Here is a 97688-nt window from a genome sequence, read left to right on the forward strand (position 1 = left end):
GCGAAGCGCCGCGCGGGCGGCGCTCGATCTCAAGGGCGCTGAAGATCTCAAGGCAAGCGCTTCGCGATGCGCCGCGCGGGCGGCGCTCGATCTCAAGAGCCCTTAATACCTCCCGACCTGCACCAGGCATCACGCCCTAACCCCGCCATGCCATTCCTTAAACCCGAATCCATCACTTCCCCCGAATCAACTTGCGCAACCCAAACCGATTCGGATGACACGCCTCAGCCACCGCCCGAGGCAGCGGCAGCGGCTCACCGCTGGCCCAGGCTGCAATCAATTCACCTGCAATCGGCGCCGTGATCAACCCTCGAGAGCCATGCCCGCTGTTCACATACAACCCTGCCAGCCAAGGGCAGGGCACGTCGGGCACCTGGCGCGCGTCCTTGCCCAGCGCGGCGTAGGCCTCGGTAAACTCGGCGGGGGCGGCAACCGGCCCGACAATCGGCAGATAATCCGGGCTGGTGCAACGAAACGCCGCGCGACCTTGCAACTGCTCAGGGTCGAGCGCTGCAGCACCCAGGCGCTGGGCCAGGTCTGTGGAGATTTCATCCAGCAGCGCCAGGTTGCCCTGGTGCTCGGCCACGGTCGGCGCCCGGTCCTCGCTGTGGAAGTCGAAGCTGGCGCCCAGCGTATGTTCGTCACCCCGCGGCGGCGCCACGTAGCCCTCGGCACACACCACGGTCCGCAGCGCCCGGCTGCCCTCGGTCGACGGCAGGCGGGTGATCTGCCCACGTATGCGCTTGAGCGGCAGTTGCCCACAGGCTTCGAAGCGCTTCACATCGGCCGCCCCCGCCAGCACCACCATCGGGGCGCTGGCCAACAGCCGCTCGCCACCCCAGGCCTGCCACAGGCCATCTGCCTTGCGCAGTTCGAGCACGTCCTGGTGGACCAGCAGGCGAATATTCGGGTGCTTCAGTTGCGCCTGGCACAACGCCGGCGGGTGCACCCAGCCGCCTTCCGGGTAAAACAGCCCGCCCACAGGCAGCGCGATTCCGGCAATCGCTTCGGCTTCCTCGCGCCCCAGGGCGCGCAGCAAGCCGCTGTCGAAGGCCGCGGTGAGCTTGCCCTGGCGCTCGGCCTCTTTGCTGTCGAAGGCCAGTTGCAGCACGCCGCAGTCGTCCCAGTCGTGCCCGCGCTGCAACTGCTGCAGTTGGCGTCGGGTGTAGCCGAAGCCAGACAGGATCATTTGCGACAAGGCCGTACCATGCGCGGACAGCTTGAGGTACAGCACGCCCTGAGGGTTGCCGGAGGCTTCGCGTGCAGGTGCGTCGTGGCGCTCCAGCACGGTCACCTGCCAGCCGCGCCGAGCCAGGCTGGCGGCAGTGCAGCTGCCCGCCAGCCCGGCACCGATCACCAGCGCCTGGCGTGGGCCCTGATCACTGCGCGGGCGGTCATACCAAGGCAGGTATTGATGCGAGGGTGTCGGCCCCGTGTACATGCCGCTCATCACCTCCCACTTCTTGCCGATCCCCGGCACCTTTTTCATGGCAAAGCCGGCCTCGACCAGGCTGCGTCGCACCCAGCCGGTGGTAGTGAAAGTGCCCAGTACGGTCCCTGAGTGCGACAGCCGTGCCAGTTGTGCGAACAGCTCAGGGGTCCACATGTCGGGGTTCTTGGCCGGGGCGAAGCCATCGAGAAACCACACATCGATGGGCGCATCGAGCTGCGGCAACTGTTCCAGCGCGTCACCAATCAACAGGGTCAAGGTGACGCGGCCGTCGGCGAACGTGAACTGCTGGAACCCTGGGTGCACCGCCACGTACTGCGCCAGCAGTGGCTCGGTATAGGCGGCCAGCTCTGGCCACAGGCGTACCGCCCGGGCCATGTCGTCGTAGCCGAGCGGGTATTTTTCGACGCTTACAAAATGCAGCCGGGCGTCGGCGTGGGCGTGGGCGTCGAACAATTGCCAGGCGCAGAAAAAATTCATGCCGGTACCAAAACCGGTTTCGCCTATGACCAGGCAAGCGTGCGGGGGCAGGGCGGTGAAACGCTCGGCCAGGCGGGTTTGGCCGAGGAAGACATGTTTGGTTTCTTCGATGCCTTCGTTGACGGCGAAGTACACGTCGTCGTACTGCCGCGAATGTGGGCGGCCCTGGTCGTCCCAGTCGATCTGGGCATGCTGGAGGAGGGTGGACATGGTTGGCTCGGTTGCAGCGGATGAGCGATTTTATGTCATCTGCAGGTTTTGCGCAGGGCTACAGGCCGATCACAAATCCGCTAGTCTTGCTTATCCATTGAAGGAGCCAGTGCATGTTTGAATCCGCCGAAATCGGTCACAGCATCGACAAGGAAACCTACGAGGCAGAAGAGCCCGCCCTTCGCGAGGCATTGCTCGAAGCCCAGTACGAACTCAAGCAACAGTCGCGCTTCCCGGTGATCGTGCTGATCAATGGCATCGAAGGTGCCGGCAAGGGCGAGACGGTCAAGCTGCTCAACGAGTGGATGGACCCGCGCATGATCGACGTGCTCACCTTCGACCAGCAGACCGACGAAGAGCTGGCCCGGCCACCGGCCTGGCGCTACTGGCGGGCGCTGCCGCCGAAGGGGCGGATGGGGGTGTTTTTCGGCAACTGGTACAGCCAGATGCTTCAGGGCCGGGTGCACGGGTTGTTCAAGGATGCCGTGCTCGACCAGGCCATTGCCGGTGCCGAACGCCTGGAGCAGATGCTGTGCGATGAGGGCGCGCTGATCATCAAGTTCTGGTTCCACCTGTCCAAGAAACAGATGAAGGCGCGGCTCAAGTCGCTCAAGGACGACCCGCTGCACAGCTGGCGCATCAGCCCGCTGGATTGGCAGCAGTCGCAAACCTACGACCGTTTCGTGCGCTTTGGCGAGCGCGTGTTGCGCCGCACCAGCCGCGACTATGCGCCGTGGCACATCGTCGAAGGTGCCGACCCGCACTACCGCAGCCTGGCCGTGGGCCGCATCCTGCTCGAAAGCCTGCAGGCCGCGCTGGCCGTGAACCCCAAGGGCAAGCACCAGGGCAACATCGCGCCGCTGGGGCGCAGCATCGACCAGCGTAGCCTGCTGGGCGCGCTGGACATGACCCTGCGCCTGGACAAGCACGACTACCAGGAGCAACTGGTGACCGAGCAGGCGCGCCTGGCCGGCCTGCTGCGCCACAAACACATGCGTCGGCATGCCCTGGTGGCAGCCTTCGAGGGTAACGATGCAGCAGGTAAAGGCGGGGCGATCCGCCGCGTCGCCGCTGCGCTCGACCCCCGCCAGTACCGCATCGTGCCGATTGCCGCGCCCACTGAAGAGGAGCGTGCTCAGCCCTACCTGTGGCGGTTCTGGCGGCATATCCCGGCGCGCGGCAAGTTCACCATCTTCGACCGCTCCTGGTACGGCCGTGTGCTGGTGGAGCGCATCGAAGGCTTCTGCAGCCCGGCCGACTGGATGCGCGCTTATGGCGAAATCAACGATTTCGAGGAGCAGCTGGTAAACGCCGGCGTGGTGGTCGTCAAGTTCTGGCTGGCCATCGACCAACAGACCCAGCTTGAGCGTTTCGAGGAGCGTGAGCAGATCCCGTTCAAGCGCTACAAGATCACCGAGGACGACTGGCGCAACCGCGATAAATGGGACCTGTATGTCGATGCGGTGGGCGACATGGTCGACCGTACCAGCACCGAAATCGCGCCATGGACGCTGGTGGAGGCCAACGACAAGCGCTGGGCGCGGGTGAAGGTGCTGCGCACCATCAACGAGGCGCTCGAGGCGGCATTTGCCAAGCACAAGAAGTGAGCCATGCCGCTGCGTAATGACCTGATGAATTCTTTTCCTTGGTTTTTCCCCCGGTGGCAGGCAGCAAGCCCGTAGAATCCAGGCTCCCCCACCACGGGCACGATCGAGGGTTTTATGCACATCACTTCCGGGCGCTGGGTCCACGGCCTGCTGCTGGCGCTGCTCACAGCGCTGCTCTGGGGCATCCTGCCGATCAAGCTCAAGCAGGTGTTGCAGGTGGTCGACCCGGTTACCGTCACCTGGTACCGCCTGCTGGTATCTGGCAGCCTGCTGTTCGCCTGGTTGGCGGCCAAGCGGCAGTTGCCATCGTTCGCCAGGCTGGGGGGCAAGGGCAAGGGCTTGGTGGCCGTAGCCGTCTGCGGGCTGATGGGCAACTACGTGCTCTACCTGGTCGGCCTCAACCTGCTCAGCCCTGGCACCGCCCAGTTGGTGGTGCAGTTGGGCCCGGTGCTGTTGCTGGTGGCGAGCGTCTTTGTGTTCAAGGAGCGCTTCAGCCTGGGCCAAGGCCTGGGGCTGGTGGTTCTACTGGGCGGTTTCGGCCTGTTCTTCAACCAGCGCCTGGAAGAGCTTCTCACCTCGCTGGGCGCTTACACCACCGGGGTGCTGACCATCCTGCTGGCCACCAGCATCTGGGTGTTCTATGCCTTGAGCCAGAAGCAACTGCTGACGGTGTGGCATTCGCAGCAGGTGATGATGGTGATCTACCTGTGTTGCGCGGCGCTACTGACGCCATGGGTTCACCCGCTGGAAGCGCTGCAGTTGACCCCGTTGCAAGGCTGGTTGCTGCTGGCCTGCTGCCTGAACACGCTGGTGGCCTATGGGGCGTTTGCCGAGGCACTGGCGCATTGGGAGGCCTCGCGGGTGAGTGCCACGCTGGCGCTGACGCCGCTGGTGACCTTTGTCGCGGTGGCGCTGGCGGCCTGGGTGTGGCCGGACTACGTGCAGGCCGAGGACATCAATGCCTTGGGCTATGTCGGTGCGGTGACGGTGGTGCTGGGCTCGTCGCTGGTGGCCCTGGGGCCATCGCTGATGGCCGGGTGGCGAGCGAGGAGGGCGCGCTTGGCGCAGATGGGTTGATAACCTGTTCCTGCCCTATCGCCGGCAAGCCGGCTCCCACAGGATCACCACGTAATTGAAGACTGTGGAGTGCCTGTGGGAGCCGGCTTGCCGGCGATAGGGCGTTGAGTACCAGCCGATCAATCAGCCCTTGCCACCGGGCGCCAGCATGTTCTCCGGCCTTACCCACTCATCGAACTGCTCATTGGTCAGGTACTTCAATTCCAGCGCAGCCTCGCGTAGGGTCTTGCCCTCGCTGTAAGCCTTCTTGGCAATCTCCGCCGCCTTGTCATAGCCAATATGCGGGTTCAACGCCGTGACCAGCATCAGCCCGCGCTCCAGGTGCGCCGCCATCTGCTCGGCATCCGGCTCGATCCCCGCCACGCAGTGCTGCTGGAAGTTGCGGCAGCCATCAGCCAGCAGTTCGATCGACTGCAACAGGTTATGAATGATCACCGGCTTGAACACGTTCAACTGCAAGTGCCCCTGGCTTGCGGCAAAGCCGATTGCCGCGTCGTTGCCCAGCACCTGGCAGGCCAGCATCGACAGCGCTTCGCACTGGGTCGGGTTGACCTTGCCCGGCATGATCGAGCTGCCCGGCTCGTTGGCCGGCAGGCGCACTTCGGCCAGCCCTGCGCGCGGCCCGGAGCCCAGCAAGCGCAGGTCGTTGGCAATTTTCATCAACGCCACCGCCAAGGTCTTGAGCGCGCCCGCCAGGCTGGTCAGCGGTTCATGGCCGGCGAGGGCGGCGAACTTGTTGGGCGCTGTGACGAACGGCAGGCCGGAGAGGGCGGCGAGCTCGGCAGCGATGGCTTCGGCGAAACCCTGCGGGGCATTCAGCCCGGTGCCCACGGCAGTGCCGCCCTGGGCCAGTTCGCACACGGCCGGCAAGGTGGCGCGGATGGCGCGCGTGGCGTAGTCGAGCTGGGCGACGAAGGCCGACACTTCCTGGCCGAACGTAATGGGTGTGGCATCCATCATGTGCGTGCGGCCGGTCTTGACCAGCTGGTGGTGGCGCGCCGACAGCTCGGCCAGCCCCGAGGACAGCTCGGCGATTGCCGGCAGCAGTTGGTCATGCACCGCCTGCGCAGCGGCGATGTGCATGGCGGTGGGGAAGCAGTCGTTGGAGCTCTGCGAGCGGTTGACGTGGTCGTTGGGGTGCACCGGCGCCTTGCCGCCGCGGCCCTGGCCGGCCAGTTCGTTGGCGCGCCCGGCGATCACTTCGTTGACGTTCATGTTGCTCTGGGTGCCGCTGCCGGTCTGCCAGACGACGAGCGGGAACTGGTCGTTATGCTCGCCGTCGAGCACTTCGTCGGCGGCCTGCTCGATCAGCCGGGCAATGTCCGCCGGCAGGTCGCCATTGCGGTCGTTGACGCGTGCAGCGGCTTTTTTGATCAAAGCCAGGGCGTGCAGCACCGCGAGCGGCATGCGTTCCTTGCCAATGGCAAAGTTGATCAGCGAGCGCTGGGTCTGCGCGCCCCAGTAGGCGTTTTCAGGAACTTCGACTGCGCCCAGGCTGTCTGTCTCGATACGGCTCATGCTGCATTCACTCCTTTGTCAGTCAGAATCAGCAGTTTAGGCCCTCATGCGAACGAGCGGTTCATTCGCTCGTCGTGCCACTTGAGCGCTGCGCCTTCGCAGGAGCAGAATGCTCTACTCTGAGGTACCGCCTCCCCCTCTTGAAGGAAATGCAATGACCCGTCTCCGTGTCCTCTGTGCTGCCGTTGCCCTGGCCTGTGCCAGCGGCCAGGTACTCGCTGCCACCGCCAGCCACAACGCTGCCGCCGAGAAATTCCTGACCCTGGCCCACGCCGACAAGCTGGGCACCCCGGTGTACATGCAGGTCCAACAGATGTTCGCCCAGCGCTTTGCCCAGACCAAGGCCCCGGCCGCCAAGCAGCCTGTTCTGCAGAGCTACCAGGCCAAGGCCAACGCCGCGCTGGACAGCGCCATCGGCTGGAACAAGCTGAAGCCGAAGATGGTCGACCTGTATACCCAGACCTTCACCGAGCAGGAGCTCAAGGACCTGGTCAAGTTCTACGAGTCGCCGCTGGGCAAGAAAGTCCTCACCGAGATGCCCAAGGTTACCCAGCAGTCGGCCCAGCTGACCCAGCAAAGCCTGGAGCCTGCGGTACCGGTGGTCAACAAGCTGCTCGAGGACATGACCAAGGAACTTGACCCTAACGCCGGCAAGGCCGCTGCCCCGGCGAAGAAGTGAGTAATACCCGATGACCATGCAGCAACGCATCGAGCAGCAGCTGGCCGCACTGGCGCCGCAACACCTTGAAGTGCTCAACGAAAGCCACATGCACAGCCGTGGCCAGGAAACCCACTACAAGGCAGTGATCGTCAGCGAGCAGTTTGCCGGGCTCAACAGCGTCAAGCGCCACCAGAAGGTCTACGCCACCATGGGTGAGCTGATGGGCGAAATCCACGCCCTGGCGATTCACACCTACACGGCCGAGGAATGGGCCAAGGTAGGCGCTGCACCGGCTTCACCGGTGTGTGCAGGTGGCGGCAAGCACTGAATCCTTTCCGTCATTCTGGTACAATCCGCAACATCCCAAGGGGGCCGCCGCGCGGCCCATCGCCGGCAAGCCCGGCTCCCACAGGTACAGCGCATTCCGCAAAGGTTGTGCTGGCCCTGTAGGAGCTGGCTTGCCTGCGATGGGCTGCACAGCAGCCCCCTGTTTCATGTCCACCCCGGTCCGCCCCTTACGAGGGCACCCACCTGGAGATCCACCTGAATGTCCCAACCCATCGTCGTGGCGGCGCTGTACAAGTTCGTCACCCTGGAAGATTACGTCGAGCTGCGTGAGCCGCTGCTCAAGGCCATGGCCGACAACGGCGTCAAAGGCACCTTGCTTTTGGCTAACGAAGGTATCAACGGTACGGTCTCGGCCACCCGCGAAGGCATCGACGGCCTGCTCGCCTGGCTGCGCAACGACCCGCGCCTGGTCGATATCGACCACAAGGAATCCTACTGCGACGAGCAGCCGTTCTACCGCACCAAGGTCAAACTGAAGAAAGAGATCGTCACCCTCGGCGTCGCGGGCGTGGACCCCAACCAGGCGGTCGGCACCTACGTCGAGCCCAAGGACTGGAACGCCCTGATCAGCGACCCGCAAGTGCTGCTGATCGACACCCGCAATGACTACGAAGTGGCCATCGGCACCTTCAAGGGCGCCATCGACCCCAAGACCGAGACCTTCCGCGAGTTCCCCGAGTACATCAAGGCCAACTTCGACCCGAGCAAGCACAAGAAGGTCGCCATGTTCTGCACCGGCGGCATCCGTTGCGAAAAAGCTTCCAGCTACATGCTCGGTGAAGGCTTCGAGGAGGTCTATCATCTTAAGGGTGGCATCCTGAAATACTTCGAGGAAGTGCCTCAGGAACAAAGCCTGTGGGACGGCGACTGCTTCGTCTTCGACAACCGCGTCACGGTGCGCCATGACCTGAGCGAAGGCGAGTACGACCAGTGCCACGCCTGCCGCCACCCGATCAATGCAGAGGAACGCGCGTCCGAACACTATTCGCCAGGCGTGAGCTGCCCGCACTGCTGGGACAGCCTGAGCGAGAAGACCCGGCGCAGCGCCATCGACCGGCAGAAGCAGATCGAGCTGGCCAAGGCCCGCAACCTGCCGCACCCGATCGGTTACAACTACAAAGCCGAGGCCTGATGCATGACTGCACGCCTGCTCTATGTGATGGACCCGATGTGCTCCTGGTGCTGGGGTTTCGCACCGGTGGCCGAGGCCCTGATCGCCCAGGCGCGTGAAGCGGGCGTGGCCACCCAGCTGGTGCCCGGTGGCCTGCGCAGCGGTGGCACCCCGCTGGATGCCTCAACCCGCAAGTACATCCTCGAACATTGGCAGGCCGTGGCCGAGGCCACCGGCCAGCCGTTCCGCTTCGAAGGCGCCATGCCCGATGGTTTCGTCTACGACACCGAGCCCGCCTGCCGTGCCCTGGTTGCCGCCCGCGAGCTGGACGCCGAGCGCGTCTGGCCGCTGCTCAAGCTGATCCAGGGTGCGTTCTACGAGCAGGGCTTGGACGTTACCACCGCACCCCGGCTGGTCGAGCTGGCCGAGCAGGCCGGCTTCGATCGCGCAGCCTTCGCCGACGCCCTGACCCGCACCGATACCCGCGCCGCCACCGCGGCCGATTTCAGCTGGGCGCAGGGCCTGGGCATTGCCGGCTTCCCGACCCTGCTGGCCGAGCGCAACGGCCAACTGGCCCTGTTGACCAATGGCTACCAGCCGCTTGGCAGCCTGCAACCCTTGCTAGGCCGCTGGCTGCAGCAGGCCGCCTGTGCTTGATGTGCCAGGGTCGCCCGACCCTGTGCCAGGGAAGCCCGCTGCTGTGCCTGATCGCCTGAGCTGGGCAGAAATCCGCCGCCTGGCGCTGCACCACAAGAAAAACCTCTGGACTGCCAACCTGGTCGCCGTGCTTGCCGCCTGCTGCAGCGTGCCGATCCCGTTGCTGCTGCCCTTGTTGGTCGACGAAGTGTTGCTCGGCAACGGTGATGCCGCCTTGAAGTTCATGAACCACCTGCTCCCGGACGGCTGGCAGGTGGCGGCCGGTTACATCGGCCTGATGCTGGTGGTCACGCTGTGCCTGCGCCTGTTCGCGCTGGCGTTCAACGTGGTCCAGGCCAAGCTCTTCGCGGGCCTTGCCAAGGACATCGTCTACCGCCTGCGCATTCGCCTGATCGAGCGGCTCAAGCGCATCTCGCTCAAGGAATACGAAAGCCTTGGCAGCGGCACGGTGACCACGCACCTGGTCACCGACCTGGATACCCTCGACAAGTTTGTCGGCGAAACCCTCAGCCGCTTCCTGGTGGCCATGCTGACCTTGACCGGCACGGCGGCCATCCTGATCTGGATGCACTGGCAGCTGGCTATGCTGATCTTGCTGTTCAACCCGCTGGTGATCTACTTCACCGTGCAGTTGGGCAAACGCGTCAAACACCTGAAAAAGCTCGAGAACGACAGCACCTCGCGGTTCACCCAGGCGCTGGCGGAAACCCTCGATGCCATCCAGGAGATCCGCGCCGGCAACCGCCAGGGGTATTTCCTCGGCCGCCTTGGCGTGCGTGCCCGGGAAGTACGCGATTACGCCGTTGATTCGCAGTGGAAAAGCGACGCCAGTGGCCGCGCCAGTGGCCTCTTGTTCCAGTTCGGTATCGATATCTTTCGCGCTGCCGCCATGCTCACGGTGCTGTTCTCCGACTTGTCGATCGGGCAGATGCTCGCCGTGTTCAGTTACCTGTGGTTCATGATCGGCCCGGTCGAACAGCTGCTGAATCTGCAGTACGCCTATTACGCTGCGGGTGGTGCGCTGAGCCGGCTGAACGAGTTGCTGGCGCGTGATGACGAGCCGCAATACCCGGCTGCCAGCGACCCGTTCGCCGGCCGTGAAACGGTGGGCATCGAGGTGCGCGACCTGCGCTTCGCCTACGCCGACGAGCCGGTGCTGGACCAGCTTGACTTGTCTATCGCCCCTGGCGAGAAGGTCGCCATCGTCGGCGCCAGCGGCGGCGGCAAGAGCACCTTGGTGCAGTTGTTGTTGGGCCTCTACAGTGCCCAGGCCGGGACCATCCGTTTCGGCGGTGCCAGCCTTCAGGAAATTGGCCTGGAAACCCTGCGCGAGAACGTTGCGGTGGTGCTGCAGCACCCTTCGCTGTTCAACGACACGGTGCGCGCCAACCTCACCATGGGCCGCGACTGCACGGACGAAGCGTGCTGGCAGGCGCTGCGCATCGCCCAGCTGGATGCCACCATTGCCGCCTTGCCGCAGGGGCTGGACAGCGTAGTGGGGCGTTCGGGTGTGCGCTTGTCGGGCGGCCAGCGCCAGCGCCTGGCAATTGCCCGTATGGTCCTGGCCGAGCCGAAAGTGGTGATCCTCGACGAGGCCACCTCGGCACTGGATGCCGCGACCGAGTACAACCTGCACCAGGCCTTGGCGCGCTTCCTCAATGGCCGCACCACGCTGATCATCGCCCACCGCCTGTCGGCGGTGAAGCAGGCTGACCGGGTGCTGGTATTCGATGGCGGGCATGTGGCCGAGGACGGCGACCATCAGCAGCTGATTGCCGACGGTGGGCTGTATGCCAAGCTGTATGGGCATTTGCAGCAGACCTGACCCAGTTGTTGTTCCCGCTGGCCCCATCGCCGGCAAGCCGGCTCCCACATGCACAGCGCTGCCCTTGAGCACTGCGCCACACCTGTGGGAGCCGGCTTGCCGGCGATAGGCCAGCGCAGGCAACCGAGCATCCAGATCGGTATCATAAAAAACCCCTCCACATAGATGGCAGATGGCCTACGCTGTGCTTGTCTGGGTTGATTCGAGCCTTATCTGCTCTGTGACAGGGACTTCATGAAGGGAAATCGCACGCTAGAGGCGCCAAGGTTGCTGGGTATCATCTGGCCCTTCATCGCCGTTGTAGTCTTCCAGGTCCTGTTGGGCAGTCTCAGCCTTTATGCGCTGTCGGCTGTGCGGGCTTATGTCGCGGGCGAAAGTCTGTGGTCCAAGGCCCAGAAAGACGCCATCTATTACCTCAACCTGTATGCCGACAGCGGCGACGAAAGTGCCTACCAGCGCTATCGCCAGGTCATCAGCGTGCCCCAGGGCGACCACCAGTTGCGCGAGGTGCTCGACCAGCCCGATCCGGACCTCGAGGCCGCGCGCCAGGCCGTGCTGCAAGGTGGCAACCACCCAGACGACGTCGACCGCATCATCTGGTTCTATCGCAACTTCAGCCAGATCAGCTATATGCAGACGGCGATTGCCTACTGGAACATCGGTGATGACTACCTCGGCCAGCTGGATGTGCTGGCCAATGACATGCGCGAAGGCTTTGCCAAGGGCCAGGCCAGCCCCCGCCAGGTCAGCGAGTGGCGGGCGCGCATCGTTGCCATCAACGAGGGCGTGACGCCGGCGGCCAAGGCCTTCAGCGATGCCTTGGGCGAGGGCTCGAGGATGCTCTTGCGGGTGCTGTTGATCACCAACCTGCTGACAGCGCTGTTCCTGATCACCATCGCCTGGCGCCGTTCGAGCAAGCTGCTGGCGCAGCGCCAGGCGTTCGCCAGTGCCCTGCAGGAAGAGAAAGAGCGCGCGCAGATTACCCTGCAGGCGATCGGCGACGCGGTGATCACCACCGATGTCGATGGCTGTATCGGCTACATGAACCCGGCGGCCGAACAACTCACCCACTGGCAGGCCGGGCAGGCCCAGGGCCTGCCGCTCACGGCGCTGTTCAGCCTGGTAGATGAGCAGGCCGAGAACGAAACCGGCAGCTTGCTCGAGCAAGTGCTCAGCGGCAGCCTCAAGGGCGGCGCGGAACATGCGCGGCTGATCCAGCGCCTGGATGGCAGCACGGTATCGATCAACCTGGTGGGTTCGCCCATCATCAACGACGGGCAAATGGCGGGCATTGTCCTGGTGCTTCACGATATGACACAGGAGCGTCAGTACATCGCCAACCTGTCCTGGCAGGCCACCCACGACGCCCTGACAGGCTTGGCCAACCGCCGCGAATTCGAGTACCGCCTGGAGCAGGCGCTGAACGCCCTGGCCCGTCAGGCCGGGCGTCATGCGTTGATGTTCCTCGACCTCGACCAGTTCAAGCTGGTCAACGACACTTGCGGCCATGCCGCTGGCGACGAGCTGCTGCGGCATATCTGCGCCGTGCTGCAATCCGGGCTGCGCGAGGGGGATACCTTGGCGCGCCTGGGTGGCGACGAGTTCGGCGTGCTGCTGGAGAACTGCCCGCCCGAGCAGGCCGAGCGCATCGCCGAGAGCTTGCGCCAGGCCGTGCAGAGCCTGCATTTCGTGTGGAAGGGCAGGCCGTTCGTGACCACCGTCAGCATCGGGCTGGTGAACATGGCGCAGGCGCCCTCGACACTGGAGGCCTCCCTGCGCGCGGCGGATATGGCGTGCTACATGGCCAAGGAAAAGGGCCGCAACCGTGTGCAGGTGTACCACGCCGACGACAGCGAGCTGTCCATGCGTTTCGGCGAAATGGCCTGGATCCAGCGCTTGCATGTGGCCCTGGAAGAAAACCGCTTTTGCCTGTATGCCCAGGAAATCGCCCCGCTTACCGCCATCGAAGGGCAGGGCCACATCGAGATTCTGTTGCGGCTGCACGATGAAAGCGGCCGCACCATCTTGCCCGACAGCTTCATCCCGGCAGCCGAGCGCTACGGCCTGATGACCGCGCTCGACCGCTGGGTGGTGCGCAATGTGTTCCAGGTTATTCGCCAGTGCCTGGACGAGCAGCGCGAGGGGCCGCTGTCGATGTGCGCGATCAACTTGTCCGGGTCGAGCATTGGTGACGACAAGTTCCTCGACTACCTGCAACGGCTGTTCGTCGAATATTCCATCCCACCGCGGCTGATTTGCTTCGAGATCACCGAAACAAGTGCCATTGCCAACCTCGGCAGTGCCATCCGATTCATCAACGAATTGAAGGGGCTGGGCTGCAGGTTCTCGCTGGACGACTTTTGTGCCGGAATGTCGTCATTCGCTTATTTGAAACATTTACCCGTCGACTTCTTGAAGATCGACGGAAGTTTTGTCAAAGATATGCTGGATGATCCGGTCAACCGGGCCATGGTCGAGGTGATCAACCACATCGGCCACGTAATGGGTAAGCGGACCATTGCCGAGTTTGTCGAAACACCGTTGATCGAGCAGGCCTTGCAGGAGATCGGCGTGGACTACGCCCAGGGCTATCTGATCGAACGACCGCAGGTGTTCACCTGCGACAGTCTGCAGCGCCAACGGATTGCTGCACGGCCCCTGCTGCATCGGGCGCCTGGAACCTTTCGCTGAACAAGCGTCGGCAAAATCACAAGGATCAAGGAGCTGAAACGTGATTGATGCATTCGTTCGTATCGGGCCGCTGATGGACCCCGCCAGTTACCCCCAATGGGCCCAGCAGCTGATCGAGGATTGTCGCGAGAGCAAGCGACGCGTCGTGGAGCATGAGTTCTACCAGCGCTTGCGCGACGGCCAGCTGCGCCAGGCGACCATTCGCCAGTACCTGATCGGCGGCTGGCCGGTGGTCGAGCAGTTCTCGCTGTACATGGCGCACAACCTGACCAAAACCCGCTTTGCTCGCCACCCCGGCGAAGACATGGCGCGGCGCTGGCTGATGCGCAATATCCGCGTCGAGCTCAACCATGCCGACTATTGGGTGCACTGGTGCCATGCGCATGGCATCCACTTGCATGAGCTGCAGTCCCAGGAAGTGCCGGCAGAGCTCAATGGCCTCAACGACTGGTGCTGGCGGGTATGTACCACCGAGTCGCTGGCAATCGCCATGGCGGCCACCAACTACGCCATCGAAGGGGCGACGGGGGAGTGGTCGGCGGTGGTCTGCGCTGAAGACACCTATGCCATGGGTTTCCCGGAAGACCAGCGCAAGCGCGCCATGAAGTGGCTGAAGATGCATGCGCAGTATGATGATTCCCACCCGTGGGAGGCGCTGGAAATCATTTGCACCCTGGCCGGCGAGAACCCGACCCAAGGGTTGCGCAATGAATTGCGCAGGGCGGTCTGCAAGAGCTACGACTGCATGTACCTGTTCCTGGAGCGGTGCATGCAGATGGAAGGGCGCCAGCAAGGGCGGATGCGCCCGGCGTTGGCTGCGGGTTGAAAAGCTTGGGGTCGCGAAGCGACCCCGACGCTCTCAACCTTTACTGGGCGTTGAACGCCTGCCCATTCACCCCGGTACTGTCCGGCCCCATCAGGTACAGGTACACCGGCATGATCTCTTCCGGCAGCGGGTTGTTCTGCGGGTTCTCGCTCGGGTAGGCCTGTGCCCGCATCGCCGTGCGCGTAGCGCCTGGGTTGATGCTGTTGGAGCGCACGGGTGCTACGCCTTCCAGTTCATCTGCCAGGGTCTGCATCAGGCCCTCGGTGGCAAACTTCGAAACCCCGTAGGCGCCCCAGTAAGCACGGCCCTTGCGCCCGACGCTGCTGGAGGTGAACACCACCGAGGCGTCTTCCGACAGCTTCAGCAACGGCAGCAAGGTGCTGGTCAGCATGAACGTGGCGTCGACGTTGATGTGCATCACGCGCATGAAGTTGTCGCCCGAAAGCTGCTCCAGCGGCGTGCGCGGGCCGATGATCGAGGCATTGTTGAGCAGCCCGTCGAGGCGGCCGAACTGGTCCTCGACCATCACCGCCAGTTCGTCGTACTGGTGGGGCAGGGCGGTTTCCAGGTTGAACGGGATGACCACAGGCTGTGGGTGGCCGGCGGCTTCGATCTCGTCGTAAACCTCGTTCAGGTTGGCCTCGGTCTTGCCCAGCAGCAGCACGGTGGCGCCCAGGGCGGCATAGGCCTTGGCGGCGGCGGCACCGATGCCGCGGCCGGCACCGGTGACCAGGATGACGCGGCCCTTGAGCAGGTCAGGGCGGGCGGTGTAGTCGAACATTGAAGTTTCCCTGTGTTCTTTAAAGCAAATACGACCCCATCGCGGGCAAGCCCGCGCCTACAGGATCAGCAGCCGCACAAGGCGCTGTCGAGCACCTTGCGCAACTCCAGCGGGTGGTCCACCACCACGTCGGCGCCCCAGTTGATCGGGTTGTCCTCTGGATGAATATAGCCGTAGCGCACCGCCGCCGTGCGGGTGCCGGCATCGCGGCCAGACTCGATATCGCGCAGGTCGTCGCCGACGAACAGCACACTGGCTGGGTCCAGGTTCAGGGTCTTGCAGGCCAGAATCAGCGGTTCGGGGTCTGGCTTGCTGTTTTTCACGTGGTCCGGGCAGATCAACAAGGCCGAACGCTCGGCCAGGCCCAAACGCTGCATGATGGGTTCGGCGAAGCGTACCGGCTTGTTGGTCACCACGCCCCACAGCAGGTTGCCTTTCTCGATGTCGGCCAGCAGTTCGGCCATGCCGTCGAACAGCTTGCTGTGCACGGCGCAGTCACGCTGGTAGCGCTCGAGGAACTCCAGGCGCAGGGCTTCGAAGCCCTCGCTGTCCGGGTCCATGGCAAAGGTGGCCGCAACCATCGCCCGGGCGCCGCCGGAGATCACGTCGCGGATCAATTTGTCGTCAACGGCGGGCAGGCCGCGCTCGGCGAGCATGGCCTGGCAGATGGCGATGAAGTCCGGCGCCGTGTCGAGCAGGGTGCCGTCCATGTCGAAGAGTACTGCTCGCAAACGCATGGTCATTCCTCGCGCAGGGTCTGGATCATGTAGTTGACGTCCACATCGCTGCTCAGCTTGTAGTGCTTGGTCAGCGGGTTGTAGGTCAGGCCGATGATGTCCTTGACTTCAAGGCCGGCAACGCGGCTCCAGGCGCCCAGTTCGGACGGGCGGATGAATTTCTTGAAGTCGTGGGTGCCGCGCGGCAGCATCTTGAGGATGTACTCGGCGCCGACGATGGCCAGCAAGTAGGCCTTCGGGTTGCGGTTGATGGTCGAGAAGAACACCTGGCCGCCCGGCTTGACCATGCGGTAGCAGGCGCGGATGACCGAGGACGGGTCAGGCACGTGCTCGAGCATTTCCAGGCAGGTGACCACGTCGAACTGCTCTGGCATTTCTTCGGCCAGGGCTTCGGCGGTGATCTGCCGGTATTCAACCTGCACGCCCGATTCCAGCTGGTGCAGCTGGGCCACGGCCAGCGGTGCTTCGCCCATGTCGATGCCGGTGACGGTGGCGCCGCGCAGGGCCATCGCCTCGCTGAGGATCCCGCCGCCGCAGCCAACGTCCAGCACCTTCTTGCCGGCCAGGCTGACGCGCTCGTCGATCCAGTTGACGCGCAGCGGGTTGATATCGTGCAGCGGCTTGAACTCGCTCTCGCGATCCCACCAGCGGTGCGCCAAGGCTTCAAACTTGGCGATTTCGGCGTGGTCGACGTTGCTCATTGAACAGTCCTCTGAAACTTGTACGAATTGCGCCGGAGTATACCCGAGCGCCCGAGGCTGATGGTCGCTATAATCGCGGGCTTTTGATATCCGAACCACGGGGAGAGGCGATGCGCGAGCAACTTTTGGCGGCGGAGAAGGTGACCGGCATTCGCTGGCACGACGGCGCGCTGCACCTGCTCGACCAACGTCTGCTGCCGTCGGAAGAACGCTGGCTGACCTGCGACAATGTTGCGCAGGTGGTGGCGGCTATCCGCGACATGGCTGTGCGCGGCGCGGCGGCCATCGGTATTGCGGCCGGCTATGGCTTGGTTCTGGCGCTCGAAGAGCGCCTGGCCGAGGGTGGCGATTGGGAAATGGACCTGGAGGAGGACTTCCTCAGCCTGGCCGAGGCGCGCCCCACGGCGGCCAACCTGTTCTGGGCGCTTAACCGCATGCGTGAGCGCCTGCAGCGTGTGCGCCCCGATGAGGACGTGCTGGCAGCGCTGCAGGCTGAAGCGGTGTCCATTCATGAAAGCGACCGTGAAGCCAACCTGACCATGGCCCAGTACGGCATCGAGCTGATCCGCCGCCATCAGGGCAATGCGCAAACCTTGCTGACCTACGGTAACGCCGGCGCATTGGCCAGCGGCGGCTTCGGTACTGCCCTGGGGGTGATCCGCGCGGGGTACCTGGAGGGTATGGTCGAGCGGGTCTACGCCGGTGAAACCCGCCCCTGGCTGCAGGGCTCGCGCCTGACAACCTGGGAGCTTGCCAATGAAGGCATCCCGGTGACCCTGTGCGCCGACTCGGCGCTGGCCCACCTGATGAAGAGCAAGGGCATCACCTGGGTGGTGGTAGGGGCCGACTGCATTGCTGCCAACGGCGACGTGGCCAGCAAGATCGGCACCTATCAGCTGGCGGTGAGCGCCATGCACCACGGGGTGCGCTTCATGGTCGTGGCGCCGAGCACCAGCATCGACCTGAACCTTGCGACGGGCGACGACATTCCGCTTGAAGAACGTGACGCGGATGAATTGCTCGATTACGCCGGCACCCGTGTGGCGGCAGATGTCGAGGTGTTCAATCCGGTGTTCGATGTGACCCCGGCCGACCTGATCGACGTGATCGTGACCGAGAAAGGGGTCGTTGAACGGCCCGATACCGCCAAATTGGCGCAGTTGATGTGTCGCAAGCGGTTGCATTGATGTTTGCCTGTGCCGGCCCTTTCGCGGGGCAAGCCCGCTCCCACAAGCACCCCGCAGCCTTCCAGGCCATCCGATAACCTGTGGGAGCGGGCTTGCCCCGCGAAAGGGCCGGCACAGGCGTCGAAAATCTTTAGCGTGATGCCGCTTTAGGCAACCTGCCACATCTCCCCACCGCCACTGCCTTTGTGATAACATCCGGCAGTTTCCAAGACCGCCCATCACGGCGGCTAATTTTGCGCAGATCCATGGCACAACTCATTGATTTGTCGTAAGTCGTCGCACCCCTATGCGCTGCGGCGGCGAGCTTCGTTCGGCCCTTGATGGAGCTGCGAAGTTTCACCAGAAAAAGGAATCAGGCTTCTCATGGGCGAACTGGCCAAAGAAATCCTCCCGGTCAATATCGAAGACGAACTGAGACAGTCTTACCTCGACTACGCGATGAGCGTGATTGTCGGGCGAGCGCTGCCCGATGCGCGTGACGGCTTGAAGCCCGTGCATCGTCGCGTTCTCTATGCGATGAGCGAACTGGGCAACGACTGGAACAAACCGTACAAGAAGTCCGCCCGTGTGGTCGGTGACGTGATCGGTAAGTACCACCCGCACGGCGACATTGCGGTCTACGACACCATCGTGCGTATGGCCCAGCCGTTCTCGCTGCGCTACCTGCTGGTCGACGGCCAGGGCAACTTCGGCTCGGTGGACGGCGACAACGCCGCGGCCATGCGATACACCGAAGTGCGCATGTCCAAGCTGGCCCACGAGCTGCTGGCCGACCTGCACAAAGAAACCGTCGACTGGGTGCCCAACTACGACGGTACCGAGCAGATCCCGGCGGTCATGCCAACCCGCATCCCCAACCTGCTGGTCAACGGTTCCAGCGGTATCGCCGTGGGCATGGCGACCAACATTCCGCCGCACAACCTCGGTGAGGTCATCGACGGCTGCCTGGCGCTGATCGACAACCCGGACGTCACCATCGATGAGCTGATGCAGTTCATCCCTGGCCCGGACTTCCCGACTGCCGGCATCATCAACGGCCGCCAGGGCATCATCGAGGCGTACCGCACCGGCCGTGGCCGCATCTACATGCGTGCGCGCTCCGAGATCGAAGACATCGACAAAGTCGGTGGTCGCCAGCAGATCGTGGTCACCGAGCTGCCGTACCAGCTGAACAAGGCCCGCCTGATCGAGAAGATCGCCGAGCTGGTCAAAGAGAAGAAGATCGAAGGCATCACCGAGCTGCGCGACGAGTCCGACAAGGACGGCATGCGCATCGTCATCGAGCTGCGCCGCGGCGAGGTGCCGGAGGTGGTGCTCAACAACCTCTACCAGCAAACCCAGCTGCAGAGCGTCTTCGGTATCAACGTCGTGGCGCTGATCGACGGTCGCCCGCGCCTGCTCAACCTCAAGGACCTGCTCGAAGCGTTCGTCCGTCACCGCCGTGAAGTGGTGACCCGCCGTACCGTATTCGAGCTGCGCAAGGCCCGCGAACGCGGCCACATCCTTGAAGGCCAGGCAGTTGCGCTGTCCAACATCGACCCGGTCATCGCCCTGATCAAGGCCTCGCCGACGCCGTCGGAAGCCAAGGAAGCGTTGATTTCCACTGCCTGGGAATCCAGCGCCGTGCAGGTCATGGTCGAGCGCGCCGGCGCCGACTCCTGCCGCCCGGAAGACCTCCCTGAGCAGTTCGGCCTGCGCGATGGCAAGTATTACCTGTCGCCGGAACAGGCCCAGGCGATCCTCGACCTGCGTCTGCACCGCCTGACTGGCCTTGAGCACGAGAAGCTGCTGGCCGAGTACCAGGAGATTCTCGAGCAGATCGGTGAGCTGATCCGCATCCTCAGCAGCGCCCAGCGCCTGATGGAAGTGATCCGTGAAGAACTCGAAGCGATCCGTGCCGAATACGGCGACGCTCGCCGCACCGAGATCCTCAATGCCAGCCACGACCTCAACTACGGCGACATGATCCCGGAAGAAGAGCGCGTGGTGACCATCTCCCACGGTGGCTATGCCAAGACCCAGCCGTTGTCCGCGTACCAGGCCCAGCGCCGTGGCGGCAAAGGCAAGTCAGCAACCGGCGTGAAGGACGAGGACTACATCGAACACCTGCTGGTCGCCAACAGCCACGCCACCCTGTTGCTGTTCTCCAGCAAGGGCAAGGTGTACTGGAAGAAGACCTACGAAATTCCTGAAGCCTCCCGCGCTGCGCGTGGTCGTCCTCTGGTCAACCTGCTGCCGCTGGAAGAAGGTGAGCGCATCACCGCCATGCTGCAGATCGACCTCGAGGCCCTGCAGCAGAGCGCCGACCCGGATGAAGAACTGGAAGACGGCGACGAGGGCGTGATCGAAGGCGAAGTGGTCGAAGTCGAAGAAGTTGACGAAGAAGACGGTGACACCCTTGAGTGGGTGGCTGAACCTACTGGCGCGTACATCTTCATGGCCACGGCATCCGGTACCGTCAAGAAAACCCCGCTGGTGCAGTTCGCGCGTCCGCGCTCCAACGGCCTGATCGCCCTGAAGCTGAAAGAAGGCGACACCCTGATTGCCGCGGCCATCACCGATGGTGCCAAGGAAGTCATGATGTTCTCCGACGCCGGCAAGGTGATCCGCTTCGCCGAGAGCGTGGTGCGCGAAATGGGCCGTACCGCCCGTGGCGTACGCGGCATGAAGCTGGGCAAAGGGCAGCAGATCATCTCGATGCTGATTCCGGAGTCCGGCGCGCAGATCCTCACCGCCTCCGAGCGTGGTTTCGGCAAGCGTACCCCGCTGTCCAAGTTCCCGCGTCGCGGGCGCGGCGGCCAGGGCGTGATCGCCATGGGTACCAAGGGGCGCAACGGTCTGCTGATCGGCGCCATCCAGGTGCAGGAAGGCGAAGAGATCATGCTGATCTCCGACCAGGGCACTCTGGTGCGCACGCGGGTAGGTGAAGTGTCCAGCCTGAGCCGTAACACGCAGGGCGTGACGCTTATCAAGCTGGCCGCAGACGAAACCCTGGTAGGCCTGGAGCGTATCCAGGAGCCGTCCGAGGAAGAGCTCGACGAATTGATCGAGACGGGCGAGGAGGGCGTCGAGGCCGATGCCCCGGAAGCGGCGGACGATGACAGTGCCGGCGCCGAAGAGGCACCTCACGAGTAAGCAAGTGCAACAACCCGAACGGGGCGACCAAGGTCGCCCCGTTTGACTGATTACAGCAGGCAACGCCTGGCCCGCCTCTGTAGGTGGGGTTTATGTGGGTGGCATTTGTGGGAGCCGCCCGGCAGGGCCGCTCACACAAGGGTGATGCGCGGCCTGCAACAAATGATTTTGTTCTATTTGGCAGAGCGAGAGTGGATGTGAGCAAACGAGCCTTTAACTTCTGCGCAGGCCCTGCCGCGCTTCCTGAAGCTGTCCTGCAGCGTGCCCAGGCCGAAATGCTGGACTGGCGTGGCAAGGGCTTGTCGGTGATGGAAATGAGCCATCGCAGCGACGATTACGTGGCCATCGCCGAAAAGGCCGAGCAGGACCTGCGTGACCTGCTGTCCGTCCCCTCCAACTACAAAGTCCTGTTCCTGCAGGGTGGTGCCAGCCAGCAGTTCGCCGAAATTCCGCTGAACCTGCTGCCGGAAAACGGCACCGCCGACTACATCGAAACCGGCATCTGGTCGAAAAAGGCCATCGAAGAAGCGCGCCGCTTCGGTAATGTCAACGTTGCCGCCAGTGCCAAGCCCTACGACTACCTGGCCATCCCGGGCCAGAACGAGTGGAGCCTGACCAAAAACGCCGCATACGTTCACTACGCGTCCAACGAGACGATTGGTGGCCTGCAGTTCGACTGGGTGCCAGAAACCGGTGATGTACCGCTGGTGGTCGACATGTCGTCCGACATTCTTTCCCGCCCGATCGATGTGTCGCAGTACGGCCTGATCTACGCTGGCGCGCAAAAGAACATCGGCCCGAGCGGCCTGGTGGTGGTGATCGTGCGTGAAGACCTGCTCGGCCGCGCGCGCAGCAGCTGCCCGACCATGCTCGACTACAAGGTCTCGGCCGACAACGGCTCCATGTACAACACCCCGGCGACCTATTCCTGGTACCTCTCGGGCCTGGTCTTCGAGTGGCTCAAGGAGCAAGGTGGCGTCGAGGCCATGGAGCAGCGCAACCGCGCCAAGAAAGAGCGCCTGTACGGCTTCATCGATGCCAGCGACTTCTACACCAACCCGATCAGCGTCAACGCACGTTCCTGGATGAACGTGCCGTTCCGCCTGGCGGACGAGCGCCTGGACAAGGCCTTCCTCGCCGGTGCCGATGCCCGCGGCCTGCTCAACCTCAAGGGCCACCGTTCGGTAGGCGGCATGCGCGCCTCGATCTACAACGCCCTGGGCCTGGATTCGGTTGAAGCCCTGGTCGCCTACATGGCCGAATTCGAGAAGGAGCACGGCTGATGTCCGAACACGAGCTCAAGGCGCTGCGCGTGCGCATCGACAGCCTCGACGAGAAAATCCTCGAGCTGATCAGCGATCGCGCCCGTTGCGCCCAGGAAGTGGCCAGGGTCAAAACCGCCTCGCTGGCCGAAGGCGAAAAGCCGGTGTTCTACCGCCCCGAGCGTGAAGCCGCCGTGCTCAAGCGCGTCATGGAGCGCAACAAGGGGCCGCTGGGCAACGAAGAGATGGCGCGGTTGTTCCGCGAGATCATGTCGTCCTGCCTGGCCCTGGAAGAGCCGCTTAAGGTCGCCTATCTGGGGCCGGAAGGTACCTTTACCCAGGCTGCGGCGATGAAGCACTTCGGCCACGCGGTAATCAGCCGTCCGATGGCCGCCATCGACGAAGTGTTCCGCGAAGTGGCGGCCGGTGCCGTCAACTTCGGCGTGGTGCCGGTGGAAAACTCCACCGAGGGCGCCGTCAGCCACACCCTGGACAGCTTCCTCGAGCACGACATGGTGATCTGCGGCGAAGTCGAGCTGCGCATCCACCATCACCTGCTGGTGGGCGAAAGCACCAAGACCGACAGCATCACCCGCATCTACTCCCACGCACAGTCTCTGGCCCAGTGCCGCAAGTGGCTGGACGCGCACTACCCGAACGTCGAGCGCGTAGCGGTTTCAAGCAATGCCGAAGCCGCCAAACGGGTCAAGGGTGAGTGGAATTCGGCTGCGATCGCCGGCGATATGGCAGCCAACCTGTATGGCCTGACTCGCCTGGCCGAAAAGATCGAAGACCGCCCGGACAACTCCACGCGCTTCCTGATGATCGGTAGCCAGGAAGTGCCGCCCACCGGCGACGACAAGACTTCGATCATCGTTTCGATGAGCAACAAGCCAGGTGCCTTGCACGAGCTGCTGGTGCCGTTCCACGAGAACGGCATCGACCTGACCCGCATCGAGACCCGCCCGTCGCGCAGCGGCAAGTGGACCTACGTGTTCTTCATCGACTTCGTTGGCCACCACCGCGACCCGCTGATCAAGGCGGTGTTGGAGCAGATCAGCCAGGAGGCTGTGGGGCTCAAAGTGTTGGGGTCGTATCCCAAGGCGGTGCTTTGATACGGGGCTGTTGGGGCCGCTGCGCGGCCCATCGCGGCTAAAGCCGCTCCTACAGGGTTGCGCGATACCTGTAGGAGCGGCTTTAGCCGCGATGGGCGCCAAAGCGCCCCCAGCGGTCCAGCAGAACTGCATAGATTTCTGAACAGGGTTCGCACCAGTGGTAAATGCCGTAACAACCAAACCCGCGCCAATCATCGGTCGCCTTGTGGTCGTAGGTCTCGGCCTGATCGGCGGTTCCTTCGCCAAAGGCCTGCGTGAAAGCGGCCTGTGCCGCGAAGTGGTGGGTGTCGATCTGGACGCACCGTCACGCAAGCTCGCCGTAGACCTGGGCGTAGTCGACCGCTGCGAAGAAGACCTCGCCGCCGCCTGCATCGGCGCCGATGTCATCCAGCTCGCCGTGCCCATCCTGGCCATGGAAAAGGTGCTGGCCCGCCTGGCTCGGCTTGATCTCGGCGACGCCGTCATCACCGACGTCGGCAGTGCCAAAGGCAACGTCGTGCGCGAGGCGCGCGCCGTGTTCGGTCAGCGTCTGCCGCGCTTCGTGCCCGGCCACCCTATCGCCGGCTCCGAGCAGAGCGGGGTAGAGGCCTCCAATGCCACCCTGTTCCGCCGCCACAAAGTCATCCTCACGCCGCTGCCTGAAACCGATCCCGCCGCCCTGGCGCTGGTCGATCGCCTGTGGCGCGCGCTGGATGCCGATGTCGAGCACATGTCGGTGGAGCGCCACGACGAGGTCCTGGCCGCCACCAGCCATCTGCCGCACCTGCTGGCCTTCGGCCTGGTCGATTCGCTGGCCAAGCGCAATGAAAACCTCGAGATCTTCCGGTACGCTGCAGGTGGTTTCCGCGATTTCACGAGAATCGCCGGCAGTGATCCGACCATGTGGCACGACATCTTCCTCGCCAACCGCGAGGCTGTCCTGCGCACCCTGGACACATTTCGCAGCGATCTCGACGCCTTGCGCGACGCGGTCGATGCTGGGGACGGGCACCAGTTGCTGGGTGTATTCACCCGCGCACGCGTTGCCCGCGAGCATTTCAGTAAAATCCTGGCCCGCCGGGCCTATGTGGACGCTATGAACGCCAACGATCTGATTTTCCTGGCCCAACCGGGTGGCCGCCTGACCGGGCGAATCCGTGTACCGGGCGACAAGTCGATTTCCCACCGTTCGATCATGCTCGGCTCGCTGGCCGAAGGCACGACCGAAGTCGAAGGCTTCCTGGAAGGCGAGGACGCCCTGGCGACCCTGCAGGCTTTCCGCGACATGGGTGTGGTTATCGAAGGGCCGAACCATGGCCGCGTGACCATTCACGGTGTCGGCCTGCACGGCCTCAAGCCGCCGCCCGGGCCGATTTACGTGGGCAATTCGGGTACCTCGATGCGCCTGCTGTCGGGCCTGCTGGCCGGCCAGTCGTTCGATGTCACCATGACCGGCGACGCGTCGCTGTCCAAACGCCCGATGAACCGTGTGGCCAACCCGCTGCGCGAAATGGGTGCGGTGGTCGAGACCGGCCCCGAAGGCCGTCCGCCCCTGACCATTCGTGGTGGCCACAAGCTCAAAGCGCTGACCTACACGCTGCCGATGGCCAGTGCCCAGGTCAAATCCTGCCTGCTGTTGGCCGGCCTGTACGCTGAAGGCAAGACCACCGTTACCGAGCCTGCGCCAACCCGCGACCACACCGAGCGCATGCTGCGCGGCTTCGGCTATTCGGTCGAGTCGAATGGCCCGGTAGCCTCGCTGCAGTCCGGTGGCAAGCTCACCGCCACCCGCATCGAAGTGCCGGCAGACATCTCCTCGGCCGCGTTTTTCCTGGTTGCCGCGTCGATTGCCGAAGGCTCCGAGCTGGTGCTCGAGCATGTCGGTATCAACCCGACCCGCACCGGTGTCATCGATATCCTGCGCCTGATGGGCGGTGACATCACCTTGGAGAACCAGCGTGAAGTCGGCGGTGAGCCGGTGGCCGACCTGCGCGTGCGTGGCGCCAAGCTCAAGGGTATCGAGATCCCTGAGCACCTGGTGCCGCTGGCCATCGACGAGTTCCCGGTGCTGTTCGTTGCCGCCGCCTGCGCCGAAGGGCGTACGGTGCTGCGTGGCGCCGAAGAGCTGCGGGTCAAGGAGTCCGACCGCATCCAGGTCATGGCCGACGGCCTCATCGCCCTGGGCGTGAAGTGCGAACCGACCCCTGACGGCATCATCATCGATGGCGGCCAGATCGGCGGCGGCGAGGTGCATGGCCACGGCGACCACCGTATCGCCATGGCCTTCAGTGTCGCCTCGCTACGTGCCAGTGCGCCGATCCGCATCCATGACTGCGCCAACGTGGCTACCTCCTTCCCGAACTTCCTCAAGCTCTGCGCTGAAGTCGGTATTCGCGTTGCAGAAGAGGGCAAGCTGTGACTTCGCAACCACCCGTCATCACCATCGACGGCCCAAGCGGTTCCGGCAAGGGCACTGTTGCCGGCCTGATGGCGCGCGAGCTGGGCTGGCGGCTGCTGGATTCCGGCGCGCTGTACCGGTTGCTGGCGTTCAACGCCAGCAACCACGGCGTCGACCTCACCAACGAAGAGCTGCTGACCAAGCTTGCCGCCCATCTGGATGTGCAGTTCATTGCAGCTGAGCCCGGTAAGCTTCAACAGATCATTCTCGAGGGTGAGGATGTCAGCAATGTCATCCGTACCGAAACCGTCGGCGCCGGTGCCTCCATGGTCGCCTCGCTGCCCGCGGTGCGTGACGCATTGCTGGTGCGTCAGCGCGAGTTCCGTGAGGCGCCAGGGCTGATTGCTGACGGCCGCGACATGGGTACCGTGGTGTTCCCGGACGCACCGCTCAAGGTGTTCCTCACTGCCAGTGCCGAGGAGCGTGCCCGTCGCCGTTACCTGCAGTTGAAGGGCAAGGGCGAAGATGTTAGTCTGTCGAGTCTGCTGGATGAGATTCGTGCACGCGATGAGCGTGACACCCAACGTGCAGTGGCCCCGCTGAAACCAGCGGCAGACGCCATTCAGTTGGACTCTACCGAGTTGTCCATCGAGCAGGTGTTGCAACGTATCAGGAGTGAGATCGCACTTCGCGATCTGCACTGATAGCCAGGAGAGCATGCAGGGGCACCAGTCAACGTCCTGCAGGCTTTCCTTTACTTAACGAAACCCACATTGTCTGGAATGTGGCGATGGGCGTCTGTTTCGCCCGAATCTACAGGAATTAAAATGAGCGAAAGCTTTGCAGAACTCTTTGAAGAAAGCCTGAAAACCCTCAATCTTCAGCCGGGCGCGATCATCTCCGGTATCGTTGTCGACATCGACGGCGACTGGGTTACCGTACACGCTGGCCTGAAGTCCGAGGGCGTCATCCCGCTCGAGCAGTTCTACAACGAAGCTGGCGAGCTGACCATCAAGGTCGGTGACGAAGTTCACGTTGCGCTGGACGCGGTCGAAGACGGCTTTGGCGAAACCAAACTGTCCCGTGAAAAAGCCAAGCGCGCCGAGTGCTGGATTGTTCTGGAAGCAGCTTTCGCCGCCGAAGAAGTGGTCAAGGGCGTTATCAACGGTAAGGTTAAAGGCGGCTTCACTGTCGACGTTAACGGCATCCGTGCGTTCCTGCCGGGCTCCCTGGTTGATGTCCGCCCTGTGCGCGACACCACCCACCTGGAAGGCAAAGAGCTGGAATTCAAGGTCATCAAGCTGGACCAGAAGCGCAACAACGTTGTCGTTTCCCGTCGCAGCGTGCTGGAAGCCGAGAACTCCGCCGAGCGCGAAGCCCTGCTGGAAACCCTGCAGGAAGGCCAACAGGTCAAAGGTATCGTCAAGAACCTCACCGACTACGGCGCATTCGTGGACCTGGGCGGCATCGACGGCCTGCTGCACATCACCGACATGGCCTGGAAGCGCATCAAGCATCCTTCCGAAATCGTTAACGTTGGCGACGAAGTCGACGTACGCGTTCTGAAGTTCGACCGTGAGCGCAACCGCGTTTCGCTGGGTCTGAAGCAGATGGGCGAAGATCCGTGGGTTGCTATCACTGCCCGCTACCCAGAAGGTACTCGCGTACAAGCTCGCGTTACCAACCTGACCGACTACGGCTGCTTCGCTGAGCTGGAGGAAGGCGTTGAAGGTCTGGTACACGTTTCCGAAATGGACTGGACCAACAAGAACATCCACCCGTCGAAAGTCGTTCAGGTTGGCGACGAAGTGGAAGTCATGGTTCTGGACATCGACGAAGAGCGTCGTCGTATCTCCCTGGGCATCAAGCAGTGCAAGTCCAACCCATGGGAAGACTTCTCCGGCCAGTTCAACAAGGGTGACAAGATCACCGGTACCATCAAGTCGATCACCGACTTCGGTATCTTCATCGGTCTGGACGGCGGCATCGATGGCCTGGTTCACCTGTCCGACATCTCCTGGAACGAAACCGGCGAAGAAGCCGTACGTCGTTTCAAGAAGGGCGACGAGCTGGAAACCGTCATCCTGTCGGTTGACCCAGAGCGCGAGCGCATCTCCCTGGGCATCAAGCAGCTGGAAGACGATCCGTTCTCCAACTTCGTTGCTGTCAACGACAAGGGCGCTATCGTCAAGGGCATCGTGAAAGAAGTTGACGCCAAAGGCGCCATCGTCACTCTGGCCGACGACATCGAAGCTACTCTGAAAGCTTCCGAAATCAGCCGTGACCGCGTTGAAGACGCGCGTAACGTCCTGAAGGAAGGCGAAGAGATCGAAGCCAAGATCATCAGCGTTGACCGCAAATCGCGCGTCATCAGCCTGTCGATCAAGTCGAAAGACGACGCTGAAGAGCGTGAAGCCATCCAGAGCCTGAAAAACGCTCCGGAAGCGGCTGCCGACACCACCATGGCTGCGCTGCTGCGCGAAGCAATGGCCAAGCAGAACTAAGTTCTGTTTGATCGGTACAAAAAAGGGGTGGCCTTCGGGCCACCCCTTTTTTTTGTGCCAAGAATTTACCCATGCCCCCCGCAATCCCTGTAGGAGCCGGCTTGCCGGCGATGGGCTGCAACGCAGCCCCTCTTGTTTCCCCTACCTACCAATCTTGAATTTTTTTATCAAGTCAAGAACCGCCCTGTTCAAAACCTTCCGAGCGTGCTACAAACTGATTAAGCAATGATCTAGCTGCTTGATAACGAAGGGAAAAATATGACGAAGTCGGAGCTGATCGAACGTATTGTCACCCATCAAGGGCTGCTCTCGTCCAAGGACGTCGAGTTGGCCATCAAGACCATGCTTGAACAGATGTCCCAATGCCTGGCCACTGGCGATCGCATCGAGATCCGTGGTTTTGGCAGCTTTTCCTTGCACTATCGGGCCCCGCGCGTAGGGCGCAACCCCAAGACAGGTCAGTCTGTGGAGCTCGAAGGCAAGTTCGTGCCGCACTTCAAACCGGGTAAAGAGCTGCGTGACCGGGTCAACGAAGACGAGCACGAGCACCCCTGAGCCATGAAGGAGCAGTCTGATGCGTAACCTCAAGCGCGCCCTGGCGGCGCTGTTCGTGCTGCTGCTGGCGGCTGTGGTGCTGTTCTTCGTGCTGGAGAACCAGCAAGCCGTGGCGCTCGTCCTGTTCGGCTGGTCTGCCCCTGAAGTCCCCGTGGCCGTGCCGGTGTTGGCGGCCCTGGTTGTTGGGCTCGCAGTGGGGCCACTGTTGGGGGCTTATGGCGTGCAGCGCAGCAAGCGGAAGATCCGCGCTTCGGTCCGTCAGTCACTGATTAACGGTAATTGAGGAAAATTCCTACGCCCTCGTAGGAAAGTCTCACCTGTGCACGCGCCCCCGAAAATGAAGTAATAGGCACTTCATTTTTTCGGCCCAGGCGAGCGCGCAGCAGTATGGAATTTCCTGCCCTTTCCCATCATGGTGGCACCCGAGGCGTAACCGGCTCCTGTCACCAGCTGCACCTCGACGCCACCACCAGTCTTTTGATCGATTGTGGGCTGGAGCAGGGTGCCGATGCGGCCCCCGGTTCAGAATTTGCCCCCATCGGCTTTGATATAGCCGGTATCAAGGCGTTGATCATCACCCATGTTCACCTCGATCATGTCGGTCGCATCCCGGCCTTGCTGGCTGCCGGCTATCGCGGCCCCATCCTGTGTAGTGAGCCGTCGGCCAAGCTACTGCCACTGGTGCTGGAGGATGCCTACAAGCTCGGTATCAGCGCAGATCCCACTCAGGTCGATCGTTACCTTGCGCTAGTGGAGCGGTTGATAGTGGCAATACCCTTCGAGCAATGGCACCTGGTGGCCGAGCAGGAGGGCGTGGCATGTTCCATCCGCTTGCAGCGCGCGGGTCACCTGTTGGGTTCTGCCTACGTAGAATGCGACGTGCGCTATCCCGGCGTCGAACCCAGCTCGCGCGTCGTGTTCTCCGGCGACCTCGGTGCGCCGGGCAATCCCCTGCTACGCGCCGTGAAGCCCCCTGAGCGTGCCGATATCCTCATTCTCGAAAGCACCTATGGCGATCGCCTGCACGCCGACCGCAGCGATCGCCAGCAGCGCCTGGAGGCCGTTATCGACCGTGCCTTGGTAGATGGCGGCACCATTCTCATTCCAGCCTTCAGCCTGGGCCGAACCCAGGAGTTGCTGTACGAGATCGAAGGCATCCTCCACCGCAAATCGCTACAGGCCGAACAAAGGCAGGGGCCTGCCGATGATTCGCTCGCTGCGCTCGACTGGTCGCGCTTGCCGGTCATTCTTGACTCGCCGTTGGCCCAGCGCATCACCCGCGCTTACGCGGAGCTGCACGAATACTGGAACTGCGAGGCTCGGCAACGGGTGGGGGAAGGGCGTGACCCGCTCGGGTTCGGGCAGTTGGTTTGCGTGGATACACATGGCAAGCATCAGCAGGTGGTCAACTATCTGAAGAGTACCGGGCGGCCGGCTATCGTGATTGCTGGGAATGGTATGTGCTCGGGTGGGCGGATCGTTAACTACCTCAAAGCGATGCTGGGGGATCCACGGCATGAGGTGGTGTTTGTGGGGTATCAGGCGAAGGGGACGCCGGGGGCGGTGATTCAGGCTAATGAGGGGGCTGAAGGGTTTGTGCAGGTTGATCTGGATGGGCGGATGCACGAAGTACGTGCGAAGACGCGGACCGTGACCGGTTATTCTGGGCATGCTGATCAGGCTGGGCTTGCTTGTTTTGCTTCGAATGCTACTCAGTTGCCCGCAAGCATCGTTCTTGTCCATGGAGCAGCTGCAGCCAAAGCGGCGTTGCGCAATGTGATTGCACGGCGATTCGAGCAGGTTGGTCGCTCGGTCGCCATCAGTATTCCGTGATGGCCCGCGTGTCGCCGGCGTGAGGGGCTCGTTATTACCTCCGGTGACTCATAAGTGGTGTCGCGTGGGGGTTGATGCTGGCCGCTCAGAATAGTAGTTTGTCGGGCGTGGTCTCGACTGGTTTGCGGTAAGCATCTCCTTGCCGTGGGTTCATATTGATGGGCAAAGGTGGCGGTCCTTGGATAACTACAATAACATTCGCCGATATCGTCAAAAGAGCTGGGTAAAGGTGTCAACGCTGGCATTTCCCATTTTGACACTGGCGCGCAAGCACTCCTGGTCTCTCAGGCAATTCAAAAGCGATACGATTTTGCAACGCCCACAAGGATAAGTCAGCGTGACGCAAGCCCCATTGAAAATTGCTGTTGTCAGTCAGTATTTTTTTCCTGAGAACTTTATCATCAATGATATCGTGCGTGAATTGGGTTCACTGGGTGCACATGTCGAAGTCTTCACTGGCAAGCCGAACTACCCCACTGGAGAAGTTTTCCCTGGATACCATGCCCATGGTACGGTCGAGGATCACTTCGCCGATACGATTGCCGTTCATCGCGCGCCATTGCGCCCGCGGGGGCAAGGCGGGGCAAAGAACCTGATCCTGAATTACCTGTCTTTCGTTGCCAATGGCGTCAGGTATTTCTGGCCTCATGCTAGGCGCAAAAAGTTCGATATTTATTTCGTCTTTGCGCCGTCTCCGATTACTTCCGTGATTCCTGCGCTGGCCATGAAATGTGCACATCGCGCGCCAGTATACTTGTGGGTACAGGATCTTTGGCCGGAAAGTCTGGAGGCCACCGGCTTTATCAAGAATAAACCGCTTTTGTCCCTTGTTGGGCAGTTAGTTCGGGGGCTCTATTGGGCGGTGGACGTTTTGTTGGTCCAGTCGCGAGCCTTTATCGAACCTGTCAAGCGTTATGCGCGAGCCGACAAGATCTCGTATTACCCAAATTCCTATTTGCATCAAAGTGAGTCCTGCGAGGCTGGGGTACTGCCCGGGTCGCTGACTGATCTGTTACGGTCGAATTTTTGCGTGGTATTCGCAGGCAACCTCGGTAGCGCGCAAGCGCTGCCTACCATCATCGAGACGGCGCGCATCCTCAAGGCCGAGCAATCACAGGCCAGGATAGTCATGGTCGGTACGGGCAGCAAGGCCGCATGGCTGCTGGAGGAAAAGACCCGCTTGGGGCTGGACAACCTGATTGTCGCGGGCGCGTACCCGCGGTCGGCAATGAGCGAACTCTTTGACCTGAGTAGCGCGTTGCTGGTTACACTCAAGCGAGACGAAATTTTCAGCTTTACCATTCCAAGCAAGGTTCAGGCTTATCTGGCAGCCGGCAGACCGATCATCGGCTCCCTTGACGGTGAAGGTGCCCGCGTCATCGATGATGCCGGTGCTGGTGTAACGTGCCCTGCGGAAGATGCTGGGGAGCTTGCGGCCTGTATTCGCACGCTGCAAGCTATGCCCGCTGAGGACCGTGCTTACATGGGGGCTCAGGCACGAGCCTATTTCTTGAAAAATTTTGAACTCAAGGCACAGTGCAAGGCGCTGTTGCAGATGTTCGAGCAAAGGATTGAACAGGACAGGGCGACGCAATGAATATTTTGGTATTGGGTGTCTCGGGCATGCTGGGGAGTGCCGTATTTCGGTACTTTTCAGAAAATTCTCAACATCGTGTGACAGGGACGCTTCGCTCCTCATCCGCCAGCAGGTTTTTCTCGCCGCGGCAGGCAGAATGCTTGCTGACGGGTGTGGATGTGCTCGATGCGGATGCGTTGGTGGCGGCATTCGCAAAAGCCGAACCGGATGTCGTGATCAACTGCGTAGGCCTGATCAAGCAACTGGCCGATGCTAAGGATCCGCTCACCGCGTTGCCGATCAACGCTATGCTGCCGCATCGCCTTGCCAAGTTGTGCAAGGTGGCGGGTGCACGTCTGATCCACATCAGTACCGACTGCGTCTTTTCCGGCACCAAGGGCATGTACCTTGAGCAGGATGAGTCGGACTGCACCGACCTGTACGGAAAGTCCAAGTACATTGGCGAACTCCATGACCTGGACCATGCCGTGACCCTGCGCACGTCGATCATTGGTCATGAACTGCAGAGCAACGCTTCCCTGGTCGATTGGTTTCTGGCTCAGGATGGCAGCGTCAAAGGCTTTACCCAGGCGATCTTCTCGGGGCTGCCGACCGCGGAACTGGCCAGGGTCATGCTCGAGTACGTCATTCCCGACCGTTCCTTGAAGGGGCTCTACCATGTATCGGCCAAGCCCATCGACAAGTTCGCATTGCTTGAACAGGTAGCCAAGGTCTATCGCAAAGACATCCAGATCGTCGCGGATGACAAGTTGGTGATCGATCGCTCGCTAGACTCCACGCGTTTCCGTACCGTTACGGGTTATGAGCCGCCAGCCTGGCCTGCGCTCATAGAATTTATGCACGCGCAACGTCATTAACCAATTTAGAAGGGTGCACTTGTGTTCGATAACAAGATTCTTATGATCACCGGTGGTACCGGCTCATTCGGCAATACTGTTCTCAAGCGTTTTCTCAATACCAACGTCAAGGAAATCAGGGTCTTCAGCCGCGACGAGAAAAAGCAGGAAGATATGCGGATTGCCTTGGCCAATGACAAGGTCAAGTTCTACATTGGCGATGTACGTGACTATCAGAGTGTGGCGGAAGCCATGGTCGGGGTCGACTACATTTTCCATGCGGCAGCATTGAAACAGGTCCCTTCCTGCGAGTTCTACCCGATGGAAGCGGTCAAGACCAATGTTGTCGGTACCGAGAATGTGCTCAATGCGGCAATTGCCAATGGCGTCAAGCGGGTAGTTGTGCTCAGCACCGACAAGGCCGTTTATCCCATCAACGCGATGGGTATTTCCAAGGCCATGGCGGAGAAGCTGATGGTTGCCAAGTCGCGGATGATTCCGCAGCAGGGGCCAGTTATCTGTGCGACCCGCTATGGCAATGTGATGGCTTCGCGGGGTTCGGTCATTCCACTTTTCGTCGACCAGCTCAAGGCAGATAACGAACTGACGGTGACAGACCCGAACATGACCCGCTTCCTCATGTCGCTGGAAGACTCAGTGGATCTGGTGCTGCATGCGTTCGAACATGCCGAGCAGGGCGATATCTTCGTGCAGAAGGCGCCTGCGTCCACCGTTGCCGACTTGGCAGAATCGCTCAAGCAGCTGTTCAAACGCAACAACCCGGTAAAAGTGATCGGTACCCGTCACGGCGAAAAGCTCTACGAATCGTTGATCTCCCGGGAAGAAATGGCCAAGGCTGACGACATGGGGCGCTACTACCGCATCCCGGCGGACAACCGTGACCTCAACTACAAGAAGTATTTCGTTGAAGGCGAGCAGCATATCTCCGAGCTCGACGATTACACCTCGCACAATACCGAGCGCCTCGACATCGAAGGCATCAAGGCGCTGCTGTTGAAGCTCGACTATATCCAGGACGAACTCAATGCTTAAGGTCATGACCCTGGTCGGCACCCGGCCTGAACTGATTAAGATGAGCCGCGTCATCGCCGAGCTCGATGAGCAGGCCCATCATGTGCTGGTGCACTCCGGGCAAAACTACGATTATGAGCTGAACCAGGTGTTCTTTGATGACCTGGGAATCCGTAAGCCGGACCACTTCCTTGGTGCAGTCGGCACCACGGCAGCCGGCACGATTGCAGAGGTAATCGCCAAGTCTGACGCAATCTTCGAGCTGGAAAAGCCTGATGCATTGCTGTTGTACGGTGACACTAATACGTGCCTGGCGGTTATTGCGGCCAAGCGCCGCAAGATTCCGGTCTTCCATATGGAAGCAGGCAACCGCTGTTTCGACCAGCGCGTGCCGGAAGAACTCAACCGCAAGGTGCTGGACCACCTCAGCGACATCAACATGGTGTTGACCGAGCACGCCCGGCGCTATCTGCTGGACGAGGGTATTCGTCCGGAAACCATCATCAAGACCGGTTCGCACATGCAGGAAGTGCTCGATTACTACCGGCCGCGTATCGATGCGTCGACGGTTCTCCAAAAGGAGTCGTTGGAAGAGGGCAAGTACTTCATCGTCAGCACCCACCGAGAAGAAAACGTCGACACGCCGCAGAACCTACGCGACCTGTTGGCATCGCTGCGTGCGCTGGCCGATGCCTACGGTCACCCGATCATCGTCTCGACCCACCCACGCACGCGCAAGCGTCTGGAAGACTTGGGCGAAAGTCTTGAGCATCCTTTGATCCGTTTCGTGAAGCCTTATGGGCTGCTGGATTACATCCGCTTGCAGATGGGCGCACTTTGCGTACTTTCCGACAGCGGAACCATCACCGAAGAGGCTTCGCTACTCAATCTGCCAGCGGTCACCATTCGCAACGCCCATGAGCGGCCAGAGGGCATGGATGAAGGAACGCTCATCATGTGCGGTTTGACGCCAGCGCGTGTATTGGACGCCGTTCGCGTGGTGATCAACCAACATGACCGTGGCCAGCGGGTTATTCCGGTCGTCCAGGATTACCTTGGCGGGCCGGTGTCCAAGCAGGTCGTACGAATCGTCTATAGCTACACGAACTACATCAACCGGACGGTGTGGTCCAAGTAGATACCAAGGTTCCAGCTGCCCGACGGGTCGATGTCGGGCGGCTGCCCATTCGTACCGCACCCGGAACGGGTATACCTCTGACTTGCTGCCCCTTGAACGCTGGCTGCCGGTGCTCTGTTGCTTGAGTGCTGGTGCAACGCACATGCGGTTCGGGCGAGGCTCGCATAATAGTTCGCATGGAGAATTGAACAGCTCATGAACAAGCTGGTGGTATTGGGCGGCACTGGTTTCGTGGGGCGGCACTTGCTGGAGGCACGCAGCGAACTGGCCGGTTTTGATCTTGTGTATGCAGTTCACCGTAGCGAACCTGACTGGTTGCTTGAAGCTGACGTGCGTGTCGAGCGATTCGACGTCAACGACCCGGCATCGCTGACCCCGATCCTTGGCCCGGGGTGCACCGTACTCAACTTGCTCAGGCCGGATGGCAGTGGGTGGTTCGAGCCGGCCATCGTCAACATTCTGCAAGCCTGTGGGCAATCCCGGGTCAAACGGTATGTGCACGTTTCTAGCATCGATGTGTTTGGCGCAGCTGCAGACGACGAGGTCGATGCCAACACCCGGATCGACCCCAGGACACCTTACGAGCGCGAGCATGCCGCTGCTGAGGCCGTTGTGCGCGCAGTACAGGCTGGCCTTTTCGAGGTGGTGGTGCTTCGGCTGGGGGCTGTATTCGGAGAGGGTGGCTTGAACATCGTCTCGTTCGTGAACGAGGTTTCCCAGGCGCCTGCCTGGAAGCTGGCGCTGCGCCGCGTGTTGTACGGGTCGCGGCGCATGCATCTGGTGAGTGTTCAAAAAGTCGCGCAGACCTTGGCATTCGTGGCGCAAGTTCCCGCCGTGCGCCAGGGTGAGGTCGTGCTGGTTACCGACGATGCGGCCGCCGAGAACAACTTTGGCTACCTGCAGGATGAGTTGATGCGGGCCTTTGGCCGGTCATCGATCCGTTATCTGCCGCATTTGCCGCAGTCCGTGCTGGGGTTGTTGCTGCGATTGCGCAATATCAGCAATGCCAATCCGATGCGCAGATTCCGGGAAGCCCGACTGGCGGAGTGGGGGCAGCCGGCGACGGCCGACTTCAAGCAACAGTTGCATCGTTACATTGAAATGCTGAAGGAACAGGCATGAAAGTGCTTCTGGTCAACATCTCGCTCGATGCGAAACGAGGTGGCGGCACGGCCGAGCGCACCCGGCACCTGGCAACACACCTGGCAAAGGCGGGCAGCTCATGCGAAGTCGTGGCCATGAATGGAAACTCCTGGCAGCGTGAATTCGACGAACTGGGAATCAAGACGTACATAACCGGTCACTTCGGCAACCGCTTTCCCTTGCCCTTGCTTAATCCATGGCGTGCATGGCGCGCTGTGCGCAATGCCGATGTGCTTCATATCATGGGCTACTGGAATCTGCTCAGTGTCGCCATGGGGCTGCTTGCGTTAATCGCCAGACGCCCATACGTTCTTTGCCCGGCAGGTGAGTTCGCTTCGGTTGGCTCGCCACGGCTGATAATGAAAGTCTTCCACCTCTGCTTGGGGCGCTGGCTTATCAAGGCCGCGTCCGGATTCATCGCGATCACGCAGCTTGAGCGGGACGTGATTGCCCAGGTGGCGGGAGTGCCACAGGCATCCGTTGCGGTCATCGGCAATGCCGTTTCCGAGCCGGAAAAGGTGGAGCAAGCGGCTACTGTGGCGGTTCCGGATGAGCCATTCATCCTGTTCATGGGGCGGCTTGCACCGGTCAAGGGACCGGATTACCTGATCAAGGCATACCTCGAAACGCCAGCGGCGCAGCGATATCCGCTCGTGATGGCCGGGCCAGATTTCGGCATGCAGCAAGAGCTGCAGGCACTGGCGAGCGGATCAGGCCTGCAAAGCCGTATTCACTTCATCGGGTTTCTTGATGAGGCGCAACGGACGCAGGTCTATCGCCAGGCGATGATGCTGGTCATTCCATCGCGTTCAGAGGCCATGTCGCTGGTGGCACTGGAAGCAGGGGTAGTCGGTTTGCCGGTACTGTTGACCGATACCTGTGGTTTCGACCAGGTCGAGGATGTTCAAGGCGGGCTAGTGGTCCCGGCCAGCAGTCAAGGCATTGCTGCTGGCCTGGAAAGGATGCTTGCCGATCGGCAAGAGCTCAAGCTCAAAGGTGAGCGGCTTAAGGCTTTCGTAATCGACCACTACACCTGGACAGCGACCGTTCAGGTTATGTTGCGTCGCTTCCGCTGCCTATTGCGCAGTGGGTCGATGATGGACTGACCCGGCCTCGGCTGCCCGTCGGGTGCGTGCGCTCGACGGGCCTGCTCCGCAATACTTACGTTGCGGAGTATTGCTGGGGCAGCGGCGTCTTCCGCCGCCCAGCCAGGGTCGAACTGCAGATGAACATGGTGAACGCGTAGGGCATCCAAACGATGGGTCGCTGATAGATGCTAAGCCCGAACAGCACGAAGAACAGAAGTACCCACAGGGGGCGCTTGGCGTTGCGGGTGATGGCCAGCGTCAGGGCGAGCATGCCCAGCCCGAACAGCGCTGCGCCGATGAGTCCGAAGTCGGTAAACAAGCGCGTGACGACCTGCGACACGCCTCCATAAACCACGCTGGAATCGGCACCGAGCCCGAACAGCAGCGTGCGGGCATCGGCATCCATATAGCGTGCGAGCAGCTTGTCCATTTCCGGCAGCGAGCGATTGTTGATGTACTGCGTCTGGCGAAGTTCTGACTCGGGCTTCACGATTGACGGCAGCGCAGGCGGAGTCATCACGACGTCGTTGCCTGATGCTGGCTCCGCCGCGAGTTCTTTGCTCGAAGGTGCACTGATTTCTCTGCTCTGCAAAGGTGTTGCATCGGCTGGCGTTTGCACGGCCGTCTGGGCAACGGGCAGGGGGGGAGGCGCGGAGGGCTTGATGACCCCCAGCACCAGAAGCCCGAACAGGCCCAGTGCGGCCAATGGCACCAAGGTAAGTGGCGAGCGGGCCTGTAGCAGGCGGAACGAGAAGCCAATCAGCGCCATGACAATGAAAGCCAGGGAAAACGACAGCAGGCCACCGATGAAGGCGAACAGGAAGGGCAGTGGTTTCAGGCGAAACCGGTTACCCGCCAATAGGAAGGCTGCCAGGGTTCCGACCATGCCGGGCTCGTCATACATGGCGCAGAGTCGATAGAGTTCACCGCCCCATGGCAGTGACAGGTGATTGCCTGCGAGCAGCAGGGCACCTGGAGCATGCAGGTAATAGCCGCCTGCTTCAGCCATGGTCGGGTTCAACAGGGGCACCTTGTCGAATGCGACCGGTATGTTGGCGATGGTGCAAATCGACACGACAATGCCGGGTATCAGGCTGATGGAAAAAATCCAGCCGAACCATTGCAACACCTTACCGCGTCTTTCATCGGAAAAGACCAGGAGTGCCATCAGTGTGGGCAGTACGAAATACCAACGAGTCGTGCTTCCGTCGACCTTTGGGAGCATGCTGATATAGATCACGAACAGGCAAATCAGTACGAACCCGAGTATTTCACGCCTGCGCGGGCGATCGCCCAGTATGAAAGCTGTAACGGCAAGAGCGCCGGAGAGCAGGCCGGCAATTGCCATGTGGCGCAAGGAGTTCCAGAGAAAATAGGGGTTCAGGGTCACCCAGGCGCAAAATGCAAAAAGGGGTGCCACTGCGGCATCAATTGAGGCCGGTGAGCTGTAAGTCCTAATAGCTGCTGTCATCGTAAGGGATCTGCCTGATCACACCTGGGCAGGCCGCCTACCGGAAAGTTATGGCATGCACCAGGCTTTGATGGACGAAGGTTCGCCTAAGTCTGACAGATTCCGGATGACAGAAGTGATACCAAACTACGACGTCTGTCGCTTTTTCACGATGTTCTTTCAGATTTTTTCGGTTGTGCGGAGACCGTTTGCGGAGAAACGGCCTCGCGGGGGCTAGCGAGTCAGAATGCAGGTGCGGGAGAGGCCAGCCTGGATGTGGACCCCGTCAAGATCAACCGCGCCACATACAGTCCACCGATGAACCCTAGCAGTTCGATAAAGAAAAAGAACTGGACCCGGGGGAAGTTGGTCTGGACTACGAGGTAAGCCAAGGCCACACCAATCGCGGCTTGTGTGAAGATATTGCCGATCATCTGTCTTGCCAGCTGCTCTGCCAACAGGCCGGCCACGAACAACAGAGCCAGGCCTGCCATAAGTACAGCCAGATTGTTGCTGTAGAGCAGGATGGCTAAGGGGCCGGGGATCGTCATAAACGTGAAGTTTTCATAGGTCTGATACTGGGCATCCGACATCCGCTGGTAGATCGCCTGCGTTCCGCTTTCCGGGCGCTCCCCGAGGCTGCGCACGAACAACGGCCAGCCGGTGTCAGGATAACTGACCACCGCCAGCACACCTTCGATGCCTACCCAGCGATCCACGACCAGTTTGCTCAGCTCCATGAGCATGCCTTTCCAACGCGCGCGCTTGATTTCGGCGGTCTCCACCAGAGGTGCAACGTCGGGCGGGGCTGCCGGGGTGAGAGCGGTGAAGTGCAGCATAGGGACGGCCGGCGGCATCAGGGCGGCTGCTGCCAAGCTGGACTCGGCAGGGGCGAGCATCATGTTTTCCAGTGCAAGTACGGCAACGGCCGCAGCTTGCTGGCTGCTCGGTTGCTCGGGCGCGCTGTCGATCAACGTGTTGCTGACGATTAGCGTGCTGGTGACGGGGAGGGGCGCTGCGACTGGTTTGGCTTGGGCAAACGAGTGCAGGCGATCGGCAGAAACCATGAGCAATGATGCGACGAATAGTGCGGCGGTAACGAGCAGAATCCTGACCCATTGTGCCATACGAAGAGAGGTGACCAGTTCGCGGCTGTGAGTCAGGTAGACCACGAAAGGCGCGGCGACGTGCAGAATCATCTGCGCTCGGCTGCCCATCGAAACCGCAGTCACTGCACCTTCCAGAATCAGGATATAGAAGAGGGTTTCCAGCTTCATCTTGCGTGCTTGGACCAGCCAGTAGCCGAGCGTGGCCAGCAGAATCAGGTTGCCCCAGGCAATCATGAATGACACCAGGACATAAATGTAGCTGTGCAGTTTCAGAAGTGGTTCTGTGCCAACCTTGAGGATGGCGAACTTGAAGTTGAAGGCGAGCAACAGGGCGGTGAGCACAATTGCCAGCCACATCACTGGCCGCAGCAGCGGGCGGTAGCTGGAGGGCGAAGTGGCCGCGATCGGGCGTTGGCGCGAGGCTATGGTCTAACAGACCAGCAACGTGGCGAAGGCGGTGTTCAAGGCTAGCATGGCGCTGTCCCAGCCCTGCGGGGAGTGGTCGAACAGCCCGATGGGTTCGATGAACTGGGTATCAAGAATGAAATGCAGGACCAGCTTTGCCCAGCAGCCAAGTATCAGAAAAGCCAGCAGGAAGAATGAAAAGAAACTGCTGCGGTTGTTTAGCACACTGCGCACCAGCAGAGCCGCCAGCAACCCATTAATCAGCAAGGAGGGTATTGAGCCGGGGTAGCTGAACGCCGCCGCGATTGTTGCGATGGCAACGATCAGGAGGGCTATTAACTGCAGGTGTCGATTGCCCAGCAGGTGCCCTTGAACGGTCTGAATCATCAACGCGCTCCGATGGTGCTGTTCGGTCAGTATCTTTCCCGGTGTTTGTCGGGCAACAAGTCGATCCTACTCAGGCCTTGGTTTTGGGCCTGCAGATGGTAAGTACGTAACTGACCATCTTGCGCGATATCACCGAGGGCGGGTCGAGCAGGGCCGCCTTGGCCATGCGCGCCATGAACATCGCATAGCGGCCGGAAAAACCATGCATGAAGCCCGACAGCATCAGGGCATTGGCCACCGCCTTGCGCTTCCAGCCAAGGATGGAAGGCGACAGGCCACGGGTCTGGTAAAGACTGTTGATGACGCGAAGTGGTTCGTCCGAACGTTCGGCATTGCAAGGATTGTAAGTGGTCGAGCCCGAGTGGATGCGAAAATCGGCGAGAGGTTTGGCCACGCGCAGGAATGGGCCGTACTGACACAGGCGTAGGAAGAAGTCCATGTCAGGAATATTGCGCAGCCCCGTGTTCCAGCCCCCCACCTTCTCCCACACGGAGCGGCGGAACAGGGCGCCAGGCCCTGGCAGGCACTGGAAATTGGCGATGAGCAGGCGCTCTTCATAGTCTGGGGTCTGAACGGTGCGCACGTGCTTGGAGTCTTCGTCGATGACGCAGAAGTCGGGGTAGGCCAGCACCGCCTGGGGCGCTTTGGCCATGGCTTCGACGATGGCCTCGATGGCGCCAGGATGCAGGCGGTCATCCGCACTCAAGTAGCCCAACAGTTCGCCGCTGCTTTGTTGCCAGCCAAAGTTCATCGCGGCGCTCTGCCCGGCATTGGCCTGGCGATAGCGGGTGAAATTGCCCGGGTGCTTCTCCAGCAGTGCCGGCGTCTGATCGGTCGAGCCGTCGTCGACCACGATCAGTTCGACATTCGGGTAGCTTTGCTGAAGCACACTGTCGATGGCATCCAGCACATACTGCCCGGTATTGTAGGTAGGGATGATGATCGAAACCTTGGGCATCACGTTGCTAGCGACCATAAGTAACCTTTCGACGGTAATAGAAGCGCGCGAACCGACGCAGTGAAGCGTAATCCGCGGTGGTGCTCAAATTGAATATCCGCTTGACGCAGTAGATCTGCGCGATTGACTGGCAGATGCCGCCGAGGCTGTATACCACGGCCAAACCAATGATTCCATAGAGCCACATCGCCAGTAGCCCAGCGCCGATCATGCAGACGCCGCTCAGTACGGAGATGCGCATGGCAACGTGCTGTTTCTGTAGCATCATCAGCACGAAGCCTGCAGTTCCTGCGTATGTCTGCACCAATTGCGAAACGCCCAGTATGGCAAAGATATAGTAGGCATCGGCATACTCGCTGGACCAGACGTGCGACAGCACGAACTGACCACTCACGATGAACAGCAGATAGCCGAAAAGTCCGAGGATTGTCGCTGCCCCGGCGCCCACGCCGAGCACTCGTTGCATGTAGCGTCTCTTGCCGCGTACCCATATTCGCCCGATTGATGGGGCGACCACGGTGTTGATCACCGCCAGCGGTATCAGTACCAGCGCTGCCAGGCGAGAGGCGAGACCGTAGATGGCCAAGCCGGCAGCGTCGCCGAACCAGGCGATGATCCACAGGTCGGCCTGCGCCATCACGAATAGCACCACGGTGGTGGTGAGGTTGGGGCGTGTTTCACGCAGCAGGCTGACATAGCCGATGTTTGTCTGCGGCTTGTCCGAGGATTGTGCACGGTACCAGCGCATGAGGCTGTAGCCGCCAAGCAGTGTCGTGCAACCTGCGCCGATCACGCCAGCGAGAATCACCATGTCCAGGTTCAGATGCAACTCGCCGCGCCATGCCAGAGTGACGGTCGCCGCACTGGCCAGGCTCGCGCCGGTGGTGAGGAAACTGGCCTGGACGAAATGTCCCAGCGCCCGGTGTTGCTCGGAGAGAATGGTGGTCATTGCCGCGAGGATCATGCTGATCGAGACCAGCGGCGCTATGTCATGCAGCAGCCTCAGCAGGTCTGTGCCCTCGTAGCGCGACAGCACCTGCATGAACAGGTTGAAACCGACGGCCACTGCCAGTGTTGAAAACACCGCAAGCAGCAGGCTGCGGCGTATTACCTGCTTGATCTGCCCGCTGTCCCGGTGCCCCTGGGCACTGGAGATGCCAGCAGGGGCGGTGATGCTCAGGCCCAGCTGGCCCAAGGTCGCCAGGGCTGCAATCAGCGACTGGGCCAGAAAGAACAGACCAACCGAGGTCTGCGGCATGGTCAAGGGAATGATGACGCCCGTCAGGGCCCCTGTGCCTAGCAGCAGAAAGCGCCCAAACACTGCGGCAATACTCGCGGCGATCGGGGACGACAGCGCGTTGGTGACTTTCCCTTTGGACATGAGTTCTTATAGGTACCTTGAAGGAGGCAGGGATTCTGTTGTGTTTTGCCAACCCTGTCCATCCGTCCGTGTGTCACTCGGTTAGTGTTATTTTGAAATCATTCACTGAACCTTGTGCCCGACGGGCTGCGAGTCTGGTTATACGTGTGTGGTAGGGTAATGTATTGTCGCACTCGCACTGGCATGCAGAATTTTCTGCAATTAGCCATGCTCACTTTCTTTGTGGCGCGATCTGTTCGATATTGGCAACCCAATAAACCAAGAACGATAGGGTGATAATGAGAGTTATTCTGACTGGCGCATCCGGCTTTGTCGGCGGTGCCGTGTTGCAGGCGCTGAGCCGCAAGGCCAATGTTGAAGTCATTCTGCCCTTGCGTTCATCTCTTCGCGCCCTGCCTGCCGGCGTCATCAGCTACCCGATTGGCGACCTGACGGACGACCAGACCGAGCAGTTGATCACTCACCGGCCCGACGTCGTGGTGCATTGTGCGTCTCGCGTGCACATCATGTCGGACACATCCGACAATCCGTTGGCCGAGTTTCGTCGAACCAATGTCGAAGGCACGCTGGCACTGGCCCGTGCTGCCAGCAACGCCGGCGTGCGCCGCTTCGTCTTTGTCAGTTCTATAAAGGTCAACGGCGAGCAAACGCGGCAGGGGGCACCCTACCGCGCCGACGACCCGCCTTGCCCGGTCGACCCCTATGGCATATCCAAGCTGGAGGCGGAGCAGGGCTTGCTTGCGCTGGGCGCCAAGACCGGAATGGAGATCGTCATCATCCGCCCCGTTCTGGTCTATGGTCCGGGCGTGAAGGCCAACTTCCTCAGCATGATGCGCTGGCTCCACCGAGGCGTCCCCTTGCCATTCGGGGCCATTCACAATCGTCGAAGCCTGGTCGCCTTGGATAATCTGGTCGATTTGATACTGACCTGCATCGACCACCCTTCTGCAGCCAATCAGGTGTTCCTGGTCAGTGATGACGAAGACCTGTCCACCACCGACTTGCTGGCGCGTATGGCCCAGGCCTTGGGCAAGTCCTCCCGACTGCTGCCGATCCCTGCCTGGATGCTAAGCGTCGGCGCCAGGGCTTTGGGTAAAGGAGCTCTGTCCCAGCGGCTTTGTGGTTCATTGCAGGTGGATATCAGTAAAACCCGCCAACGCCTCGATTGGCAGCCGCCGGTCAAGGTCGATGCCGCCCTCCGGGCCACAGCCAGGTTCTATCAGGAAAACGACAAGAAATGATTCTTTTGTGGTCTATCCCCGTTGTGCTGATGCTGTCGTTGCTGATGACCGCAGGTTTGCGCCGCTACGCCCTGGAGCGTAGTGTGATTGACGTGCCTAATGCCCGCAGTTCCCACACGGTACCGACGCCCCGTGGTGGCGGAGTAGCTATTGTGCTCGCGTTTCTTCTTGCTATCACTGGCTTCATGCTGGGCGGCACGTCGCAGATCGACGTCCTGGTAGCCTTGGGCGGCGGCGGCGCATTGATCGCGATAATCGGTTTCATGGATGACCATGGGCATATTGCGGCGCGGTGGCGCCTGCTCGGGCATTTCATCGCCGCAGGATGGATGCTGGCGTGGATGGGCGGGCTGCCGCCGCTGACCCTTCTTGACTGGCAAGTGGACCTGGGCTGGCTGGGCGGTCTCCTGGCGATCGTGTACTTGGTCTGGCTGCTTAACTTGTACAACTTCATGGACGGGATCGACGGCATTGCCAGCGTCGAGGCGATCACGACCTGCCTGAGTGCCGCGTTGCTTTACACGCTGGTCGGCCTTGGCAGTTATGTCGCGCTGCCATTGCTGCTTGCCGCCGCAGTCGCCGGGTTCCTGTTCTGGAATTTCCCGCCAGCGAAGATTTTCATGGGGGATGCTGGCAGTGGTTTTCTCGGGATCGTCCTGGGTGGGCTGTCGCTCCAGGCGGCCTGGCTTTCACCCCCACTGTTCTGGTGCTGGTTGATCCTGCTCGGTGTTTTCATCGTCGATGCGACCTACACACTCATCAGGCGACTGTTGCGCGGGGACAAGGTTTACGAGGCTCATCGCAGTCATGCTTACCAGTTCGCCTCCCGCGAATATGGGCGGCATTTGCCGGTTACCCTGGCGGTCGTCGGGCTCAACCTGTGCTGGCTTCTGCCTATTGCCTTCTGTGTTGTACAGTTCGGCCTTGATGGCGCATTGGGGCTGGTGATTGCCTATATTCCCTTGATTGCCCTGGCGGTCCGCTACCGCGCGGGTACGCTTGAAGAGCAGCATCAGGGTTGAAAAGGCGAGAAGCTGTCAGGGAAAAAAGGAAAGCCTCTAGAGGAGTTATGGAAAAGGTGCGTACTAAACTGCTGGCTCTGCCACGGCGACACAAGCGTCTTCTGCAGGTCATGACTGATATCGTGCTGATATGGTTTGCCTTGTGGATGGCATTCGTTGTGCGGCTGGGCATCGACGATCTGGCCAATCCGATTACCGATCACACCTGGCTCTTCCTCTGTGCGCCACTGGTATCGATTCCGCTGTTCATCCGTTTCGGTCTTTATCGCGCAGTGATGCGCTATTTCGGCAATGACGCGCTGATCGCCATCATCAAGGCCGTGACGCTATCGGCGTTGATCCTCGGTTTCATCATCTACTGGTCCAGCAACCACCAGAATGTCGTGCCGCGCTCAATCACCTTCAACTACTGGTGGCTCAGCCTGATTATGGTCGGCGGGCTGCGTCTGGCGATGCGCCAGTACTTCCTCGGCGATTGGTTCACCACCGCGGTGCAGCATGTCCCCTTCGCTAGCCGCGACGATGGCCTGCCCAAGGTGGCCGTCTATGGTGCCGGCGCTGCGGGCAACCAACTCGTGGCCGCGCTGCGCATGGACAAAGCCATGCGTCCTGTGGCTTTCATCGATGATGATGCGAGCATCACCGACCGCGTGATCGCCGGGCTGCAGGTTTATCATCCGGAGCAGTTGCAGCGGTTGATCGATGTGACTGGCGCCCAGGAAATCCTGCTGGCCATTCCGTCCTCGACCCGCACGCGTCGCCGGGAGATCCTCAACTTTCTCGAAGGGTTCCCGCTGCACGTACGGTCGGTGCCCGGTTTCATGGACCTGGCCAGTGGCAAGGTCAAGGTCGATGATATCCAGGAAGTCGACATCGCCGACCTGCTTGGCCGCGATTCAGTCCCGGCGCAAAGCGATCTCCTCGAGCACTGCATTGTCGAACAGACCGTTCTGGTTACCGGGGCAGGGGGGTCGATCGGCTCCGAGCTGTGCCGGCAGATCCTTCGTCAGGCGCCCAAGACGCTGCTGTTGTTCGACCACAGCGAGTTCAACCTTTACAGCATACTTACCGAGCTGGAACAGCGCATTGCCCGCGAGTCGTTGCCCGTCTGCCTGGTTCCCATTCTAGGATCGGTACGCAACCAGGCACAGATGCTCGACATCATGAAAACCTGGCACGTCGACACGGTCTATCACGCTGCCGCCTACAAGCACGTGCCCATGGTCGAGCACAACATCACAGAAGGGTTGTTGAACAACGTCATCGGTACCCTGCACACGGCCCAAGCCGCCCTGCAGGCCGGCGTTGCCAACTTCGTGCTGATATCTACCGACAAGGCCGTGCGGCCGACCAACGTAATGGGCAGTACCAAGCGGCTAGCAGAAATGACCTTGCAGGCCCTCAGCCAGGAACTGGCGCCAGTACTGTTCGGTGACAGTGGCAACGTATCGCAGGTCAACAAGACCCGTTTCACCATGGTGCGCTTCGGTAACGTGCTGGGCTCGTCCGGCTCGGTGATCCCGCTGTTCCACAAGCAGATCAAGGCCGGTGGGCCGCTGACGGTCACCCATCCGAAGATCACGCGGTATTTCATGACCATTCCCGAGGCCGCTCAGCTGGTCATTCAGGCTGGCTCGATGGGCAAGGGCGGGGACGTGTTCGTGCTCGACATGGGCGAGCCGGTGCGCATTGTCGAACTCGCCGAGAAGATGATTCACCTGTCCGGTTTCAGTGTGCGCAACGAGCGCAACCCGATGGGTGATATCACCATTGAGTTCACCGGTTTGCGCCCCGGTGAAAAGCTGTACGAAGAGTTGTTGATCGGTGACAACGTACTTGCAACGCGCCACCCCATGATCATGAGCGCCAACGAGGACTACCTGCCATGGGATTCGCTCAAGGATTCTCTGCAGCAGTTGCTTGCGGCAGCGTCCAGCGACGACTTCGTACGGGTACGTCAACTGCTGCGTGAAACGGTGATCGGTTATGCGCCTGAAGGCGAGATCGTCGACTGGATTTACCAGCAACGTCGTCTTGAGCCCTGACTGACGGTTGATGCCTGGCCCGCTTTTCCGCGGGCGCAGGCATGAATATTGTCGATTGCCACACCTTCATAGTCCCACGCACCACCCTCAGCCTTTTCCCACCCCCCCAACCCGCGTATCATCCCGTCACAAAATCTGAACCCACCCCACGCCCCCCTCTCGACCCAGTGTCCAGCCCCCCAGCGTGCAAAGCAGCTTCAGATACCACACGATCATCAGCGACACACAACGACCAGCCAGAATCATGGCAAGGCCAGGCATGCCGGCTGTCCGCAGGATGGGACGGTGCCCGATGAGTTTTGAAGGAATGGGTTTTGATTAAGCGTAGACAGGTTGCAATCGTTGGTTGTTCGTACCGTTTCCCCGGCTCTACTGCTGCCAGCTTCTGGCAGAACCTGATGGAAGGGCGTGACCTGGTCACTCAGGTTGACGCGTCGCGTTGGGAGAAGGCCGAGTTCCTGCACCCGGACAAGGCCAACCCTGCCACCAGCTACACCTTTGCCTCCGGCACGCTGGGCGATGTCAGTGCGTTCGATGCGGGGTTCTTCAATATCTCCCCGCGTGAGGCAGGGATGATGGACCCTCAGCAGCGCATGCTGCTGGAGATGTGCTGGGAAACCTTCGAGAACGCTGGCGTCAAGCCGTCGAGCCTGCGTGGCAGCAACTGTGGTGTGTACCTGGGTATCGCCGCGGTCGAGCAGGCCTACCGCCTGGTCGATGACATGGCCTCGATCGATGGCGCCACCGCCACCGGCAACACCATGAGCATCGCTGCCAACCGGCTGTCGTTCTTCTACGACCTGCGTGGCCCGAGCATGGCCATCGACACCGCCTGTTCGTCTTCACTGGTGGCCTTCCACCAGGCCTGCCAGGCGATCATCAGCGGTGATGTGGACCAGGCGGTAACGGGCGGCATCAGCCTGCACATGCACCCATTCGGCTTCATGATCTTCTCCAAGGCCACCATGCTCTCGCGCACCGGGCGTTGCCAGTCGTTCGACGAGAACGGCGATGGCTACGCCCGCTCCGAAGGGGGTGGCCTGTTCCTGCTCAAGGACTACGACCAGGCCGTGGCCGATGGCAACACCATCCTTGCGGTGGTGGCGGCCAGTGCGGTGAATACCGATGGGCGCAAGTCCAGCCTCACCCTGCCTAACGCCGAAGCCCAGGCGGCGCTGCTCAAGCAGGCCTACGCCAAGGCCGGCATCGCCCCCGAGCAACTGGACTACCTGGAAGCCCACGGCACCGGTACCTCGGTGGGTGACCCGATCGAGACCCGCGCCATCGGCGAGGCACTGGGGCAGGCGCGTGGCGCCGGCAACCCGCTGCCGATCGGCTCGGTGAAGAGCAACCTCGGCCACCTGGAGGCCGCTTCCGGCGTCGCCGGCCTGATGAAGGCCCTGAACTGCCTGGCCGAACGCACCGTGCCGGCGACCATCGGGGTCAAGGCGCTCAACCCGAACATCCCCTTCGGCGACCTCAACCTGCAGGTGGTCACCGAACCGCTGGCGCTCAAGCGCGAAGGCCAGTTGACCGTTGGCGTCAACTCGTTTGGCTTTGGCGGCGCCAACGCCCACGTCATTCTGCAAAGCCCGCAGCCTGTGCAAGCCGCAGCCGAAAAAACCACGGCCGCACGGGTGCCGCTGCTGCTCAGCGCCAAGACCGAGCAGGGCTTGCGCGCCACCGCCGAGCGTTTTGCCGCCTACCTGGCCGAGCATGGCGATGCCGATTACTACGATGTCGCCTACCAGGCGATGTTCCGCCGCGATGCCCACGCCCACCGCCTGCTGTTGGTTTGCGACAACGCCGCTGAGGCTGCCCAGGCACTGGACGATTACGCGCAGGACCCAACCCTCAGCGAGCTTAGCGCCGTGCTCGAAGCCGGCCAGGCGCTGGAGGCGGCCAGTGGCCCGGTGTTCGTCTATTCCGGCAACGGGTCGCAGTGGCAGGGCATGGGCCGGGCGATGCTCGACCATCCGCTGTTCGCCGCTGCCATCGATGAAGTAGACACGCTGTTCCAGCCGCTGGCAGGCTATTCGCTGCGTGCCGAGCTGCTGGGCGGCAACGGCGAAGGCCGCTACGCCCGTACCGAAATCGCCCAGCCGGCGCTGTTTGCCCTGCAAGTGGCCGTTACCCGTGTGCTGGCTGCCGAAGGCATTCGCCCGCTGGCGGTGATCGGCCACAGCGTGGGCGAAGTGGCTGCGGCCTGGGCCAGCGGCGCGCTGAGCCTGGAGGATGCGACCCAGGTCATTTTCCACCGCAGCCGCCTGCAAGGCCTGACCCAGGGCACCGGCCAGATGACCGCCGTCGGCCTCTCGGGCGAAGCCACCGCAGCATTGATTGCCGAGCTGCAGCTGGAAGGCCGCGTGGTCGTCGCCGGCGAAAACAGCGCCCGTGGTGCCACCGTTGCCGGTGAAGTCGATGCGCTGGCCGTGCTGGAACACACCCTGGCCGAGCGCCAGGTGTTCGCCCGCCGCCTGGACCTGGACTACGCCTTCCACTCGCCGGCGATGAACCCCATCGAACAGGCGGTGGTCGCCGACCTGGCGCATATCCGCCCGCGTGCCACGCACACCCCGTTCTATTCCACCGTGGTCGGCGGCGAGCTGGCCGGCGAGCGCCTGAACAGCGAGTACTGGTGGCAGAACATCCGCTTCCCGGTGCTGTTCCAGGGCGCGCTGGACACCCTGGTGCGCAGCGGCCTGAACCTGTTCGTCGAGGTCGGCCCGCACCCGATCCTGCGCAGCTACGTGACCGATGTACTGGCCCAGTGCGAGCAGGCTGGCGAGGTGGTCGCCACCCTCAAGCGCAACGACCCGAGCCCGCAGCTGCTTGAGCGCTGCGTCGCGCGCCTGCTGCTTGCCGGTGTCGAGCCGCAGTGGCCCGCGCGCTTCCCGGTCGCCGGTCGCCCAGTCAACCTGCCCAACTACACCTGGCAGCGTGATCACTTCCAGTTGCCGGTCAGCGCCGAATCCTTCGGCACGCTGAGCCGTGAGCGCGTTCACCCGTTGCTCGGCTACCCGCTGGTGGACCAGGCACTGACCTGGGAAAACCGCCTGGATACCCAACTGTTCCCGACCCTGGGCGACCACAAGGTTGGCGAATCCGTGCTGTTCCCGGGCGCTGGTTTTACCGAGCTGGCGCTGGCCGTGGCGCAACTGCACCAGCCGGGCGAGTTCGTCGACATCGAAGAGCTGGAAATCCACAACCCGTTGCTGCTGAGCAGCGAGGGCAGCAAGAAGGTCCGCGTCCAGGTCGAAGAGGCCGACGGCACCCTGCGCATCACCTCGCGTTCCCTGGCCCAGCGTGAAGACTGGGTGCAGCACGTGGTGGCGCGCCTGCCGGGCGAAGCCTGCGGTGTGCTGCTGGGCGGTCGCGCACCGGCGCTGCCGCAGCGCCCGGCCGACTTCAGCGCCGAGCAGCACCTGGCCCTGACCTGCGCCGTCGGCCTGAACTACGGCCCGGCCTACCAGACCGTGGCGGCCGCCTGGGTCGAGGGCCAGCGGGTGCTGGCGCAACTCACCGTGCCTGCGGGCATCGAAGCCGAGCTGGCCGGCCTGCATGTGCACCCGGCGTTGCTCGACGGGGCCTTCCAGCTGATTACCGAGCTGCTGGCCAGCCGCCCGGGCCGCAACAACGGCCTGGCGTTCATCCCGGTCAAACTGGGCCGTATCGCCTTCACCAAGGCCGGCGGCGTGCCGGTGCTGGCCGAAGTGCGTCAGCTCAAGCGCACCGAGCATTCCCTGCTGGTGGATGTGACCTTGTTCGACTGCAACGGCGACGCCGTGCTGGCCATCAAGCAAGCCCGCCTGCGTGCCGTGCGCCTGCAGTACGACCGCAGCGGCGAAATCAAGCGCCTGGGCCATGTCGGCCTGGCGGCGCCGGGGGCGGTAGTGCCGCTGGCGCGGCATGCCGTGGCCGCAACACCGTTGGCAGGCGCCCTGAGCAGCCTGGCGGATGAGCCGGCGCAAGTGCGCTACCTGAACGAGGTCGAGCCGCTGCTCGACGTGCTGTGCGCAAGTTTTGTGCTCGACCTGGTCGAGCAGGCCGGTGGCCGCCTGAGCGCCGAGCAGGTGGCGCTGTGGTCGCAGGGCCAGGGCGATTTCCTTGCCGCCTTGCTGCGCCATGCCGAACACGATGGCAGCCTGCGGCGCAGCGCCGATGGCAGCTGGTTGCTGGCCGACACTGGCGAGCGCCCGTCGTCCGAAGCCATCTGGCAGGAGCTGTTCCAGAGCTACCCAGAATACTTCCAGATCATCCATTCGGTGGGCCGTATCGGCCGCCACCTGCCGGCGCTGCTGGATACCAGCCAGGCGCTCGAAAACCTGCTGCCACGGGAAACCAGCGGTGCCAGCCTGGCCCGCCTGGTGCTCGGTGCAGCAGGCCAGCAGCGCGTGCTGGCCGGCATTGGCCAGGCCTTGGCTGCGCGCCTGGCGCAACTGCCGGCCGGGCAGCGCCTGCGGGTGCTGGAGTTCGGCTTTGGCGGCGCATCGTTTGCCGAGCTGCTGTATGCCGGGCTCGATTTCGACCGTATCGATTACCTGTATTGCGTAGCCGAACCGGACCTGGAGCAACGCCTGCGCGACGATTGCCCGGCGCTGAACGTGCTCGGCCATGAGCAACTGGCCGAGGCTGGCAGCTTCGACTGGGTGCTGGTGCCGACCGACCTCAGCGCCTTGGCCGCCGTGGGCGATGCCCTGCGCCAGGCAAGCGCGCAACTCAACCCGCATGGCCAGCTGGCGCTGCTGGGGCAATACCCGGCACGTTGGGCCGACTTCGTCTTCGGTGCCCAGGCCGACTGGTGGCTGGCAGGCCCGGAGCAGGCGCTGTCGCGTCAGCAGGGCCCGGCGTTCTGGAGCCACGAGCTGCAGCGCCACGGCCTGACCGGGTTGCGAACCCTCGACGCACTGCCGGGCAATGCCTGCGGCAGCTACCTGCTGCTGGCCAACAAGCCGGCCCATGCCGCGCAGGTTGCAGCCCCCGTGGCTGTACAGCGTTGGGCGCTGCTGGCCGAAGCCGGGCAGGGCGCTGCAGAGCGCCTGGCCGCGCAGTTGCGCGAGCAGGGCCAGCAGGTCAGCCTGCTGCAGCCGGGTGATGCCCAGGCGCTCGCCGCCCAGCTGGCTGCACTCGACCAGGCGCCCGAACACATCGCGCACCTGGCCGGTTTCGACAGCACTGCCGGCCTCGATGGCCAAGCCCAGCGCTGCCTGCAGGCCGCCGCGCTGGTGCAGGCCTGCGAATCACTGGCTATCGCCCCGCAGTGCTGGCTGTTCAGCCGTGGCGCTGCCCAGCACCTGTACGCTGCCGACAGCGCTGCCGATGTCGACGCGATCGCCGACGCCGCCTTCTGGGGCTTCGGCCGTACCCTGGCCAACGAGTCGGCCAGCTGCCGCATTCGCTTGCTCGACCTGGCCCACAACGCACCTGTCGAGCTGGCGCTGCCGGCACTGCTGAACGCCGATGGCGAAACCGAGCTTGCCCTCGACGCCGAGGGCCGCCGCTTCGTGCCGCGCCTGCGCGTGCTGGGCGATGCCAAGGCAGCCCGTGCATCCGACGCACAGTGGGTGTGCCTGGGCTTCGACCTGCCCGGCCAGCTGCGCAACCTGCGCTGGGAAGTGCGCGAGCCGCGCCAGCCTGCCGCCGACGAGCTGGACATCGCGGTTCGCGCCACCGGCCTCAACTTCCGCGACGTGATGTTCGCCCTCGGCTTGCTGTCCGATGAAGCCATCGAGAACGGTTTCTCCGGCCCCACCCTGGGCTTCGAGTTTGCAGGCGTGGTGCAGGGCAAAGGTGCCGAAGTGCTTGGCGATTTCGCCCCGGGCGATCGCGTGGTCGGCTTCGGCCCGTGCAGTTTCGCCAACCGCCTGGTGACCAATGCCAACGCCGTGGCGCGCATCCCTGAAGGCATGTCGTTCGAAGCAGCCGCCACTATTCCGAGTACCTTCTTCACCGTGTACTACGCGCTGCATCACCTGGCGCGCCTGGAGCCGGGCGAGAAGGTGCTGATCCACGGCGCCGCCGGCGGCGTCGGCATCGCCGCCATCCAGGTCGCCAAATGGCTGGGGGCGGAGATCCACGCCACCGCCGGCAGCGACGAGAAGCGCGACTTCCTGCGCCTGCTGGGCGTGCACCACGTCTACGACTCGCGTTCGCTGGCCTATGCCGACCAGGTGCTGGCGGCGACCGGTGGGCGGGGTGTCGACGTGGTGCTCAACTCGCTGGCCGGTGAGGCGATCAACCGCAACTTCCGTGTGCTCAAGCCATTCGGGCGCTTCCTCGAACTGGGCAAGCGTGACTTCTACCAGAACACCCGCATCGGCCTGCGCCCGTTCCGCAACAACATCAGCTACTTCGGCATCGACGCCGACCAGCTGATGAGCGAACGCCCGCAACTGACGCGCCGGCTGTTCGGCGAAATGATGGCGCTTTTCGAGCAGGGCATCCTGCACCCGTTGCCGTTCCGCGAGTTCGACGCCAACCAGGTGGTCGAGGCCTACCGCTATATGCAGCAGGCACGGCAGATCGGCAAGGTGGTCGTTACCTACGGCAACCCCATCGAGCAGACCGTCGACACCCGTGAACAGCCGCAGCGTGCGCTGCAGCTGGCGGCAGATACCACCTACCTGGTCACCGGCGGCCTCGGTGGTTTCGGCCTGCGTACCGCGCAATGGCTGATCGACAAGGGCGCCCGTCACCTGGTGCTGCTGGGCCGCCGCGGCCCGGCCAGCACCGAGGCGCAGCCGCAGCTGGCGCTGTGGCATGCCCAAGGCCTCGATGTGCAGGCCGTGGCCTGTGACATCACCGATGCAGCCCAGCTGCGCGGCGTGTTCGAACGCATTGCCGCCAGCCCGTGGCCGCTGCGTGGCCTGGTGCATGCCGCGACCGTGATTGACGACAGCCTGATCCGCAACCTCGACCCCGAGCAGATGCAACGCGTGCTGGAGCCCAAGGCCAAAGGTGCGCAGTACTTGCACGCGCTGACGCAAGGGCTGGCGCTGGACTTCTTCGTGATGTTCTCGTCCGCCACCACCCTGTTCGGCAACCCTGGCCAGGCCAACTACGTGGCTGCCAACCACTGGCTCGAAGCGCTGGCACGGCACCGTCATGCCCAGGGCCTGGCGGCAACGGCCGTGCTGTGGGGGGCGATCGACGACGTAGGTTTCCTTGCCCGCAACAGCCAGATCAAGGATGCCCTGCAAAGCCGCATGGGCGGCGCCGCGTTGCGTGCAGATGCAGCTTTAGCGCAGCTCGAAGCCATGCTGCTCGACGGCGACAGCGGGCAGGGTGTGCTGGAGCTCGACTTCAAGGCGCTGGCGCGCTTCCTGCCGAGCGCCAACACCCCACGTTTTGCCGAACTGGCCCGTGCCCACGGCGGCGATCAGGACGACGACAACGATGGTGAGGACATCCAGCGCATGCTCGCCGAATTGGACGACACCGCGTTGCTGGAGCGTTTCGTCGAGATGCTCAAGCACGAGGTGTGCGAAATCCTGCGCCTGCCGCCTGCGCGCCTGGACACCCAGCGCCCGCTGCAGGAGCTGGGCCTGGACTCGTTGATGAGTGTGGAGCTGGTGGTCGCCCTTGAGGAGCGCTTCGGCATTCGCCTGCCGGTGATGGAGCTCAGCGAGAGCTCGAGCATCGATAAGCTCAGCGTGCGCCTGCTTGAACTGTTGCGTGGCGAAGCCGGCAATGGTGAAGAGCAGCTGGCGCAGAGCGTGCTGGCCCGACACGGCAGCGAACTTAGCGCCGAGCAGGTGGCTGAGCTGAATGCCGAGCTGGCCGATGCCAGTGTGGCGCCCAACCGTCTGATTGATTAAGAGCCAGAGATGACTGCCAAAACCCCTACCGGCCTTGCTGGCGACACCAAGCAACGCCTGATCCAGCAAGCGCTGGCGCGCCGCAACAACGGCACCGGGCAGGAAGCGCAAAGCGCTACCCTGGAGCAGGCGCAGCAGGCTGCACTGAAGGTGCCCGAAGCGTTCTACCGCTTCGACCAGCACCCCGGTTACCAGCAGCTGCGCGTGATGCAGCAAGGTGCTGCGCGGCTGGGGTTGAGCAACCCGTTCTTCCGCCTGCACCAAGGCACCGCCGGCGCGCACACCTGCATCGGCGAGCGTGAGTACCTGAACTTCGCCAGCTACAACTACCTGGGTTACTCCGGCCACCCGCGCGTGGCCGAAGCAGCCAAGGCCGCCATCGACCGCTACGGCACCTCGGTGTCGGCCAGCCGCCCGGTGTCGGGTGACCGCCCGCTGCACCGCGAGCTGGAGCGTGAGCTGGCCAAGCTGTATGACGTGGATGACGCGGTGGTGATGGTCAGCGGCCATGCCACCAACGTCACCACCATCGGCTACCTGTTCGGCCCGCGCGACCTGGTGGTGCATGACGAGCTGATCCACAACAGCGTGCTGCAAGGCATCCAGCTGTCCGGCGCACGCCGGCTCAGCTTCGCCCACAACGACTGGCAGGCACTGGACCGCCTGCTGGGGGAGCAGCGCCAGCATTTCGAGCGCGTGCTGGTGGTGGTCGAAGGCATTTACAGCATGGATGGCGACTACCCTGAACTGCCGCGTTTCGTCGAGCTCAAGCACAAGCACAAAGTGTTTTTGATGGTCGACGAAGCGCACTCGCTGGGGGTGATGGGCGCAACCGGCAAGGGTATCCGCGAGCACTTCGGGCTGGCGGGTGATGCTGTCGATATCTGGATGGGCACGTTGAGCAAAACCTTGTCCAGCTGCGGCGGTTACATCGCTGGCAGCACGGCGTTGATCGAACACCTCAAGTTCCTCGCGCCCGGCTTCCTGTACAGCGTCGGCATGCCCCCGGCGGTCACGGCGTCAGCCCTGGCGGCGCTGCAGCTGCTGGCCGAAGACCGTGAGCGGGTTGCCCAGGTGCAGGCACGTGGCGAACTGTTCCTGCGCCTGGCACGTGAGGCTGGGCTGGACACCGCGACCAGCACCGGGCTGGCGGTGATTCCGGTGATCACCGGCAGTTCGTTCAAGGCAGGGCGGTTGTCCAGTGCCTTGTTCGAACGGGGTATCAATGCCCAGCCGATCCTGTACCCGGCGGTGCCAGAGCAGTCGGCGCGGGTGCGGTTTTTTGTGTCTTGCGAGCATAGCGAAGAGCAGATTCGGCATACCGTGGCGGTGGTGGCCGAAGAGATGGCGCGGCTGGGGTGAGCAGGGCCGGCCTCTTCGCGGGGCAAGCCCGCTCCCACTAGGTTTGCGGCGGGCTTGCGGGCTTTGTTGTCTGTGCGACAGCGCAGCCCGAAGGGCTGGGTAATCTCCCACCGATACTCCGCCGCCTTCAAGGTGAGCGGCATACCTCTGGGAGCGGCGGTGCGGCGATCCGACTTGCCCCGCGAAGAGGCCGGTGAAGTCAGCCAGGCACTTCAGATATACGGCGCCTCATAAGCATTCAACTGCTCCACAAACCGCCAGTGGCTCTTCTTGTCGAACCCCATCCACCGCTTCAACCGTATATCCCACCGCATGTGGTGGTTGGCAATACAAGGCAATGCAAACAGGTGTGCCCCGCGCCACGGAATGAACGGGTTACGCCGCAGGCTGGCGTAAATCTCCACCCGGTGGCTGGCCTTGTGGCTGGCGCAGCGGGCGTGGAAGCCGGAGGTGTCGGCGACCACCAGCGTATTGGCCGGCACGGCAAAGCGCCGCGGGGCTGGCAGGCCCAGGGCGGCGAGTTGCGGCGCGTCGATGCGGAACGACCCTTCACGGTGCATCTGCTCGGGCGAGCGGGCGGCGTCCAGGCTCTGGCGGTATTCCCAGGCCAGGCGCTCCGGGGTCAGGCGGTGCGAGCCCGGCACGTAGCTGAACGGGCCCTGGTCATCTTCCACGTCATCCAGGAACAACCAGGCCTTCGCCGTTGGGTGGAAGGTGTCGGCGTGCAACCGGGTTTGCGGGTCATGCTCGGCATTGGCAGCGTCGATCACGATCGACTGCAACTGGTAGGTGATGCCGCCAGTATTGGACGACGCATAGGCGATCAGGTCGCGCACCCCGCGGTCCGCCACGAACGCCGCACTGGCCGGGTTGGCCGCCAGCACGTCCTGGTCCAGGCTGACGCGCCGGGTGACCGCACGCCCTTGGCGCATTTCCCAACCCGTGCTGCGCAGGGCCCCCAGTTCGGCACGCAGTGCAGCGAACTGCTCGGCCGGCAGGGCGTTTTCACGGATGAAAAAGCCATTGTGCTCGAAGTGCTCGCGCTCGCCGGCATCCAGCCGCGCGGCCAGCGCCTGGCGGCGGTAGCCGGCCATGGCCATAGCCAGTTGCCGGCGCTGCACGTGCAGGCCCCAGGCGTTGAGGCGGGCGCTGCCGAGCACCGGGTTGTTCTCGAAGGATTTCGCGTGGGTAGCCAGTTGCAGGCAATGCCAGGGCAATGCCGCATAGCGGCCGACGCCCTTGATCGATACAGGCATGGTCTAGTCCTTTGACGGGGCCAGCGGCCGGCCGCAGCCGAGCATGGTCCGGGTGTAATTGAGCAACGGCGCCACTCGCGGGTGTTCGGCCAGCCGCACCGGGCGTGGCGCAGACAGGCAGGCGAGGGCGTGCCAGGCATCGCAGGGCAGGGCTTGCTGGGCGTCGGCATAGCGCGCATAGCGCAACAGGGCGCCGGCCACCAACTGGTCCAGGGTCAGGCGCCGGGTACGGCGCGGCAGCGGCTGGTGATCGCGGGTCAGGCCCCAGCCGGCATAGAACGGTGTGCCATAAGCCACCACCGGCAGGCCGCGCAACAGCGCTTCAAAGCCAGCGGTAGAACTCAAGGTATGCAACTCATCGACCTGGCCATACAACCCGGCGATGTCGGCCCCGGCGAGCACCTGGTCGGCCAGCACGGCAAGCTGCTGTGCGGGCACCTGGCCCTGGCGCTTGCCGGCTTCGACGTCCGGGTGCGGCTTGTACAGCACCCAGGCATGCGGCAGCGCTGCGCGCACCTGCTGCAACAGGCGCTGGTTGCAGCCGGCACCGCCGCCACTGCTCAGCGCCGACGCGTCATCCTCGACCTGGCCGACCACCAGGACCCGGCGCTGGCCCGGGGCGCCGAGCAGGGCGGGTGATGGGCCATGGCGCAGGTTGAACTTGCTGGTGCCGCTGGCGACGATGCGGGCACGCAATTGCGCAGCCTCAGCAAGGTCGGCAGGTGTGAATTCGCTGTGCTCGAGCAGCTGCTCCAGGTCGCTGGTAGACGCGGCGTCGTAATGAATGCCACTGCGGTCGAGCACCAGCGACAACGCCGGGCTGTTGTTCACGCCCAGCCCGGTGGAGCGCATGAAGCCATCCTCCACCCGCCATACCGGCACGCCGGCGGCCTGTGCACGTTCAGCCAGCCCCGCTGGCTCTCGCGCCGCCCACACCAGCAACCGGCCCCGTTCGGCCGCCACCTGGCGCACCAGCTCGGGCCCGTCCACGGCAAAGCGCAGTTGGCCCCAACGGCTGGCAAAGAAGCGGCGGATGTTGTGCTGCTTGTGGCGCTTCACCCCCAGCACCGTGGTGGCCCCGGCAAACTCGGCATCTCGGGCTTTTTTCGCCGCCAGCTGGCGGGCCACGGTCAGCGCGTCGGTCAGCGCACCGGTGAGCGGGTCGACGTAGCGGCAGTAGCGCACGTAGGCGGCGGCTACCAGCTGCACCAGGTCAGGCCGGGCCTGGCGCCGGGGGATGGCCATGCGGTCGTCGGTCAGGCCCCAGCCGGCGTAGAACGGCAACCCGAAACAGGTCACCGGCACGCCTTGGATCAGCGCCTCGAGCCCGGCCTGGCTGGTGCCGATGTACACCCGCCGCGCACGCCTGGCCAGCGACGCCCAGGCGACCGGGCGTGCCTCAAGCGTTACCCCACGGGCCTTGGCCGCCGCTAGCAGGCAGCTGGGTTTTTGCCCACCCAGGCAGTCCGGGTGGATGCGCACCCGCACATCGGCGTCGGGGTTTTCCGCCAGGGCGGTGTCGAGCATGCGCACATAGTCCGCTTCACACAAACCGCCACCAGGGATCGAATAATCGCCGGCGGTCTGGTCGACCACCAGCACCAGCGGCCGCTCGCGGCCCAGCGGGTCATCGGCGGGCAGGTCCGGGGCGTTGTTGTACTTGCCGATGCCACTGCTGCGCATCAGCGCGATCAGCGCGCGGGCGCAGGCCAGTTCGTCTTCACTCAAGGCCTCGGGCTGCTGCAGGATGTTTTCCAACAGCGAGGGCCGGTCGGCCAGGTAGTGGATGCCGATCGGGTCGACCACCATCGACATCGGCGTGTCGCCTTCGATGCCGAGCGACGACGAGCGCAAGAAGCCGTCTTCCAGGGCGATGTAGGGCAGGTTCCAGCGCTGGCACAGCACACGGGCATGGGCCGACGACTGCTTGTAACCGATGCCGGCGATGGCCTTGAGCCCCTTGGGCGCTTGACGGCCCCGGCGCCACAGCCAGAAGGGCGGGCCTTCCGGGCCGAGGAACTGCGGCAAGTGCAGCACCTTCCAGGCCACCCATTGCGACATGATGCCAACCCAGCCGGGGCCTTCGACCAGCGCCTGCAGGTCTGTTTGCAGGGGATTGGTCATGGCAGCACCCGCCACATGCCGCGCACCGGCGGGAACGGCACCCAGCGCTTGCGCCGCAGGGCAAAGCCGTTGTGCAGGTACAGCCGCCGCGCCCGCGGGTTGTCCAGCGGCACTTCCAGCTCGATGTGGGCAAAGCCAAGGCTAGCCGCGTGCGCGCAGCAGGCCTGCACCAGCGCCGAGCCGACGCCGTGGTTGCGCGCGGCCTTGTCTACCCGCAGCCCGTACAGCAGGAACGGGTAGCGCCACTCGCGCAGCTCACTCAGGCAAAAGCCAACAAACCGCACCGCGCCGCTCAGCACCCCGAATTCACGCAAAAACGGCCGCCAGTGCAAGCCGAACGGCCCACGCCGGCCATGCTTGAACGCGGCAAACCCAACTGCCTGCTCGCCATCGAAGGCCAGCAGCACACGGTCCCAGTGAATGCCCGCGCCCAACAGGCGCAGGCGGCAGGCCGCATTGCCGAGCAAAAACGCCAGCGAGCCGCGGCCCTGGCTCAGCAGGTGGGCCAGGGCAGGGTCTGCGGCACGCTCCGGTGCCAGGTCCGATCCCAGAACGATATGCACCACGTTGTCAGGCGACCCCGGCGGCGGCCGTGCGGGGCCGGGCGCCGGCCACCGGTGCCTGGGCCTGCGCAAGCAACGCGCTGGATAACGCTTCGACGCGGATCGGGCAGGGCTGGCTGCCCGGCTGGCGGCGGTTGGACCAGACCAGGTAATCGGTGTCGCCTGCGGGCGCGCCGATGGCCTGGTACACCTCGGGCAAAATCGGCACATGGTCACCGAAGAAGCACAGCAGCGCCTCGTTGGGCTGGCCGAGCAGTGTGTTTCGCAGCATGCCGAGCATACGGTCGGCGTTGCCGATGTGGCGCAGGTAGGGCGCGAGGTCTGTCATGCCCGGTTGCAGCGGGCGGTCGAACCAGCTGGGCAGCTCGTGGTCGCTGACGCTTTCCAGGTGCAATGGGCCGTGGTTTTCCATGGTCACTGCGTGGATGAACAAGGGCTGAGTGCGGTCGGGTGCCTGCAGCAAGGCGCGGATTTTCTCCGCCACGGCGCAATCGCCAATGAACGGGCCGGCTTTTTGCGAGGCGTCGAACGCCCGCACGTCGATGAACTCATCAAAGCCCAACGCCGGCAGCACCTTGTCGCGGCCGTAGAAGCTGCCGTCGTAGGGGTGGATGCACACCGTGCGGTAGCCCAGGGCCTTGAGCCGCGAAGCGATGCTCGGCAGGCCCTGGCGGGCAAGCACGCGGTAAGGGTTGAAGCGGTGCACGCCCAGGCGCTCGGCCGGGATACCGGTGAGGTAGGCGAACTCGGTGCGTACCGTGTTGGCGCCCCAGGCCGCGACCTGCAGTTTGCCGTGGGCCAGGGACTCGCTGGCCAGCTGGTCGAACTGGGTAAGGACCTCGCGGCGTACGCCGGGCCAGAGGTCGCGCACGTCGAAGAACGATTCGCTCTGGATGGAGATCAGGTCGGTTGGCAGATTGGGTTGTGCCAGTGCCGGCCCTTTCGCGGGGCAAGCCCGCTCCCACAAGTGCTGCATCGCCGTCAGGTCCGATGCCGAACCTGTGGGAGCGGGCTTGCCCCGCGAAGAGGCCGGCATTGCTTCAGCCGAAAACGGCGAGCCCAGCGCAGCCTTGTCGACTGCCGCCCTGGCCGCCCAGAAGTAACGCCACAAACTGGCCGCCAACCCCCAGGCCAGCAGGTCTTTTTCGGCATTGAAAGTAGGCGTGACCCGGCGATGCCCCAAACGCAACAGCCCCAGCCCCACGGCCAATGGCAGCAATGCCTCCAGCCGCGCCTTGGGCACTTCGAAACTCAGCCCAGCCCACAGGTAGGCGAGGAACCCGACCGCCAGCACCGCCGCCTTGCCAAACCCGAAAAAAGGCAGGTACAGGCGCGGAAACTTCACCGCATCGCTGAAATATTCGAAATCCGCACACACGAACGGCTCACGCAGCGAGTGGTACTTGGAGTTGCTCACCAGCACCACCAGCAGCCACAGCAACAGCAAGTTCACACCGCTGAACAACGGCCGCGCCGTCAAGGCGTAAAGCAGCCCGAAACCCACGCACCACAGGCCCGTGTGCAACAGCCAGCTACTGGCCGGGCGGCGCAGGCCGGGGCGGGGTACCAGCAGGCGTTCCACCAGCACGGTCAGGCACAGGCCGGCCAAGGCAACCGGCAACAAGGCAACATCAATCACTGTACTTAAGCCCACGCAGGATCATCGAAGAAAGCCACTGCGGGATCAGCCCCAGCAGCCAGGTGCCCAGGTTGAGCGGGAAGGGGAAGCTGATGCGCGCCTGGTTTGCCGCCAGCCCACGCTTGATGCGTTTGGCGGCCTTTTCGGCGGTCCACAGGAACGGCTTGGGCCCGGGCATCTCGAAGCACATCTTCGACTCCACATAACCCGGCACGATCACATTGACCTTGACCCCCTCCGGCGCCAGCCAATCACGAATAGCCTCGCCGTACACGCGGATCGCCGCCTTGCTGGCGCTGTAGGTCGGCGTCACCGGCAAACCGCGCCAGCCGGCCAGCGAGCTGAACAATGCAATCTGCCCATGGCCGCGGCTACGCATGGCTGGCAGGGCGGCCTCGACGGTGGCCAGCGCGGCCATCACGTTCACTTCCATCAGCGCGCGGCTGTCATCCCAGCACTCGGCCTCGCCATTGGCACCAACGGCGGTGTTCAGCCCAGCCCCCACCAGCACCAGGTCGGGCTGATGCGCTTCGCTGACGCGGCGCACCATTGCCCGCAGGGCGTCCAGGTCGCGCACATCCATGGGTTCCAGCAGCACCTCGGCGCCCAGCGCCCGGCATTGCCCGGCCATTTCGTCCAGGCGGTCCTGGCGGCGGCCTTGCAGGATCAGCGTCACGCCCGGCGCGGCATAGGCGGGCGCCAGTGCGCCACCGATGCCGCCCGTGGCGCCGGTAATGAAGATGCAGCGGGGCGAAGCGGTGTGGTTCATAGGTAGTTTTCGATTCTTGAAGTTTTTGCCATCAGCACTTCCAGGCAATTGGCCACGGCCATGTCGATGCCACAGCCGGTGTAGAACCCGCCGTTGATCTGCGTGGTATGGATGACCGTGTTACGAAAGCGCTGGAACAAGGTGTTGTCTGGGGCTTCGGCCTGCATCCAGAAGCTGTCCAGCCCACCCTGGTGGGTCAGGCCTGGCATGGCGTAGATCGGCTCGGCCAGCGTGCAGGTCGGGCGGTGATGCAGGATCGCCGAGGCGCCCGCGGTGCTGTTGACGGTGATCATCCCGGCGATGTGCGAGAGCAGCGTGGGCATGTGCCCGCTTTCCATGAAGTGCACGCGGTCAGCCACGCCGTACTGCTGCGCAAGCCGGTCGGTGACCTTGCGGTAGTTGACCAGCCCGGGCGTCAGCGGGTGGTTCTTGACCAGCAGGCGCGCATCGAATGGCGCGTTGAGCGAGAACGAGTCGATCACATGCTCTATCACCTGCTCCATGTTCTGGAACGGCGAGTGGTCGCGGATCTGCGCATCGCTGTCCAGCTGCAGCGGCAGCAGGAAGGTGGGGTGGCGTTCGCGGGCCACCTCGGCCACCAGTGCGTCGTCATGCACGCGGGCACGCAGCAGGCGCAGGCCCTGGCGCACGAAGCCGGCGTACTCCACCGCCGCGCTGTACGGCGCGTGGGTGCGGTAACGCGGGTAGCACAGCGCATTCAGCGCGCCACCGGCGTGGTACAGCACATCGTGGGTGGCCCTGGCGGTGAACGACAGCTTGAAGGCATTGCCATTCTGGTACCGCGGGATGTGCTTGCCCACCTCGCGGTACCACTGCGGGTCGCGCGGCAGGCGCGAATGGTTGTTCACCCCGTCGCGCTCCAGCGTCACCCAGTAAGGCCGGAAGTAGCCTTCTTCGAACACATGCACGCGCACGCCATACAAGCGCGCAAGCGTCACGGCCGGGCGATGCACCGGGCGGCAGTCGCCGAACAGCACCAGGTCGGTGATGTCCAGCTGGCGGAACACCTGGGCGTACCAGGCATCCATGTCCTCGGCCCGGTGCGGGCAGCGCAGGTACGGGCCATTGGCGCCGTACAAGGCGTCGCCGACGTTGAAGCGCACGCTGTGCACGCGTTGGCCAATGCCGCGCAGGGCCGTGGCCAGGCGGTTGAAGAAGGGCGAACTGACGCCCTGCAGGAACAAAAAATTATGGGTGGGGATGCGAAGCAGTGGACCACGCGCCGCCCGTGCATTCAGTTTTTCGGGCGCTTCTTGCCCAACAAACTGCTCAAGCGTCGTTTCAAGTCCTGCCATCGGGAGGTAGCTCCTTGCGGCTGCGGTAGCGCATGCCAATGCTGTAATTCGTAAAGCGTCTGTTCTGCGGTGGTGAAGCGGTTGGTGATGCGGCTTACATAGGTGGGGTAGAGCAGCAGCGTCCCCGCCACCAGCTCATCCAGGCTGAGGCGCCGGCTACGCCGGGCTTGCACCTCGGGCTGCAGGTCGAGGTCGCGGGTCAGGCCCCAGCCGGCGTAGAACGGCTGGCCATAAGTGGTCACCGGCACCCCACGCAACAGCGCCTCGAAGCCCGATTGCGAAGTCAGTACATGCACCTCGTCGACCACTTCCAGCAGCTGCTGCAGCGGCGTGTCGCCGATCACTTCATCGCACCAGTGCACGGTCTGTGCTTCGTCATCGCCGCGCGCGCGTGTACCGGCCAGCACTTCGGGGTGCGGCTTGTACAGCACCCACGCCCCCGGGTTGTGCTCGCGCACCGCGCGCAGTAACTGCAGGTTGCTGCGGATCTGATGCCCACCAAAGCGGATCGACGCATCGCCCTCGACCTGGCCGGTCACCAGCAGCACCCGCGCGGCATCGGCCGGGCGTTGCCAGTTGGCGCCGGGCAGGTTGTACTTGGTCAGCCCGGCGCGGCAAATGGCCAGGCGCAGGGCCTCGGCACGGGCCAGCAGCTCGGGGCTGAAGGGTTCGCTGGCGAGGATGCGCTCCAGCCGCGAAGGGCGGGTGGCGTCGTAGTAGATGCCCAGGTCATCCACCACCCACGACAGCGGCCGCGCCTTGCCGGCACCCAGGCCGACCGAGCGCAGGAAGCCGTCTTCGACGCGGTTGATGGGGTGGGGGTGGTTGTGCAGGTCTTCGTCGTGCTTGCAGCCCCACGACACCACCGGCAAATCACGGGTCAGCGGTTGCTCAGCCTTGACGAAACGGATGGCCGCGCCATTGAAGAACAGGTCGGCCAGCGGCTCTTTCCAGCGGCTGAAACCAAGCATCTGCACGGCATCGGGCAGCACACTGCGGTGGCGGCGTTGCAAGCCCAGCCAGTGGATCAGCACTTCGGGCGTGCACGGCGTGCCGCGTTCGGGGCAGACATAGCGCGGGTACGCCACCAGGCTCGCGTGAACAAGCTGGGCCAGCGGCACCGGCTGGCGCCGCGCAGGCGCTGGCAGGCGGTCATCGGTCAGGCCCCAGCCGGCGTAGAACGGCATGCCCCAGGTGTGCACCGGCACCCCCCACAGCAACGCGTCGAAGCCCAGCTGCGAAGTCATCACGTACACCGCACGCATGCGCGGCAGCAGGTCGGCCGGGTGCACATTTTGCGCAAGCACCCGTACCCGCGGGTTGCTGGCCAGCGCCGCCAGGTCGTAATGCCCGGCCTTGCGCCCGGCCACCACGTCGGGGTGCACCTTGAGCACGATGGTGCTGTGCGGGTAACGCGCCAGCGCTGCAGCCAGCATGGCGTTGAAGTCATCCGCCGTGGCGCCCTGCAAGGAGGCGTCGGCGCAGGTCTGGTCGGCCACCAGCACGCAGTCTTCGGGCAGCGCAGGCTGCTCGAAACGGGCGTCGTTGTATTTGGAGATGCGCTGTTGCTGCCACTGGCTGCGCAGCGCTTGAGCGCGGGCGGTTTGTTCGGCGTCCAGTGGCGTGGCGATGAGTTGCTCGAGCCGCGAGGGCTGGCTGGCGTCGTAGTAAACGCCCACATCGTCGACGATCAGCGACAGCGGCGGCTCATCGGCCCCCAGCCCTACGGACCGGACAAAGCCGTCTTCGAGCGTAAGCACCCGCTTGCCCGCCTTGCGTGCCTCGGCAATGGCTTTAAGCGCACTGGGCTTGCGGCCCCAGGCCATTACCCAATCAGTAGTCGCGACATCGCGCACAGCACCGTTGTGCAGCACGTAGTCGGGCAACAAGGCAGGCAGGGTAGCGATGCGCTGGGCACCCTTGGACAGGACCAGCAAACGTGGGCGAGGCGACGCGTCATCCATAAACTTGGAGCGGCATTCCATTCAAGAAAATGACAAGGGCTTGCGTGCCCTTGAGGATCCAAAAATTTGGGACGCGAATATTAATACAAATTCACATTTGTAGGACGCCTCCTACAGCGAATTCGTATAAAGAAATTAGACATTATGCGGAATTGGCGATGAATGGCATCACGTTGATATCAATTCGCATCTGAGGGGCCTTGTCGCATGGCTGAGGACAGGCGTGGCGCCGGCAGCGCCAGCCGGAACATCGCGTCATGCCAACAAGGCTGACAACTATGGCCTATCAGGCCATGGCACGTTGCAACAAATGTAGGAGCGGCTTTAGCCGCGATGCGCCGCGCGGGCGGCGCTCGATCTCGAGAGCGCTAAAGATCTTGAGGCAAGCGCTTCGCGGGCGGCGCTCGACAGCGAGCGCACCTCACCCCTCAAGGCATGCCCCCAGCAAATACTCATACTTCTCCCGCAACATCCCCATCCGCTCACGCTCGCGATACTCCTCGACCGTCTCCGGCCGCAGGCAATGGAACAACGCCGTCAACAGGAACACATAACGCAGATTCCCCAGCGCCTGCCCCTCATCAAACCGCTCTGCCAGCGCCTCGCGATAGGCCTCGACAAACTCGCTCTGCGCGGCCAGAAAAACGCCCATATCCTTGCGCCGGAACAGGCTACCCAGGTACGCCCCGCCATCGAAGCCAACCCGCCCGACCTTCACTTCACTCCAGTCGATCAGGTGCAGTTGCCCCTTGTTCACGAACAGGTTTTTGCGCAGGTAATCCATATGGCTGAAGCACCGCGGGCTGCGCCGTGCCTCGCCGGCCAGCTTGCGCATCAGCGGCACAAACGCGTCAAAGCGCTCGGCCAACCCAGCAAACTGCGTATCTTCCCGCCCCAATTGCGCAAGCCCCGGCAGGCACCGGTCGAAATTGAAGCGCGGGCGCAGCAGGAACCAGGGGCGGAAGAAGTCCATGCTCCACAGCAGCGGCGCCTTGCCCAGCGGTTGTGCCTGCAGCCAGGCGTGACTGAGGTCTTCAAGCTCAGCGATACCTGATGCCAACTGCCGCGCAATCGCCTGCATGCGCGGCGGCTTGCCACACACGAACTCGGTGAAGATCAAACTCTCCCAGGGCGTTTCGATCACCCCAAGGCAGGACGGGTAACGGAACTGCGTGCTCCCCGCCAGCATGCCCTCGGCGCGGTGGAACCGCGCCTCCTGGCTACCGATGAAGGCGATTTTGCGGATTGATTTTTCCACCACTTCTACCGGCTTGCCGGTGTTGGGGTCGGTGAAGCGATGGTGGCGCACGTAGTTGACGAACGAGGCATTCGACGCCAAGTCCTGGCTGCTGATCTCCAGCGCCTGTCCGCCCCACTGGGGCATCAGCGCGTGAAGGTGGTTTTGCAGAGGTGCCCGTTGCCAGCGGAAGAGCGTCTTGCTCGGCGCAGGCGGGCTAGGAGGGGTTTTCATGACATCCAATCAGGCAGCAGCCGTCGTCCATTCAAAGCTGTGAAGGGCGGCTATGCTGCGTCATGTGCGTCCTACGTACAACGAAAAGTTACAACAACTTGTTGATTTTCTTGGGGGATGTGGGGGCGGTGGCGTTTGCGGGGCGCATGGCTTGTGCTGTTTGGTGATGGTGAGATCGAGCGGCGCTCGCCTTGGTATCTTCAGCGCCCTTGAGATCGAGCGCCGCCCGCGCGGCGCTTCGCGAAGCGCTTGCCTTGGGATCTTTAGCGTCCTTGAGATCGAGCGCCGCCCGCGCGGCGCTTCGCGGGGCAAGCCCGCTTGTGTCTTGAGGTGGGATTAGAATCTGGAGTGAGAGCGGTGAATGGCAAGCTGAATGCCGCAGGTGCCATGAGCACGAGTGGGAGCACAAGCTGCCATTCACCGTTCCACTTTGGCGAGAGCCCGAACAGTTGGATGCGGCTCTGATCTCGAATCACAAGCGTGGGCCAAGCCAAAGTCCTCTCACTCTGTTGAGTTTAGGAGGTTTTGGTGATGGCTTCCTTCTTGGGTATCGATGTTTCCAGTCGTTCTCTGGATGGCTGGGTGCGGCCGCAGGCCGTTAGAATCGCTGTGAGCAATAATCCTGCTGGATTTGAGGAGCTGGAAAGGACTCTGCGCAAGTTCAGTATCAAGCGCATCTTGCTAGAAGCGACAGGTGGCTACGAGCGTGATGTCCTGCGCTTTCTGCAGGACGCTGGCTACAAGGTCATACGCGTCAATCCCGCGCGAGCCAGGAAATTCGCTGACTCTATGGGCGTCAAAGCCAAGACTGATGCTATCGACGCTGAGGTGTTGGCCCATTACGCCGAGGTCATTCCGGACCAGCCTACCTTGCAAATCAGCCCTGACAGGGCGCTGCTGCGAGAGCTCCTGATGCAACGTGATCGTTTGGTTCAGCAACGAGACGATGACCGGCGGCGCCTGAAACAAGCCCAGTCACTCGTCGTGGCCAATTTCCTGAAAGCCAACCTCCAGCACTTCCGATCGCAGATCAGGTTGGTCGAGCAAGAGATCAACCAGCAGGCCGCTAAATTAAACGATGAGCGAATTGCCCGTCTGACTCAGGTCAAGGGCATCGGGATGGTGACGGCGGGCAAACTTGTAGCCCTGCTGCCGGAGATAGGTCGCGTTGAATCCAGAGAAATAGCATCCCTGGTCGGTGTAGCGCCCTTTAACCACGACAGCGGAAAATCTCTGGGCAAGCGCTCTATCACAGGAGGCCGGCTTGAGGTCAGGCGGACGTTGTACATGGCGCTTCTTGTGGCTGTGAAATACAACCCAGCACTCAAGGCTCGTTATGAGGCGCTGCGTGGACGGGGAAAATTGGCCAAAGTTGCCCTCGTGGCATGCATGAGGACCTTTATCGTACGGCTCAATGCGATGATCAAAACGGGTACGCCATGGCGAGATTTGATCTTGCCTCAGCCAGCAGGTACGACGCAGGTCGAAAAGGCAGCGTGATCGGTGTGTGAGCGGGCAAGCCCGCTCACACACCGATCACGCAAGGTTGAGCAAGACAGTTGCTCCCACATTTGTTGCAACGTGCCATGGCCTGATAGGCCACAGTTTCAGCCTTGCTGGCATGACGCGATGTTTCGGCTGGCGCTGCCGGCGCCCCGCCTGTCTTCAGCCATGCGCCAAGGCGGACAACCATGGCCTGACTGGAATGGCACGTTGCAACAAATGTGGGAGCGGGCTTGCCCCGCGAAGCGCCGCGCGGGCGGCGCTCGATCTCAGAGGCGCTAAAGATCCCAAGGCAAGCGCTTCGCGATGCGCCGCGCGGGCGGCGCTCGATCTCAAAGGCGCTGAAGATGCCAAGGCAAGCGCTTCGCGAGCGCCGCTCGATCTCACACCCCCAAAAAATCTCCCGGCGTACACCCCAAAGCCCCACGCCACCCAGCCATCAATGCACCCCGGACGACCGCTCCATCGCCAGCGCCAACGCATCCGCCTGCCCCCAGGCAATCTGCATCGCCCGCAACCCATGCTCCAGCAACTGCCGCGTTTCTTCATCCTCGATTCGCTCAAGGGCACGCCGGCTATCGCTGTAGGCGAACATCAGGTAGTGGGTGACATTCATCAACACGTATTCCATCGGCACCATGTTTTCACCAATGGCGCGGGAGAGGGATTTGCCGGGCGGCAGTTCGAAAGTATGGGGTGGGTCGGGGACGATCTTTTTCATAGCAATTCCTTGAAGGTAAGGAGTTGCCACCGCCGTTTCCACACGAAGGGAGGCAACTGTACGCGGGGTGGAAAACCGGTCTTCAAGGAACCCCGGCAGGCCTCACGGCCTCCCGCGCACAGCTGCCATTACGGGCAGGTATCTTGAAGATTGTTCGGGTTTCCACACCCGATCGCTGAACCCTCAGCGACCCCGAAAGCCTAGAGGGCTAGCTTTCCAGGAACAATCAGACGCCTGTCGACAGACTTTGTAGGGTATTTCCCTTGGTCTTATACCTCCAGCCCATTCCTGTAGGAAGAATCTGAACCCGCAGTAGGGCCATTCAATAATCCAGCTCCATCGGAGCAGATCGCCCCGCAGAGCGCGGTGCAGTTGCCAAAAATCAAAAAACCGCGACCCATCAGTCAGATAGCCCGCAATCCCCCGCCTATCGCGCTTTGATTAATGTGACAAAAACCTTACCATGCGCCGCTTCGCAATAACTGCAGTCGTCAGGGACGAACATGAATCACCTCAGCATCGCCAAAGAAGCTTTAATTGCCCAGGCCCAGGCTGTCACCCAGCTGGCTGACCGCCTCAATGGCGAGTTCCAGAGCGCCGTCGAACTGATCCTCGGCTGCCAAGGCCGTACCGTGGTCTGCGGCATGGGCAAGTCCGGCCTGATCGGCCAGAAGATGGTTGCCACCTTCGCCTCCACCGGCACCCCAAGCTTCTTCCTGCACCCCGCCGAAGCCTTCCACGGCGACCTGGGCATGCTCAAGCCGATCGACGTGCTCATCCTAATCAGCTACAGCGGCGAAACCGAAGAGCTGATCAAGCTGATCCCAAGCCTGAAGTCGTTCGGCAACAAGATCATCGCCATGACCGGCAACGGCAAGTCCACCCTGGCCAAGCACGCCGATATCTGGCTGGACATCTCGGTCGAGCGCGAGGTCTGCCCGAACAACCTGGCACCGACCACCTCCACCCTGGCAACCATGGCAATGGGCGATGCGCTGGCAGTAGCGCTGATCGAAGCCATCCAGTTCAAGCCAATGGACTTCGCCCGCTACCACCCCGGCGGCAGCCTGGGCCGCAAACTGCTGACTCGCGTTTGCGATGTGATGCACTCGCCAGCACCGGTGGTTACGCCTGCGACCAGCTTCCATGATTGCTTGCTGGTGATGACCCGCAGCCGTCTGGGCCTAACCGTCGTTATGGATGACGACAAGCTGGTAGGCATCGTGACTGACGGTGATCTGCGCCGCGCGTTGCTGGATAACGAAGGCACGATCCACGAAAACGTGGCGAAGTTCATGACTGCCAATCCGCACACCATCCAGGAAGATTCCCAGCTTTCCGAAGCTGAGGCCTACATGCTGGATAACAAGATTCGGGCGTTGGCGGTGACTGACGCTGAAGGCGCAGTTGTTGGAGTTGTCGAAATTTTCGACTGACAACACGTGGATCGGAATTAAAACGGGACTGATAAAGTCCCGTTTTTTATGGGGTCTGATTAATCCTAGCTACCACTTTTGTAAAAGTTCTCGAAGCAAAAATTTGTAGCATCGATGTAGCCTTCAGCACCGCCGCAATCGAAGCGCTTACCTTTGAACTTATAGGCAATCACGCAGCCGTTTTGAGCTTGCTGCATCAACGCGTCGGTGATCTGAATCTCACCGCCCTTGCCTGGTGGGGTGCTCTTGAGAATATCAAAGATATCCGGGGTAAGAATATATCGGCCGATGATCGCCAGATTCGACGGGGCGTCCTCGGGTTTTGGCTTCTCAACCATGTTGGTAACGCGGTATATATCGTCACGAATCATATCGCCGGCTATTACGCCGTACTTGGTGGTTTCTTGAGGGTCCACTTCCTGAATAGCAACGATGGAGCAGCGAAATTGATTGTAAAGCTTAACCATTTGAGTCAGTACGCCATCACCCTCCGGGTTCACGCACAGGTCGTCCGCCAAGACCACTGCGAAAGGCTCGTCGCCTATCAGCGGCTGACCAGTTAAGATGGCATGGCCGAGGCCCTTCATCTCGGTCTGACGGGTATAGGAGAATGAGCACTCATCCAGCAGGCGACGGATGCCGACCAGATACTTTTCCTTGTCAGTCCCTTTGATCTGGTTTTCCAGTTCATAGCTGATGTCGAAGTGGTCCTCCAGCGCGCGTTTACCTCGGCCGGTGACGATGGAGACCTCATTCAGACCAGCGTCCAGCGCCTCTTCAACGCCGTACTGGATCAAAGGTTTGTTAACTACCGGCAGCATTTCTTTAGGCATAGCTTTTGTTGCAGGTAGAAAGCGAGTGCCATAACCAGCGGCAGGGAATAAACATTTCTTAATCATGGAAAACTTTATTGTCCTTCGTTCACGTTGTTAAAGGAGGCTCTAGTTCGTAGGTTGCGAGATTAAGGTTGGCTCTATCTTATTGAGCCATTTTATTCATTATTTTTGAGTAGCCCGCTACGCTATGAAGGACAGCGCCCTTGCCTTGCACTAGCAGAATTTCATCTGCCAATTCTCTGAATGCACCTTCCCCACCTTTGGTCCGAAGCGTATAGTTAGCGGCAGCCTGAACATAAGATGGAGCGTCTGCAACTGCGAACGATTGTCCGCAGGCAGCAAATGCCGGTAGATCTATTACGTCATCACCAATACAAGCTGTTTCCGTCGAGTTTGCATTTGCCTGAGCCATGAGTTGTATACAAGCTGCATATTTGTCCTTTACTCCAAACTGGCAAAGGGTCACGCCCAGGTCAGCGACACGCTTGCGTAGGGTCGCCGAATCCCGCCCCGACAGCACGGCAACCCGTACGCCATTTTCTTCAAGCAAGCGCATGCCCATGCCATCACGCACATGGAAGCGCTTGAGGCATTCGCCGGTGGCGTCGTAGTAGATGCCACCATCGGTCAGCACGCCATCGACGTCGGTGATCACCAGGCGGATGTCAGCTAGCGTTGGCTTTGCCACCGGCGCTTGGCCGGTCATCAACGCGCGCACCTGCTCTAGGCATTCAGGCGTATCCACACCCGGGCCGGTTGGCTCGACCACGTACGCACGAATGCAGTAGCCGGCAGCCATCAAGCGCAGCTGCTCCAGCTTTTCGGCGTGCTCCATCATCGGTTGCGGCAGGCTGGCGTATTCGGCCAGCACGTCGCGGCGATAGGCATACACACCTACGTGTTTGAGGTAGGTGGCCACTTCGCTGTCGCGCGGGTAGGGGATAGGCGAGCGGCTGAAGTACAGGGCGTTGCCATTGCCTGCCAGCACCACTTTGACGGTGTTGGGGTTGCCCGCTTCATGCGCATCGATCGGGTGGCATAGGGTGCCTACATTGACGCTGGCATCCGCCAGCATGCCGGCCGCCAGGGCTTCGATATCCGACGGGCGCACCAGTGGCTCGTCGCCTTGCAGGTTGATGTAGATATCTGCATCAACCTGGGCCATGACTTCGGCAAGGCGATCTGTGCCGGACGGGTGGTCCGGGGACGTCATCACGCACACGCCACCAAAATCGCGTACGGCTTCGGCGACGCGCTCGTCATCAGTGGCAATGACCACCACTTGTGCGTTGGCAACCTGCAGTGCGCGCTCGTAAACGTGCTGAACCATCGGTTTGCCGGCGATATCGGCCAACGGCTTGCCGGGCAAGCGGGTGGAGCCGTAGCGGGCCGGAATGACGATCGCGACCCGTTGTTCAGAAGTTGCCATGCTCACAATCCTTGTTGCCGAGGCTTACGAAATGGCCAGGGGCGGGAAGCCCTTGATCAGGTCGTCCAACGCTTTGATCTGCGCCAGGAACGGCTCCAGCTTGTCCAGCGGCAGGGCGCTTGGGCCGTCGCACTTGGCTTGGTCCGGGTTGGGGTGCGCTTCCAGGAAGAGGCCAGCCAAGCCAACGGCCATGCCCGCGCGCGCCAGGTCGACGACCTGTTCGCGGCGGCCGCCGGAGGCAGCGCCCGACGGGTCGCGGTTCTGCAGGGCGTGGGTCACGTCGAAGATGATCGGCAGGTTGTCGCAGGTCCGTTTCATCACGCCAAAGCCGAGCATGTCGACCACCAGGTTGTCGTAGCCCATGCAGGTGCCGCGGTCGCAGAGGATCAGCTGGTCGTTACCAGCTTCCTTGAACTTGTGCACGATGTTCTGCATCTGCGAAGGGCTGAGGAACTGCGGCTTCTTGATGTTGACCGGCTTGCCGGTCTTGGCCAGGGCGACCACCAGGTCGGTCTGGCGGGCCAGGAAGGCGGGCAGCTGCAGCACGTCGACCACTTCGGCAACCGGGGCGCATTGGTAGATTTCATGCACGTCGGTGATGATCGGCACGCCGAATTCGGCCTTCACCTTTTCGAAGATGCGCAGGCCTTCTTCCATGCCAGGGCCACGGTAGGAGTGGATGGACGAGCGGTTGGCCTTGTCGAAGCTGGCTTTGAAGACGTAGGGGATGCCCAGCTTCTGAGTGACGCGCACGTATTCTTCACAGGCCTTCAGGGCAAGGTCTTCGGACTCGAGGACGTTGATGCCGCCGAAAAGGACGAACGGGGTGGAGTTGGAGCACTCGATGGTTGGGGTGATTTTCAATTTTCTTACTCGTTAATGGAAATAAGTAAAGGCTTCGTTCTACGCCATTATGTCCTGCCAGTAACTAGTACTATCGTTTCTAAGGGTTTCGCAAACCAAGTCAAGAGTGTTTGATGATGCAATCAAAGATTGTAACTCTGAGATAAGTTTTTCGGAGTCGATCGAGTCTGACTTGATTTTTGACGTGAGCATTCGAGCCTCCTTGAAGGTCCTTCTTGAGAATTTCAGGAGTTTATCTTCGTCTACTGACGTGTCCGATGGAGTGAGCTCGAGTAGCTCAGCCTTAAGTTCGCCAACCTTAACGAAGTCTTCTACAGTTTTAGTGGTGGGCGCTCTGTTGGTGAGGCTGTGAGAGTGCCTGATCCAGCTATACAGTTGTTCGCAGATTATTTCGATGTGCGGCGATCCCTTATACGCTTTGAGCAAGAATATGTGGTCTTCACCATTGTGAATGTTGTCAGGAAAGTAAGCATTTTGATTTTCGATATGGCTTCTTTTGTAAGCCTTACCCCAAGAAAGCCTAGGGACGTCACCATACACGAGAGCCATGAATCTATCATCTGGAGAGATGAAGCTTTCAAGGTTTGTGCCCGAGATTACGTTTCCATCGGTGTCGATGGATTGATACATGCACTCAATGATGTCGGGGGCAGTGGCTGCGGCGACTTGTTCGAAGCGAGAAAGATAGTTTGGCGAGATGCGATCATCTGCATCAATGAACAAGAGGTACTGATTGCTGGAGGACGTGATACCTAGGTTTCTGGCTGCGCCGGGACCGTCTTCAAGCGATTCATAAATTTTATGTTCGAATGAGAACTCGCGATCGAGGTAGGTGAGTGAGTCATCAATGCTGTGGTCGGATACGAAATGAACCGTAAAATTCTTGAAGTTCTGCTTCTCTAAGTCGGCACAAATATTCGGCAGATGAATTTCCGCGTCCTTGAATGGAATGATTACATCTAGCTTCACTTTGAAAATACCTCGGCTTCATCTTTCAGAACAAGTTGTTCAAGGTGGATTTTTTCACTTGACCAGTTGTGAATGGTGTTTAGTCCTACTTTGCGTCCGCCCGAGTAGGATGTTGCGATCCCGTGAGCTTGATCGGTTAGGGAGAAACCAAACAAACTTTTTTCTGAGATCAGGCCGTTGATCTCATAGAGCCACGTAAGGAATTTGAGACCGCTGCTGGGGGATGCACAAATTTTTTGCGTCAGCTTTAAGTCAACTTTTCTCGGTAGAAGACATATCTTGTTTGAGAATTGCGCGAGGTCATTGACTTTATAAAAGAGATCTTTAGTTGAGAATAAATTGCCATCTGAAATTAGTATGAAGTCAAGTTCATGTTTTCTATTTCGCTGTGTTTCATAATAGCGAGGGTTGGTAATGAGAACGCTGGTACGTTTCCCATAGTCTAAGCAGTGGGGGTAGTCTGTAATTGCGCTATTGAAACGCACTACTTTGCTGTGTGAGTCGATTGCTTCGCCTTTGCGCTTGGATAGATCAATTGGCGAGTTCCCTACAACTGCAAGGCTTCTGCAGTTCTCGTAAAGATAGTTTTCGAACTCCCATTCATTTCGTGTGAGGCTCAAATAAAGATCGTGATCTTGCTTAACTGCAAGTTCTTCGCTCAAGCCTGCTGAATAGATAAGGTGGGCTAGCCCCAAATACCGGTGCTTTGACCAGGACGCGGCATCCTTAGATTTGGCTAAATTTGCCATCTCTAATGCGCGCTTGAAGTCGCCGCTCTCGGTAAAGAACGCGGCTAAGAGCATTAAGAAGTCAGTAGGGAAGGGCTCTTTTTTCACGATTGCTGCAAACTTGTTGGCAATCGACTCAAGTCTTTGTTCAGTCCCTAATACTCTGTAGACTTTCTTGAAGGTGAAAATTAGGTCTCGCTGGTGCAGGGTTGCTGGATTTTCAAGAATCCCAATGGCTTTCGAAATTATGTCACTTTCGTAGATTCCGGCACTCAAAGCATATTTGACTTGAGAGTTTTCGTTGCGCTCAGGACGGTCTTCGTAGTACTTGTATAGGAGATTGAAATCTGAGATAGACTTCATGTGCTCGACGTTTATCTTATGGATAAGTTCGACGAACGTTGAATTGAATTTGCTTTCTGAATGGCTGGGGGTTTCTTTTGGTGTCGCAAGAAGAAAGCCTTTTACCAGAATGTTGTTCTCTGCTGGTGAGCTTAGCTCAGCAGAATAAATCCTTCCAGAGATGTCGAATATTACATCGGTTTTTGGAAAACGATAATCACCGATGTGAAGGTTTACATATTTGCCAAAAATACTCTTCACGTGCTGAAATAGCTTGCCGCTTTCAGTGAAGCTTGAGTTGATGTAAACCTTAAGGTTAGGGTTAGGTTTCGGCGGGGCCTGTTTGGCAGCTGTTTTTTTTTGAGGTGCGGCCTGCGGTTTTTGTTGAATAGAAGGTACGAGTTTGGCTGCATCTATCTTTCGTTGGCGATCGATGAAGAATTTTTTGGGATGCAGAATTAGCTTTTTGGTTTTTTTGACGAAAGTTCCCATTTTCAGATTTCCTTAACACTGTCGATTCCATTCGGGTGGGAGGTATTAAGCGAAGCCCGATCCCAAATTATGTCTTCTTTTACTACTTTGGCTGGGTTGCCAACTGCAATACTATTGGGTTTGATTTCTCCAATGACAGTAGAGTCAATGCCAATAACACTCCCGCTGTTGATAAGGCTGCCTTTAAGTACTGTCACATTGTTCGCAAGCCACACGTGATCTTTTATTACCACATCCTTCGACCGGTTTAGCCTTTGCCCTGTGGTGGCAGAGAATATTGGGTGGTAATCATGGTTGTAGATGCTAACGTTGACGCCTAGCATGCAATCATTGCCAATGTATATCCCACAACCCTCGGATAAGTGAAGCTTCAAACCGCCGGTGGCTGTGAAGCCGTCACCAATGCTGAGTTTGCATCCCTTCCCAACTTTTATTGTCCCAGTAAGCTTCGACTTGCTGCCAATCTCGAAGCTGTTGTTTCCGCCGTAGTCTGTAATTGACAGATTATCTACTTTCGATGATGTTGCGAACCTAAAGCATGTTCCAGTTCCCTTGAGGTCGATAGATGCTGACTTCCATGCAGCCGGTTTTCCAATTACAGATCCGCCAAGTTTTTCAACAAGTGCCACAAATTCTTCAAAGTTCATGATTTACCCTTTGAAAATCATAATGTCCAGATTTACAAGCTGTCGGAACAGGAGTTGTCTGGTTGATTGGAAGTCATTGATAGCTATTTGACTGCGTCGCGGGAGAGAACTGGTCGAGCTGTTTAAGTGGCTCGACCAGTGATTTATATCAGACCTAGTTGTATGCGCCGACCGTGCGGCCAAGCAACATGGTCTGCACGATCGGCGAGATAACCTTTTGCCATTCATACACAGCCGCATTCGTGACATAAATCGTGTCATCTGGCTTAATCGCAATCTGCCGCGCATAGAAAATCGCCGCCGGATCACGCATGTCCAACCGCAGCACGGTCGGCTTGCCATTGGCTGCATCAGCCATGCGGAACACAAACACACCTTCCGGGTTCGCATTCTGCTCACGCAGCCCACCTACGCTACCCAGCGCATCCAGCAGGCTGGTGTTCTGGCTAGGCAGGTCCTTCAACCCTGGCTCACCCACCGCACCCATCGCCACAAACCGCTGACGCGCACGGTCCAGCACTACTTCCGAGTTCGGGCGCAGCACCATGTTGTTGCCCGCCAGAATGTCTTCATAGTTGAACTGCTGCACCTGTTTGCCGTTACGCACGGTCACGTTAACCAAGTGCGGTTCCATGACCGGGCCACCGGCCTGGTTGACGGCATCCAGCAGGGTCAGCGGACCTTGCAGGGTGCTGAAGCGCCCTGGGGTCTTCACTGCACCGGCAACCAATACCGAGCCGGACAGGTCACCGACCAGCTCAACGTGGGTTTGCACGTCGGTGGTGATGCCTTTGAGCTGGCGGCGGATCATGTTCTCGACCTCGTTGAGGGTCATGCCCGCAACGAACTGGCGGCCGACGTAGGGCAGCGACAGCATGCCCTGCGAGTCGATGCGCGTTTTCAGCTGGGTGCCGCCAGTTGCCAGGGGGGCGAACAGGGCGGAGCCTTCTGGGGCGGTATCGGCGATCAGCACGTTCAGCACGTCACCGGCGGCCAGGCGCACTTCGGCCGATACCGGCTTGGTGACCGAGGCCAGGGCAGGGCGCGGGGCGCCGAACATGAACGGCGCGATGGTGCTGGCGTTGATGTCGACGAGGTTGTACGCCTCGTTCTTGGTTTCGATCGTGCCCTTGTACGGGCCGGCGCCAGACAAGGTGCCGCCGCAGCCCGCCAGGCCCAGGGTCGCCAGGGCCAGTGCTGCCAGTTTCAGGTTGACGCGTTTGGAGACAGCCAGGGATTTAATCACGATGATCCTCGATCGAAGCCAGAATGAAGCGGGTGATGCCGAATACCATCAGCAGGCCAAGCAGGATGGTGGCCAGGTTGTACAGGCGCTCTGGGTACAGGGCGAGCTGCGGAGTGTTCGGGCTGACTACGGTCACCAGGGTGCGGATTTTCTTGCTCGCTTCGATGCGGGCATTGTCCAGCGCGGCGACGGCAGTTTTGTAGGTTTCTTCGGCAATGCCGGCGTCAAGCATCAGCTGCTGGTAGCGCGAAGCAACCACGTTCAGCTGCGAGCCCTGCGGCGACGACACCAGCAGGCGCTTTTCTTTGGCCAGCTGTTGGGTGATGGCCTCGACCTTCTGCTTCTGCTGGCGCACCTGGGGGGCGTTGGGGCGCAGCTTGAAGTTCATCTCGGTGAGCGATGCCTGCTCTTTGGTGTACTGGCCTTCAAGGTCGGCAATGATGGTCGCGCGGCTCTGCGCGGTGTTGCCACCGTCCAGTACCTTGTTGTCGTTCTGGAAGGTCAGCAGCTGGGTCTTGCGCTTGGCGTAGTTCAGGCGTGCGTTTTCCAGCTCGCCCTGGGCGAACTTCATCTGCTCGCGGGCAATGTTGTGGCTCACTTCGTTGACGAAGTGCTCACTGGCCTGAAGGATCTCGCGCAGCATCTGCTCGGAAAGCTCCGGGGTGAACGCTTGCACTTCTACACGCAGCAGGCCGGTGGTTTCGTCGTAGTGGGCCGACACCATGCGCTGGTAGTACTCCAGCAAGTCTTCGCGCGGGGCGTCCTTGTCGAGCCAGAAGAACACGTCACCGCGCTGGGTGGTGTACTGCTCGATCCAGTGCAGTTTGTTTTCCAGCAGCAGCATCATGTCCATCGAAGTGATGTATTCGCGCAGGTACAGGGTTTCTTCGCGCGAAGCCGGGTTGGCGCCGGTCAGCAGGGTGGCCAGGCCAGGCACCTGGGCGCCCTGGTTGTTGCCGTCCTGGCGTACCACCACCTGGGCGGAGCTGACGAAACGGTCGACAGCGAACACGCCGTAATACACGGCCGCCAGGATCATTGGCAGAACCACCATGGCCAACGCCAGGCGCCAGCCCTTCTTGTTACCCGTACTGCTCATAGTTGGATGCATCCTTGATATGGAACGGTGCTGCTGAATTGGAAGAGGGTTTGCTCAGCTGTTGTAAGCCTTGATGCCTTCGGCGACGTCTTCGTACACCTGGATGCCGCCGTCACGTACCAGCAGCACGATGTCGCACAGCTTTTCGATCTCGGGCATGGAGTGGGAAACCAGCACCACGTTGGCTTTTTGCAGCTTTTCTTTGAATACGTCGGCGCACTTGCGCTTGAACTGCGCATCGCCCACCGACATCACTTCATCGATCAGGTAGTAGTCGAAGTCGAAGGCCATGCTCAGGCCGAATGCCACGCGTGAGCGCATGCCCGAGGAGTAGGTCTTGATCGGTTCGTCGATCCAGTCGCCGATTTCGGCGAACTCCTGCACGTAACGAATCTTTTCGCGCATCGCATCGCCCGTCGCGCCGTATACACGGCACACGAACTTGATGTTGTCGCGCCCGGTCATGCTGCCCTGGAAGCCGCCGGTCAAACCTACCGGCCACGAGATGCTGCGGTCGGTGACGATGGTGCCGGAGTCGGGCACGTCGGCACCGCCCAGCAGGCGCATCAGGGTCGACTTGCCGGCGCCGTTGCGGCCGATCAGGCCGATGTTCTTGCCGGGCGGGATGGCCAGCGACAGGTTGCGGAAGACGTACCGGCGACCATTGGGCGTCAGGTAGGACTTGGTGACGTTTCTGAGCTCGAACACGGGTGGCCTGTACTTAACCGTTCTTGGTGGAAATCAGGTGCATCCTGCGGGCGCGGTAGGCCCCAAGGGACAGGAACAGCAGAACCATGGTGAAGGCGATGACATAGGTTTCGGACACGCCATCGACCGGGGTGTAGTGCGGCAGCACCTCGGCGCGGATCAGCTCGAGGATGTGCAGGAACGGGTTGAGCAGCAGCACCGGCATCATCGCGGGAGGGAGGTAGGCTGCGGGGATCAATACGCCAGAAATGAAGTACAACGGGAAGAAAGCCATGCGGATGACGATCTTCAGGCTGGGCAGGGCGTGGGTAATCAGGGCCAGCAGCATGCCAAGGCCGAAGGCGAATAGCAGGCCCAGCAACAAATTGGCTACCCATTGCAGCGGGCTATGCACAGACATGTCGAAGCCGAACCAGGCGAAGCCGAACACCAGAATGGCGTATACGGTGGCTGCAACGCAGGTTTCCACGATCACTCGGGCAACATACGTGTCCAGCGGCTTGATCTGTTTGTAGCCGAATAGCGAGCGGTTTTCGCGCAGGCTGTCCATCAGGCGCAGTGCAGTGTTGCGGTAAAGCAGGAACGGCGCCATGCCGACCAGGATGAAGACCGGGTACTCGACGCCGGAAACGGTGCGCCCGCGCAGCATGCTGAACAGCAAGGAGAAGATCAGCAGGTGGCAGATCGGTTCAAGCAGCAGCCAGACGGCACCGAGCCGGCTAGAGCCGAGACGGGAGCGCGCTTCACGCAGCACAAGGGCGAAGATGACCGATTTCTGAATCTGGAGGGAGGAACGAGGCTTCAAGATGGTAACCGCAAAGCAAAGCAGCGCGCCAAAGGCACGCCGGGATTCATCTTCAGGAAAGGACCGAGCCCGTCGGCGTTGTGCCGGGGTATGTTCCGGAGACTTCCATGTTCTAAGGGCGGCGAGGTTAAGCGCGAGAGGGTATAAGCGTCAAGGTCGTACCACGTCTTTATCGGAAAGTTCCTACCGATTATTCGGCTATTTCTGCCGTTAATCGTGTTTCATGGGACACGCATGATGGCGTTTTGCCTGGCAACTACCGGGTGTCGTTTTAATGAATTTGGCGACCGGTGGTATCCGGGTGGTCGGTAGGGCTTCTTTTTCCCCCGCGCAAAATTACCCACCCAACCATCCTGCGACAGCGTGCGCCGCCGATAACGCTTTCATCAATCGCGTTTACACTTACGTCACTTCTTACCACCAGCTCGGGAATGACCTGACCCTATGACAATCCTGGTAACCGGCGGCGCCGGCTTCATCGGTGCGAACTTCGTGCTGGATTGGGTGAGCCAATCGGGCGAGACGATCATCAACCTGGACAAGCTCACCTACGCCGGCAACCTGCAGAGCCTGGCCAGCCTGGAAGGCAACCCGCAGCATGTGTTCGTGCAGGGCGACATTGGCGATGGGCCGTTGGTGCAGCGGCTGCTGGCTGAACACAAGCCGCGGGCGGTGCTCAACTTTGCTGCCGAATCGCATGTCGACCGCTCCATTCATGGGCCGCAGGCGTTCGTCGAAACCAACGTGGTCGGCACCTTCCAGCTGCTCGAAGCGGTGCGTGCCTACTGGCAGGGGCTGGACGACGCGGAGCGTGCGGCGTTTCGCTTCCTGCATGTGTCCACCGACGAGGTGTATGGCTCGCTGAAGGCTGATGAACCGGCGTTTACCGAAACGCATCAGTACCAGCCCAACAGCCCTTACTCGGCGAGCAAGGCGGCCAGCGACCACCTGGTGCGCTCCTACCACCATACGTACGGGCTGCCGGTGCTGACCACCAACTGCTCGAACAACTACGGGCCGCTGCACTTCCCCGAAAAACTCATCCCGCTGATGATCGTCAACGCGCTGGCGGGCAAGGCGCTGCCGGTGTATGGCGACGGCCAGCAGATTCGTGACTGGTTGTACGTGAAGGACCACTGCAGCGCCATCCGCCGTGTGCTGGAGGCTGGCAAGGTGGGCGAGGTGTACAACGTGGGCGGCTGGAACGAGCAACCCAACTTGGACATCGTCAACCGCGTGTGTGCGCTGTTGGACGAGCTGCAACCGCGTGCCGACGGCAAGCCCTACGCGCAGCAGATCACCTACGTTACCGACCGCCCCGGGCACGACCGCCGCTACGCCATCGATGCGCGCAAGCTCGAACGCGAGCTGGGCTGGAAGCCGGCGGAAACCTTCGAAACCGGCATCCGTAAAACGGTGCAGTGGTACCTGGACAACGCAGCGTGGGTCGAGGGCGTGCAGTCGGGCAGTTACCGCGAGTGGGTTGAAACGAATTACACCGGGCGTTCAGGGAAGTACGAAAAATGACCACGATCTCACAGCGTAAAGGCATCATTCTGGCAGGCGGTTCGGGCACCCGCCTGCACCCGGCAACACTGGCCATCTCCAAGCAGTTGCTGCCGGTGTACGACAAACCGATGATCTACTACCCGCTGACCACTTTGATGCTGGCGGGCATCCGCGACATTCTGATCATCTCCACCCCGCAGGACACGCCGCGTTTCGAGCAGTTGCTGGGCGATGGTCACCAGTGGGGTATCAATATCACCTACGCGGTGCAGGCATCGCCAGATGGCCTGGCGCAAGCGTTCATCATTGGCGAGCAGTTCATCGGCAACGACCTGTCGGCTTTGGTGCTGGGTGACAACATCTATTACGGCCACGACTTCCACAAACTGCTGGACGGCGCCATGGCGCGTGGCGAAGGGGCGAGTGTGTTCGCTTACCACGTGAACGACCCCGAGCGGTATGGCGTGGTCGAGTTCGACGCGCACGGCAAGGCCATCAGCCTGGAAGAGAAACCGCTGAAACCCAAATCCAACTATGCGGTAACTGGGCTGTACTTCTACGATCAGGACGTGATCGAGATGGCCAAGGGGCTTAAACCCTCGGCGCGCGGTGAATTGGAAATCACCGACCTCAACCGGCTTTATCTGGAGCGTGATCAGCTGTCGGTGGAAGTGATGGGGCGTGGCTATGCCTGGCTCGACACCGGCACCCACGACTCCCTGCTTGAAGCCAGTGGTTACATTGCCACACTCGAACGCCGCCAGGGCCTCAAGGTCGCCTGCCCGGAAGAAATGGCTTTCCGCCAGAACTGGATCGATGCAGAGCAGCTGCAAGCCCTGGCTGCGCCGTTGAGCAAGAATGGCTATGGGCAGTACCTGCTGCGCTTGTTGCGCGACCCTATCCTGCAGGGTTGAAGGCCTTGTGCACGCTTGCCGTGGGAAGTTTCACCGGTAAGCGTGCAACATGTTGTGACGTCTGATTTGGTAACCATTCCCCAGTGGGTTTAGTGCCTGTGAGCCGCTAGTTTGAGGGGGCAGCCAAGGAAACTGCTGCACGCAAACTCAACTCACAGGAGTGACCTCATGCGCAATATTGTCCTCAATTACCTGCTGTTGCCGCTGTTCGCCGGTTTGTCGTTCTCTGTTGCTGCCGCGCCGGGGGCCGCGACGATGCCCAAAGAGCCGGTGCCGGTGGTTAGCCAGATGGATGTGGCGGCGGCCAAGGTGAACCTGAATACGGCGGATGCCTTGACCCTGCAGAAGGAGCTGAATGGCATCGGCAAGGCCAAGGCGGAAGCCATCGTCGCTTACAGGGATGCCCATGGGCCGTTTGCTTCGGTGGATGAGCTGCTGGAGATCAAGGGGATTGGCAGTGCATTGCTGGAGCGGAATCGGGACAAGGTTATGGTGGAGTAGGGCGTTGGAGCGCCAGGCACGGGTGCTGTAGGGCCCTGGAGATTGAGCGCCGGGCCAGGCGTAAATGCTATAGCGCCCATGAGATCGAGCGCCGCCTGCGCGGCGCATCGCGAAGCGCCTGCCTTGAGATCTTCAGCGCCTTTGAGATCGAGCGCCGCCCGCGCGGCGCTTCGCGGGGCAAGCCCGCTCCCACATTTGTTGCAACGCGCCGTTCCAGACAGGCCATGGTTGTCCGCCTTGGCGCATGGCGGAAGACAGGTGGGGCGACAGCAGCGCCAGCCGAAAAATCGCGTCGTACCAACAAGGCTGACAACTATGGCCTATCAGGCCATGGCACGTTGCAACAAATGTAGGAGCGGGCTTGCCCGCGATGCGCCGCGCGGGCGGCGCTCGATCTCAACATCGCTGTAGAGCGCGCGGCGAACACCTGAATCCCCCGTAAATCGGCCGGCGTACACCCGAATCCCCCGTAAATCTGCCGGCGAACACTGGCCCCCCGCCAATCCCCCGGCGAACACCCGCATTCACCGCAGGCACAGCCGCGACGTAACTCCTACCTATCCTGCGCATCCTTGGCATCCGCCTCGGCATTGCGCTCATGCACCTTGCGCAATTGCTCATCGGTCAGGGGCAGCTTTTTCGCTGTGTCGCGCAGCATCATCAGCCCACCGACGATCGAGCCGAGGGCTATGATGAGTATCAGCCAGGCATACCAAGGCATTGTCGTTCTCCTATGAGCATCGGGGGCATTGCGTGTATGAAATTTTGAGCAAATACCTTGACCGTTGGTTCAATTATAGGACCGAGACCAAGCCGGGCCAATTCTAGTGACCCACGGCCCCCAAAGGCACCGCCACTTCGTTTACAATGCGCGCCGTTTTCGACTTGCCAAGAGACCCGACCATGTCCGCCTGCCAGACGCCCCTGATCGTCGCCCTGGATTTCCCAACCCGTGAAGCCGCCCTGAAGCTGGCCGACCAGCTCGACCCTGCCCTGTGCCGGGTCAAGGTGGGCAAGGAGCTGTTCACCAGCAGTGCTTCGGGCATTGTCGAAACGTTGTGTGCGAAGGGCTTCGAGGTGTTCCTCGACCTCAAGTTCCACGACATCCCCAACACCACCGCCATGGCGGTGAAAGCGGCGGCCGAAATGGGCGTGTGGATGGTCAACGTGCATTGCTCGGGCGGCCTGCGCATGATGTCGGCCTGCCGTGAAGTGCTGGCCCAGCGCAGCGGCCCACAGCCGTTGCTGATCGGCGTGACGGTGCTTACCAGCATGGAGCGTGAAGACCTGGCCGGCATCGGCCTGGATATCGACCCGCAGGAGCAAGTGCTGCGCCTGGCTGCACTGGCCGAGAAGGCTGGCATGGACGGGCTGGTGTGCTCGGCGCTGGAAGCCACGGCCTTGAAGGCGGCACACCCGTCGCTGCAACTGGTGACACCGGGTATCCGCCCGGCCGGCAGCGCCCAGGATGACCAGCGCCGCATCCTGACCCCGCGCCAGGCACTGGATGCCGGTTCCGACTATCTGGTAATCGGTCGCCCGATCAGCCAGGCGGCAGACCCTGCGCAGGCCCTGGCGGCGGTGGTGGCGGAAATTCGCGGCTGATAGAGGGCGCCGCAATATCTGTGGGAGCGGGCTTGCCCGCGAAGCAGGCGGTGCGGTGAATGGCACCGGCTTTGCCGGTGATCGCGGGCAAGCCCGCTCCTACAAGGATCGCGACAGGTTCTGAAGTTTTGGGCAATAAAGCTGGGCTTGCGGGATAAAAAAAGGGCCGACATGCAGTGCGCATGTCGGCCCTTTTTGTTGCCCTTGGATCAGGCAATGACCAGTGGCTGGAAGCCTTTGATTAGGTCGTCCAGTGCCTTGATCTGGGCCAGGAACGGCTCCAGCTTGTCCAGCGGCAGGGCGCTTGGGCCGTCGCACTTGGCTTGGTCCGGGTTGGGGTGCGCTTCCAGGAACAGGCCAGCCAGGCCAACGGCCATGCCCGCGCGTGCCAGGTCGACGACCTGTTCGCGGCGGCCACCGGAAGCAGCGCCCGACGGGTCGCGGTTCTGCAGGGCGTGGGTCACGTCGAAGATGATCGGCAGGTTGTCGCAGGTGCGCTTCATCACGCCGAAGCCGAGCATGTCGACCACCAGGTTGTCGTAGCCCATGCAGGTGCCGCGGTCGCAGAGGATCAGCTGGTCGTTACCGGCTTCCTTGAACTTGTGCACGATGTTCTGCATCTGCGAAGGGCTGAGGAACTGCGGCTTCTTGATGTTGACCGGCTTGCCGGTCTTGGCCAGGGCGACCACCAGGTCGGTCTGGCGGGCCAGGAAGGCGGGCAGCTGCAGTACGTCGACCACTTCGGCGACTGGGGCGCATTGGTAGATTTCATGCACGTCGGTGATGATCGGCACGCCGAATTCGGCCTTCACCTTTTCGAAGATGCGCAGGCCTTCTTCCATGCCAGGGCCACGGTAGGAGTGGATGGACGAGCGGTTGGCCTTGTCGAAGCTGGCTTTGAAGACGTAGGGGATGCCCAGCTTCTGAGTGACGCGCACGTATTCTTCACAGGCCTTCAGGGCAAGGTCTTCGGACTCGAGGACGTTGATGCCGCCAAAAAGGACGAACGGGGCGGAGTTGGAGCACTCGATGGTTGGGGTGATCTTGATCATGGTCTTCTCTGTAAATCCCTGTCACTGATTCAGTGGCGATGGGCAATCTTACAAGATCTCGGCTGCCTGTGCCGACGCTTTCGCGGGTGCAAGCCCGCTCTCACAGGCCCCCCGCTGAAGTTGAATAGGGGAAGCGTCGGCACAGCCTTACAGCATCCTCAGACCTTCAGCACCAACTTGCCAAAGTTCTCGCCGCTGAACAGCTTGAGCAATGTCTCGGGGAAGGTCTCCAGCCCTTCCACCACATCCTCCTTGCTCTTGACCTTGCCAGTGGCCAGCCAGCCGGCGATTTCCTGCGCTGCCTTGCCGTACTCCTTGGCGTGGTCCATCACCACAAAGCCTTCCATGCGCGCACGGTTCACCAGCAGCGCCAGGTAGTTGGCCGGGCCTTTGACCGCTTCCTTGTTGTTGTACTGGCTGATCGCGCCGCAGATGACGATGCGGGCCTTGAAGTTGATGCGGGTGAGCACCGCATCTAGGATCTCGCCGCCAACGTTGTCGAAGTACACATCAACGCCTTGTGGGCACTCGCGCTTGAGGCCGGCCAGCACGTCTTCGGCCTTGTAGTCGATGACGCCGTCAAAGCCCAGTTCGTCCTTGAGGTACTGGCATTTCTGCGCGCCGCCGGCGATGCCGACTACGCGGCAGCCTTTGAGCTTGGCGATCTGGCCGACGATGCTGCCGACCGCGCCCGCAGCGCCGGAGATGACCACGGTTTCACCGGCCTTGGGCTGGCCCACATCGAGCAGCGCGAAATAAGCGGTCATGCCGGTCATGCCCAGGGCCGACAGGTAGCGGGGCAGGGGGGCGAGCTTGGGGTCGATCTTGTGCAGGCCCTGGGGCTCACCGGTGAAGTAGTCCTGTACACCGAGGGCGCCGCTGACGTGGTCGCCGGGCTTGAAGTCGGGGTGGTTGGAGGCAACCACTTCGCCCACGCCGAGGGCGCGCATCACTTGGCCGAGGCCCACGGGCGGGATGTACGACTTGCCTTCATTCATCCAGCCGCGCATGGCCGGGTCCAGCGACAGGTACAGGTTGCGCACCTGGATCTGGCCATCGGCGGGGGCCTGCGCGGGTACGGTCTCGAAGGTGAAGTCGTCACGGCGTACGGCGCCGACGGGGCGTTTGGCGAGCAGGAAGCGGCGGTTGGTCTGGGTCATGGCAGGGTCCTTGAGGGCAAGAGGCTAAGTAGGCAATTTAACGCGGTGATGCCGGTTGGTCTGCAAAATCACTGGAAAGCATGGTAGCCCAACCGCTGGGCTGATGATGCTGCCCAGTTGGATGAGTGGCTGACTAGACTCTGGTCAAACCCGCGGCCTGTTATGTGTGGGAGCAGCCATGTGCCGCTCCCACACACAGGCAATAGCCCGCTTTTAACTTTTATCCGCTTGGAGCTAACGATGAGCATGACCTTTTCCGGCCAGGTAGCCCTGGTCACCGGCGGCGCAGCAGGCATCGGCCGGGCGACGGCACTGGCGTTCGCCCGGGAGGGCCTGAAAGTGGTGGTGGCCGACCTCGATCCCGTTGGCGGCGAGGCCACGGCGGCCCTGATTCAACAAGCCGGTGGCCAAGCGCTGTTCGTGGCCTGCGACGTGACCAAGGACGCTGATGTGCGTCACTTGCACGAACAGGCCATCCAGGCCTATGGCCGCCTGGACTACGCCTACAACAATGCCGGTATCGAGATCGAGCAGGGCCGCCTGGCAGAGGGCAGCGAGGCGGAGTTCGACGCCATCATGGGCGTCAATGTGAAGGGCGTCTGGCTGTGCATGAAGTACCAGCTGCCCCTGCTGCTGGCCCAGGGTGGTGGGGCGATCGTCAATACCGCCTCGGTGGCCGGTTTGGGCGCAGCGCCGAAGATGAGCATCTACAGCGCTTCAAAGCATGCGGTGATCGGCCTGACCAAGTCGGCGGCCATCGAATATGCCAAGAAAGGCATCCGCGTGAACGCGGTGTGCCCGGCGGTAATCGACACCGACATGTTCCGCCGGGCCTACGAGGCCGACCCGCGCAAGGCCGAGTTCGCTGCGGCGATGCACCCGGTCGGGCGTATCGGCAAGGTCGAGGAGATCGCCAGCGCCGTGCTGTACCTGTGCAGCGATGGTGCCGCTTTTACCACCGGGCATAGCCTGACGGTAGATGGTGGGGCTACTGCAATCTGAGGGGGGCGCTGTCGGCGCTGTCGCGAGCGGACACTACCAAGGCCAGTGCCACAGCTGCACACCCCAGCAACAGCACACCCCCGAACATCAGCAACGCCATCCCCGACCCCAGCCGATCACTCAGTACCCCAGTGAAGATCACCGGGACGCTGAACCCCAGGTAGGCGAGCAGGAAGAACCCGGCACTGGCCCGGGTTTTCTCGCTGCCCGCCAGCTGGTTCACCGCCGCCAGCCCGCCCAGGTAAATAAAGCCATAGCAGGCGCTACTGGCCGCCACCGCGCCCAGCAGCACGGCGCCCAGCTGCCCTGCGTTGGCGCCCCAGGCCAGCAGTGCATAGCTGCACGGCAGTATTGCCAGGCCCAGCAACGTGGCCTTGGTGCTGGCCATGCGCCGCGCCAGGGGCTGGAACAGCAGGCCGCAGCTGGTGACGCAGAACGTCGAAAAACCCGACCAGGCGCTCAGGCCATGCTGGCGCAGTATGCCCGGCAGCAAGGCGATGACCAGGCCGGTGCCGGCCCAGGCCAGCAGAATCGCCAGGCCATACACCGCGCTGCCGCGTGGATAGAAGGGCAGGCGCAGCATGGCGCCACGTTGTGCCGGGCGTGGGTCGGGCAGGCGCCAGGTCAGTATCAGGGCGATGCCAGCCAGCACCAGTTGCAGATGAAAACTGCCGGGTGTCAGGCTGGGCCCGCGCAGCAGGAACAGGCTGGTCAGCGCCGCACCCAGGCCAAAGCCCAGCGAGGTGCTCGCGGTCACCCAGTTGGCGGCGCGGGCGCTGCTGGCGCCACCCATCAATTCGCCCATATAGGCCGTTGCAGTGGCTGTGGCCAGGCCGGTACCCAAGCCCAGCACCAGTCGCGCCAGGGCCAGCGTCTGAAGGCCTGGTGCCACCAGCATGAGCAGAGTAGCCAGCATCGACAGCAACAGTGCGGCGATTATCAACGGCCGCCGCCCAACCCGGTCGGCCAGGCCGCCCAGGGCCAGCAGCACGGGGAGCACACCTACCACATAAGCGGAAAAGGCCACTGCTGTGGCGGCGGCACCTTGGCCGGAGAGGTCGGCGTAGGTGATGTACAGCGGGGCCTGCAGGTTGACTGCCAGGGTGATCAGGCACAGCGCAAAGGCCAGCAGGGCAGGGTTGGAGCGCGGGGGCATGGCAGGGTCCTGGTTTCGGGGTTGTGAGTACCGGCCCTATCGCCGGCAAGCCGGCTCCCACAATGGCCCAGGCGCCTGAGGATTCTGGACTGCCCCCAACAAGTTGGACACCAATCCAACCCTGGGGGCAGTCCAATGGCCCAGGCGCCTGAGGACACTGTGGGAGCCGGCTTGCCGGCGATAGGGCCGGTACTGCCAACAGTGCTGCCAAGCCGAACCCTCAACAAGGCACACCACAATCCTATTTATGCTTAACTGTTCGCTCAAAACTACCAAACACCAAGCCCATGCACCTTCCCCTGGACCGCCATAGCCCAACCCCCCTGGTAAAGCAGCTCACCGACCACCTGCAAGCCTGGATCGAACAGCAGCGCCTGCGCCCCGGCGCGCGCTTGCCATCGATTCGTGCGCTGGCACGCGACCAGGCCGTCAGCGCCTCTTGCGTGATCGAAGCTTACGATCGCCTGGTCGCCAGCGGCTGGCTCGAAGCCCGGCACGGCACCGGCTTCTTCGTCGCTGAGCGCAAATCCGCCATGGCCGCGGACGACGCGCCGGTGTGGGACGAAAGCGGTAATGGCAGCTGGCGCCAATTTCGCGAAGGCCATGATCAGTTGCTCAAACTCGGCTGCGGCTGGCTGCCCAGCGCCTGGCGGGCGGACGCCGAACTGGCGCAGGCCATCCGCCAGGTCAGCCGCGGCAACCCGCAGGACTTGTTTGACTACTGCCCACCCCTGGGCCTGGCCAGCCTGCGCCTGCAGCTGCACAAGCGCCTGGCGCGGCTGGACATCGCCGCCGCCCCCGAGCGCATCCTCACCACCCAGGGCGCCAGCCATGGCCTCGACCTGCTGGTGCGCACGCTGCTGCGCCCAGGCGACACCGTGCTGGTAGAAAACCCCGGCTACTACAACCTCTACAACCTGCTGCGCCAGCACCAGGTGCGCATGCTGCCGGTGCCGCGCACGGTGGCGGGGCCCGACATCGACGTGCTTGAGCGCTTGCTGGCGCAGCACCGGCCCCGCTGCCTGTTCGTCAACAGCCTGTATCAGAACCCGACCGGCACCAGCCTGGCGCCCAAAGTGGCCTACCGCCTGCTGGAGCTGGCCCGTGAGCACGACCTGCGCATCGTCGAGGACGATATCTACGCCGACTTCCAGGACGGGCCAGCCACACGCCTGGCCACCCTCGACAGCGAGCAACGGGTGATCTACATGGCCAGCTTCTCCAAGACCCTGAGCAGTTCGCTGCGGGTCGGTTACCTGGTGGCCGACCCGCCGCTGCTGGCGCAACTGGCCGAGCTGAAAATGGTCAGCGGCATCGGCACCTCGCGCTTCGCCGAACAGGTGGTGGGGCAGATGCTCGCCAGCGGCAGCTACCGCAAAAGCACCCAGCGGTTGAGGGGGCGCCTGGCCCAGCACATGGCCAAGCTGCTGGGGCAGCTCGAACAGTACGGTTGGCAGGTGTTCTGCGAGCCTTACGGCGGCATGTTCGTCTGGGCGCGGGTGCCGGGGCGCGACTTCGCCAGCCTTGAGCAACTGGCCTTGCAGCATGACGTGCTGCTCACCCCGGGCAGCGCCTTCGACTTCGAAGGCGCTGCCAGCGAGTGGCTGCGCATCAATGTCGCCTATGGGCAGGACTCACGTGCCCAGGCCTTCCTCCAGCACGCTGGCACCGGCCTTAAAAGCTGAAGGGCAGGCGTGGCGTCAATCCACGCCGACGAAGCCACCGGTCTGGTGATGCCACAAGCGGGCGTACAACCCTTGCTGTTCCAGCAGTTCGCTGTGGCTGCCACTTTCGACGATGTGCCCTTGGTCCAGCACCACCAGGCGGTCCATCCGCGCAATGGTCGACAGGCGGTGGGCGATGGCGATCACCGTCTTGCCTTGCATCAGGGTTTCCAGGCTTTCCTGGATTGCCGCTTCAACTTCGGAGTCCAGCGCTGAGGTGGCCTCGTCCATGATCAGGATCGGCGCGTTCTTCAGCAGTACCCGGGCAATCGCGATGCGCTGGCGCTGGCCACCGGACAGCTTGACCCCACGCTCACCCACATGCGCATCGAAGCCGGTGCGGCCCTGGGCATCCGACAGTTGCGGGATGAACTCGTCGGCACGCGCCCGGCGCACGGCCTCGCGCAACTCCGCCTCGCTGGCGTCGGGGCGCCCGTACAGCAGGTTGTCGCGGATCGAGCGGTGCAGCAGCGAGGTGTCCTGGGTGATCATGCCGATCTGCGCGCGCAGGCTGGCCTGGGTCACTTCAGCGATGTCCTGGCCGTCGATCAGGATGCGCCCGCCCTGCACGTCGTAAAGCCGCAGCAGCAGGTTGACGAGGGTCGATTTGCCGGCGCCCGAAGGCCCGATCAGGCCGATTTTCTCGCCCGGGCGGATGTCCAGGTTCAGCGCTTCGATCACGTTGCGCGCCTTGCCGTAATGGAAGTCGACGTCATCGAAACGCACGGCGCCACGGCTGACTTTCAGCGGCGCTGCATGGGGCTTGTCCGTCACGGTGACCGGCTGGGCGATGGTCTGCAGGCCGTCCTGGACCATGCCGATGTTCTCGAAGATGCCGTTGACCACCCACATGATCCAGCCCGACATGTTGACGATGCGGATCACCAGGCCCGTGGCCAGGGCAATGGCACCCACGGTGATCAGCGATTGGCTCCACAGCCACAGGGCCAGGCCTGTGGTGGTGACCACCAGCAAGCCGTTGAGGGTGGTGATGACCACGTCCATGCTGGTGATCACCCGTGAGGCCAGCTGGGTTTTTTCGGTTTGCTCGCGGATCGCCTCACGGGCGTACTGCTGTTCGTAGTCGGTGTGGGCGAACAGCTTGAGGGTGGCGATGTTGGTGTAGCCGTCGACGATGCGCCCCATCAGCTTGGAGCGGGCATCGGACGAAATCACCGAGCGTTCCTTCACCCGTGGCACGAAGTAGAACAGCGCGGCCACGTAGCCGGCGATCCAGATCAGCAGCGGCAGCATCAGCCGCCAATCGGCCTCGGCGAACAGCACCAGCGAGGTGATCGCGTAGATCAGCACGTGCCACAGCGCGTCCACCGCCTGCACCGCCGAGTCACGCAGCGAGTTGCCGGTTTGCATGATGCGCTGGGCAATGCGCCCGGCGAAGTCGCTCTGGAAGAAATTCAGGCTCTGCTTGAGCACGTAGGTGTGGTTTTGCCAGCGGATCAGGCTGGTCATGCCGGGGTTGATGGTCTGGTGCACCAACAGGTCGTGCAGGCCGAAGAAGATTGGCCGCAGCAGCAGGACCACCACCAGCATCCACATCAGCTCGCCGCTGTGCTCGCTGAAGAAGTTGGCATTGGGTGTGCCCTGGGCCAGGTCGATGATGCGGCTGAGGTAGCTGAACATCGCCACCTCAATCAGCGAGGCGACCAGGCCGACCACCAGCAGGGCGAGAAAACTCGGCCACACCTGGCGCAGGTAATAGAGGTAGAACGGCCACACCTGGGTGGGTGGCGACTCGCTGGGCGCGTCGCGGAAGATGTCGATCAGTTGCTCGAAACGGCGGTACAGCATGGGTGACAACACTCCTGTTCAACCCGACCCTCAGGCGGTTTCACGTCCTTGTGAAGCCTGCGGTCAGTCGATGCGTTTGGCAGACTTGATGAACACCGGGTCGGCCGGCACATCGCGCATGCCTTTCTTCACGGTGGTGGGGGAATTGACGATCTGGTCGACCACTTCCATGCCCTTGGTGACTTTGCCGAACACCGCGTAACCACGGTCACGGCCGGGGTTGAGGAAGTCGTTGTCGGCCACGTTGATGAAGAACTGGCTGGTGGCCGAGTTCGGGTCGGAGGTGCGGGCCATCGACAGCGTGCCGCGGGTGTTCAGGAGGCCGTTGCCGGCTTCGTTGCGGATCGGGTCATTGGTTGGCTTCTGGTTCATCTGCTCGGTAAAACCACCGCCTTGCACCATGAAGCCCGGGATTACGCGGTGGAAGATGGTGTTGTTGTAGAAGCCGCTGTCCACGTACGCGAGGAAGTTCTTGGTACTGATCGGCGCCTTCTCGGCATTGAGCTCGATTTCGACCTGACCGAAGCTGGTGTCCAGCAACACGTGAGGGGTCTTGTCGGAGGCCATGACGCTGGTGGCGAACGCGACCGAGCAGGCGGTGAGCAGGAGTTTTTTCAGCATGGGCTCAATGATCCTTGAGAGGTGGAAGCGGCTGCGAGGAACTGCAGCAAAGTCTGGTTGAAGACCTCGGGTTGATCGAGGGGCGTAGCGTGCCGGGAATCGTCGATGACTACCAGCTTTGCCTGGGGTATCAGGGCCACGTAACGCTCTTTAAGGTGTATCGGGGTGTAATCGTGGTCGGCGGCGATCACCAGCGTGGGACAGCGAATCTGCCCGATGCGTTCCTGCACGCCCCAGTCGACGATGGCGTCGAAGCTCTTGAGGTAGGCGCGTTTGTCGTTGCGCGCCCAGCGCTCGGCCATCTTTTGGCGCAAGTTGGCCTGTTCGGGCTTGGGGAACAGCCGCTCGGCCAGGCCCTTGCCCACCGTTTCGACACTGAGGATGCGCGCCATGCCCCAGCGCTTGGCCCACCACACCCAGTCGCTGCGGGTGCGGCGCTTGACCTCGGGGGCGCTGTTGACGATGCACAGGCTGCGCAGCCATTGCGGGTGGTCGACGGCAAACTGAAAGCCCACCATGCCGCCCATGGACAGCCCCACGAAGTGCACGGGGCCTGTCTGCAGGTGCTCGAGCAGTGCCAGCAGGTCGGCGCTGAAGGTGGCGATCTGGTAGCCGTCACGGGGCTTGTCGGAGCGGCCGTGGCCGCGGATGTCCATGAGGATCACCCGGTACTGGCGGCTCAGTTCGGGTACTTGCAGCTCCCAGTCCTGGCTGCTGGAGCCCAGACCGTGCAGCAGCACCAGGGGTTCGCCCTGGCCGTATTCCTGATAATGCAGCGAGCATCCTTCATGTTCGAAATAGGCCATGGGCGCGGTCCTCTCAGGCTTGCGGGGGGGCTGCGAAGGGCACGTCCAGGGGCGCGGTGTCGAAATTGCGCAGCAGGTCGATGAGAATCTGCGTGGCCGGGCCCAGGGTCTTCTCTTTGCTCGAATAAAGGTAGAACAGTGGGTGGCGGCTGCCACCCTGATCGAGCGGCAACGGCTTGAGCACGCCATCGCGCAGCTCGCGCTCGATCATGTGCCGCGGCAGCCAGGCAAAACCCAGGCCGCTGCTGACGAAGGTAGTGGCGGTGCCCAGGCTGCCGACGGTCCAGCGCTGTTCGGCGCCCAGCCAGCCGACATCGCGCGGCTGGGCGCGGCCCGAGTCGCGAATCACCACCTGCAGCTGGCTTTCCAGGTCCTGGAAGGTAATCTCCCGGCCCAGGCGGTGCAGGCTGTGCTCGGGGTGGGCGACGGCGACGAACTCTACCGCGCTCAATTCCGTGCCCAGGTAGCCGCCTATGCTGTAGCTGCTGATGGCAAGGTCGGCGATGCCTTCGTGCATCACTTCTTCGACCCCCGACAGCACCTCCTCACGCAGGCGCACCCGGCAACCGCGGCTTTGCGGCATGAACGCGGCCAGGGCGCGCACCAGGCGGGCGCTGGGGTAGGCGGCATCGACCACCACGCGCACTTCGGCTTCCCAGCCCTGTTCCATGTGGTGGGCCAGGTCTTCGAGCTGGCTGGCCTGCTTCACCAGGTGCCGCGAGCGGCGCAGCAGCACATTGCCGGCCTCGGTCAGCACGGCCTTGCGGCCATCGATGCGCAGCAGCGGCACGCCCAGCTGCTCCTGCATGCGCGCCACCGTGTAGCTGACCGACGACTGCGACCGGTGCAGGGCTTCGGCGGCCTGGGCAAACCCGCCGTGATCGACCACTGCCTGCAGGGTCCGCCACTGATCCAGGGTTACGCGCGGCGCTTTCATCTTTGGCTCCTGTTGTCCTAAGCTGCGCTCTCACAAGGAGAGCGCCCCATGAAAAAATGTTGTGCGGCAATTTTGCTGTGCCTGCCCCTTGGGGCCATGGCTTACCCCATTGATGTGGAGAAGGAACTGACCGGGGTCAAGCTGGACTACAACGCCTACGACACCGCCTACGACATCGGTGCCATTACCCTGAACAACTATGGGCAAGTGCCGGCGGCCTGCAAGGTGACGTTCCGCAATGGCCCGGAGGCGCCACGGGTGCGCCGGGTGAATGTGCCGGCCGGCCAGAGCGTGGATGTAACGGCCAAATTCAACCGGCAGATCATCAAGCTGCGCATTGCGCTGGACTGCAAAGCGCAATAAAACGGATTAATCGATAGATTGAACCCACTTTTTACGCTTTTTTATCGATAGGTCAAGCCTTAATCTTCCCTCCATCGAATCGCACCCTATTTGCCGATGGAGGCACCCCATGTCCCGCGTACTGATCATCGAAAGCAGCGCCCGCCAGCAGGATTCCGTATCCCGTCAACTGACCCGGGACTTCATCGAGCAGTGGCAAGCGGCGCACCCGGCTGACGAAATCACCGTACGCGACCTGGCCGTCACCCCGGTGCCGCACCTGGACGCCAACCTGCTGGGTGGCTGGATGAAGCCTGAAGAACAGCGCAGCGCCGCCGAGCTGGACGCACTGGCGCGTTCCAACGAATTGACCGATGAGTTGCTGGCCGCCGATGTACTGGTGATGGCTGCGCCGATGTACAACTTCACCATCCCGAGCACCCTGAAGGCCTGGCTGGACCACGTGCTGCGTGCCGGCATCACCTTCAAGTACACCCCAACCGGCCCACAAGGCCTGCTGACTGGCAAGCGCGCCATCGTCCTGACTGCCCGTGGCGGCATCCACGCCGGTGCCACCAGCGACCACCAGGAACCGTACCTGCGCCAGGTAATGGCATTCATCGGCATCCACGATGTGAACTTCATCCATGCCGAAGGCCTGAACATGAGCGGCGACTTCCACGAGAAAGGCCTGAACCAGGCCAAGGCCAAGCTGGCCGCGGTGGCCTGAGCTTCAACGCATTCCCAACCCTGACACCTTGTTTGCTCCTTTGGGTGTACCTGCCCGGCCTCGATGGCCGGGTTTTTTTTTGCCTTTACTGGCCCCATCGCCGGCAAGCCGGCTCCCACAGTGAGATCACCGCTGTGCCTGGACTGCCCCCAAGAAGTTGGACACCAATCCAACCCTTGGGGGATCTATGGGTAAGTACACCGAGCAATTCAAGCTCACAGCGATTACAGCCTA

77 protein-coding genes are annotated in these 97688 nt (G+C 61.9%); 40 read left to right on the forward strand and 37 right to left on the reverse strand.

The features are described 5' to 3' along the window. Positions 1–172: 172 nt before the first annotated feature. Complete coding sequence (mnmC, locus tag ACFY68_RS23610; protein ID WP_387532405.1) at positions 173–2140, reverse strand: bifunctional tRNA (5-methylaminomethyl-2-thiouridine)(34)-methyltransferase MnmD/FAD-dependent 5-carboxymethylaminomethyl-2-thiouridine(34) oxidoreductase MnmC; 1968 nt, start codon at positions 2138–2140, stop codon at positions 173–175. 113 nt (positions 2141–2253) lie between these two features. Between mnmC and pap the strand changes: the two genes are divergently transcribed. Both pap and ACFY68_RS23620 read left to right on the forward strand, forming a co-directional pair. Then, on the forward strand, positions 2254–3747 hold the full coding sequence (pap, locus tag ACFY68_RS23615) for a polyphosphate:AMP phosphotransferase (protein ID WP_387532408.1): 1494 nt from the start codon (positions 2254–2256) through the stop codon (positions 3745–3747). Between the two features lie 114 nt (positions 3748–3861). Further along, positions 3862–4824, forward strand: a complete 963-nt coding sequence (locus tag ACFY68_RS23620; RefSeq protein ID WP_387532411.1) for a DMT family transporter — start codon at positions 3862–3864, stop codon at positions 4822–4824. 123 nt (positions 4825–4947) lie between these two features. Here ACFY68_RS23620 and ACFY68_RS23625 read toward each other — a convergent pair whose 3' ends face one another. Continuing rightward, the gene (locus tag ACFY68_RS23625) at positions 4948–6342 is read right to left on the reverse strand and encodes a class II fumarate hydratase (protein WP_387532413.1); all 1395 of its coding nucleotides are present in this window, start codon (positions 6340–6342) and stop codon (positions 4948–4950) included. 154 nt (positions 6343–6496) lie between these two features. Between ACFY68_RS23625 and ACFY68_RS23630 the strand changes: the two genes are divergently transcribed. The 7 genes from ACFY68_RS23630 to ACFY68_RS23660 all read left to right on the forward strand — a co-directional run bounded on the left by ACFY68_RS23630 (position 6497) and on the right by ACFY68_RS23660 (position 14461). Further along, the gene (locus ACFY68_RS23630; protein ID WP_387532416.1) at positions 6497–7021 is read left to right on the forward strand and encodes a DUF2059 domain-containing protein; all 525 of its coding nucleotides are present in this window, start codon (positions 6497–6499) and stop codon (positions 7019–7021) included. 10 nt (positions 7022–7031) lie between these two features. After that, positions 7032–7331: a BolA family protein gene (locus tag ACFY68_RS23635; protein ID WP_346615676.1), complete on the forward strand. Its 300-nt coding sequence runs from the start codon at positions 7032–7034 to the stop codon at positions 7329–7331. A gap of 219 nt (positions 7332–7550) precedes the next feature. Continuing rightward, positions 7551–8483 carry a rhodanese-related sulfurtransferase gene (locus tag ACFY68_RS23640; protein ID WP_387532419.1) on the forward strand — a complete coding sequence of 311 codons (933 nt, stop codon included), beginning with the start codon at positions 7551–7553 and terminating at the stop codon, positions 8481–8483. Between the two features lie 3 nt (positions 8484–8486). Next, a complete protein-coding gene (locus tag ACFY68_RS23645) occupies positions 8487–9119 on the forward strand; it encodes a DsbA family protein (RefSeq protein WP_387532422.1) in 633 nt (210 codons plus the stop codon). Beyond that, complete coding sequence (locus ACFY68_RS23650; RefSeq protein WP_387532425.1) at positions 9112–10944, forward strand: ABC transporter ATP-binding protein; 1833 nt, start codon at positions 9112–9114, stop codon at positions 10942–10944. The genes ACFY68_RS23645 and ACFY68_RS23650 overlap by 8 nt, the downstream gene beginning before the upstream one ends. A 234-nt stretch (positions 10945–11178) precedes the next feature. Continuing rightward, positions 11179–13635, forward strand: a complete 2457-nt coding sequence (locus ACFY68_RS23655; RefSeq protein WP_387532428.1) for an EAL domain-containing protein — start codon at positions 11179–11181, stop codon at positions 13633–13635. Positions 13636–13675: 40 nt separating this feature from the next. Beyond that, positions 13676–14461, forward strand: a complete 786-nt coding sequence (locus tag ACFY68_RS23660; RefSeq protein ID WP_346615681.1) for an iron-containing redox enzyme family protein — start codon at positions 13676–13678, stop codon at positions 14459–14461. A gap of 40 nt (positions 14462–14501) precedes the next feature. Here the strand turns inward: ACFY68_RS23660 and ACFY68_RS23665 are convergent, their stop codons facing one another. From ACFY68_RS23665 to ubiG, 3 genes are all read right to left on the reverse strand, one after another. Beyond that, positions 14502–15242: a YciK family oxidoreductase gene (locus ACFY68_RS23665; RefSeq protein WP_346615682.1), complete on the reverse strand. Its 741-nt coding sequence runs from the start codon at positions 15240–15242 to the stop codon at positions 14502–14504. A 65-nt stretch (positions 15243–15307) separates the two neighbouring features. Further along, on the reverse strand, positions 15308–15979 hold the full coding sequence (gene mupP / locus ACFY68_RS23670; protein ID WP_387532433.1) for an N-acetylmuramic acid 6-phosphate phosphatase MupP: 672 nt from the start codon (positions 15977–15979) through the stop codon (positions 15308–15310). 2 nt (positions 15980–15981) lie between these two features. After that, entirely contained in the window at positions 15982–16680 is a 699-nt protein-coding gene (gene ubiG, locus ACFY68_RS23675; RefSeq protein WP_346615684.1) for a bifunctional 2-polyprenyl-6-hydroxyphenol methylase/3-demethylubiquinol 3-O-methyltransferase UbiG, read from the reverse strand. Positions 16681–16790: 110 nt separating this feature from the next. Here ubiG and mtnA point away from each other — a divergent pair, with 110 nt between their 5' ends. The 16 genes from mtnA to ACFY68_RS23755 all read left to right on the forward strand — a co-directional run bounded on the left by mtnA (position 16791) and on the right by ACFY68_RS23755 (position 37500). Then, a complete protein-coding gene (gene mtnA, locus ACFY68_RS23680) occupies positions 16791–17867 on the forward strand; it encodes an S-methyl-5-thioribose-1-phosphate isomerase (RefSeq protein ID WP_346615685.1) in 1077 nt (358 codons plus the stop codon). A 363-nt stretch (positions 17868–18230) separates the two neighbouring features. Then, positions 18231–21002, forward strand: a complete 2772-nt coding sequence (gyrA, locus tag ACFY68_RS23685) for a DNA gyrase subunit A (protein ID WP_387532437.1) — start codon at positions 18231–18233, stop codon at positions 21000–21002. 197 nt (positions 21003–21199) lie between these two features. After that, complete coding sequence (serC, locus tag ACFY68_RS23690) at positions 21200–22285, forward strand: 3-phosphoserine/phosphohydroxythreonine transaminase (protein ID WP_346615925.1); 1086 nt, start codon at positions 21200–21202, stop codon at positions 22283–22285. Beyond that, the gene (gene pheA, locus ACFY68_RS23695; protein WP_346615926.1) at positions 22285–23379 is read left to right on the forward strand and encodes a prephenate dehydratase; all 1095 of its coding nucleotides are present in this window, start codon (positions 22285–22287) and stop codon (positions 23377–23379) included. The genes serC and pheA overlap by 1 nt, the downstream gene beginning before the upstream one ends. 190 nt (positions 23380–23569) lie before the next feature. Continuing rightward, complete coding sequence (locus ACFY68_RS23700) at positions 23570–25777, forward strand: bifunctional prephenate dehydrogenase/3-phosphoshikimate 1-carboxyvinyltransferase (RefSeq protein ID WP_387532584.1); 2208 nt, start codon at positions 23570–23572, stop codon at positions 25775–25777. Further along, positions 25774–26460 (forward strand): (d)CMP kinase, encoded by a 687-nt coding sequence (cmk, locus tag ACFY68_RS23705; protein WP_387532442.1) that lies wholly within the window; start codon positions 25774–25776, stop codon positions 26458–26460. The genes ACFY68_RS23700 and cmk overlap by 4 nt, the downstream gene beginning before the upstream one ends. A 123-nt stretch (positions 26461–26583) precedes the next feature. Then, positions 26584–28260, forward strand: a complete 1677-nt coding sequence (rpsA, locus tag ACFY68_RS23710; RefSeq protein WP_012313291.1) for a 30S ribosomal protein S1 — start codon at positions 26584–26586, stop codon at positions 28258–28260. Between the two features lie 258 nt (positions 28261–28518). Further along, positions 28519–28815: an integration host factor subunit beta gene (gene ihfB / locus ACFY68_RS23715; RefSeq protein WP_008095149.1), complete on the forward strand. Its 297-nt coding sequence runs from the start codon at positions 28519–28521 to the stop codon at positions 28813–28815. Between the two features lie 19 nt (positions 28816–28834). Continuing rightward, complete coding sequence (locus ACFY68_RS23720; RefSeq protein ID WP_346615928.1) at positions 28835–29098, forward strand: lipopolysaccharide assembly protein LapA domain-containing protein; 264 nt, start codon at positions 28835–28837, stop codon at positions 29096–29098. 104 nt (positions 29099–29202) lie between these two features. After that, a complete protein-coding gene (locus ACFY68_RS23725; protein ID WP_387532447.1) occupies positions 29203–30648 on the forward strand; it encodes an MBL fold metallo-hydrolase in 1446 nt (481 codons plus the stop codon). 337 nt (positions 30649–30985) lie between these two features. Beyond that, positions 30986–32245 carry a glycosyltransferase family 4 protein gene (locus ACFY68_RS23730; RefSeq protein WP_387532450.1) on the forward strand — a complete coding sequence of 420 codons (1260 nt, stop codon included), beginning with the start codon at positions 30986–30988 and terminating at the stop codon, positions 32243–32245. Further along, on the forward strand, positions 32242–33102 hold the full coding sequence (locus tag ACFY68_RS23735; protein ID WP_387532453.1) for a dTDP-4-dehydrorhamnose reductase family protein: 861 nt from the start codon (positions 32242–32244) through the stop codon (positions 33100–33102). Before ACFY68_RS23730 ends, ACFY68_RS23735 begins: the two co-directional genes overlap by 4 nt. 21 nt (positions 33103–33123) lie before the next feature. Next, positions 33124–34134: a polysaccharide biosynthesis protein gene (locus ACFY68_RS23740; RefSeq protein WP_387532456.1), complete on the forward strand. Its 1011-nt coding sequence runs from the start codon at positions 33124–33126 to the stop codon at positions 34132–34134. Then, the gene (wecB, locus tag ACFY68_RS23745) at positions 34127–35251 is read left to right on the forward strand and encodes a non-hydrolyzing UDP-N-acetylglucosamine 2-epimerase (protein ID WP_387532459.1); all 1125 of its coding nucleotides are present in this window, start codon (positions 34127–34129) and stop codon (positions 35249–35251) included. Before ACFY68_RS23740 ends, wecB begins: the two co-directional genes overlap by 8 nt. Positions 35252–35446: 195 nt before the next feature. After that, positions 35447–36373 carry an NAD-dependent epimerase/dehydratase family protein gene (locus ACFY68_RS23750; RefSeq protein WP_387532462.1) on the forward strand — a complete coding sequence of 309 codons (927 nt, stop codon included), beginning with the start codon at positions 35447–35449 and terminating at the stop codon, positions 36371–36373. Beyond that, positions 36370–37500, forward strand: coding sequence for a glycosyltransferase (locus ACFY68_RS23755; protein ID WP_387532465.1), 1131 nt, complete (start codon positions 36370–36372; stop codon positions 37498–37500). The genes ACFY68_RS23750 and ACFY68_RS23755 overlap by 4 nt, the downstream gene beginning before the upstream one ends. A 55-nt stretch (positions 37501–37555) precedes the next feature. On the opposite strand, the gene ACFY68_RS23760 is transcribed toward ACFY68_RS23755, so the two are convergent. The 5 genes from ACFY68_RS23760 to ACFY68_RS23780 all read right to left on the reverse strand — a co-directional run bounded on the left by ACFY68_RS23760 (position 37556) and on the right by ACFY68_RS23780 (position 43172). Next, positions 37556–38902 carry a hypothetical protein gene (locus tag ACFY68_RS23760; protein ID WP_387532468.1) on the reverse strand — a complete coding sequence of 449 codons (1347 nt, stop codon included), beginning with the start codon at positions 38900–38902 and terminating at the stop codon, positions 37556–37558. Positions 38903–39174: 272 nt separating this feature from the next. After that, complete coding sequence (locus tag ACFY68_RS23765) at positions 39175–40398, reverse strand: hypothetical protein (RefSeq protein ID WP_387532471.1); 1224 nt, start codon at positions 40396–40398, stop codon at positions 39175–39177. Between the two features lie 72 nt (positions 40399–40470). Then, complete coding sequence (locus tag ACFY68_RS23770; RefSeq protein WP_387532474.1) at positions 40471–40833, reverse strand: hypothetical protein; 363 nt, start codon at positions 40831–40833, stop codon at positions 40471–40473. Between the two features lie 70 nt (positions 40834–40903). Continuing rightward, positions 40904–41809, reverse strand: coding sequence for a glycosyltransferase (locus ACFY68_RS23775; RefSeq protein ID WP_387532477.1), 906 nt, complete (start codon positions 41807–41809; stop codon positions 40904–40906). Beyond that, the gene (locus ACFY68_RS23780) at positions 41799–43172 is read right to left on the reverse strand and encodes a lipopolysaccharide biosynthesis protein (RefSeq protein ID WP_387532480.1); all 1374 of its coding nucleotides are present in this window, start codon (positions 43170–43172) and stop codon (positions 41799–41801) included. Before ACFY68_RS23780 ends, ACFY68_RS23775 begins: the two co-directional genes overlap by 11 nt. A gap of 278 nt (positions 43173–43450) precedes the next feature. Here ACFY68_RS23780 and ACFY68_RS23785 point away from each other — a divergent pair, with 278 nt between their 5' ends. The 5 genes from ACFY68_RS23785 to ACFY68_RS23805 all read left to right on the forward strand — a co-directional run bounded on the left by ACFY68_RS23785 (position 43451) and on the right by ACFY68_RS23805 (position 56659). After that, entirely contained in the window at positions 43451–44413 is a 963-nt protein-coding gene (locus tag ACFY68_RS23785; protein ID WP_387532483.1) for a UDP-glucose 4-epimerase family protein, read from the forward strand. Beyond that, the gene (locus ACFY68_RS23790) at positions 44410–45435 is read left to right on the forward strand and encodes a glycosyltransferase family 4 protein (RefSeq protein ID WP_387532486.1); all 1026 of its coding nucleotides are present in this window, start codon (positions 44410–44412) and stop codon (positions 45433–45435) included. Before ACFY68_RS23785 ends, ACFY68_RS23790 begins: the two co-directional genes overlap by 4 nt. A gap of 47 nt (positions 45436–45482) precedes the next feature. After that, a complete protein-coding gene (locus tag ACFY68_RS23795) occupies positions 45483–47480 on the forward strand; it encodes a polysaccharide biosynthesis protein (protein ID WP_387532488.1) in 1998 nt (665 codons plus the stop codon). A 314-nt stretch (positions 47481–47794) separates the two neighbouring features. Next, complete coding sequence (locus ACFY68_RS23800) at positions 47795–55297, forward strand: SDR family NAD(P)-dependent oxidoreductase (RefSeq protein WP_387532491.1); 7503 nt, start codon at positions 47795–47797, stop codon at positions 55295–55297. A gap of 9 nt (positions 55298–55306) precedes the next feature. Beyond that, complete coding sequence (locus tag ACFY68_RS23805) at positions 55307–56659, forward strand: aminotransferase class I/II-fold pyridoxal phosphate-dependent enzyme (protein ID WP_387532494.1); 1353 nt, start codon at positions 55307–55309, stop codon at positions 56657–56659. A 212-nt stretch (positions 56660–56871) separates the two neighbouring features. On the opposite strand, the gene ACFY68_RS23810 is transcribed toward ACFY68_RS23805, so the two are convergent. The 8 genes from ACFY68_RS23810 to ACFY68_RS23845 form a co-directional block, all read right to left on the reverse strand. Further along, positions 56872–57915 carry a phytanoyl-CoA dioxygenase family protein gene (locus ACFY68_RS23810; protein ID WP_387532497.1) on the reverse strand — a complete coding sequence of 348 codons (1044 nt, stop codon included), beginning with the start codon at positions 57913–57915 and terminating at the stop codon, positions 56872–56874. A 3-nt stretch (positions 57916–57918) separates the two neighbouring features. Further along, entirely contained in the window at positions 57919–60039 is a 2121-nt protein-coding gene (locus tag ACFY68_RS23815; protein ID WP_387532500.1) for a capsular polysaccharide biosynthesis protein, read from the reverse strand. Further along, positions 60036–60605 carry a GNAT family N-acetyltransferase gene (locus ACFY68_RS23820; protein ID WP_387532502.1) on the reverse strand — a complete coding sequence of 190 codons (570 nt, stop codon included), beginning with the start codon at positions 60603–60605 and terminating at the stop codon, positions 60036–60038. Before ACFY68_RS23820 ends, ACFY68_RS23815 begins: the two co-directional genes overlap by 4 nt. 4 nt (positions 60606–60609) lie before the next feature. Beyond that, positions 60610–62226: a sulfatase-like hydrolase/transferase gene (locus tag ACFY68_RS23825; protein ID WP_387532587.1), complete on the reverse strand. Its 1617-nt coding sequence runs from the start codon at positions 62224–62226 to the stop codon at positions 60610–60612. Between the two features lie 7 nt (positions 62227–62233). Beyond that, a complete protein-coding gene (locus tag ACFY68_RS23830) occupies positions 62234–63010 on the reverse strand; it encodes an SDR family NAD(P)-dependent oxidoreductase (protein ID WP_387532505.1) in 777 nt (258 codons plus the stop codon). Next, positions 63007–64326 carry a capsule biosynthesis protein gene (locus ACFY68_RS23835; protein ID WP_387532507.1) on the reverse strand — a complete coding sequence of 440 codons (1320 nt, stop codon included), beginning with the start codon at positions 64324–64326 and terminating at the stop codon, positions 63007–63009. The genes ACFY68_RS23830 and ACFY68_RS23835 overlap by 4 nt, the downstream gene beginning before the upstream one ends. Beyond that, complete coding sequence (locus ACFY68_RS23840; RefSeq protein WP_387532510.1) at positions 64266–66290, reverse strand: capsular polysaccharide biosynthesis protein; 2025 nt, start codon at positions 66288–66290, stop codon at positions 64266–64268. The genes ACFY68_RS23835 and ACFY68_RS23840 overlap by 61 nt, the downstream gene beginning before the upstream one ends. A 421-nt stretch (positions 66291–66711) precedes the next feature. Then, the gene (locus tag ACFY68_RS23845) at positions 66712–67761 is read right to left on the reverse strand and encodes a phosphotransferase (RefSeq protein ID WP_387532513.1); all 1050 of its coding nucleotides are present in this window, start codon (positions 67759–67761) and stop codon (positions 66712–66714) included. A 531-nt stretch (positions 67762–68292) separates the two neighbouring features. On the opposite strand from ACFY68_RS23845, the gene ACFY68_RS23850 reads away from it, so the two are divergent. Next, entirely contained in the window at positions 68293–69261 is a 969-nt protein-coding gene (locus tag ACFY68_RS23850; RefSeq protein ID WP_387532516.1) for an IS110 family transposase, read from the forward strand. 442 nt (positions 69262–69703) lie between these two features. Here ACFY68_RS23850 and ACFY68_RS23855 read toward each other — a convergent pair whose 3' ends face one another. Then, positions 69704–69985: a hypothetical protein gene (locus ACFY68_RS23855; protein WP_387532519.1), complete on the reverse strand. Its 282-nt coding sequence runs from the start codon at positions 69983–69985 to the stop codon at positions 69704–69706. A 503-nt stretch (positions 69986–70488) separates the two neighbouring features. Between ACFY68_RS23855 and ACFY68_RS23860 the strand changes: the two genes are divergently transcribed. After that, positions 70489–71421 (forward strand): SIS domain-containing protein, encoded by a 933-nt coding sequence (locus tag ACFY68_RS23860; RefSeq protein WP_387532521.1) that lies wholly within the window; start codon positions 70489–70491, stop codon positions 71419–71421. Between the two features lie 65 nt (positions 71422–71486). Here the strand turns inward: ACFY68_RS23860 and galU are convergent, their stop codons facing one another. The 10 genes from galU to ACFY68_RS23910 all read right to left on the reverse strand — a co-directional run bounded on the left by galU (position 71487) and on the right by ACFY68_RS23910 (position 81586). Continuing rightward, entirely contained in the window at positions 71487–72320 is an 834-nt protein-coding gene (galU, locus tag ACFY68_RS23865) for a UTP--glucose-1-phosphate uridylyltransferase GalU (protein WP_387532524.1), read from the reverse strand. A gap of 79 nt (positions 72321–72399) precedes the next feature. Continuing rightward, a complete protein-coding gene (kdsB, locus tag ACFY68_RS23870) occupies positions 72400–73686 on the reverse strand; it encodes a 3-deoxy-manno-octulosonate cytidylyltransferase (RefSeq protein ID WP_387532590.1) in 1287 nt (428 codons plus the stop codon). A 24-nt stretch (positions 73687–73710) separates the two neighbouring features. Continuing rightward, complete coding sequence (gene kdsA / locus ACFY68_RS23875; protein WP_387532526.1) at positions 73711–74550, reverse strand: 3-deoxy-8-phosphooctulonate synthase; 840 nt, start codon at positions 74548–74550, stop codon at positions 73711–73713. Between the two features lie 39 nt (positions 74551–74589). Next, a complete protein-coding gene (locus ACFY68_RS23880; RefSeq protein ID WP_387532529.1) occupies positions 74590–75519 on the reverse strand; it encodes a glycosyltransferase family 2 protein in 930 nt (309 codons plus the stop codon). Then, positions 75516–77081 carry a glycosyltransferase family 29 protein gene (locus ACFY68_RS23885; protein ID WP_387532532.1) on the reverse strand — a complete coding sequence of 522 codons (1566 nt, stop codon included), beginning with the start codon at positions 77079–77081 and terminating at the stop codon, positions 75516–75518. The genes ACFY68_RS23880 and ACFY68_RS23885 overlap by 4 nt, the downstream gene beginning before the upstream one ends. Before the next feature lie 2 nt (positions 77082–77083). Next, positions 77084–77728 carry an acyltransferase gene (locus ACFY68_RS23890; protein ID WP_387532534.1) on the reverse strand — a complete coding sequence of 215 codons (645 nt, stop codon included), beginning with the start codon at positions 77726–77728 and terminating at the stop codon, positions 77084–77086. Positions 77729–77882: 154 nt separating this feature from the next. Then, positions 77883–78974, reverse strand: a complete 1092-nt coding sequence (locus ACFY68_RS23895; RefSeq protein WP_387532537.1) for a polysaccharide biosynthesis/export family protein — start codon at positions 78972–78974, stop codon at positions 77883–77885. Continuing rightward, positions 78967–80073 carry an ABC transporter permease gene (locus tag ACFY68_RS23900; protein WP_387532540.1) on the reverse strand — a complete coding sequence of 369 codons (1107 nt, stop codon included), beginning with the start codon at positions 80071–80073 and terminating at the stop codon, positions 78967–78969. The genes ACFY68_RS23895 and ACFY68_RS23900 overlap by 8 nt, the downstream gene beginning before the upstream one ends. Positions 80074–80127: 54 nt before the next feature. Then, complete coding sequence (locus ACFY68_RS23905) at positions 80128–80781, reverse strand: ABC transporter ATP-binding protein (RefSeq protein WP_346615214.1); 654 nt, start codon at positions 80779–80781, stop codon at positions 80128–80130. Between the two features lie 13 nt (positions 80782–80794). Next, complete coding sequence (locus ACFY68_RS23910) at positions 80795–81586, reverse strand: ABC transporter permease (RefSeq protein ID WP_387532543.1); 792 nt, start codon at positions 81584–81586, stop codon at positions 80795–80797. Between the two features lie 444 nt (positions 81587–82030). On the opposite strand from ACFY68_RS23910, the gene rfbB reads away from it, so the two are divergent. The 3 genes from rfbB to ACFY68_RS23925 all read left to right on the forward strand — a co-directional run bounded on the left by rfbB (position 82031) and on the right by ACFY68_RS23925 (position 84510). Next, positions 82031–83113 (forward strand): dTDP-glucose 4,6-dehydratase, encoded by a 1083-nt coding sequence (rfbB, locus tag ACFY68_RS23915; RefSeq protein ID WP_387532546.1) that lies wholly within the window; start codon positions 82031–82033, stop codon positions 83111–83113. Then, entirely contained in the window at positions 83110–84009 is a 900-nt protein-coding gene (gene rfbA, locus ACFY68_RS23920; RefSeq protein WP_387532549.1) for a glucose-1-phosphate thymidylyltransferase RfbA, read from the forward strand. Before rfbB ends, rfbA begins: the two co-directional genes overlap by 4 nt. Positions 84010–84177: 168 nt before the next feature. Then, positions 84178–84510, forward strand: coding sequence for a ComEA family DNA-binding protein (locus ACFY68_RS23925; protein WP_387532552.1), 333 nt, complete (start codon positions 84178–84180; stop codon positions 84508–84510). A 553-nt stretch (positions 84511–85063) separates the two neighbouring features. On the opposite strand, the gene ACFY68_RS23930 is transcribed toward ACFY68_RS23925, so the two are convergent. Then, the gene (locus tag ACFY68_RS23930; protein WP_016500979.1) at positions 85064–85231 is read right to left on the reverse strand and encodes a DUF2897 family protein; all 168 of its coding nucleotides are present in this window, start codon (positions 85229–85231) and stop codon (positions 85064–85066) included. Positions 85232–85413: 182 nt separating this feature from the next. Here ACFY68_RS23930 and pyrF point away from each other — a divergent pair, with 182 nt between their 5' ends. Continuing rightward, positions 85414–86115 carry an orotidine-5'-phosphate decarboxylase gene (gene pyrF, locus ACFY68_RS23935; RefSeq protein WP_346615209.1) on the forward strand — a complete coding sequence of 234 codons (702 nt, stop codon included), beginning with the start codon at positions 85414–85416 and terminating at the stop codon, positions 86113–86115. A gap of 209 nt (positions 86116–86324) precedes the next feature. Here pyrF and kdsA (ACFY68_RS23940) read toward each other — a convergent pair whose 3' ends face one another. Next, entirely contained in the window at positions 86325–87167 is an 843-nt protein-coding gene (gene kdsA, locus ACFY68_RS23940; protein WP_346615208.1) for a 3-deoxy-8-phosphooctulonate synthase, read from the reverse strand. Positions 87168–87325: 158 nt separating this feature from the next. After that, a complete protein-coding gene (locus tag ACFY68_RS23945) occupies positions 87326–88327 on the reverse strand; it encodes an NADP-dependent oxidoreductase (protein ID WP_387532557.1) in 1002 nt (333 codons plus the stop codon). Positions 88328–88567: 240 nt separating this feature from the next. On the opposite strand from ACFY68_RS23945, the gene ACFY68_RS23950 reads away from it, so the two are divergent. After that, a complete protein-coding gene (locus tag ACFY68_RS23950; protein WP_387532560.1) occupies positions 88568–89329 on the forward strand; it encodes an SDR family oxidoreductase in 762 nt (253 codons plus the stop codon). Here ACFY68_RS23950 and ACFY68_RS23955 read toward each other — a convergent pair. Next, positions 89316–90485, reverse strand: a complete 1170-nt coding sequence (locus ACFY68_RS23955; RefSeq protein ID WP_387532563.1) for an MFS transporter — start codon at positions 90483–90485, stop codon at positions 89316–89318. The two genes, ACFY68_RS23950 and ACFY68_RS23955, sit on opposite strands and share 14 nt — an antisense overlap. A 287-nt stretch (positions 90486–90772) precedes the next feature. On the opposite strand from ACFY68_RS23955, the gene ACFY68_RS23960 reads away from it, so the two are divergent. Next, entirely contained in the window at positions 90773–92170 is a 1398-nt protein-coding gene (locus ACFY68_RS23960) for a PLP-dependent aminotransferase family protein (RefSeq protein WP_387532566.1), read from the forward strand. A gap of 15 nt (positions 92171–92185) precedes the next feature. On the opposite strand, the gene ACFY68_RS23965 is transcribed toward ACFY68_RS23960, so the two are convergent. The 4 genes from ACFY68_RS23965 to ACFY68_RS23980 all read right to left on the reverse strand — a co-directional run bounded on the left by ACFY68_RS23965 (position 92186) and on the right by ACFY68_RS23980 (position 96382). Further along, positions 92186–94018, reverse strand: coding sequence for an ABC transporter ATP-binding protein (locus tag ACFY68_RS23965; RefSeq protein ID WP_387532569.1), 1833 nt, complete (start codon positions 94016–94018; stop codon positions 92186–92188). Positions 94019–94081: 63 nt separating this feature from the next. Further along, positions 94082–94639, reverse strand: coding sequence for a peptidylprolyl isomerase (locus tag ACFY68_RS23970; RefSeq protein ID WP_346615202.1), 558 nt, complete (start codon positions 94637–94639; stop codon positions 94082–94084). Next, complete coding sequence (locus ACFY68_RS23975) at positions 94633–95445, reverse strand: alpha/beta fold hydrolase (RefSeq protein WP_387532573.1); 813 nt, start codon at positions 95443–95445, stop codon at positions 94633–94635. Before ACFY68_RS23975 ends, ACFY68_RS23970 begins: the two co-directional genes overlap by 7 nt. Positions 95446–95458: 13 nt before the next feature. Continuing rightward, positions 95459–96382 (reverse strand): LysR family transcriptional regulator, encoded by a 924-nt coding sequence (locus ACFY68_RS23980; RefSeq protein WP_387532576.1) that lies wholly within the window; start codon positions 96380–96382, stop codon positions 95459–95461. A 48-nt stretch (positions 96383–96430) separates the two neighbouring features. Here ACFY68_RS23980 and ACFY68_RS23985 point away from each other — a divergent pair, with 48 nt between their 5' ends. Further along, positions 96431–96745, forward strand: a complete 315-nt coding sequence (locus tag ACFY68_RS23985) for a 3-phosphoglycerate kinase (protein WP_387532578.1) — start codon at positions 96431–96433, stop codon at positions 96743–96745. A gap of 109 nt (positions 96746–96854) precedes the next feature. After that, positions 96855–97454: an FMN-dependent NADH-azoreductase gene (locus ACFY68_RS23990; RefSeq protein ID WP_387532581.1), complete on the forward strand. Its 600-nt coding sequence runs from the start codon at positions 96855–96857 to the stop codon at positions 97452–97454. The last annotated feature ends 234 nt before the right edge of the window (positions 97455–97688 follow it).

The sequence above is a fragment of the Pseudomonas sp. NPDC012596 genome, assembly GCF_042902325.1.
In the GTDB taxonomy this organism is placed as follows: Bacteria; Pseudomonadota; Gammaproteobacteria; order Pseudomonadales; family Pseudomonadaceae; genus Aquipseudomonas.

Coding starts and splice junctions, on each gene's coding strand:
- mnmC (WP_387532405.1), bottom strand. CDS start 2,140: ATGTCCACCCTCCTCCAGCATGCCCAGATCGACTGGGACGACCAGGGC.
- pap (WP_387532408.1), top strand. CDS start 2,254: ATGTTTGAATCCGCCGAAATCGGTCACAGCATCGACAAGGAAACCTAC.
- ACFY68_RS23620 (WP_387532411.1), top strand. CDS start 3,862: ATGCACATCACTTCCGGGCGCTGGGTCCACGGCCTGCTGCTGGCGCTG.
- ACFY68_RS23625 (WP_387532413.1), bottom strand. CDS start 6,342: ATGAGCCGTATCGAGACAGACAGCCTGGGCGCAGTCGAAGTTCCTGAA.
- ACFY68_RS23630 (WP_387532416.1), top strand. CDS start 6,497: ATGACCCGTCTCCGTGTCCTCTGTGCTGCCGTTGCCCTGGCCTGTGCC.
- ACFY68_RS23635 (WP_346615676.1), top strand. CDS start 7,032: ATGACCATGCAGCAACGCATCGAGCAGCAGCTGGCCGCACTGGCGCCG.
- ACFY68_RS23640 (WP_387532419.1), top strand. CDS start 7,551: ATGTCCCAACCCATCGTCGTGGCGGCGCTGTACAAGTTCGTCACCCTG.
- ACFY68_RS23645 (WP_387532422.1), top strand. CDS start 8,487: ATGACTGCACGCCTGCTCTATGTGATGGACCCGATGTGCTCCTGGTGC.
- ACFY68_RS23655 (WP_387532428.1), top strand. CDS start 11,179: ATGAAGGGAAATCGCACGCTAGAGGCGCCAAGGTTGCTGGGTATCATC.
- ACFY68_RS23665 (WP_346615682.1), bottom strand. CDS start 15,242: ATGTTCGACTACACCGCCCGCCCTGACCTGCTCAAGGGCCGCGTCATC.
- mupP (WP_387532433.1), bottom strand. CDS start 15,979: ATGCGTTTGCGAGCAGTACTCTTCGACATGGACGGCACCCTGCTCGAC.
- ubiG (WP_346615684.1), bottom strand. CDS start 16,680: ATGAGCAACGTCGACCACGCCGAAATCGCCAAGTTTGAAGCCTTGGCG.
- mtnA (WP_346615685.1), top strand. CDS start 16,791: ATGCGCGAGCAACTTTTGGCGGCGGAGAAGGTGACCGGCATTCGCTGG.
- gyrA (WP_387532437.1), top strand. CDS start 18,231: ATGGGCGAACTGGCCAAAGAAATCCTCCCGGTCAATATCGAAGACGAA.
- pheA (WP_346615926.1), top strand. CDS start 22,285: ATGTCCGAACACGAGCTCAAGGCGCTGCGCGTGCGCATCGACAGCCTC.
- rpsA (WP_012313291.1), top strand. CDS start 26,584: ATGAGCGAAAGCTTTGCAGAACTCTTTGAAGAAAGCCTGAAAACCCTC.
- ihfB (WP_008095149.1), top strand. CDS start 28,519: ATGACGAAGTCGGAGCTGATCGAACGTATTGTCACCCATCAAGGGCTG.
- ACFY68_RS23720 (WP_346615928.1), top strand. CDS start 28,835: ATGCGTAACCTCAAGCGCGCCCTGGCGGCGCTGTTCGTGCTGCTGCTG.
- ACFY68_RS23725 (WP_387532447.1), top strand. CDS start 29,203: ATGGAATTTCCTGCCCTTTCCCATCATGGTGGCACCCGAGGCGTAACC.
- ACFY68_RS23735 (WP_387532453.1), top strand. CDS start 32,242: ATGAATATTTTGGTATTGGGTGTCTCGGGCATGCTGGGGAGTGCCGTA.
- wecB (WP_387532459.1), top strand. CDS start 34,127: ATGCTTAAGGTCATGACCCTGGTCGGCACCCGGCCTGAACTGATTAAG.
- ACFY68_RS23750 (WP_387532462.1), top strand. CDS start 35,447: ATGAACAAGCTGGTGGTATTGGGCGGCACTGGTTTCGTGGGGCGGCAC.
- ACFY68_RS23755 (WP_387532465.1), top strand. CDS start 36,370: ATGAAAGTGCTTCTGGTCAACATCTCGCTCGATGCGAAACGAGGTGGC.
- ACFY68_RS23765 (WP_387532471.1), bottom strand. CDS start 40,398: ATGTGGCTGGCAATTGTGCTCACCGCCCTGTTGCTCGCCTTCAACTTC.
- ACFY68_RS23770 (WP_387532474.1), bottom strand. CDS start 40,833: ATGATTCAGACCGTTCAAGGGCACCTGCTGGGCAATCGACACCTGCAG.
- ACFY68_RS23775 (WP_387532477.1), bottom strand. CDS start 41,809: ATGGTCGCTAGCAACGTGATGCCCAAGGTTTCGATCATCATCCCTACC.
- ACFY68_RS23780 (WP_387532480.1), bottom strand. CDS start 43,172: ATGTCCAAAGGGAAAGTCACCAACGCGCTGTCGTCCCCGATCGCCGCG.
- ACFY68_RS23785 (WP_387532483.1), top strand. CDS start 43,451: ATGAGAGTTATTCTGACTGGCGCATCCGGCTTTGTCGGCGGTGCCGTG.
- ACFY68_RS23790 (WP_387532486.1), top strand. CDS start 44,410: ATGATTCTTTTGTGGTCTATCCCCGTTGTGCTGATGCTGTCGTTGCTG.
- ACFY68_RS23795 (WP_387532488.1), top strand. CDS start 45,483: ATGGAAAAGGTGCGTACTAAACTGCTGGCTCTGCCACGGCGACACAAG.
- ACFY68_RS23805 (WP_387532494.1), top strand. CDS start 55,307: ATGACTGCCAAAACCCCTACCGGCCTTGCTGGCGACACCAAGCAACGC.
- ACFY68_RS23810 (WP_387532497.1), bottom strand. CDS start 57,915: ATGCCTGTATCGATCAAGGGCGTCGGCCGCTATGCGGCATTGCCCTGG.
- ACFY68_RS23815 (WP_387532500.1), bottom strand. CDS start 60,039: ATGACCAATCCCCTGCAAACAGACCTGCAGGCGCTGGTCGAAGGCCCC.
- ACFY68_RS23830 (WP_387532505.1), bottom strand. CDS start 63,010: ATGAACCACACCGCTTCGCCCCGCTGCATCTTCATTACCGGCGCCACG.
- ACFY68_RS23835 (WP_387532507.1), bottom strand. CDS start 64,326: ATGGCAGGACTTGAAACGACGCTTGAGCAGTTTGTTGGGCAAGAAGCG.
- ACFY68_RS23840 (WP_387532510.1), bottom strand. CDS start 66,290: ATGGATGACGCGTCGCCTCGCCCACGTTTGCTGGTCCTGTCCAAGGGT.
- ACFY68_RS23845 (WP_387532513.1), bottom strand. CDS start 67,761: ATGAAAACCCCTCCTAGCCCGCCTGCGCCGAGCAAGACGCTCTTCCGC.
- ACFY68_RS23850 (WP_387532516.1), top strand. CDS start 68,293: ATGGCTTCCTTCTTGGGTATCGATGTTTCCAGTCGTTCTCTGGATGGC.
- ACFY68_RS23855 (WP_387532519.1), bottom strand. CDS start 69,985: ATGAAAAAGATCGTCCCCGACCCACCCCATACTTTCGAACTGCCGCCC.
- ACFY68_RS23860 (WP_387532521.1), top strand. CDS start 70,489: ATGAATCACCTCAGCATCGCCAAAGAAGCTTTAATTGCCCAGGCCCAG.
- galU (WP_387532524.1), bottom strand. CDS start 72,320: ATGATTAAGAAATGTTTATTCCCTGCCGCTGGTTATGGCACTCGCTTT.
- kdsB (WP_387532590.1), bottom strand. CDS start 73,686: ATGGCAACTTCTGAACAACGGGTCGCGATCGTCATTCCGGCCCGCTAC.
- ACFY68_RS23885 (WP_387532532.1), bottom strand. CDS start 77,081: ATGGGAACTTTCGTCAAAAAAACCAAAAAGCTAATTCTGCATCCCAAA.
- ACFY68_RS23890 (WP_387532534.1), bottom strand. CDS start 77,728: ATGAACTTTGAAGAATTTGTGGCACTTGTTGAAAAACTTGGCGGATCT.
- ACFY68_RS23900 (WP_387532540.1), bottom strand. CDS start 80,073: ATGAGCAGTACGGGTAACAAGAAGGGCTGGCGCCTGGCGTTGGCCATG.
- rfbB (WP_387532546.1), top strand. CDS start 82,031: ATGACAATCCTGGTAACCGGCGGCGCCGGCTTCATCGGTGCGAACTTC.
- rfbA (WP_387532549.1), top strand. CDS start 83,110: ATGACCACGATCTCACAGCGTAAAGGCATCATTCTGGCAGGCGGTTCG.
- ACFY68_RS23925 (WP_387532552.1), top strand. CDS start 84,178: ATGCGCAATATTGTCCTCAATTACCTGCTGTTGCCGCTGTTCGCCGGT.
- ACFY68_RS23930 (WP_016500979.1), bottom strand. CDS start 85,231: ATGCCTTGGTATGCCTGGCTGATACTCATCATAGCCCTCGGCTCGATC.
- pyrF (WP_346615209.1), top strand. CDS start 85,414: ATGTCCGCCTGCCAGACGCCCCTGATCGTCGCCCTGGATTTCCCAACC.
- kdsA (WP_346615208.1), bottom strand. CDS start 87,167: ATGATCAAGATCACCCCAACCATCGAGTGCTCCAACTCCGCCCCGTTC.
- ACFY68_RS23945 (WP_387532557.1), bottom strand. CDS start 88,327: ATGACCCAGACCAACCGCCGCTTCCTGCTCGCCAAACGCCCCGTCGGC.
- ACFY68_RS23950 (WP_387532560.1), top strand. CDS start 88,568: ATGAGCATGACCTTTTCCGGCCAGGTAGCCCTGGTCACCGGCGGCGCA.
- ACFY68_RS23955 (WP_387532563.1), bottom strand. CDS start 90,485: ATGCCCCCGCGCTCCAACCCTGCCCTGCTGGCCTTTGCGCTGTGCCTG.
- ACFY68_RS23960 (WP_387532566.1), top strand. CDS start 90,773: ATGCACCTTCCCCTGGACCGCCATAGCCCAACCCCCCTGGTAAAGCAG.
- ACFY68_RS23965 (WP_387532569.1), bottom strand. CDS start 94,018: ATGCTGTACCGCCGTTTCGAGCAACTGATCGACATCTTCCGCGACGCG.
- ACFY68_RS23970 (WP_346615202.1), bottom strand. CDS start 94,639: ATGCTGAAAAAACTCCTGCTCACCGCCTGCTCGGTCGCGTTCGCCACC.
- ACFY68_RS23975 (WP_387532573.1), bottom strand. CDS start 95,445: ATGGCCTATTTCGAACATGAAGGATGCTCGCTGCATTATCAGGAATAC.
- ACFY68_RS23980 (WP_387532576.1), bottom strand. CDS start 96,382: ATGAAAGCGCCGCGCGTAACCCTGGATCAGTGGCGGACCCTGCAGGCA.
- ACFY68_RS23985 (WP_387532578.1), top strand. CDS start 96,431: ATGAAAAAATGTTGTGCGGCAATTTTGCTGTGCCTGCCCCTTGGGGCC.
- ACFY68_RS23990 (WP_387532581.1), top strand. CDS start 96,855: ATGTCCCGCGTACTGATCATCGAAAGCAGCGCCCGCCAGCAGGATTCC.